The sequence below is a fragment of the Arthrobacter sp. PAMC25564 genome (assembly GCF_004798705.1).
In the GTDB taxonomy this organism is placed as follows: domain Bacteria; phylum Actinomycetota; class Actinomycetes; order Actinomycetales; family Micrococcaceae; genus Arthrobacter.
This window is the reverse complement of sequence record NZ_CP039290.1, coordinates 1717803-1833145: the sequence shown is the minus strand read 5'-3', so window position 1 is coordinate 1833145 and position 115343 is coordinate 1717803. Positions and strand designations below refer to the sequence as shown.

General features: G+C 68.1%; 100 protein-coding genes, 2 tRNA genes and 1 riboswitch (2 of these 103 cut by a window edge). Of the genes, 39 read left to right on the top strand and 63 right to left on the bottom strand.

Going from position 1 to position 115343, the window contains the following annotated elements; translation table 11 throughout:
- The 3 genes in view from E5206_RS08385 to E5206_RS08375 are tightly spaced (at most 58 nt apart) and all read right to left on the bottom strand, a layout consistent with a single transcriptional unit that may run on beyond the window.
- Positions 1-3022 carry the 5' portion of an NAD-glutamate dehydrogenase gene (locus E5206_RS08385; RefSeq protein ID WP_136322083.1) on the bottom strand. Its footprint begins 1844 nt before the window's first position, so the window shows 3022 of its 4866 coding nt (coding positions 1-3022); its start codon is at positions 3020-3022; its stop codon lies beyond the left edge, outside the window.
- A gap of 58 nt (positions 3023-3080) precedes the next feature.
- Positions 3081-4391: a P-loop NTPase gene (locus E5206_RS08380; RefSeq protein WP_136322082.1), complete on the bottom strand. Its 1311-nt coding sequence runs from the start codon at positions 4389-4391 to the stop codon at positions 3081-3083.
- Positions 4388-5035: a hypothetical protein gene (locus tag E5206_RS08375; RefSeq protein ID WP_136322081.1), complete on the bottom strand. Its 648-nt coding sequence runs from the start codon at positions 5033-5035 to the stop codon at positions 4388-4390. The genes E5206_RS08380 and E5206_RS08375 overlap by 4 nt, the downstream gene beginning before the upstream one ends.
- A gap of 166 nt (positions 5036-5201) precedes the next feature.
- On the opposite strand from E5206_RS08375, the gene E5206_RS08370 reads away from it, so the two are divergent.
- Entirely contained in the window at positions 5202-5417 is a 216-nt protein-coding gene (locus E5206_RS08370) for a helix-turn-helix domain-containing protein (RefSeq protein WP_136322080.1), read from the top strand.
- An 83-nt stretch (positions 5418-5500) separates the two neighbouring features.
- Here E5206_RS08370 and E5206_RS08365 read toward each other — a convergent pair whose 3' ends face one another.
- Positions 5501-6076 carry a hypothetical protein gene (locus E5206_RS08365; RefSeq protein WP_136322079.1) on the bottom strand — a complete coding sequence of 192 codons (576 nt, stop codon included), beginning with the start codon at positions 6074-6076 and terminating at the stop codon, positions 5501-5503.
- A gap of 165 nt (positions 6077-6241) precedes the next feature.
- On the opposite strand from E5206_RS08365, the gene E5206_RS08360 reads away from it, so the two are divergent.
- Both E5206_RS08360 and E5206_RS08355 read left to right on the top strand, forming a co-directional pair.
- A complete protein-coding gene (locus tag E5206_RS08360) occupies positions 6242-7069 on the top strand; it encodes a LysM peptidoglycan-binding domain-containing protein (RefSeq protein WP_136322078.1) in 828 nt (275 codons plus the stop codon).
- A gap of 93 nt (positions 7070-7162) precedes the next feature.
- Positions 7163-7606: an Rv3235 family protein gene (locus E5206_RS08355; RefSeq protein WP_136322077.1), complete on the top strand. Its 444-nt coding sequence runs from the start codon at positions 7163-7165 to the stop codon at positions 7604-7606.
- An 86-nt stretch (positions 7607-7692) separates the two neighbouring features.
- Here the strand turns inward: E5206_RS08355 and secA are convergent, their stop codons facing one another.
- The 7 genes from secA to mtrA form a co-directional block, all read right to left on the bottom strand.
- Positions 7693-10431, bottom strand: coding sequence for a preprotein translocase subunit SecA (secA, locus tag E5206_RS08350; RefSeq protein WP_136322076.1), 2739 nt, complete (start codon positions 10429-10431; stop codon positions 7693-7695).
- A gap of 84 nt (positions 10432-10515) precedes the next feature.
- Positions 10516-11766 (bottom strand): crosslink repair DNA glycosylase YcaQ family protein, encoded by a 1251-nt coding sequence (locus E5206_RS08345; RefSeq protein WP_136322075.1) that lies wholly within the window; start codon positions 11764-11766, stop codon positions 10516-10518.
- 33 nt (positions 11767-11799) lie between these two features.
- Positions 11800-12525: a ribosome-associated translation inhibitor RaiA gene (gene raiA, locus E5206_RS08340; protein ID WP_136322074.1), complete on the bottom strand. Its 726-nt coding sequence runs from the start codon at positions 12523-12525 to the stop codon at positions 11800-11802.
- Positions 12526-12668: 143 nt separating this feature from the next.
- Positions 12669-13724 (bottom strand): phosphoribosyltransferase family protein, encoded by a 1056-nt coding sequence (locus E5206_RS08335; RefSeq protein WP_136322073.1) that lies wholly within the window; start codon positions 13722-13724, stop codon positions 12669-12671.
- A gap of 101 nt (positions 13725-13825) precedes the next feature.
- Positions 13826-15544, bottom strand: coding sequence for an LpqB family beta-propeller domain-containing protein (locus E5206_RS08330; RefSeq protein ID WP_136322072.1), 1719 nt, complete (start codon positions 15542-15544; stop codon positions 13826-13828).
- Positions 15541-17319, bottom strand: coding sequence for an MtrAB system histidine kinase MtrB (mtrB, locus tag E5206_RS08325; RefSeq protein ID WP_240690153.1), 1779 nt, complete (start codon positions 17317-17319; stop codon positions 15541-15543). Before mtrB ends, E5206_RS08330 begins: the two co-directional genes overlap by 4 nt.
- A 106-nt stretch (positions 17320-17425) precedes the next feature.
- Complete coding sequence (gene mtrA, locus E5206_RS08320; RefSeq protein ID WP_136322071.1) at positions 17426-18100, bottom strand: MtrAB system response regulator MtrA; 675 nt, start codon at positions 18098-18100, stop codon at positions 17426-17428.
- Between the two features lie 136 nt (positions 18101-18236).
- Between mtrA and E5206_RS08315 the strand changes: the two genes are divergently transcribed.
- Positions 18237-18950 (top strand): DUF4166 domain-containing protein, encoded by a 714-nt coding sequence (locus E5206_RS08315; protein ID WP_136324039.1) that lies wholly within the window; start codon positions 18237-18239, stop codon positions 18948-18950.
- Between the two features lie 28 nt (positions 18951-18978).
- Here E5206_RS08315 and E5206_RS08310 read toward each other — a convergent pair whose 3' ends face one another.
- The 7 genes from E5206_RS08310 to E5206_RS08280 form a co-directional block, all read right to left on the bottom strand.
- Positions 18979-20022 (bottom strand): hypothetical protein, encoded by a 1044-nt coding sequence (locus E5206_RS08310; protein WP_136322070.1) that lies wholly within the window; start codon positions 20020-20022, stop codon positions 18979-18981.
- Positions 20023-20024: 2 nt separating this feature from the next.
- Positions 20025-20552, bottom strand: a complete 528-nt coding sequence (locus tag E5206_RS08305; protein ID WP_240690052.1) for a chorismate mutase — start codon at positions 20550-20552, stop codon at positions 20025-20027.
- 154 nt (positions 20553-20706) lie between these two features.
- Positions 20707-22422 carry an ABC transporter ATP-binding protein gene (locus tag E5206_RS08300; RefSeq protein ID WP_136322069.1) on the bottom strand — a complete coding sequence of 572 codons (1716 nt, stop codon included), beginning with the start codon at positions 22420-22422 and terminating at the stop codon, positions 20707-20709.
- Positions 22419-23438, bottom strand: a complete 1020-nt coding sequence (locus E5206_RS08295; protein ID WP_136322068.1) for an ABC transporter permease — start codon at positions 23436-23438, stop codon at positions 22419-22421. Before E5206_RS08295 ends, E5206_RS08300 begins: the two co-directional genes overlap by 4 nt.
- 2 nt (positions 23439-23440) lie before the next feature.
- Positions 23441-24532 carry an ABC transporter permease gene (locus E5206_RS08290; protein WP_136322067.1) on the bottom strand — a complete coding sequence of 364 codons (1092 nt, stop codon included), beginning with the start codon at positions 24530-24532 and terminating at the stop codon, positions 23441-23443.
- Between the two features lie 132 nt (positions 24533-24664).
- Positions 24665-26293, bottom strand: a complete 1629-nt coding sequence (locus E5206_RS08285) for an ABC transporter substrate-binding protein (protein WP_136322066.1) — start codon at positions 26291-26293, stop codon at positions 24665-24667.
- Positions 26294-26699: 406 nt separating this feature from the next.
- Positions 26700-27692: a patatin-like phospholipase family protein gene (locus tag E5206_RS08280; protein WP_136322065.1), complete on the bottom strand. Its 993-nt coding sequence runs from the start codon at positions 27690-27692 to the stop codon at positions 26700-26702.
- A gap of 271 nt (positions 27693-27963) precedes the next feature.
- On the opposite strand from E5206_RS08280, the gene E5206_RS08275 reads away from it, so the two are divergent.
- Positions 27964-28623, top strand: coding sequence for a dihydrofolate reductase family protein (locus E5206_RS08275; protein ID WP_136322064.1), 660 nt, complete (start codon positions 27964-27966; stop codon positions 28621-28623).
- Positions 28624-28833: 210 nt separating this feature from the next.
- On the opposite strand, the gene E5206_RS08270 is transcribed toward E5206_RS08275, so the two are convergent.
- Entirely contained in the window at positions 28834-29487 is a 654-nt protein-coding gene (locus tag E5206_RS08270) for a DUF1254 domain-containing protein (RefSeq protein WP_136322063.1), read from the bottom strand.
- A 1-nt stretch (position 29488) separates the two neighbouring features.
- Complete coding sequence (locus E5206_RS08265) at positions 29489-30091, bottom strand: DUF1214 domain-containing protein (protein WP_205760029.1); 603 nt, start codon at positions 30089-30091, stop codon at positions 29489-29491.
- Between the two features lie 917 nt (positions 30092-31008).
- Between E5206_RS08265 and E5206_RS08260 the strand changes: the two genes are divergently transcribed.
- A complete protein-coding gene (locus tag E5206_RS08260) occupies positions 31009-31563 on the top strand; it encodes an NAD(P)H-dependent oxidoreductase (RefSeq protein WP_136324037.1) in 555 nt (184 codons plus the stop codon).
- 310 nt (positions 31564-31873) lie between these two features.
- Here E5206_RS08260 and E5206_RS08255 read toward each other — a convergent pair whose 3' ends face one another.
- Complete coding sequence (locus E5206_RS08255) at positions 31874-32455, bottom strand: NAD(P)H-dependent oxidoreductase (protein WP_136322062.1); 582 nt, start codon at positions 32453-32455, stop codon at positions 31874-31876.
- A gap of 106 nt (positions 32456-32561) precedes the next feature.
- Here E5206_RS08255 and E5206_RS08250 point away from each other — a divergent pair, with 106 nt between their 5' ends.
- A complete protein-coding gene (locus E5206_RS08250) occupies positions 32562-33026 on the top strand; it encodes a MarR family winged helix-turn-helix transcriptional regulator (RefSeq protein ID WP_136322061.1) in 465 nt (154 codons plus the stop codon).
- Positions 33027-33150: 124 nt separating this feature from the next.
- Here E5206_RS08250 and E5206_RS08245 read toward each other — a convergent pair whose 3' ends face one another.
- Positions 33151-33870 (bottom strand): SDR family oxidoreductase, encoded by a 720-nt coding sequence (locus tag E5206_RS08245; RefSeq protein ID WP_136322060.1) that lies wholly within the window; start codon positions 33868-33870, stop codon positions 33151-33153.
- Positions 33871-34067: 197 nt separating this feature from the next.
- Positions 34068-35162, bottom strand: a complete 1095-nt coding sequence (gene mnmA / locus E5206_RS08240) for a tRNA 2-thiouridine(34) synthase MnmA (protein ID WP_240690151.1) — start codon at positions 35160-35162, stop codon at positions 34068-34070.
- 261 nt (positions 35163-35423) lie between these two features.
- Between mnmA and E5206_RS08235 the strand changes: the two genes are divergently transcribed.
- Positions 35424-36668, top strand: coding sequence for an FAD-dependent oxidoreductase (locus E5206_RS08235; RefSeq protein WP_136322059.1), 1245 nt, complete (start codon positions 35424-35426; stop codon positions 36666-36668).
- Here E5206_RS08235 and E5206_RS08230 read toward each other — a convergent pair.
- The gene (locus E5206_RS08230) at positions 36647-37876 is read right to left on the bottom strand and encodes a cysteine desulfurase family protein (protein WP_136322058.1); all 1230 of its coding nucleotides are present in this window, start codon (positions 37874-37876) and stop codon (positions 36647-36649) included. The genes E5206_RS08235 and E5206_RS08230 overlap by 22 nt on opposite strands.
- Before the next feature lie 41 nt (positions 37877-37917).
- On the bottom strand, positions 37918-38619 hold the full coding sequence (locus E5206_RS08225; RefSeq protein ID WP_136322057.1) for a transcriptional regulator: 702 nt from the start codon (positions 38617-38619) through the stop codon (positions 37918-37920).
- Between the two features lie 89 nt (positions 38620-38708).
- On the opposite strand from E5206_RS08225, the gene E5206_RS08220 reads away from it, so the two are divergent.
- The 5 genes from E5206_RS08220 to E5206_RS08200 all read left to right on the top strand — a co-directional run bounded on the left by E5206_RS08220 (position 38709) and on the right by E5206_RS08200 (position 42582).
- A complete protein-coding gene (locus E5206_RS08220; RefSeq protein WP_136322056.1) occupies positions 38709-39119 on the top strand; it encodes a hypothetical protein in 411 nt (136 codons plus the stop codon).
- A 214-nt stretch (positions 39120-39333) separates the two neighbouring features.
- Complete coding sequence (locus E5206_RS08215) at positions 39334-40299, top strand: DnaJ domain-containing protein (protein ID WP_136322055.1); 966 nt, start codon at positions 39334-39336, stop codon at positions 40297-40299.
- Between the two features lie 92 nt (positions 40300-40391).
- Complete coding sequence (locus E5206_RS08210) at positions 40392-40859, top strand: tRNA (cytidine(34)-2'-O)-methyltransferase (RefSeq protein ID WP_136322054.1); 468 nt, start codon at positions 40392-40394, stop codon at positions 40857-40859.
- A gap of 228 nt (positions 40860-41087) precedes the next feature.
- Positions 41088-41693 (top strand): sigma-70 family RNA polymerase sigma factor, encoded by a 606-nt coding sequence (locus tag E5206_RS08205; RefSeq protein ID WP_136322053.1) that lies wholly within the window; start codon positions 41088-41090, stop codon positions 41691-41693.
- A gap of 10 nt (positions 41694-41703) precedes the next feature.
- Positions 41704-42582: an anti-sigma factor gene (locus E5206_RS08200; protein WP_136324035.1), complete on the top strand. Its 879-nt coding sequence runs from the start codon at positions 41704-41706 to the stop codon at positions 42580-42582.
- Positions 42583-42668: 86 nt separating this feature from the next.
- On the opposite strand, the gene E5206_RS08195 is transcribed toward E5206_RS08200, so the two are convergent.
- The 6 genes from E5206_RS08195 to E5206_RS08170 all read right to left on the bottom strand — a co-directional run bounded on the left by E5206_RS08195 (position 42669) and on the right by E5206_RS08170 (position 49142).
- Positions 42669-44081, bottom strand: a complete 1413-nt coding sequence (locus E5206_RS08195) for a gluconate:H+ symporter (RefSeq protein WP_240690050.1) — start codon at positions 44079-44081, stop codon at positions 42669-42671.
- A gap of 29 nt (positions 44082-44110) precedes the next feature.
- Positions 44111-44644 (bottom strand): gluconokinase, encoded by a 534-nt coding sequence (locus E5206_RS08190; protein WP_136322052.1) that lies wholly within the window; start codon positions 44642-44644, stop codon positions 44111-44113.
- A 77-nt stretch (positions 44645-44721) separates the two neighbouring features.
- A complete protein-coding gene (locus E5206_RS08185; protein WP_136322051.1) occupies positions 44722-45501 on the bottom strand; it encodes a PIG-L deacetylase family protein in 780 nt (259 codons plus the stop codon).
- A 4-nt stretch (positions 45502-45505) separates the two neighbouring features.
- Positions 45506-46459, bottom strand: coding sequence for an electron transfer flavoprotein subunit alpha/FixB family protein (locus E5206_RS08180; protein WP_136322050.1), 954 nt, complete (start codon positions 46457-46459; stop codon positions 45506-45508).
- Between the two features lie 15 nt (positions 46460-46474).
- On the bottom strand, positions 46475-47275 hold the full coding sequence (locus E5206_RS08175) for an electron transfer flavoprotein subunit beta/FixA family protein (RefSeq protein ID WP_136324033.1): 801 nt from the start codon (positions 47273-47275) through the stop codon (positions 46475-46477).
- A gap of 232 nt (positions 47276-47507) precedes the next feature.
- The gene (locus E5206_RS08170) at positions 47508-49142 is read right to left on the bottom strand and encodes a trypsin-like peptidase domain-containing protein (RefSeq protein WP_136322049.1); all 1635 of its coding nucleotides are present in this window, start codon (positions 49140-49142) and stop codon (positions 47508-47510) included.
- A 295-nt stretch (positions 49143-49437) separates the two neighbouring features.
- On the opposite strand from E5206_RS08170, the gene E5206_RS08165 reads away from it, so the two are divergent.
- From E5206_RS08165 to E5206_RS08155, 3 genes are all read left to right on the top strand, one after another.
- Complete coding sequence (locus E5206_RS08165) at positions 49438-51474, top strand: TPM domain-containing protein (protein WP_136322048.1); 2037 nt, start codon at positions 49438-49440, stop codon at positions 51472-51474.
- Positions 51475-51612: 138 nt separating this feature from the next.
- A complete protein-coding gene (locus tag E5206_RS08160) occupies positions 51613-52398 on the top strand; it encodes a PspA/IM30 family protein (protein ID WP_136322047.1) in 786 nt (261 codons plus the stop codon).
- Between the two features lie 118 nt (positions 52399-52516).
- Complete coding sequence (locus tag E5206_RS08155) at positions 52517-53980, top strand: deoxyribodipyrimidine photo-lyase (RefSeq protein WP_136322046.1); 1464 nt, start codon at positions 52517-52519, stop codon at positions 53978-53980.
- Between the two features lie 54 nt (positions 53981-54034).
- On the opposite strand, the gene E5206_RS08150 is transcribed toward E5206_RS08155, so the two are convergent.
- From E5206_RS08150 to E5206_RS08135, 4 genes are all read right to left on the bottom strand, one after another.
- Positions 54035-54111: transfer RNA gene (locus tag E5206_RS08150), tRNA-Met, on the bottom strand.
- Between the two features lie 132 nt (positions 54112-54243).
- A tRNA-Met gene (locus E5206_RS08145) sits at positions 54244-54317 on the bottom strand.
- Positions 54318-54378: 61 nt separating this feature from the next.
- Positions 54379-57357 carry a UPF0182 family protein gene (locus E5206_RS08140; protein ID WP_136322045.1) on the bottom strand — a complete coding sequence of 993 codons (2979 nt, stop codon included), beginning with the start codon at positions 57355-57357 and terminating at the stop codon, positions 54379-54381.
- A gap of 206 nt (positions 57358-57563) precedes the next feature.
- On the bottom strand, positions 57564-58592 hold the full coding sequence (locus tag E5206_RS08135; protein ID WP_136324032.1) for a S16 family serine protease: 1029 nt from the start codon (positions 58590-58592) through the stop codon (positions 57564-57566).
- 367 nt (positions 58593-58959) lie between these two features.
- Between E5206_RS08135 and E5206_RS08130 the strand changes: the two genes are divergently transcribed.
- Complete coding sequence (locus tag E5206_RS08130; protein WP_136322044.1) at positions 58960-60393, top strand: zinc-dependent metalloprotease; 1434 nt, start codon at positions 58960-58962, stop codon at positions 60391-60393.
- Positions 60394-60410: 17 nt separating this feature from the next.
- Here E5206_RS08130 and E5206_RS08125 read toward each other — a convergent pair whose 3' ends face one another.
- From E5206_RS08125 to nudC, 3 genes are all read right to left on the bottom strand, one after another.
- Positions 60411-61106 carry a YgjP-like metallopeptidase domain-containing protein gene (locus E5206_RS08125; RefSeq protein ID WP_136322043.1) on the bottom strand — a complete coding sequence of 232 codons (696 nt, stop codon included), beginning with the start codon at positions 61104-61106 and terminating at the stop codon, positions 60411-60413.
- Positions 61106-63196 carry an ATP-dependent DNA helicase UvrD2 gene (locus E5206_RS08120; protein ID WP_136324031.1) on the bottom strand — a complete coding sequence of 697 codons (2091 nt, stop codon included), beginning with the start codon at positions 63194-63196 and terminating at the stop codon, positions 61106-61108. The genes E5206_RS08125 and E5206_RS08120 overlap by 1 nt, the downstream gene beginning before the upstream one ends.
- 233 nt (positions 63197-63429) lie before the next feature.
- Positions 63430-64431, bottom strand: coding sequence for an NAD(+) diphosphatase (gene nudC, locus E5206_RS08115; RefSeq protein ID WP_240690047.1), 1002 nt, complete (start codon positions 64429-64431; stop codon positions 63430-63432).
- Positions 64432-64629: 198 nt separating this feature from the next.
- Here nudC and E5206_RS08110 point away from each other — a divergent pair, with 198 nt between their 5' ends.
- Positions 64630-65925 carry a macrolide 2'-phosphotransferase gene (locus tag E5206_RS08110; protein ID WP_136322041.1) on the top strand — a complete coding sequence of 432 codons (1296 nt, stop codon included), beginning with the start codon at positions 64630-64632 and terminating at the stop codon, positions 65923-65925.
- A gap of 10 nt (positions 65926-65935) precedes the next feature.
- Here the strand turns inward: E5206_RS08110 and E5206_RS08105 are convergent, their stop codons facing one another.
- Genes E5206_RS08105 through E5206_RS08095 form a run of 3 tightly spaced genes read right to left on the bottom strand, consistent with a single transcriptional unit; the run spans position 65936 to position 73310 of the window.
- On the bottom strand, positions 65936-69514 hold the full coding sequence (locus E5206_RS08105; protein ID WP_136322040.1) for an ATP-dependent DNA helicase: 3579 nt from the start codon (positions 69512-69514) through the stop codon (positions 65936-65938).
- The gene (locus E5206_RS08100; protein WP_136324030.1) at positions 69511-72849 is read right to left on the bottom strand and encodes an ATP-dependent DNA helicase; all 3339 of its coding nucleotides are present in this window, start codon (positions 72847-72849) and stop codon (positions 69511-69513) included. Before E5206_RS08100 ends, E5206_RS08105 begins: the two co-directional genes overlap by 4 nt.
- A gap of 44 nt (positions 72850-72893) precedes the next feature.
- Complete coding sequence (locus E5206_RS08095) at positions 72894-73310, bottom strand: MGMT family protein (RefSeq protein WP_136322039.1); 417 nt, start codon at positions 73308-73310, stop codon at positions 72894-72896.
- A 131-nt stretch (positions 73311-73441) separates the two neighbouring features.
- Between E5206_RS08095 and E5206_RS08090 the strand changes: the two genes are divergently transcribed.
- The 4 genes from E5206_RS08090 (at position 73442) to E5206_RS08075 (ending at position 76988) form a co-directional block, all read left to right on the top strand.
- A complete protein-coding gene (locus tag E5206_RS08090; protein ID WP_136322038.1) occupies positions 73442-74152 on the top strand; it encodes a 3'-5' exonuclease in 711 nt (236 codons plus the stop codon).
- A gap of 397 nt (positions 74153-74549) precedes the next feature.
- The gene (locus tag E5206_RS08085) at positions 74550-75485 is read left to right on the top strand and encodes an ABC transporter substrate-binding protein (protein ID WP_136324029.1); all 936 of its coding nucleotides are present in this window, start codon (positions 74550-74552) and stop codon (positions 75483-75485) included.
- A gap of 3 nt (positions 75486-75488) precedes the next feature.
- A complete protein-coding gene (locus tag E5206_RS08080) occupies positions 75489-76247 on the top strand; it encodes an amino acid ABC transporter permease (RefSeq protein WP_136322037.1) in 759 nt (252 codons plus the stop codon).
- Positions 76248-76250: 3 nt separating this feature from the next.
- A complete protein-coding gene (locus E5206_RS08075) occupies positions 76251-76988 on the top strand; it encodes an amino acid ABC transporter ATP-binding protein (RefSeq protein WP_136322036.1) in 738 nt (245 codons plus the stop codon).
- A gap of 84 nt (positions 76989-77072) precedes the next feature.
- On the opposite strand, the gene hemL is transcribed toward E5206_RS08075, so the two are convergent.
- The 10 genes from hemL to hemE all read right to left on the bottom strand — a co-directional run bounded on the left by hemL (position 77073) and on the right by hemE (position 88272).
- Positions 77073-78404, bottom strand: coding sequence for a glutamate-1-semialdehyde 2,1-aminomutase (hemL, locus tag E5206_RS08070; RefSeq protein ID WP_136322035.1), 1332 nt, complete (start codon positions 78402-78404; stop codon positions 77073-77075).
- A gap of 18 nt (positions 78405-78422) precedes the next feature.
- The gene (locus tag E5206_RS08065; protein ID WP_136322034.1) at positions 78423-79526 is read right to left on the bottom strand and encodes an LLM class flavin-dependent oxidoreductase; all 1104 of its coding nucleotides are present in this window, start codon (positions 79524-79526) and stop codon (positions 78423-78425) included.
- Positions 79523-80506: a porphobilinogen synthase gene (gene hemB, locus E5206_RS08060; protein ID WP_136322033.1), complete on the bottom strand. Its 984-nt coding sequence runs from the start codon at positions 80504-80506 to the stop codon at positions 79523-79525. The genes E5206_RS08065 and hemB overlap by 4 nt, the downstream gene beginning before the upstream one ends.
- Complete coding sequence (locus E5206_RS08055) at positions 80503-81519, bottom strand: uroporphyrinogen-III synthase (RefSeq protein WP_136322032.1); 1017 nt, start codon at positions 81517-81519, stop codon at positions 80503-80505. Before E5206_RS08055 ends, hemB begins: the two co-directional genes overlap by 4 nt.
- Positions 81520-81555: 36 nt before the next feature.
- A complete protein-coding gene (hemC, locus tag E5206_RS08050) occupies positions 81556-82554 on the bottom strand; it encodes a hydroxymethylbilane synthase (protein ID WP_136322031.1) in 999 nt (332 codons plus the stop codon).
- The gene (locus E5206_RS08045; RefSeq protein WP_136322030.1) at positions 82551-83843 is read right to left on the bottom strand and encodes a ferrochelatase; all 1293 of its coding nucleotides are present in this window, start codon (positions 83841-83843) and stop codon (positions 82551-82553) included. Before E5206_RS08045 ends, hemC begins: the two co-directional genes overlap by 4 nt.
- The gene (gene hemQ / locus E5206_RS08040) at positions 83840-84553 is read right to left on the bottom strand and encodes a hydrogen peroxide-dependent heme synthase (protein ID WP_136322029.1); all 714 of its coding nucleotides are present in this window, start codon (positions 84551-84553) and stop codon (positions 83840-83842) included. Before hemQ ends, E5206_RS08045 begins: the two co-directional genes overlap by 4 nt.
- Positions 84554-84673: 120 nt before the next feature.
- A complete protein-coding gene (locus E5206_RS08035) occupies positions 84674-85108 on the bottom strand; it encodes a hypothetical protein (RefSeq protein WP_136322028.1) in 435 nt (144 codons plus the stop codon).
- A 507-nt stretch (positions 85109-85615) separates the two neighbouring features.
- A complete protein-coding gene (gene hemG, locus E5206_RS08030) occupies positions 85616-87133 on the bottom strand; it encodes a protoporphyrinogen oxidase (protein ID WP_136322027.1) in 1518 nt (505 codons plus the stop codon).
- A 5-nt stretch (positions 87134-87138) separates the two neighbouring features.
- Entirely contained in the window at positions 87139-88272 is a 1134-nt protein-coding gene (hemE, locus tag E5206_RS08025) for a uroporphyrinogen decarboxylase (RefSeq protein ID WP_136322026.1), read from the bottom strand.
- A 157-nt stretch (positions 88273-88429) separates the two neighbouring features.
- On the opposite strand from hemE, the gene E5206_RS08020 reads away from it, so the two are divergent.
- Entirely contained in the window at positions 88430-89806 is a 1377-nt protein-coding gene (locus E5206_RS08020; RefSeq protein ID WP_240690045.1) for a glutamyl-tRNA reductase, read from the top strand.
- 148 nt (positions 89807-89954) lie between these two features.
- On the opposite strand, the gene E5206_RS08015 is transcribed toward E5206_RS08020, so the two are convergent.
- Entirely contained in the window at positions 89955-90977 is a 1023-nt protein-coding gene (locus E5206_RS08015; RefSeq protein WP_136322025.1) for an SDR family NAD(P)-dependent oxidoreductase, read from the bottom strand.
- Positions 90978-91072: 95 nt separating this feature from the next.
- Positions 91073-92320, bottom strand: a complete 1248-nt coding sequence (gene moeB / locus E5206_RS08010) for a molybdopterin-synthase adenylyltransferase MoeB (protein ID WP_240690044.1) — start codon at positions 92318-92320, stop codon at positions 91073-91075.
- Between the two features lie 88 nt (positions 92321-92408).
- On the opposite strand from moeB, the gene E5206_RS08005 reads away from it, so the two are divergent.
- The 3 genes from E5206_RS08005 (at position 92409) to E5206_RS07995 (ending at position 93672) form a co-directional block, all read left to right on the top strand.
- On the top strand, positions 92409-93074 hold the full coding sequence (locus E5206_RS08005; RefSeq protein ID WP_136322024.1) for a TetR/AcrR family transcriptional regulator: 666 nt from the start codon (positions 92409-92411) through the stop codon (positions 93072-93074).
- A gap of 61 nt (positions 93075-93135) precedes the next feature.
- Entirely contained in the window at positions 93136-93360 is a 225-nt protein-coding gene (locus tag E5206_RS08000; RefSeq protein WP_136322023.1) for a DUF3107 domain-containing protein, read from the top strand.
- Between the two features lie 9 nt (positions 93361-93369).
- Positions 93370-93672, top strand: a complete 303-nt coding sequence (locus E5206_RS07995) for a hypothetical protein (protein ID WP_136322022.1) — start codon at positions 93370-93372, stop codon at positions 93670-93672.
- Between the two features lie 33 nt (positions 93673-93705).
- Here E5206_RS07995 and E5206_RS07990 read toward each other — a convergent pair whose 3' ends face one another.
- From E5206_RS07990 to thiO, 4 genes are all read right to left on the bottom strand, one after another.
- A complete protein-coding gene (locus tag E5206_RS07990; protein WP_136322021.1) occupies positions 93706-94392 on the bottom strand; it encodes a 4a-hydroxytetrahydrobiopterin dehydratase in 687 nt (228 codons plus the stop codon).
- A 75-nt stretch (positions 94393-94467) separates the two neighbouring features.
- A complete protein-coding gene (locus E5206_RS07985) occupies positions 94468-95190 on the bottom strand; it encodes a thiazole synthase (RefSeq protein ID WP_240690149.1) in 723 nt (240 codons plus the stop codon).
- A gap of 119 nt (positions 95191-95309) precedes the next feature.
- Positions 95310-95546, bottom strand: a complete 237-nt coding sequence (thiS, locus tag E5206_RS07980; RefSeq protein ID WP_136322020.1) for a sulfur carrier protein ThiS — start codon at positions 95544-95546, stop codon at positions 95310-95312.
- Positions 95543-96880: a glycine oxidase ThiO gene (thiO, locus tag E5206_RS07975; RefSeq protein WP_136322019.1), complete on the bottom strand. Its 1338-nt coding sequence runs from the start codon at positions 96878-96880 to the stop codon at positions 95543-95545. Before thiO ends, thiS begins: the two co-directional genes overlap by 4 nt.
- A riboswitch (TPP riboswitch) is annotated at positions 96875-97008 on the bottom strand. It overlaps the preceding gene by 6 nt.
- 26 nt (positions 97009-97034) lie before the next feature.
- On the opposite strand from thiO, the gene thiE reads away from it, so the two are divergent.
- Positions 97035-97733 (top strand): thiamine phosphate synthase, encoded by a 699-nt coding sequence (gene thiE / locus E5206_RS07970; protein ID WP_136322018.1) that lies wholly within the window; start codon positions 97035-97037, stop codon positions 97731-97733.
- Between the two features lie 41 nt (positions 97734-97774).
- On the opposite strand, the gene E5206_RS07965 is transcribed toward thiE, so the two are convergent.
- On the bottom strand, positions 97775-98446 hold the full coding sequence (locus E5206_RS07965; protein WP_136322017.1) for a ferritin-like fold-containing protein: 672 nt from the start codon (positions 98444-98446) through the stop codon (positions 97775-97777).
- Positions 98447-98487: 41 nt separating this feature from the next.
- Between E5206_RS07965 and E5206_RS07960 the strand changes: the two genes are divergently transcribed.
- The 3 genes from E5206_RS07960 (at position 98488) to E5206_RS07950 (ending at position 102948) form a co-directional block, all read left to right on the top strand.
- Positions 98488-99966, top strand: coding sequence for an RNB domain-containing ribonuclease (locus E5206_RS07960; RefSeq protein WP_136322016.1), 1479 nt, complete (start codon positions 98488-98490; stop codon positions 99964-99966).
- A gap of 310 nt (positions 99967-100276) precedes the next feature.
- On the top strand, positions 100277-102058 hold the full coding sequence (locus E5206_RS07955) for a DEAD/DEAH box helicase (protein ID WP_136322015.1): 1782 nt from the start codon (positions 100277-100279) through the stop codon (positions 102056-102058).
- Between the two features lie 8 nt (positions 102059-102066).
- On the top strand, positions 102067-102948 hold the full coding sequence (locus E5206_RS07950) for a site-specific DNA-methyltransferase (protein ID WP_136322014.1): 882 nt from the start codon (positions 102067-102069) through the stop codon (positions 102946-102948).
- A gap of 20 nt (positions 102949-102968) precedes the next feature.
- On the opposite strand, the gene E5206_RS07945 is transcribed toward E5206_RS07950, so the two are convergent.
- A complete protein-coding gene (locus E5206_RS07945) occupies positions 102969-103814 on the bottom strand; it encodes a PHP domain-containing protein (RefSeq protein ID WP_136322013.1) in 846 nt (281 codons plus the stop codon).
- Positions 103815-103940: 126 nt separating this feature from the next.
- On the opposite strand from E5206_RS07945, the gene E5206_RS07940 reads away from it, so the two are divergent.
- The 5 genes from E5206_RS07940 (at position 103941) to E5206_RS07920 (ending at position 108460) form a co-directional block, all read left to right on the top strand.
- A complete protein-coding gene (locus tag E5206_RS07940; protein ID WP_136322012.1) occupies positions 103941-105539 on the top strand; it encodes an aminopeptidase P family protein in 1599 nt (532 codons plus the stop codon).
- A gap of 4 nt (positions 105540-105543) precedes the next feature.
- Positions 105544-106818: an APC family permease gene (locus tag E5206_RS07935; RefSeq protein ID WP_136322011.1), complete on the top strand. Its 1275-nt coding sequence runs from the start codon at positions 105544-105546 to the stop codon at positions 106816-106818.
- Positions 106815-107153 (top strand): YnfA family protein, encoded by a 339-nt coding sequence (locus E5206_RS07930; RefSeq protein ID WP_136322010.1) that lies wholly within the window; start codon positions 106815-106817, stop codon positions 107151-107153. Before E5206_RS07935 ends, E5206_RS07930 begins: the two co-directional genes overlap by 4 nt.
- Before the next feature lie 347 nt (positions 107154-107500).
- Positions 107501-107752, top strand: coding sequence for a hypothetical protein (locus E5206_RS07925; RefSeq protein WP_136322009.1), 252 nt, complete (start codon positions 107501-107503; stop codon positions 107750-107752).
- 150 nt (positions 107753-107902) lie between these two features.
- Positions 107903-108460, top strand: a complete 558-nt coding sequence (locus tag E5206_RS07920; protein WP_136322008.1) for a hypothetical protein — start codon at positions 107903-107905, stop codon at positions 108458-108460.
- A gap of 45 nt (positions 108461-108505) precedes the next feature.
- On the opposite strand, the gene E5206_RS07915 is transcribed toward E5206_RS07920, so the two are convergent.
- Entirely contained in the window at positions 108506-109366 is an 861-nt protein-coding gene (locus E5206_RS07915; protein ID WP_136322007.1) for a general stress protein, read from the bottom strand.
- Between the two features lie 77 nt (positions 109367-109443).
- Between E5206_RS07915 and E5206_RS07910 the strand changes: the two genes are divergently transcribed.
- The 3 genes from E5206_RS07910 to E5206_RS07900 are packed head-to-tail and all read left to right on the top strand — an operon-like array spanning position 109444 to position 112686.
- Positions 109444-110727 carry a CBS domain-containing protein gene (locus tag E5206_RS07910; protein ID WP_136322006.1) on the top strand — a complete coding sequence of 428 codons (1284 nt, stop codon included), beginning with the start codon at positions 109444-109446 and terminating at the stop codon, positions 110725-110727.
- The gene (locus E5206_RS07905) at positions 110708-111520 is read left to right on the top strand and encodes a DUF1003 domain-containing protein (protein ID WP_136322005.1); all 813 of its coding nucleotides are present in this window, start codon (positions 110708-110710) and stop codon (positions 111518-111520) included. Before E5206_RS07910 ends, E5206_RS07905 begins: the two co-directional genes overlap by 20 nt.
- A gap of 11 nt (positions 111521-111531) precedes the next feature.
- Positions 111532-112686: an Mrp/NBP35 family ATP-binding protein gene (locus tag E5206_RS07900; protein WP_205760027.1), complete on the top strand. Its 1155-nt coding sequence runs from the start codon at positions 111532-111534 to the stop codon at positions 112684-112686.
- Here the strand turns inward: E5206_RS07900 and E5206_RS07895 are convergent.
- The 3 genes from E5206_RS07895 to sigE all read right to left on the bottom strand — a co-directional run bounded on the left by E5206_RS07895 (position 112683) and on the right by sigE (position 114892).
- Positions 112683-113078: a Sec-independent protein translocase TatB gene (locus E5206_RS07895; RefSeq protein ID WP_136322004.1), complete on the bottom strand. Its 396-nt coding sequence runs from the start codon at positions 113076-113078 to the stop codon at positions 112683-112685. The genes E5206_RS07900 and E5206_RS07895 overlap by 4 nt on opposite strands.
- An 81-nt stretch (positions 113079-113159) precedes the next feature.
- Entirely contained in the window at positions 113160-114173 is a 1014-nt protein-coding gene (locus E5206_RS07890) for a hypothetical protein (RefSeq protein ID WP_240690042.1), read from the bottom strand.
- An 86-nt stretch (positions 114174-114259) separates the two neighbouring features.
- Positions 114260-114892, bottom strand: a complete 633-nt coding sequence (gene sigE / locus E5206_RS07885) for an RNA polymerase sigma factor SigE (RefSeq protein WP_136322003.1) — start codon at positions 114890-114892, stop codon at positions 114260-114262.
- Between the two features lie 304 nt (positions 114893-115196).
- On the opposite strand from sigE, the gene E5206_RS07880 reads away from it, so the two are divergent.
- Positions 115197-115343, top strand: the 5' end (the start) of a protein-coding gene (locus E5206_RS07880) for an O-methyltransferase (RefSeq protein ID WP_136322002.1). The gene runs 486 nt beyond the window's last position; 147 of the gene's 633 nt are visible here — the first part of the coding sequence; it begins with the start codon at positions 115197-115199; its stop codon lies off the right edge, out of view.

Here is a 115343-nt window from a genome sequence, read left to right as displayed (position 1 = left end):
AGAGCAGCATGCCGTTGCCGAAGACGTCGCCGGACATATCGCCGACGCCGACCACGGTGAACGGTTCGGACTGCGTGTCGAGGTCCAGCTCGCTGAAGTGGCGCTTGACCGATTCCCAGGCGCCGCGTGCGGTGATGCCCATGGCCTTGTGGTCGTAGCCCACCGAACCCCCGGAGGCGAAGGCGTCCCCGAGCCAGAAGCCGTACTCCCCGGCAAGCCCGTTGGCGATGTCGGAGAAGGACGCCGTGCCCTTGTCGGCCGCTACGACGAGGTAGGTATCGTCGTCGTCGTGCCGGACGACGTCGGCCGGCGGCACCACGGTCTCGCCCTCCGGCGTCGTGACGAGGTTGTCGGTGATGTCCAGGAGCCCGCGGATGAAGGTCTTGTAGCTCTCGATGCCCTCGGCCATCCAGGCGGTGCGGTCCGATGCCGGGTCCGGGAGCTGCTTCGCGAAGAATCCGCCCTTGGCCCCGGTGGGGACGATCACGGCGTTCTTGACCGTCTGCGCCTTGACGAGGCCGAGGATTTCGGTCCGGAAATCCTCACGCCGGTCCGACCAGCGCAGCCCGCCGCGGGCCACCTTGCCGAAGCGCAGGTGCACGCCTTCGACCCGGGGTGCGTAGACCCAGATCTCGAACTTGGGCCTCGGGAAGGGCAGCCCCTCGATGGCGGCGGGGTTGAGCTTGAAGCTGAGGTGGGTCTTGTTCTGGAAGTAGTTGGTGCGCGTCGTGGCCTGGATCAGGTTCCTGAAGGTGCGCAGCACCCGGTCGGCGTCGAGGGTGGCGACCTGTTCGATGGCGGCGTCCAGTCCGGCGCCGACCTCATCCTGCCGGAGCTGGCGCCCGGCGTCGTCGAGCGAGGGATCGAAGCGTGCCGCAAACAGGGCCGTCAGCGCCCGGGTCACGTCCGGGTTCGCCAGCAGGGTGTCCGACATGAACTCGAAGGAGTTGGTGTTTCCCATCTGGCGCATGTACTTGGCGTAGGCGCGCAGCACAATCACCTGGCGCCAGTGCATCCCCTCGCGCAGCACGAGCCGGTCGAAGCTGTCCGATTCCACCACACCGGACACTGCCGCCCCGAAGGAATCAGCGAGCAGCCGGCCGGTCGTCCGCGGGTCAACCCCTGCCGGGTATTTCAGGCCGAGATCATAAAGGAAGAAGTCACGGTGGTCCGCCGTTTCGATCTCAAACGGACGCTCGTCGAGGACCTCAAGCCCGAGGTTGTGGAAGAACGGCAGGATCTGGCTCAGGCTCTTGGGCTCCAGCATGTAGAGCTTGACGCGCGCGTCCTCCTCCAGCGTCGCGCCGGCGCCTTCCGGAAGGTAGACGTGGACGCCTGGTTCCGCCTTGATGCCTTCCCCGGCCCGTTCGGCCGCCGCCCCGTATTTCTCGAAGCGGGCGATGTCTTCCAGCGCGTCCTCGACCTCGTAATCGACGCGGTAACCGGCAGGGAAGGCATCGGCCCAGAGGGCAGCGAGTTCCTTGGCGCCCTCTGCACCGTCGTTCTCGGACCTGGCCCGCAGGACTTCGGTGATGCCCTCAGGCCAGGAGCGTGCCGCGCGGACCAGCCGCTTTTCCAGCTCCGCGCTGTTGACGTTGCTGACGTCGGCGTTCTTGGGCAGCCGGATCCGGAAGAAGAGCCGGGCCAGCGCGGATTCTGTCATCCGTGCCTCGTAGTCGATCGAGACCGCGTCGAATGTTTCCCGCAGCTCCTGCTCGATGCGCAGCCGCACATTCGTGGTGTAACGGTCGCGGGGAAGATAAACGACGGCGGACATGAACCGGCCGTAAATATCCGGCCGGAGGAACAACCGGGTCCGGCGGCGTTCCTGCAGCCGCTGGATGCCCGTCGCCGTGGCCGCGAGATCGGGAATCTCGATCTGGAACAGCTCATCGCGGGGGTATGTCTCAAGGATCCCCAGCAGGTCCTTGCCCGAGTGTGAATCCGGCGGGAAGCCGGCGCCGTTCAGCACGGCGGCGACCTTTTCGCGGACCACCGGGATGGCCCGGACGGAGCCGGCGTAGGCACTCGTGGCGAACAGGCCAATGAACCGGCGCTCGCCGTTGACGTTGCCCGCGGCGTCGAAGCTCTTGACTCCGATGTAGTCCAGGTACGCCGAACGGTGCACGGTGGAGCGGGAGTTGGCCTTCGTGATCACGAGGGCACGCTTCTCGCGGGCCTTCTTCCGGCCGGCCGCGGTGAGGTGCTGGATCTGGTGCGGGGTGTCGGCGCCGCCGCGGAGCAGGCCCAGGCCGCTGTCATCCCGGGGTTCCAGCACATCCTCGCCGGCTACGTTCATGAGGTCGTATTCGCGGTATCCGAGGAAGGTGAAGTTGCCATCATCCATCCAGCGCAACAGCTCCTGGGCCTGGCGCAGTTCGGTGATCTGGGCCGGGTTGGACACCTTGTCCAGGTCCGCGGCGATCTCGAGTGCCTTGCTGCGCATCCTGGGCCAGTCCTCGACGGCGGCGCGGACGTCACCCAGCACCCGCCCGATGCCTTCAACCAGGCGGGCGCGCTTTTCCTCGTCCACGCGGGCGATTTCGACGGCGATCCAGGACTCCATGTGGGAGGCGTTGTCGCCCTGGGCGATCAGGTGGGAGAGGTTAGGCATCGCCGCAGTGTCTCCGCTGGAGATGCCCAGATGGGAGGGCACGCGCGAGACCTTGACCAGGTCGCCGCTCGCACGGTTGCGCATGACCACGAACAGCGGGTGCAGTACCAGGTGGATCGGCGCCTTCTGCCGGACCAGTTCCGCGTTGACCGAGTCGACCAGGAAAGGCATGTCATCAGTGACGACGTACAGGACGCTGCAGTCGGCCTCATCGATGACGGAGATATTGGCGATTCCCGGGAGCCGCCTGGCGGCGAGCCGGCGGTGGGTGTCGGCCCTTGCGGCCAGGACCTCATGGGCATAGCCCCGGGAATCCTCTTCCGGGAGGTGCTCATAGTAATCCGCGAGGTAGCCCTCACCGGCACCGATCGAAACGGGTTGATCCTCCACACTGGACCCAGACGACATCGACAAACGCCTCCATAAAGCAGTTCGGGGCCGCCTCGTTGCGGCCTTTACGTCGACCCTAACCCTTTGCCCGGCGCTTTGCTGTGGAAGTAAAGACAGAGGATTTGCGATTCCGCTGTGCAGGTGCACAAACCAGATTTGCGATGGCTTTCCGAAGTCCCGATTCCGGGGCTGTCTCCAGCAGCAGTGAGCCGGACAGCAGCGCGGCGTCGCTCGCGGCAGGGTCCGCCGGCAGGAACGCCGACAGCGCCGGCCCGGGGCCGTAGCGTTCCCAGGCGTCCGTCAGTTGCCGCTCCGGGGAGCGGCCCACGGCGGCGGCCCGGACCTTGTTCATCACGACTATCGGGGACACCTGCGGGACCGCGGTTTCCAGCTCGGCCAGTCCCCGGACCAGCCTCGGCACGCCGACGGAATCGGCTGATCCCACGGCAAAAACGGTATCCGCCAGCTCCAGGCTCCTCAGCGTCGCGGCATTCCGGCGCGGCGCCATGGTGTCAAAACTCAGTTCCTCGTCGGCCTCAAGGCAGAAACCGGTGTCCACCACCGTCACCTCGGCGATCTCCCGCGCCCGCTCCAGCACCAGGGAGAGCGCGGCGGCCCGGAGTTCCGTCCACCGGTCCGCCCGGGTGATGCCGGTGAGCACCCGGAACGTCCCCGATTTTGTCGCCACGGGAGTAGCGATCCTGAGCAAGGCCTCGCCGTCGAGCAGCCCCTGGTCCGCCAGCCGGCAGGCCTGGGCCACCCCGGCTGCCTCATCCAGCAGCCCCAGCATGGCGGCCACGCTGGCGCCATAGCTGTCGGCATCGACCAGGAGCACGGATTTGCCCTCGGCCGCCAGTTCCCCGGCGATGTTCGCCGCCACCAGGGTCCTGCCCGGCGAACCCGCAGGGCCCCACACCGCAATGATCTGTCCCTTTCCTGAGGTACCCGGCACGGCGCCCGGGCCGCCGGGAGTCTGCAGTCGGGCCCCGTCGTCCGGAAAGGCACTGTCGGCGGCCGGCCGCGGCCGGAGCCCGGCGCCGGTGAGCTGCGCGACGGCCGCCGAGATCCGGGCGGCAAGGGCTCCGGCATCGACCCCCGGCGGCTCGGTCCCCACGCCGATCCCACGGAGCCTGGCCATCTCCGCGGGGTTGTCCGTCAGGGCCAGGACAACAACGCCGACGGCGGACAACCGGTCAACCAGCGACGCGGTCAGTTCCCGGCTGCCGTCCGCCACAACAGCGGCGCGGGCCAGCCCGCTCTGGCAGGCTGCGAGCAGTTCGGCAAGTTCGCTGCACCTGCGGACGACGGACACCGGGCCGTGGAGCCGTTCCAGTCCGCCGACCAGGTCCTCGCGGGTGCGCCCGACCGTCACCACTGGGATGCTCATCGCGACGCACCGCCCGGATTCCAGACGACGGAGATCTTGGCCTTGTTGGCCTGCGCTCCGAGCAGTTTCGGCATCTGATCGTCCTGAACGAGCACCATCACAACGGTGGACCGGGATGACCCCAGGGCCGTGCTGCCCTGGGTGAGCTGCGCGACCTCTGCCCCCGGCAGCAGCAGCGTGGGCTGGCCGAAGCCGTTCCTGGTATCCGGCAGGGCGACCCAGACATCCACCCGCGAGCCTGGCACGGCCTGGGCCGGCAGGCTCTCCTCGACCGTGACGGCCACGGGTTTGCGGTCCAGTGCGTCGGGCTGTCCCAGGCTTTCGCGCGGCAGCAGCTGGTCCTTGCCGATCCGTTGGACGGCGACCAGCCCCCCGCCCACTCCGGTCTCCGGCGTCAGATAGTGCTCCTCGACGTCACCAAGGCGGACCTTGACCCGGTGCAGCTTGTCCGTAGTCAGCTTCTCGCCGACGGCGATCGGCTCACGCGCCGCATAGGCCTCCGTGGTCTGGTCCGCGGCGCCCACCAGCGCAACGACGCCGGCGACCGAGGCGAGTACGAGCAGGATCCCGATGAGGAGCCGGGGGTCTTTCCATGATGGCTTCTTCAGCCGGGCACCCGCTGCCGCCGTCGTGCCTACGCTCATGCGTCCTGCTCCCCCTGTAGTCGCCCTCCGGCCCGTGCGGGCCGGACTCCATCATTGTTGCTTCCAGCCGGGCCGTACGGAAGATGCGGGAGGAAGATCCGGGAGCAAACAGCCGCAAACTGTGGATAACCGCACCGTGCCACGTCAACGGTGGCAAAATGGTGTCATGCCCCGATTCCTGACACTCGCAGACGTTGCCGAGCAGCTCCAGATCAACTCCCCTGCTGCCTATGCGCTGGTCCGCAGCGGAGAGCTCAAGGCTATCCAGGTGGGCGGACGCGGCCAGTGGCGCGTTGAGGAGACCATGCTGGAGCAGTACATCCAGGAGCGCTATGCCGAGGCCAGCCGGATGATCGAAGAGGCCAAGTCCAAATCTGTCTGAGCGGATGGCACCGTCGCGCACCCGCGCCTGACGCCTCGGATTCCCCCCTGACGCCGGCCTGAGAAGCCGGCCCGAGCGGAGAGCTACGGCTGGCTGTCCGGGCCCCGGGCGGACCTGAGACCCGCAAGGGCTGCGAACGGGATGGTCGCCGTCTGGCGGACGTTCGCGGCACGGCGGTCCTCACCGGCCTGCGTCACGGCAAAGTCCAGGAAGTCCCGCCCGACGCGGTCGATCACCCCGTGGAGCACCGACTCCCCCGGTCCCCGCACCACCAGGACGGTCAGGCTCGCCCGGTCCCGTGCCAGGGCACGCAACGAACTGGCAAGGCCGAGCCGTTGCCGGACCGCGGACGGCTCCGTCACGGCGAGCCGGGAAAGCCCGGAATAGCGCACCGCCGCCGCGTGGGGTATGAGGACCTGGTGTCGCGGCTCGTCGAGCACCAGCGACTGGCTTCCGACATAGCTCAGGACCCCCTCGAAGCTGGTTCCGGACGCGAGGTGGATCCCGATCCGGAGGCCCAACGACCCGCGGAGCCGGTCCCCCAGTTCCACTCCCGCCGCGTCCGCCCGCGCCCGCTCCGCCACGTCCGCGTCAAAATCCAGCCGCTCACCGGCGGCCAGCTGTGCCTCCATATCGCCAAAAAGGTCGTCCCAACGCATGGCGCCAGCGTAGGCGCGGGTGCCGGGACGGTCAATCCACACCGCGCTTCCCTCCCTAGACAAAACCCCAATAATGCGATCAAACTGTCTCTAAGTTCATCCAACAACATCAAATGACATCAAACCAGGTGTCGAGGCGGATGGTTCACGATATTGGAGGCAGTCATGGTCCCTACTGAATCCCTGAAAGGCGGGCCTGCGCGCCTCCTGCGCGCGGATGCGGCCATGGCTGCCGTGATCCTGCTGCTGGGTTTCTTCCTTGCAGGCACGGGAAACAGCCTCGTTCAGCGCTGGCGGTCCTCGTCCGCACGGCAGCAGTCCGTGACATTCGAAGACCAGCTCGGAATCCTGGCCAACACAGCCGGCCTGATCGTCATCACGTGGTGGGTGATGTCCCTGCTGATCGCCTTCGCTGCGGCCCTGTTGGAGCGCGGGGGACGGACCCGGGCCGCCGAAGCCGCCGGTAAGTTCAGCCCCGGCTTCATGCGGCGCCTCGCCCTGGCCGCCGTCGGATTCCAGCTCATCACCGCCCAGCTTGCCAGCGCAGCAACCCCGCCCGCGGTGCCCGGCACCGGCCCGTCCCCCCGGACCGCCGTTTCCGCGGCCTGGACACCGACGTCGGGCGCGTCCTTCGCGGAAGGACCGGATCCTGCGGCCACCGTCCCGGCAACCTCGGCACCGGAGCCCCCGTCCCGCACCACCGTGCCGGTGGCGGACCCGCAATGGAAACCGCTGCGCCCGCTCGTGGAGCCCGGCCCGCTCGCTTCCCCCCAACTGCGGCCGCAGGAGCCCGCAGCGGCCCTCCGGGATATCACCGTCCGTGCGGGGGATTCGCTCTGGAGCCTTGCAGCCGCGGAACTGGGACCGTTCGCCTCCGACGTCGACATCGCCGTCGAGTGGCCCCGGCTGTACCAGGCCAACCGGCCGGCCATCGGCGAAAACCCCGATGTGCTCCTGCCTGGCCAGGTCCTGCGGCTCCCGCCCGGCACCTGACAGCGCCCGCCCGCCGTCACCCCAAGCCGCCGCGGCGCGACGAAGCAGCAACACGACCTGCATCAGAACCCACAACCACGCAGAGGAAGCATCATGAGCGCAATGACCGGGATCCCCGCAGCCGCGGCCGTCCCCGTTTCACCAGCCTCCGAATCAGCAGTCCCGGCCGCCCGCCTGCGCGTGGTTGATGAGAGCCGCGAGATCTGCGCCATCTCCCGCAGCACCGTCCAGGCCGCGATAGAAGTCCTGGCCGGCACCCGGCCGGTGCAGCAGCTGGCCCGACGGCTGGACGAGCGGTGCCTTGCGGCCCTGCAGCACCGGGCCGCATTGACGCGCAGGATGGCCTCCGGAAGCTCGCCAACGGCGGGACGGCTGCACCGGAATCCCTGCGTCCGCTCGGTCCGGGCCTGCCAGGTCTCGCCGGACGTGTACGAGGCAAGCGCCGTCGTGGTCGACGAACTGCGGGTCCGGGCGGTCGCCCTGCGGCTTGAGCGCAGCAGGCTGGCCTGGCGCATCACCGTACTGGAGATCGGCTAAGGAGGCCCCTGATCAAAGGAGGACCGGAACAAGGTGTTCCGGCCCTCCGTCAATGTTGCCGCCTGGGACCAGCAGTCAGCGGCGGCTCAGCGCCGCTTCTTCCTGGCACTTCGGCGCGGGGATTCCTGCGCTGCCGCCTTGGCCGGATTTCCGGAGCGTCCCGAGGCCTTGGCCTCGATGCGGGTCTCGGCGGAGCCGTCCTCACCGGGGGCGCTGTACTGCAGCTGGGCGGGCTTGTCGGGGGCTTCGAGCCCGGAGGCGTGGATCTGCGGCTCATGGTGTTCGGTGTGCTGGCCCGCAGCATCCGCCACGACCACGTCCTCCGCCGGGGTCACCTCGACCTCCAGGTTGAACAGGAAGCCGACGCTTTCCTCGCGGATGGCTTCCATCATGGCCTGGAACATGATGAAGCCCTCGCGCTGGTACTCCACCAGCGGATCCCGCTGGGCCATGGCGCGCAGGCCGATGCCCTCCTTGAGGTAGTCCATCTCATAGAGGTGTTCCTGCCATTTACGTCCGATCACCGACAGGACGACCCGGCGCTCGAGTTCGCGCATGCTCTCGGATCCGATGGTTTCTTCGCGGGCCTGGTAGACCAGGCGGGCATCGGAAAGGATCTCCTCCTTGAGGAACTCCACGGTGATCCGTGACTTTCCGCCGGCCTCGTCGATCACGTCGCGGGGCGTGAAGCTCACCGGATAAAGGGTCTTGAGATTGGACCACAGCAGGTTGAAGTCCCAGTCGTCGCCGGTGCCCTCCGCGGTGGCTTCGTCGATGAAGGCATTGATGGTGTCTTCCAGGAAGAACTGGACCTTCTCGTGCAGGTCGTCGCCTTCGAGGATGCGGCGGCGGTCCCCGTAAATGGCTTCACGCTGGCGGTTCAGGACGTCGTCGTACTTGAGCACGTTCTTGCGCTGTTCGGCGTTGCGGCCCTCGACCTGCCCCTGTGCCGAGGCGATGGCGCGGGAGACGAGCTTGGATTCGAGGGCGACGTCGTCCGGCACCGAGCTGTTCATCAGCCGCTCCGCGGCGCCGGAGTTGAACAGGCGCATCAGGTCGTCGGTCAGGGACAGGTAGAACCGTGACTCGCCCGGGTCGCCCTGGCGCCCGGAACGTCCCCGGAGCTGGTTGTCGATGCGGCGCGACTCATGGCGTTCGGTGCCGAGCACGTAGAGGCCGCCGAGGTTGAGGACTTCCTCGTGTTCCTCCTTGACGGACTGCTTCGCGGCCTCGAAGGCGGCGGGCCACGCGGCCTCGTACTCGACCGAGTTTTCCTCCGGGTCCAGACCGCGCTTCGCGAGTTCTGCGACGGCGGTGAATTCGGCGTTTCCGCCGAGCATGATGTCGGTACCGCGGCCCGCCATGTTGGTGGCGACAGTCACCGCGCCCTTGCGGCCGGCCTGGGCCACGATCGCGGCTTCACGGGCGTGGTTCTTGGCGTTCAGGACCTCGTGCCGAACACCCTCCTTGGCCAGCAGCCGGGAGAGGTATTCGCTTTTCTCCACGCTGGTGGTGCCGACGAGGACCGGCTGGCCCTTCTCATGCCGTTCGGCAATGTCCTTGACCACGGCCTCGAACTTTACCGCCTCGTTCTTGTAGACGAGGTCCGACTGGTCGATCCGCTGCATGTCCTTGTTGGTGGGGATGGCGACGACGCCGAGCTTGTAGGTGCTCATGAACTCGGCGGCTTCGGTCTCGGCGGTACCGGTCATGCCCGCAAGCTTTTTGTACATGCGGAAGTAGTTCTGCAGCGTCACGGTGGCGAGGGTCTGGTTCTCGGCCTTGATCTCAACACCTTCTTTGGCCTCGATGGCCTGGTGCATGCCCTCGTTGTAGCGCCGGCCGGCGAGGATGCGGCCCGTGTGCTCGTCCACGATCAGCACTTCGCCGTCCAGGATGACGTAGTCCTTGTCCCGCTTGAACAGTTCCTTGGCCTTGATGGCGTTGTTCAGGAAGCCGATCAGCGGGGTGTTGGCGGACTCATACAGGTTGTGGATGCCGAGGTAGTCCTCGATCTTTTCGATGCCGGCCTCGAGCACGCCGACGGTGCGCTTCTTCTCGTCGACCTCGTAGTCGGTATCCGGATTCAGGCGCATGACCACCTTGGCGAATTCGCTGTACCAGCGGTTCGTGTCACCCTGCGCGGGTCCGGAAATGATGAGCGGGGTACGGGCCTCATCGATGAGGATTGAGTCCACCTCATCAACGATGGCGAAGTGGTGGCCGCGCTGGACGAGCTCTGACTTGTCCCACGCCATGTTGTCGCGCAGGTAGTCGAAGCCGAATTCGTTGTTGGTCCCGTAGGTGATGTCCGCGGCGTACTGTTCGCGGCGGAAGGTGGGATCCTGGTTGGACAGGATGCAACCGCTGCTCAACCCCAGGAAGCGGTAGACGCGGCCCATCAGGTCGGACTGGTATTCGGCGAGGTAGTCATTGACGGTAATGACGTGCACGCCTTTGCCGGCGAGGGCATTGAGGTAGGCCGGAGCAGTGGCCACGAGGGTCTTTCCTTCACCGGTCTTCATCTCGGCAATATTTCCCAGGTGCAGCGCGGCGCCACCCATCAGCTGGACGTCGAAGTGGCGCAGGCCGAGGGTGCGGGAGGAGGCTTCGCGGACGGCGGCGAACGCCTCGGGCAGGAGATCGTCCAGCTTCTCCCCGTCCACGTGCCGCTCGCGGAGACGGTCGGTCTCTTCGCGCAGCTCGGCATCGGTGAAGGTCTTAAAGGAGGCTTCGAGGGCATTAATGGAATCGGCATAGTTCCGCAGTTGCCTTAGGGTTTTTTTATCCCCCGTGCGGAGAAGTTTTTCGATAAGTGATGCCACGTGAAGTTGCTCCCAGTCTCAAGCTGCCGAATTCTGGCGTGTTCAGTCTACGGGAGAGACACCGGGCCGGTGGCGCCTGTTCCCTCAGAGCGGATACGCCGCCTTAGCCCCGGAGACGGCCTCCGCGAGCGCCTCCGCCAGGTCCCCCGCCGGGCAGACAACAACCCCGTCCAGTTCCAGCCACTCTGCCATGAGCTGCAGTTCCGCGGCGAGTTCGACGGCGGTGTCGGCCGGCGCGCCGGGCTCGGCATGGGCGGCCCTGGCCAGCAGGCGTCCGCCGGCACGGTCGGCCTTGAGGTCCACCCTGGCAACGATCCCGTCCCGCAGCAGGAACGGCAGCACGTAGTATCCGAAGCGGCGCTTCGGTTCCGGGGTGTAGATCTCGATCCGGTAGTGGAACCCGAACAGGTCCTCGAGCCGCCGGCGTTCAAAGACCAGGGAGTCGAAGGGGCTCAGCAGTGCCCGCCCGGTGGCCGTGCGCGGGAGCTTCGCCCCGATGTGCCGGTACAGCGGCTTGTTCCAGCCTGGAACTGTGACCGGCTGGAGCCTGCCGGCCGCGACGAGTCGTTCCACAGATACGGCGGCTGCCCGCAGCGGTGTTCGGAAGTAGTCCGCGAAGCAGCGCACGGTCCCGATCCCGTGGGCCTGCGCGGCGGCGTCAATCAGCCGGTCCATGGCCGCAGCCGGATCCGGCTCCACGCCGTCCAGCGCCAGGGCCGTGCCGGGGAGCAGCCTTCCGGGCAGGACCCTGGCGGTCAGGGTGTAGCGGCGTTCGAAGGATCCGGTCCGGGAGTCCGCGGAGACGAGCCCTTCCTCGAAGAGGTGTTCCAGGACCCGCTTGACGGCGTTCCAGTTCCAGCCCCAGCTGGCCCGCTGCCGGTTCTCCACATGTCCCAGCGCGGCCGTCAGTTCCGCGGCCGTCATCGGCCTGCCGGCTGCGAGGGCGTCCAGCACCCCGGCGGTGACGGCGTCCCGCAGCGCGGGGTCCATCGCGGAAGCGCCGACCCATTTCCGGTTCTGCCACAGCACGAGGTCCTGGAAATGGTCCGGCCGGATGAAGCTGGCCTCGTGCGCCCAGTACTCCATCATCCGGCGCGGATGGGTCGCTGCCATCCGGTGCAGGATGCTGCGGTCGTAGTTTCCCAGCCGGGAGAAGAACGGCAGGTAGTGGCTCCTGGAAAGCACATTGACGGAGTCGATCTGGACCAGATGCAGCCGGGCAAACGTACGGCCCACCGCCCGTGCGCTCACGGGTCCGGCGGGCCGTACCTTGTCCAATCCCTGGGCTGCCAATGCGATCCGCCGTGCCTGGTTGAGGCTCAGCGATGCGTGCATGTCAGTTCCTTCGTCGGAAGAGCCTCCACCGGCCTAGGTGGTGGCAGGTGCGTCCTCGGAACGGTAGGCGAGGATCTTCTCTTCCAGCGGAGCCTGCCCCGGTTCGCATGTCTGGTCCAGGGAGATTACCCCGTAGGTCCAGCCCTCGCGGCGGTAGACCACGGAGGGTGCTTTGGTGTCCTTGTCCACGAAAAGGTAGAAGTCGTGACCGACCAGCTCCATGTTGTCGACGGCGTCGTCCAGCGACAGGGACGCGGCCGGAAAAACCTTGCGGCGGATCAATACCGGCGAGTCTCCGGCCGGGATGTCGTTCTCGACGTCATAGGGGGATTTCTCTGCCGCCGGCGCCTGGGGTTCCTCCGCGCGGCCCACCTCGACGTACAGGGGCTCGGTGGGGCTTGCCGGCTCGAGGGTTGCCGTCGCCTCGGTGACGGACTTGGGGGTGTGCCGGCCGTGATGGACCTTGCTGCGGTCCTTGGCCCTGCGCAGGCGTTCAAGAAGTTTGTTGTAGGCGAGATCGAAGGCGGCGAACTTGTCGGCGGCGCTGGCTTCGGCCCGGATTACGGGGCCGCGACCCAAGACAGTGAGTTCAACCGTGAGCATCTCGTCGGCCTGCCGGGCCTTGGTCTCCTTGGAGACCTTCGCGTCCACCCGCTGGACCTTGTCCCCCAGCGAGGCGATCTTCGAGATCTTGTCGTCGGCGTACTCGCGGAAGCGGTCTGAGACCGTCAAATTACGTCCGCTGATCATGAACTCCATGGTGCCCTCCAAATGACTTCGGTGACACGACGGGGGCACTTCCCGGGGCCGATCTGACTGGCAGTCGAGCCCCTTTCCGAGCCGCCATCGACAGGTACATCTGTTCTTGGTACCCATCTTCGACGTTAGTTCATAGCCTCCTGTTATTCATCCTTTTCCGGTTTATTTTTTTGCTTGACGCGTGCCTTCCCCGCCGCCATGCGGTCAGGGGGACCGGAAGCGGAGACGACCGGCGGGCGTGTCGCGGCGAGGACGACGGCGCCCCGGACCTGCCCGCCTGCTTCGCGCAGCGCACGGGCGGCCTCGGCCAGCGTCGCCCCGGTGGTCAGCACGTCGTCGACGATGATGCACGGACGTCCCCTGATGTCCGGGGCACGGAGTCCGCCCCTGGCCCGCATCGATCCCCGCACGCGCTTCGCCCGGTCCCCCCTGCCCAGCCCCTTCTGGCCGCCGCGCGGAGTTCCCGGTCCCCCGGGCGCCGCCCGGGAACCTGGCATCAGGGCCAGCAGACGGCCGCTGAGTGCTGCTCCCGCAGGCTCCGGGGCCCGGGTGGCGTGACCGGCTGTCCGCAGTGCATCGATGATGGTAAGGCCGGCAAGATCCCGGCGGCTGAGCCTCGTGAGCAGGAGATGGACCGGGCTGAATCCCCTCCGCCGGAAGGCTCCGTTGCTGGTGGGCACGGGAACCAGGCAGAGACCCTGCCCGTCCCCCACCGCGGCGCTGAGGGCGCGCGCCAGGCCCCTCGCCAGCACGTCCCCGAGCCGGCCCTGGCCGTGGTTCTTGAAGGCCAGCACGGCCTGCGCCAGCTCCGCGCGGTAGGCACCGGCAGCCACCACCGGAAGGATCACGGTGCCGTCCATGTCCATCAGGGACGGCGCCTGGCCCTCGGCCCGGAAGGGGTTCAGCGTCAGCAGGCGGACCTGCCGCCCGCACGCGCCGCAAAGGGCCGCGTCCTCGGCGCCGCAGCAGACGCACTCCACCGGGGCCGCCAGCGCCATCAGCTCCGTCCCGGCCGCAGCGGTCCGGTCCGCCAGTCTGGGCAGCGGACGGGTGTAGCCGCCCCGGTGCCTGGCCGCCGTCGGCGCCGCCGGGGCCAGGTCCGGGTCCACGGCCCTGGCCGGAGGCAGACGCCGGCGGGATCCTCCGTCGTCGCCGTCCTTGCTGGCGCGTTCCTTGGGGCAGGGCCGCGATCGGGTCATGCTGCAAGCCTTGCGTGTCGGCGGCCACCGCGGAAGCCGCCGCTCCCGCTATGTGGACAGCCCGCCATCCCCGCGCAGGCAGCCCGCTGCCGGAAGCGGGATCAGCCGGGGAAGGACGGGTCCAGGGCGCCTTTGAGCTGGGGCGACCAGCCGTTGCCCAGCCGCTGGAAGATCCCTTCCGCGGACTGACCGAAGATTTCTTCCGTGCCGTTGCCCGCGGTGAGGGCGGTGAGCCCCGGCCACGGTGCCAGCAGCTGAGGCTGCGCAGCGGCGAGGGACAGCAGCTCGGGGGTCACGTTTTCGCTCGCGGAGCCCTTCATGACGGCAACCGTGGTGTCGTCGACCCACACGCCCTGGTCCGGGTCCCGCACCGTCAGGAGGGTCGTCGGCGCGGTGAGGTCCCGCGGGGTGCCGTCGGCCGTCCGGATGATCCCGGTGACCTGGACCAGGGTCTTGCCGTTCAGTTCCGAAATCACGAGGGCCCGCGCACCCTCACGGGAGATCCTGAACTCCTTGACGCTCCGTCCGGCGAGCCAGCCCGGGGTCAGGGTCACGGCGGGCACGGCGGAACCCTGGGCCACGCCGACGGGCCGGTCGGCAAGGACCTCGCTGGCCCCGTTGGCCCCCGGCCCGGCCGCCCAGACCCAGTCATACCGGTCGAAGGAGGGACGGGACAGGGTGGCCCGCGTCGAGAGTGCCCTGGCAGGCTGGCCGGGCACGACCGAGTACAGGGTGTTGCGGGCGGCATTGAGGAAAGCCGCGGATTGTGAGACCGGCGATTCTGCCGGGGCACGGGGCGTGAGCGCGGCGACGGACGCGATGTCGGGCAGTGGCGAGAGCCGGTTGTTCTCGTACCGGACCAGGTCATTGTTGCTCACGGCGATCTGGTGCGCCGGGACGGTCTTGTTCCGGACCGGAGGCAGGACCGAGCCGTTGTCTTCGACGCGCACCAGGTCCTGGTTGGCCCGGAGCTCGACGTTGATGACATCGGGCTGGCTGCGGAACGTCAGGGCCAGCTGGGTCTGCATCCTCAGCCTGTCCTCGTTGGAGGCCTCGACAAGGTCCTTGGCAGTGAGGTCCACCTGGGCGGCCCCGGAAACCACCGGCACCGATTCGCGGGCCAGTTTGATGCCGGAGGGGAAGGCACTGACGACGGCGCCCTTGAGGTAGGGGGCGGGGCCGCCGAGGAGGGCGCTCGTCATGGCCTTGACGGTCTTCTTCTTGATGAACCACCGGACATCCGGAACGGCGTAGGTGAAGCTGGGGTCATAGAAGTAAATCGGATAGGCGCCGTAGATGACCTTGAAGGTCTCCTCCGGGATGGCCGTGCCGTCCGGGATCGCGGCGATCCTCCACTGGCCGTCCACCTGCGTCAGCGTGGCCGGGACGTCTTCCTTCGTACCCTCGGGCAGTTGGGTGGCAACCCCGTCCGCATCGACGGAGTAGGCCAGGTCGAGTTCATAGTTGAATGCGTTCTCGACGCCGGTGGGCACCACCCTGGCAGACCGGAACACCAGCGTGCGCTGGTCCGGCTTCCAGGTGACGGACGATGCCTGTGTGAGGTACTGCCGTGCCACGGCGTAATCGTCCTCGTAGCCGCTGCCGGCGCTGTAGAAGTCTTCGATCACCGACTCCGGTCCGGCCCCTTCACGCGGGGCGGCCGGGAAGAAAACCGGGGCATTGGGGTTGCCGGCGCTCTCGTCCGTGCTCTTGCCGACAGGGCCCGATCGGGGGATCTGCGCGCACGCGGCCAGGAGGATCAGGACCAGTGCGAGCACAGCCGCGGCGGCGCGCGTGAGCTTACTTGAGGCGCTGCTCATGACCCGTCCTTCTTTCCGCTTCCGCGAGTTTCTGTTCCGGCGGCCTCTGTTCCGGCGGCTGCAGCCGAGTTGCTCACGGCAGCCGGGGCGGGTGACTGGTCCAGCAGCAGCATGGTCCGATCGCGTCCGGCACCGGGGAGTCCGACGTCGGCCGGCTCCAGCTGGAGCGGTGACTTGGTGATGACCGCGCCCTGGTGCAATGGAAGGGTCAGCCGGAAGTTGGAACCTCTTCCCTTCTTGCCCCAGGCCTGCAGCCAACCGTTGTGGAGTTTGGTGTCCTCCGCGGCGATGGACAGTCCGAGGCCGCTGCCGCCCGTCGTCCGCGCCCGGGCGGGGTCGGCGCGCCAGAAGCGGTCGAAGACGCGGGCCGCCTCCGCGTGGGTCATGCCGATGCCGTGGTCCCGGACGGCGACCGCCACGGCAGTGTCATTGGCGGCCACGGAAATGTTCACCGGGCGGCCTTCGCCGTGTTCCAGGGCATTCAGGACCAGGTTGCGCAGGATGCGGTCGATCCGCCGATCGTCCATCTCCACGATGACGCTGCCTGCGGGGGCGTTGAAGGTGATTTCCGAGCCGTACTCCGCCGCGACGGGACCGACGCCCTCCATCACATGGGAGATGAGCTGGACGATGTCCGTGGGCTCGGCGTCGAGGATGGCGGCGCCCGCGTCGAAGCGGGAAATTTCCAGCAGGTCGGCCAGCAGCGACTGGAACCGCTCCACCTGGTGGTACAGCAGTTCCGCGGAGCGCTTGTTGATGGGGTCGAAATCCTCCCGGGCGTCGTAGAGCACTTCCGCCGCCATCCGCACCGTTGTGAGCGGTGTGCGGAGCTCATGGGAGACGTCGGAGACGAAGCGCTGTTGCATCTGCGAGAGGGTGGCAAGCTGCGTGATCTGCTCCTGGAGGCTCGCGGCCATGTGGTTGAACGAGGCGCCGAGCCTGGCCACCTCGTCTTCGCCCTTGACCACCATGCGCTCCTGCAGTTGGCCGGCGGCAAGCTTTTCCGAGACCAGTGCGGCATGGCTGACCGGGCTCACGACGTTGCGGGTAACGTACCAGGCCACGGCGCCGATCATCAGCGCCAGCACCGCGGCGCCAGCGAGGAGAACGTTTTGGATCTCGTTGAGTGTCTTCTGCGCCGTGTTGAGGTCATAGATCAGGTAGAGCTCGTAGACCGTGCCGTTGAAGGTGACCTTGTTGCCGACGGCGATCCCGGGCCGGTCCTCGGTTCCCACCGGGAACTGGGTGGAGGCCCAGAACTGGTCCTTTCCCGAATCCTGCACGGCCTTGCGCAGGTCCGGCGGAATCACGCTGATGGTCAGCTGGTCCGAGGCCCGCGATTCGACCCACCGGTTGCGGGGCTTGGTCTGTTCCGGCATCGCCTCGAAGACGTAGCGCCGCTGGATCACGGAGCCGCGGCCTTCGACGGCATTCAGGGTGTCATAGACCAGGGTGATGACGCTGGACTGGTCGGTGACCTGGGCGCCGTCGAACGTCTCCTGGACCTGTTTGACGTTGTAACGGGTCTCAGATTCGGCCTGGGCGAGCCGCTCCTGGAAGAGGTTATTGGCGATCTGGTTGGACAGATAGGCGCCCACCACGGCGAAGGAACCGATGGCGAGCATGAGGGTGGTCAGAACAGTCCGGAACTGCAGGGACCGCCGCCACCGCCGGTGGATGGCGCGCCCGAGGTACCGGATGCCCGGCAGCAACCGGACGGCGCCCGTACGCACCAGCCGGGCCACGCGCACGCCAACAATCCACCCGCGCCGCATCCAGATCCGGCTGCGGAAGCGCAGCCTCCGCCACCAGGATACCGGGCCGTCAGGAGGTGCAGGGGCGACGTTCACGGGAGTGGCTCCGGGGTTGCCGTCCGTCGGCTCAGGCCCCTGCTTTGTAGCCGACACCACGGACCGTCAGTACTACTTCGGGGGCTTCCGGGTCACGTTCGATCTTTGACCGCAGCCGCTGGACATGGACGTTGACCAGCCGCGTGTCGGCGGCATGCCGGTACCCCCAGACCTGCTCCAGGAGAAGCTCCCGGGTGAAGACCTGCCACGGCTTGCGGGCCAGCGCGACGAGCAGGTCGAATTCCAGCGGGGTCAGCGAGATCCGGTCGCTCCCCCGGCTGACCAGGTGGCCGGCGACGTCGATGGTGACGTCCGCGATCCGGAGGGTCTCCGGCGCTTTCTGGTCGCCGGGCCGGAGCCGCGCCCTGACACGGGCCACGAGCTCGGCGGGCTTGAAGGGTTTGGGGACATAGTCGTCGGCGCCGGACTCGAGCCCGCGGACCACGTCCGAGGTATCCGCCTTGGCGGTCAGCATCACAATCGGAACATCGGATTCGGCGCGGATCTGGCGGCACACCTCGATGCCGTCGATGCCCGGAAGCATCAGGTCGAGCAGCACGAGGTCCGGTTTCGAGGAACGGAAGACGTCCAGCGCCTGCCCGCCGTCGGCGCAGAAGACGGGTTCAAATCCGTCGTTCCGCAGCACAATACCGATCATCTCGGCCAGCGCCTCGTCATCGTCCACTACCAGAATGCGTGCCTTCATAGTTATATATTCCCTTATAGAAATGGCTTTGTCGTATTGGCCGGTTCCTCGGCATGGCGCAGGCTGGAACATCCGGTGCCCGGTACTGCATGCTGGGGACATGCCCGGCACCCGGCCGGGCCCCCAGGAGGATCCCGTGCACACCCCGATCTACGAACTCGCCCTTGGCGCTGACTTCGCCCGGCTGCAGCCGGAACTCCAGGACTACTTCTCGCTCGCGCCCGGGTCCGGCCACTACGGCGTCGGCGAGGGAGTGTTCGACGTCGTCGGCTGCCGGCAGCCCTGGCTGCGTCCGCTGCTGCTGGCCACCACCGGCGAGCAGGCGTTCTTCCCCGAATACGGCGAGGACGTTCCGTTCCGGATCGAGAACCATGCGCACCTGGATCCGTTCGGCCGGTCCAGCCTGACGGCCCGACGTGAAATCTTCTTTCCGGGCAGGACGCGGCTGTTCCATGACACCACGAGCTTCGATGCCTCGGGCAGCCGGGCCGGGCTCGTGGACTACGTCGGCCGGTACCGCCGGCTCGTCACGGACCTCAACCTCAGCGTCACCGCCGAAGGCCGGCTGCGGGGCGTGTCCGAAGCGTCCCGGCTGTTCCTGGGGCCGCTGCGGGTGCCGCTGCCGGAGGCCCTCGATGCCAAGGCCTACGCCGAACAGTGGTGGGACCCGGCCGAGGGAGAGCACGGAAAGCACCGCATCCAGGTCAAGGTGATCCAGCCCCAGATCGGCCTGATGCTGGTGTACGCGGGGCATTTCGACTACCGGCTGGAACCCTACCCCGGCGGGATCACGACCCCGGGATTCCTCCCCGGGGGCGCGCGTCCGGACCGTTGGGAAAGCCGGGTCTGACGGCTCGGGTTCCCCCGCCGGGCCCTCGCTAGCCGAGGGCCCGCTGGTTGAGCCCGTCGGCGATCTGGGTCAGTCGGGTCAGCACCGCCGTCGCGGACGACGGCGAGTGCCCCGCCAGCCCGTCCGAAGGGGTGATCCGCAGCGCGCCCAGCGTGGCTGCCGGAAGGCCCAGCTGCCGCCACGGCCGCCACACGTCCTCCACGACGTCGCTGACCTTCGGCAGCCTCGCGGCCGGATCGGCCACGTCCAGCGCACCGGCCCAGAGGCGTTTCCCGGCCTCGACCGCCCCCGCGAGCTGTTCCCACTGGCGGGAGGTGAGTCCCCGAAGCGGCACGGCGATCCCGTCCGCGCCCGCGGCAAGGATCCGGTCAAACGGCGCCTCGACTTCCGGGACCGACACCACGATTTCGACGGCACCGGCAGCCCGCAGTGCGTCGATGACCAGCTGCCAGGATTCGGTGATTTCCTGGCCGGGAACGGAACGCAGGGTCCGGTAGCCGCTGGACGTCGGAATGGTCCCGCCCAGCACAGACGCGATCTCCGGTTCATCGATCTGCACCACGATCCGGGCCCCGGGGGCGGCGGTGGCGACCCGGGACAAATAACCGTCGACGCCGGCGGCCAGGGAGGCGGCGATGTCCCGCCGGGCGCCGTAGTCGATCAGGGCACGTTCCCCGTTGTGCAGGTGCAGTCCGGCAGCGAGGCTGAGCGGGCCCCGGAGCTGGACCTTGACGTCCGCCGCCGGGGAATCCTCGGCGCCGATCACGTCGGCCAGGATGTTGATGTCGGTGGAGAGCGCCGATCTGGCCCGCATCAGGTCCTTGCCTGGCCGGTCCACGATCCTCCAGCCGTAGGGCTGGACATCCACGGCCAACTCCACGAGCAGGGACGCGGTCCGGCCGAGGGCGTCCGAGCCGACACCGCGGTCAGGCAGCTCGGCGAGGAACGGCAGGTGGGGGCTGCCGAGTTCGCCGCGGACGATCCGCGTGGCCTCGACCGGGTCCTCGCCGGGCCACGGGCCCAGGGCTGTCGCGGTGACTTCGTTGGGTTCCTGCGGAGTCCGGGCGGTCATGGCTAGGCGTCTGCGGTGACGGACGGATCCGTGGATCCGGCGGCAGGGACCGCCATGTCCCCGGCAGCGCCGCCGCCGGCCGTGTTCCGGGCCTCTGCGTCCCGGGCTGCTGCCTGGTCGGCGGCCGCCTGGTGGTCTTCGGCGATGGCTTCATGGTGGCGGATGACCTCGCCGATGATGAAGTTCAGGAACTTCTCTGCGAAGGCCGGGTCCAGGTGGGCTTCGGCGGCGAGGTGGCGCAGGCGTGCGATCTGCGCCGATTCCCGGCCCGGGTCTCCGGCGGGAAGTTTGTGCGCGGCCTTCAGGAAGCCGACCTTCTGCGTGGCCTTGAACCGCTCCGCGAGGAGGAACACGAGGGTGGCATCGATGTTGTCGATGCTGGAGCGGATCGACAACAGCTCCGCCATCACTGCGGGATCCACGTGACCTGCCAGGGAGCTGGCCGTGGGGTCGTAGGAATCGACATCGGGATCGGGATCGGGATCGGGATCGGGATCGGGATCGGGAAGAGTGTGGTTCTGCTCGGTCATTGACCCAGTCTAGGGGCACCGGGCCTAATCACTTCTGCTGTTAAGCGCCGCCGCAGCTCCCCCGTCAGGCCGTCCGATGGGCATGCCCCCCGTTCGAAGCGAACGGGGGGCATGCCCATCGGACAGTGGTGCCGCAGGGAGGCGCGGGACGGGATCAGCCGTGAAGTACGGTGCGGAATTCCGCCCGCCGCAGGGCCTGCTCGTCGGGGTCCGGAACGGGCAGCGACGCGATGAGTTTCTTCGTGTAGTCGTGCTGCGGATGGCCCATCACCTGGTTCCCGAGCCCCTGCTCCACCATCTTGCCCTTGTAGAGCACACCGACCCAGTGGGACAGCATGTCCACCACGGCGAGGTCATGGCTGATGAACAGTGCGGCGAACCCGAACTCCCGCTGGATCTCCTTGAAGAGCTCCAGCACCACGGCCTGCACGGAGACGTCCAGGGCCGACGTCGGCTCATCGGCGATGAGCAGCTTCGGGTTCAGGATGAGCGCCCGTGCCAGGGAGGCGCGCTGCCGCTGGCCACCGGAGAGTTCGTGCGGGAAACGCTCAGCGTATGACGCCGGCAGCTGCACCGACTCAAGCAGCTCCCCGACGCGCTGGCGCGCCTGCGCCGGGGTCGGGTTGGAGTGGATGATCAGCGGTTCCGCCACGCAGTCGCCGATGGTCAGCTGCGGATTGAAGGATGCCGCCGGGTCCTGGAACACGAAGCCGATCTCCTTGCGGAGCGGCTTGAAGCTGCGCTCCTTGAAGTTCAGCATTTCGTAGCCCAGCACCTTCAGGCTGCCGCCCGTGGTGCGGTTGAGTCCGGCGATGGCCCGGCCGATCGTGGTCTTGCCGGAGCCCGACTCCCCCACCAGGCCGAAGACTTCGCCTTCGGACACCGTGAAGCTGACGCCGTCGACCGCTTTGAAGGCCGGGCTGCCCAGCCTGCCTGGGTACTCGATCGTCAGGTCCTTCGCCTCGACCAGCACCTTGCCGCCCTGGTGGGCGCGTTGGGTCATGCCAACGGATGCGGAGTTGCGGCCCAGGTGCGGGACTGCTGCGAGGAGCTTCTTGGTGTAGTCCTCCCGGGGCTGGGCGAACAGCACCCGGGCGGGAGCTTCCTCCACTACATCGCCCTGATACATGACCACCACGCGGTCGGCGAGGTCGGCGACGACACCCATGTTGTGGGTGATCAGCACGATCGATGTGCCGTACTTGTCCCGCAGGTCCCGGAGCAGCTCCAGGATCTCTGCCTGGACGGTGACGTCCAGGGCCGTCGTGGGCTCGTCGGCCACGATCAGGCCCGGGTTCAGGGCCAGCGCGGCGGCAATGACGACGCGTTGCTTCTGGCCGCCCGAGAACTGGTGCGGATAGTAGTTGACCCTGGTTTCCGGGTCCGGGATGCCGACCTTGCGCAGCGCCTCGATGGCCCGCGCCTTGGCATCCTTGGCGTTGATACGGTGCCCACTGCCCGCGTCGGCATGCGCCCGGATGCCCTCGGCAATCTGCCAGCCCACGGTGAAGACCGGATTGAGTGCCGTGGACGGTTCCTGGAAGACCATGGCGACGTCGCGGCCACGGATCTGCCGGAGCTTCGCCGCGCTGACGCTGATGACGTTGTTGCCGTTGATCAGGACGGCGCCCGAACTGGTCGCCGTTTCCGGCAGCAGGCCCAGGATCGTCTTGGCCGTCACGGTCTTGCCGGAGCCCGATTCACCGACGATGGCGACGACTTCGCCGGGATTGACTTGGAGGCTGACGTCCTTGACGGCGTAGACGTCGCCGCCGTCGGTCGCGAAGGTGACCTTGAGGTGGTCGATGTCCAGAACGGGCTGCTTGCCTGCTGCCGCCTGGTCCGGAACGGAACCGATGTTGATGGTCATAGCGTTCTCGCTTCTGCTTCAGGGGCGGCCTGCGCGCCGGCGGTGGAGACGGGGCCTCCGGCGGGGACCTTGCCCCCGGCCTTCCTGCGGCCCCTGAGCCGTGGGTCGTTGAGATCGTTCATGCTCTCGCCGACGAGGGTCAGTCCAAGTACGGTCAGGACGATGGCCGTACCGGGGAAGACACCCGTCCACCAGATGCCGGAGGAGGCGTCGGCCATGGCCTTGTTGAGGTCGAAGCCCCACTCGGCGGCGGAGGACGGTTCGATGCCGAAGCCCAGGAAGCCCAGCCCCGCCAGGGTCAGGATTGCCTCGGATGCATTCAGCGTGAAGATCAGTGGCAGCGTGCGCGTTGCGTTCTTGAAGATGTGGCGTCCCATGATGCGGACGCTGGAGGCACCCACCACCTTGGCCGACTCGACGAAGGGCTCCGCCTTCAGCCGGATGGTCTCGGCCCGGATTACGCGGAAGTACTGCGGGACGAACACCACGGATATCGCGAAGGAGCAGGCCAGGATGCCGCCCCAGAAACTGGACTGGCCGCGGCTGATGACGATTGACATCACGATGGCCAGCAGCAGGGACGGGAATGCGTAGATCGCGTCGGCGATCACGACAAGGATCCGGTCCAGCCAGCCGCCGAAGTAACCGCTGATCAGGCCGAGCGCGACCCCCAGGAAGATCGACATGGCCACCGCGACGACGATCACGATCACGGCCGTCTGCGAGCCCCAGACCACGCGGGAGAACACGTCATAGCCGCCCACAGTGGTTCCCATGATGTGGCTGCCGCTGGGGGCCTGCTGGGCGGGGAAGGTACCGGAGGCGTCACTGAGCTGCGAGTACCCGTAAGGCGCGATCACCGGCGCCAGCACGGTCGTCAGCAGGAAGGCGATGGTCAGCACGAGGCCGGTGACGAGCATACCGCGCTGCAGCCCGACGCTCTTCCTGAAATGGGAGATCACCGGAAGCCGGTAAACGAAGGGCTGTTTGCGCCCGCTTGCTGTGGTTGCGTTCATGGCTAGTACCTCACTCGCGGGTCGATCAGGGCTGCGACGACGTCCACCACGAAGTTCGTGACGGCGACGATGACCGCGAGCAGCACAACGATGCCCTGGACCGCGACGAAGTCGCGCGCGTTCAGGTACTGGACCAGCTGGTAGCCCAGGCCCTTCCACTCGAAGGTGGTTTCCGTCAGGACGGCGCCGCCCAGCAGGAGGGCGATCTGCAGCCCCATGACGGTGATGATCGGGATGAGCGCAGGCTTGTAGGCGTGCTTGGTCACGAGCCGGAATTCACTGACGCCGCGGGACCTGCCGGCCTCCACGTAGTCCTTGCCGAGCGTGCCGATCACGTTCGTGCGGACCAGCCGGAGGAAGACCCCGGCCGTGAGCAGCCCGAGGGCAACTGCCGGGAGGACCGCATGGGCCATCACGTCGCCGAGCGCCGCCATGTTGCCGCTGCGCAGCGCATCCAGCCAGTAGACCCCGGTGGGCGCCGCCAGGGCGCCCATGGCCAGTTCGGTCCTGGTTGAGGCACGTCCCGCGACCGGCAGCCAGCCGAGCCAGACCGAGAAGGTCAGCTTCAGCAGCAGGCCCGCGAAGAACACGGGAGTGGCGTAGCAGAGAATGGCGAAAAAGCGCAGGACCGCGTCCGCTGCCTTGTCACGCCGGTGGGCGGCGAGCAGTCCCAGCGGGATGCCCACCAGCAATGCCACGATCACGGCGTTGATCGCCAGTTCGAGGGTGGCGGTGCCGAAGGTTGCCAGCATTTCAACCACGGGACGGCGGTCGGTGATCGTCGTGCCGAAGTTGCCGGTCGCCACCTGCCCAAGGTACTCGAAGTACTGCACCATGATGGGCCGGTCGTAGCCGGCGTCGTGGATGCGTTGGGCCAGCACATCCGGGGGAAGCCTGCCACCCTGGGCGGCGGTGATGGGGTCTCCGATGACCCGCATCAGGAAGAAGACCATGGTCACCAGGATGAACATGGTCGGAAGGATCAGGAAGAACCGGACCAGGATGTAGGTCCCCAGCCCTCCGCCTGATGATTTTTTCTTCGACGGAAGGAGCCCGTCGGCGTCGCTTGGCGGCGCCTCTATCAGTGTTGTCATTGGTACCTAAAATTGTGCTTTCGCGGCCATGGGCCGGCCCCGTGAACTGCAGGTGCGGCAATGACCAGGAAAGGCGGGGCGCCTTGAGGCCGCCCCGCCTCCCAGGCTGGTCAGAACCGCAGGCATGCAGCCTTACTTGGAAACAGTTCCCAACCGGAACTTGAAGGATGCGTCGAGGGTCGAATCGACACCCTTAACGCTGCTGCCGGAAACGGCAACCTGTGCGCCCTGGAGCAGTGGAAGCGTCGAGATGTCCTTGGCCAGGGCATTCTGGGCGTCCTTGATCGTGGACTCGCGTTCAGTCTTGTCAACGGTGGTGAGCTGCTTGCTGATCAGATCCGTGACAGTGGGGTTGTTGTAGTGGTTCTTCAGGAAGCCGCCGTCGGGGAAGAACGGAGTGAGGTAGTTGTCGGCGTCGCTGAAGTCAGGGAACCAGCCGAACTGGAACAGCGGGTACTCATCGGCCCTGCTGGCCTTGCTGTAGGTGACCCATTCGGTGGACTGCAGGTTGACCTTGAACAGGCCGGACTTCTCCAGCTGGTCCTTGATCATGGCATATTCGTCGCCCGAGGACTTGCCGTAGTGGTCCGGGTTGTACTGCAGGTTCAGGGTCACCGGGGTGGTCACGCCGGCGTCGGCCAGGACCTTCTTGGCTTTGTCCAGGCTGGGCTTGCCGGCGTCGCCGTAGGCGTCCTTGAACGATTCGTTGGCTCCGAGGAATCCGCTGGGGACGTTCGAGTACAGGGGCAGGTAGGTGCCCTTGTAGACCTGGTCGGCGATCGCCTGGCGGTCGACGAGGTTGGCGACGCCCTGGCGGACGGCCAGTGCCTTGGCGGGATCCGCGCCTGCGGCCTTGGCGCCGAACGGCATGGTGTCAAAGTTGAACGTGATGTAGCGGATTTCGCCGCCGGGTCCGACGTTCACCTTGACCTTGGAATCCTTCTTGAGGTCATCGATGTCAGTGGCGCTGAGGCTGCGGTTGGCCACGTCGATGTTGCCCTGCTGGATGTCCAGCTTCATGTTGGTGGGGTCTGCGTAGTACTTGATCGTGGCGGCATCGTTGGCCGGCTTGCCCAGCAGCCCCTTGTAGTCGGGGTAGGCCTTGAAGCTGATCAGTTCGTTCTTCTTGTACGTGTCGATCGTGTACTGGCCATAGAAGGCCTTCGCCTTGACGATCGAGTCGTCGTCGAGCAGTTTGTCGGCCGGGAAGACTTCGTCGTCCACGATCGGCGCGGCAGGGCTGCTGAGGATCTGGGCGAAAGTCTGGTCGTTGGCCAGCTTCAGCTTGAAAACGACCGTGTTGGCGTCAGGGGCGGTAACACCCTCCACATTGGACAGCAGGCTTGCGGGGCCGGCGGGATCGTTGATCTTCATCTGCCGGTCAAAGGAGAACTTGACGTCCTTGGAGTCCAGGGTGTGCCCGTTGGCCCACTTCAGCCCGGACTTGAGCTTGACCGTGTACTCCGTCGGCGTCGTGAAGGACGCCGACTCGGCCAGGTCCGGGACGGGATCGGCGCCGCCCGGCTTCGAGTTGAGCAGGAAGGAGTAGATCTGGTTCATCACCATGAACGAACCGTTGTCGTACGAGCCTGCCGGATCCAGGGCCGTGACCTTGTCGGTGGTGCCGTAGGCGATCGGACCACTGGCCGCAGCGGATGACCCGCCCCCGCCGCCGGACGGGCCCGTGCAGGCCGTCAGCGCGAGTGCGGAAACGCCCGCAAGCGCGATCGCGCACTGCAGGGCCTTCTTGTTCATTGCCATCTGTGAACTTTCTGTTCGATGAGTACTAGCGCAGCCCGAAGTGGAACGTGACGGGCGGCACGTTGTGCTGATTCCTAGATTCAACCAGAGAATCGCGTGGTGAATCGTTGCATCTTGTGAGATGAGACACAAAATTTACACGAACGGCCTGAACCCATCACTTTCTTCAGGAAACCACCCGCATCTTCGGCAGGGCCCGGCGCAGCCGCCGGCTTCCCCTGATGTGTGGAGTCCGGCGCTTCGTGGCGGCGTTCTGTGATCGCTTGGTGTCGCTCAACCGGGCTTTGAGTTGTCTTGGATCGCATGGATTTCGAGGCGCTGGGGTTGCGAGACACGTTGCGCCCATCGGTCTCCGAGGCATGAGCAGGTCTCGTCACGCCTGCCGAGCTGACTGATTTCGCGAGCGTCAGCGCCAGAATTCGGCGAGCTGCCCTGCAAGGGCTCTGCCCTGGTTGTAACCGGCCTGGGCAGCGGGCGGACGCAGCGACAGATCCATCGCATTGGCGCCGAACATGTGCTCGGAGTTCCTATCCGGGAAGATCGTTTGGACTCTGCTGCCGCGTGCGCGTAGCTCGTCGAGCTGTGCTGCAAGATGCATGCCCCACTCCAGCGGCGTCCGTGTTCTGCCGCCGAAGGGTGACAGCACCAGCACCCGCCCGTGTCCGGCTGCCAGATCGGCATTCTCGTTGCGTCGGTAGCCGCCGTCGATATATCGGTTGTCCCCGATCCTGTAGGCGAAGCCACTGGCACAGCTGGCGGCGACGGCATCCACCAGGTCGACTCCGCTATGACGGTCGAACACCACCGGTTCACCGGTGTGGGCATCGACCGCCGTGATGAGCACCGTTCGTTGCGGCCAGCGCTGACTGGGCAGCCGCGCGCCGACGGTAGCGCGCCACCGCGTCTGCCCGGAACCGTCCGACGCCGCATCCAAGTCGAGTGCCACCGCGCCCATTCTGCGGCGCATGTCGGCCGCGTCCTCAGCAGCGGCGATGATCTTGCCCGTTCTCTCCAGGTGGTCCGCCGCGGGCCTGATCGGAACGCGTCCACCGTCGGATCCGACCGGACCGGTCCGTTGCTGGGGCGCCGCGGCAAGGATGGCGGCAAGCAGTTCGGTCGGGGTCGCGCCAGCCATCTGTGCCGCGGCCGTCGATCCGGCCGACGTCCCGATGACCAGATCAGCCTCGGTCACATCCAGCCCGGCATCGAACAGGCCGGCGATGACGCCGATCAGCCAGGCGTTGCCTGTCGATCCGCCGCCACCGAGGACCAACGCTCGCTCGCCCGCGGCGCGCAACCGCTTTGTGGCGTCGATCTGCGGCTGGTCCTGGTCGGACCTTGGCCGGGCGGAGGCCGGCGTCGAGGTGAAATGCGGAGGTGAAGAAGGTGTGGTGTTCATGGGAGTCGCCTTTCGCGAATTGCCTGGCGGGCGCTCCCGGTTGCGACTACTTTAGTCGCGCGATCGCGGACTGCAGGGGAGCACCCATTGCGGATACTGCGTACATGGGTCTCACCTCCTGCCGACGGGTCACGATCACGGGAATGATCGTACACCAGCGACGCGGTGCGCAATCGGCACGGCCTATAGCAAGCAGCGCTTCGTCGGTCTTGAGTCGTTGGGTTCAGTCACCATAGAGTGATTGCGAACGACAAGCACTTCAGGAGATGACATGTCCCTCGTCCGCGTGCATAACTTCTCGGTCTCCCTCGACGGCTTCGGCACCGGCGAGGGCCAGCAACTCGATGCTCCGTTCGGTCACGCAGGCACACGGCTCATGGAGTGGGCTTTCGAGACGCGCACCTTCCGCGAGATGGGCATCCACGGGGAATCGGAGGGATCCTTCGGCGTCGACGAGGCGTTCGCAAGCCAGTGGGGGCCCGGGATCGGCGTGGAGATCATGGGACGCAACAAGTTCGGCCCTCAGCGCGGCCCCTGGGAGGACGAGGAATGGAAGGGATGGTGGGGCGATAACCCGGTATTCCATACCCCTGTCGTTGTTCTGACACACCATCCTCGGCCAGTACTCGAGATGGATGGCGGAACAACCTTCCATTTCGTTGAGGCCGACCCCCTCTCCGCGCTCAAGCAGGCCCGCGCATTGGCCGCCGACCTCGACGTCCGGATCGGCGGCGGCGTCAGCACGATTCGACAGTTCCTCGAGGCCGATCTGATCGACCACATGCACATCGTCCTCGTGCCGATCGTCCTGGGCCGGGGCGAACGGCTGTGGGATGGACTCGAAGGACTCGAACAACGCTTTGAAATCGAAGCGACCCCTTCGCCAAGCGGAGTTCTCCATCTGGTCTTCACTCGTCGCACGGCCCTGTAGGCCGACTTGGGAGCGATTTCCCCTGGACGACCGTTCGTGATGCTGCCCTGACAACACCGTGTTTGCGTCCGTTTGGGGTACACCCCAGAACGACACACCTCGTCTTGCGCAGTTGTCGCGAATGTCGCGTAAGAGGCCTGCGGGTGTCATCGACGCTAGCTGGTAACGAGCCGTTCGCGGCCGAACATCTGGGCTGGTTCCCGTCGACCGCTACTGTTTCAGCGGCGCGAGCTGTATTTGCTTCGCAAGCGCGTAAGCGACCGGAAGATCGCTGTCGCTCTCGACGAGGACACGGCCAATGACGAGGGCGGAATCGGTTGGCGAAGAAATCTGCGTCATGCCGTTCGGTACGGTTCCCTTCCAGCCGGGCGCGCTGAGAACATAGTCTCCGGTTTTCGTTCCCGTCGTACGTTTGCCGACATAGGCAAAATTGGCGCTCTTCGACGGGTCGGTGAACTGCACGCTGAAGTAACGGCCGGCCATGTCCGGTACGTGCAGGACTTGCGGCCCTTTGCTCAAGTCGAGCCAGCCGCCGACGTAGAGCAGGTCGTCGGCTCCGGTTGCCATTAGGCTCCCGCGCGACGCCGACGGGGAAGAGGTGCCGGGCACGGCGTACAGCGTGTTGACGGGGATCGGGCCGTCACCGAACCCATGCTTGACAATCGCCCTCTTGTAGCCGCTGACCGTGAGACGCGGCCAGAGGTAGATGAAAGCCGGCGCGCCGAGCCCCCATACGATGACTGCCGCTATGGAGAGTGGAATGATCCCGTCCCCGCTGGCGATCCGCCGGTAGACGACCCAAGCGAAGACCGCCAGTACGACAGCTGTAAGGGGACGTCCGTACTTCAAGATGAGACGGTTCATATCACTGTGCCCTGACAACGCGCGGCAATTGGTACGTGCCGTCGAGAATTGCCGCGCCAGGCAGATACACGCGGAACATCAGCTTGAACTTCCCGGAAGGAGTTGGCAGCCAGTTCTCCTCGTGCCTGCCCGGTGCCTGATGCTGGAGATAGATATCGACTGAACCGTCGGCGTTCTGCGCGAGAGGCGAACGGTCACCAACGCTATAGCGATTAGTTGGATTGCTCACCATATACCCGACGACATCGGTCGCAGTGAGCGACCAGAAGGCGTCATTCGGCGGGAGTTTCCCGGCAGGAAAATGCAGGACGTATCCATGCCCGCCGCCCAGCGTTTGCCCTGAGCCATCCCTAGTGGTCGTCCAGTACGCGGCCTCTTCAAACACATTGACGACGGGCAAGGCTTTGGCGCAGGCGGCCCGCACGAGGATCCCGTTGCCAGGCTGGCCGCATTTACGGATGGCACTCCAACCGTTGACAGTCGTTGTCATCGCCCTGCCCACGGCGTTCATGATGAGAATTGCCGTTAAAAACGCCAGCGTGGCGCCGATGATTATCCCCTGCACGACACCGGAGGACGAGAACATCGCGAGGACATTTGCCATGTCCGCACAATAACACTGCTCAAAATAGCTGAGTGCTGTTCCGCCCCGACCCGGTGAGCGATGCGCCGTTGTTCGAGCAGTCGGATGAGCCGGTGCGGACGGATGCCACCGCTGGCAGATAGCAGCCGGGCGATCGGCTTCCGCCGAGCCGTTGGCGTCCCTTCACTCCGAGATCCTTGCGCCCGCTCCGCTCGGATGCACGACCTGTCGCTCGATGCGTTTGCATCCTCGGAAGGAGACCGCCCGTGAGGCGTGAGCGTTCCCCTCACGGGCACAGAGCCAAGGTCGGCGGTGGTCTGGACGAGCCGTGCAGACCAGTACGGAAAATGACACCTGACGACTAATCTCAACCCCGGCCTTTCCTGTCTCGTGATCCGTGTCCGCAATCTACGTATCGGAATCAGCGTCTATGGAAGGGACATTTGACCGTCACCGACACGCCCTCGAGCATCTCAAATACGATCCCCTGACGAGACGTCGGCCGGGGTCAGGTGAGCGGACGGCACCAGGTACCACCCGCCGTCGTGCGCGGTTTGCTGACATCCGTCGGCGATTCTCGATTCATGGATATAAACATCAGGCTCATCGCCCCACAGACTGCAGAGAGTGATGATCCTCGTGGACGTGGTTAGTACGGCTTTGACCCTGGCGCAACACCGTCGCAAAACTGGCCGGCTTCCCGAACGTCAGGGTAATTTTTGTTGACACATCATCAAAGCGCCGCTTAGAATCATTGAAACATCAACTATCCTAAACGGTGAGGCGCCATGTCCTGGTTCAAAATTTTTTCCCGCAAGTCCAAGGCCGGTCACTCCGCTGCATCGGCAGCACCGCGCGTGAGTGCGACTGCCACAAAGGCTCCCGTCGGGATTGCCCCTGAGGTTGCCCCGGCCGCCGATCCTCTGGTGGAGAATACCCTGCCCAAGATTGCCATCATCACGGGCGCCAGCCGGCCGGGCAGCGTGAACAAGTCCGTCGCCGAGTGGGTCCTTGCCCAGGTTGCCGGCCGCACGGACGCAGACGTCGAACTCGTGGACATCGCCGACTTCAACCTCCCCCTGTTGGATGAGGGCTACCCGGCCATGTACCAGAACTACCAGAACCCGGCCACCAAGGCCTGGTCGGCCAAGATCAGCGAGTTCGACGGCTTCATTTTCGTGGTGCACGAGTACAACCACACCGCAGGCCCGGTGCTCACCAACGCCTTGTCGTACCTGAACGTCGAGTTCAACAACAAGGCCGCGGGCTTCGTGTCCTACGGCTCCATGGGCGGCGCCCGCGCCGTCGAGCACTTGCGCGAGACCCTCTCTGAACTGCAGGTTGCTCACGTGCGCAACCAGGTGATGTTCTCCCTGTTCACCGACTTCGAGAACTTCTCCGAATTCAAGCCGACCGAGCAGAACGCCGGCACCCTGGCCCCGATGGTGGACCAGTTGGTCTCGTGGGCCAAGGGCTTCGCCACCGTCCGCTAAAACATCCCCGCACTGCTGCCAAGCTCAACTCACGGCTGCGACGGCACCCCTCGAAGGGGTGACCTCGCGGCCGTGAGTTTTTTCCTGTCACGGCGTCGTCCATCCCGGCCGCCGGACCCGTTGACCGGGCAGGCCATCCGCGACGGGTCCTGCGGTGACCGTCAGGCCCAAGACCCGGCCTGCCCCAGGACCATGAGCAGACCGCCCGCGCCGCGTCCTGCGGTGTCCGGCCCACCGTGCATCCCGTGCCCGGACGCAGAAGAGGCTCCCCGGGATGCCCGGGGAGCCCTTCTTGCCAGTTGGAAATAGCTTAGACGCTGGCGACAGCCAGCTGCTCGTCACGCACAGACTCCATGGCGCGGGCCCAGACGGTGAGCTGGTCAACCATCGGGGCCAGGGTGCCGGCGTTCTGCTCGGTCGGCTTGAATTCGGAGAAGTTCTCGAAGTCGGTGAACAGTGAGAACATGACAGTGCGCTGCACGTGTGCAATCTGCAGCTCGGAGAGGGCGCCGCGGAGGTGCTCCACAGCGCGGACGCCGCCCATGGAACCGTAGGACACAAAGCCGGCGGCCTTGTTGTTGAACTCGGCGTTCAGATAGGACAGCGCGTTGACCAGAACCGGTCCGGCCGTGTGGTTGTACTCGTGAGCGACGAAAATGTAGCCGTCAAACTCGCTGATCTTGGCGGACCAGGCCTTGGTGTGGTCATTCTGGTAGTTCTGGTACATGGCCGGGTAGCCCTCATCCAGCAGGGGGAGGTTGAAGTCGGCGATGTTTACCAGTTCGAACTCGGCGTCGTCGCGGTCGGCGACCTGGGAGAGAACCCACTCGGCGACGGACTTGTTGACGCTGCCCGGACGGCTGGCGCCGGTGACAATCGCGATCTTGGTCATGCTTTATCCCCTTAGGAAAGAAGGTTGTTGACGTGTCACTAAATATGTTGACACATCAACAATATGACGTCAAACTTGAACTATCAACTAACGGGAAGATCTTGTGATGGAGAACACGCAATGGCTGGATGAGCGCGAGACCGGAGTCTGGCGCGGATTCCTCGAGGCGTCGCAGCAACTGGTGACCTCCATGGACCGTCAGCTGGTGCGGGAGTCGCAGCTTTCCGGGGCCGAATATGCAGTGCTTGTTCCACTCTCGGAGCACGCGGACGGCGTAGTTCGTGCCCGAGATCTGGGCAAGTCCCTGGGCTGGGACCGCAGCCGCCTGTCCCACCTGCTCAAGCGGATGGAAGCGAGGGGCCTGCTGGAGCGAAAAAACTGCTCCTCCGATGCGCGCGGCCTGGACGTGGAGATTACCCTGGACGGCCGGAATGCGATAGAGCACGCGGCTCCGGGTCATCTGGAGTTCGTCCGCACCCACTTCTTCGACCTGCTCACCCGCGACGAACAGGATGCCCTGGCTTCGGTGAGCCGGAAGATCATGGCCACGCTTCAGCCCGAATGCGAATAGTCCTGTCCCGTTGTTCCGCAGCGCCACCCTCGACATGTGACTAAATAGTCACCTATCGCTGACGGCGGTGTCCGGGCGCGCTCCCTCGGATGGAGACGGCGCGCCCGGATGCTGCCGGTTCCGACTAGACGGCCGTATAGCCACCGTCGATCGGAATGGTCGCGCCGGTGATGAACTTCGCCTTATCGCTCGCGAGGAAGGTGATGAGGTCGGCAACTTCCTGCGCCTCGCCGACGCGACCGGCCGGGTGCAGTTTTGCATACTGCTCGAGGGTCGGCTCGTCAATGAGCGGGGTACGGATGACGCCCGGGGCCACCGCGTTCACACGGATGCCATCCTTCGCGTACATCGTCCCGGCGGCGCGGGTCATGTTCACGACACCGCCCTTCGAGGCCGAGTAAGCGATGTTGTTCGAGATGGCCACGAGGCCGAACATCGAAGCGATGTTGACAACGACGCCGCCGTCGCCCTGCTTGAGGAGCTGCTCGATGACGTACTTGTTGGTGTAGAACACGCCCGAGTAGTCGATGCCGTTGGTGCGCTCCCAGTTTTCGACGGTCGAGGTGACGACGTCACCCTCACCGCCCACACCCGCCGAGGCGACGGCAATGTCAACGCTGCCGAATTCCTCGACCGTCTTCGCGACGGCGGCCTCAACGCTCTCGGCCTTCGAGACGTCGCCCTGGACGAACTTCGCACCGATCTCGTCGGCGACTTCCTGCGACTTGGGATTGAAGTCAAAGATCATGACCTTCGCACCTTCGGCGATGAAGGTCTTTGCGGTGGCGAGACCGAGCCCCGATCCTCCGCCGGTGATGAACGCGACCTTGTTCTCGAGCTGCATGAGTTAGTCCAATCTGTAAGCGGTTTGCGGTCACGGTCGTGCCGGTGTTCCCGCGATACGCAGTTATATATGCGTATGCATCCACATTTGCACTTATACTTGAAAAGTCAACTAACGTGTGCCCCAGCGGAGGGCACAGACGGCGAAGGGCCCCGCAGCTCGGCGGAACCCTTCGCTGGATTCGGTGTGGCGGGCGGCTAGAGCGCGGCGCGTTGCAGCGAGCGCGCGGCGTCGATGGTGGCCTGTCCCAGCACCCGGGTTCCCTGGTAGAGGACCACGGTCTGGCCGGGGGCAACGCCGCGCAGCGGCTCGGTCAGGGTGACGACGAGGTTCCCCGCTTCCATCCGCGCGCGGGCCGGGACCGGGTCCCCGTGGGCACGGACCTGGGCGCAGCAGTCGAACGCCTCGCCGGTGTTCACCTCGGCGATCGGCAGCCCGGCCCAGGAGACCTTGATGCCGCGGATCTCGTCGATGGCCAGCAATGCCTCGGGTCCCACGACGACCTTGTTTTCCTTGGGCCGGATTTCCAGCACGAAGCGCGGTTTGCCGTCGGCGGCGGGCGTGCCCAGCTTCAGGCCGCGGCGCTGGCCGACGGTGAAGGCGTTCGCGCCGGGGTGCTCGCCGACCTTCGCGCCGGACTCGTCCACGATGTCGCCGGTGGTCATGTCGATCTTCTCGGCGAGCCAGCCGGCGGTGTCGCCGTCGGGGATGAAGCAGATGTCGTGGCTGTCGGGTTTGTTGGCCACGGAGAGCCCGCGGCGCTCGGCCTCGGCGCGGACCTCGGCTTTGGAAGGGGTGTCCGCGAGGGGGAACATGGAGTGCTTCAGCTGCTCGTGCGTGAGCACGCCGAGCACGTAGCTCTGGTCCTTCGCCCAGTCAGCGGCCCGGTGCAGCTCGGGATTGCCTTCGGCGTCCTTGATCACCTTGGCGTAGTGGCCGGTGCACACGGCGTCGAACCCCAGCGCGATCGCCTTTTCCAGCAGGGCGGCGAACTTGATGCGTTCGTTGCAGCGCATGCAGGGGTTGGGAGTGCGGCCGGCGGCGTATTCGTCGATGAAGTCCTGGACGACGTCTTCCTTGAAGCGCTCGGAGAAGTCCCAGACGTAGTACGGAATACCCAACACATCGCACGCCCGCCACGCGTCGCGGGAGTCCTCGATCGTGCAGCAGCCGCGGCTGCCGGTACGCAGGGTGCCGGGCATCCGGGAGAGCGCCAGGTGGACACCGACGACGTCGTGCCCCGCCTCAACGGCGCGGGCGGCGGCAACGGCGGAATCAACGCCGCCGCTCATGGCTGCAAGAACTCGCATACTGGCTTTCTTTAGGGTTCGGGATTTGCCGGCACTGGCACGCTGTGGACCAGGTCTGCGGTCTGTGATGGGGCCGCGGGAATAACACAATGACACCCAGCCCATTCTATCGCCACGCCGGATCCTCCCCAAAAGACCCTTGACGGGAGAGCCCCGCGCTTCTAACGTCAGGATGACTGGTTTTAGAATCCCAAGACAGCGCGGGCCTCGGCACGTCGGGCGGCCGCCGGAATCGAGCCCATCATGACCAGCGAAACCATCGTGATCGTGGGCGGCGGCCTGGCCGGCGCGACCGCCGCAAAGACCCTCCGCGCGGAGGGTTTCGCCGGGCCGGTAGTTGTGCTGGCCAAAGAGGCCCACCCTCCCTACCTGCGCCCGCCACTGTCGAAGGAGTACCTGCTCGGCAAGGCCGGCGAGGAAGCCCTGCCGGTGGTGCCGGCGCAATGGTACGGGGAGAACGACGTCGAGCTCCGGCTGGGCGCTCCGGTCGCCGGAATCGATCCGGGCGACCGCACCGTGCGCCTGGCCGGCGGCGGCCGGCTGGAGTATGCCTCGCTGCTGCTCGCCACCGGGTCAGCCCCGCGCTCCCTTGCCTTGCGGGGAAGCGGGCTGGACGGGGTCGGCACGTTCCGGACCGTGGAGGACAGCCGCCGGCTCCGCGGGATCCTCGCCGGGGGCGGCCGGAACGTGGTGATGATCGGCTCTGGCTGGATCGGGATGGAACTGGCAGCCGCCGCCCGCGGCTACGGCAACACCGTGACCCTGCTGGGGCTGGAGGAGGTGCCGCTGGGCGCCGCGATCGGCCGCGAACTGGGCGGCTTCTTCCGCTCGCTGCACGAGGCCCGCGGCGTGCGCTTCCGGCTTCCGGCCGCGGCCGCGGAAATCACCGGACAGTCGGGGCGGGTGACCGGGGTGGTCACCGACGCCGGCGAAGTCCTGCCCGCAGACCTGGTGGTGATTGCTGTGGGCGTGGCCCCTGAGGTCTCGCTCGCCGCGGACGCGGGAATCGGGCTGCAGAATGGCATCCTCACCGATGCCTCGCTGCGGACGGATGCGCCCGGGATCTACGCGGCGGGCGACGTCGCCAACGCGCTGCACCCCTTCACCGGGGAGCACCACCGCAGCGAGCACTGGTCCAATGCATTGAACGGCGGAAAGGTGGCGGCCCGGGCCATGCTCGGCCAGGACGCGGTGCTGGACACGGTCCCGTATTTCTATACGGACCAGTACGACGTCAGCATGGAGTATTCCGGCTTCCCGACACTCATCTCCGGGCCACCGGTAATCCGCGGTTCGCTCGAGGGACGCGAATTCATCGCGTTCTGGCGGCGTGGCGGTCGGGTGGTCGCGGGGATGAGCGTGAACTGGCCGCGGGCCGACAAACCCCAGAAGGCGATCAAGGCACTCATCGGTGCACGCACCGCCGTCAGCCCTGATGTCCTCGCGGACGCTTCGACGCCGCTGGCTCAGCTCCTGCCGGATGCCTGACGGGCCACCGTGCCGGCGGTCTGGATGGTCGATTCGTGCCCGGCCATGCCGGCCTGGCGCGCGCGGGTGTAGGCGCCGGGGAGGGCGGCCAGCAGCGCGTCGACGTCGGCCCCGGTGGAGGAATGCCCCAGGGTGAAACGCTGCGCGCCCCGGGCCGTCTCCTCGTCCAGGCCCATGGCCAGCAGCACATGGGAGGGCCGCGGAACCCCCGCGGTGCAGGCCGATCCGGTGGACGATTCCACCCCGGCCAGGTCCAGCAGGAAAAGCAGCGAATCACCCTCGCAGCCGGGGAAGGTGAAATGCGCGTTACCGGGCAGCCGTCCGGCCGCCGGGGCGCCGCGCAGCACCGCCTCGGGCACCGCCTCGAGGACGCCGTCGATCAGCCGGTCCCGCAGGGCCGCGATCCGGGCGGCTTCTTCGGGGAGCCTCGCGGCGGCAGCCCCGGCTGCGGCGGCGAAGGCCGCAATCGAGGCGGTGTCCAGGGTGCCCGAGCGGACATCGCGCTCTTGTCCCCCGCCATGCTGGACCGGGGTCAGCGTCACCGCACGTCCCAGGACCAGGGCACCCACCCCCACCGGGCCGCCGATCTTGTGCCCGGAGATGGACATGGCGTCCAGGCCGGTGCCGCGGAAGTCCACGGGAACGGAGCCGAAGGCCTGGACGGCGTCGGCGTGCACCGGAACACCGGCACTGTGGGCCAGGGCGACGATCTCGGCAATGGGCTGGATGGTGCCGACTTCGTTGTTGGCCCACATCACGGTGACCAGCGCGATCGATTCCGGGTCGCGTGAGAGCTCGGACTCGAGCACGGCCAGGTCCACGACGCCGTCGGCGTCCACGGGAAGCCAGCGGACGTCGGCGCCTTCATGCCGTCCGAGCCACTCCACGGCGTCAAGGACAGCGTGGTGTTCGACGGCGGAGCACAAGATGCGTGTGCGCTTCGGGTCCTCGGCCTGCCGTGCCCAGTACAGGCCCTTGACCGCGAGGTTGTCCGCCTCTGTGCCGCCGGAGGTGAAAATCACTTCCGAGGGGTGTGCCCCTGCGGCCGCTGCGAGCGTTTCACGGGCGTCCTCCACGGACCGGCGGGCCCGGCGGCCGGAGCCGTGCAGCGAGGACGGGTTGCCGGTCCTGGACAACTCGCGCGTCAGTGCAGCCAGGGCCTCCGGGGCGAGGGACGTGGTGGCGGCATGATCCAGATATACGGGCACAGGCCAATTCTACCTGCGGCGGTGTAGTACGAAGCCGGGCTTCAGAGCGGCCTGATCCTGGCGCAGCACTGACCCGGCCGGGCGGCTCCGCACGCCCTGAGGCCCTCGACGTCGAGTGCCTCGACCCGGCCCGGGGCGACGCCGCAGCCGGCGGCGGCCCCGTTGAGGAAGGCTCCGTTCATGGCGCAGACCACGTCGGTATGGCCCGCGGCAAGGCGGTGGAAGGGGCAGTTCAGCAGGATCAGGCCGCCCTCGCCGTCGCTCTCCGGCCGGTACCCCGCCGCCGCGAGGAACTCCGCGAAGCCTTCCGTAGCGGCGGCAGCCTGGGCCGCCGCCTGGCCCCGGGTGTAGGCAGCCCGGAGCAGCGCCTCGCGGGCGGGGACGCCGTCGGCGGTCGAGGCTTCGACGGCGGCGACCAGCAGCTCGGCGGCAAGATCATAGTTCCGGTCCGGGACCGAGGCGGCCACCTCCTGGACGGCGGCCCGGTAGAGCTTGGCCGGGCGTCCGGAGCCGGGACCTTCGCGGCCGCCGAGTTTCCGGAACTCCACGGCCAGCAGGCCGTCCTGGACCAGCCGGTCCAGGTGGAATGACGCCGTGCTCCGGGCCAGGCCGAGGGCGCCGGCGGCATCGTCGCGGCCGACGGCGTCCTCCGCCGACGCGACGAAATCGAACAGCCGCCGGCGGGTCTCATCGCCCAGCGAAGCGAGGGCCGCAATCCTGCGGATCCACGGGACTCGGTTCATGAATTCACCCTAACTCTAAAAACAAGATTCATTGCTTAACTTCCTTCTCCATTCTAAAATCAACCTATCTACTTTTAGAAGGAGTCGCTATGAAATCTTCCCCAGCCCTCTCGACACGTCCATCCCTGCTCGCCGCCGCACCCGAGCGGCAGGCCTTCCTGCTGTTGCGGACGGTGTTCACCGTGGCACCGATCATCTTCGGCCTGGACAAATTCACCAACCTGTTGACCGACTGGACCATGTACCTGGCACCCGTCGCCACGTCCGTCGTCCCGATGCCCGCGCACAGCATCATGTACATCGTCGGGGTGGTTGAGGTCATCGCCGGCCTGGCGGTGGCGTTCAGGCCGCGGTTCGGATCGTTGCTCGTGGCAGTCTGGCTGCTGGGCATCATCGTCAACCTCCTCATCCTGGGCAGCTTCTTCGACGTCGCCCTTCGCGACTTCGGCCTGCTGGTGGCGGCTCTGGCGCTGAACAGGCTCTCGCCCAAAGCCCGCTGACCGGTTCCCCGCCGGCTCATTCGCAGGCTCGCTCGCAGCCCATTTGCCGAAGAAGGCCGGAATGCCGGTCCGGATGGCGGCCTTCTTCGGCAGTTGGCCCCGCGATGCCGTCGGGAACCTTCGGGGCCCGCGCGGACGTTAGTCTTCCAGCCGGTTAAACTGGCCAGGCCGGAGGTCCAGAACGCGCTGGCACCATCAACAGAAGGATTCTTGCTTGACGCAGGGCAACAGCTCGCACTACCAGGTCCTCCGGATCCCGGTGACGGCCACGGACAAGGAGATCAAGGTGGCCTACCGCAAGGCCGCCCGCCTCTCGCACCCCGATCACGGCGGCGACCCCGCGGCCTTCCGGCGCGTGACCCTCGCCTATGAGACCCTGATCGACGCGAAACGGCGCGCCGAATACGACCGGTCCTACGGCAGCGGCCTCCGCGGCTCCTATTCCACGGCCCCCGGCGATGAAGGGGCGCACTTTGACGCCCCCGCGGCAGGCAGCCATGCTTCCGCCAATGTGCGCCGGCCCAACACGCCGCGGAATACCGCCGCCGACGCCCCCGTCTTTGTGCCGCCGTTCGAGCAGTTCGCCCAAGCCGGCCAGATGCCGCTCATCCCCGAGGACGTGGCGCGGCAGCAGATCCACGGCCTCCCCCGCAAGCGCGGGATCTTCGGTGCCGAGGCAAGGATCCAGCGCGAAATGCGGACGGTGCAGCTCATCAGCCGGCAGATCCTCCCCGCCATCCCGGCCGCGCGCCTTATCAACGGGCTGCAGTCACCGGCGGACAACAGCCACATCGACCACGCCCTGCTCGCCGGTTACCGGATGGCGATCATCGGGTCCATGCTTCTGCCGCCCGGTGCCTATGCCTGGAACGGCAGCACACTGACCCACGGTGGACGGTCGATCGCCCCGCCTCAGCTGGCCCACGTGGTGCGCCGGATGCAGGACATCTTCCCGGAGCTCAATGTCACCGGGTGGACCGTCGTCCACAGCACCGATGGGAACCTGCACCAGCCGGTCATCGACCAGCACCGCCGTACGTCCGGCGGCAGCCAGGACATGGTCCAGGTGGTCAACGCCGCCGGCCTGGCCCGCGGGCTCAAGCAGTTCCTGAACTCCGGCCCCGCGCCGAACACCGTCAACGTTCCCGTGCTCGCCAGGCTGCTGCGTGGCATGCACTAGCGGCTTTGCGCCGTCTGGCGGCGCCGCTGCCTGACGGCGCCCCTGTCCAACGGCGCGACGGCGGGCCGACGTCGGCTCGCTAGGATGGGAAGGTGTTCCGCATCCTCTTCCACACCCCCGAAATTCCCGGCAATACCGGCAACGCCATCCGGCTCGCCGCCATCACCGGCGCCGAACTGCACCTGGTGGAGCCCCTGGGCTTTGATTTTTCCGACGCCAAGCTTCGGCGGGCCGGGCTCGATTACCACGACCTCGCCGTCGTATCGGTGCACCCGGACATCGACGCGGCCTGGGCGGCCCTGCAACCGGAGCGTGTTTTTGCCTTCACGTCCGACGGCGAGGCCTCCTATACGGATATCAGCTACCGCCCCGGGGACGTCCTGCTGTTCGGCCGCGAATCCGTGGGGCTCCCGGAGGAGCTCAAGCACGACCCGCGCGTGACCTCCCGTGTCCGCCTGCCGATGCTGCCGGCCCTGCGCTCCCTGAACCTTGCGAACGCGGCATCCATTGCCGTCTACGAGGCGTGGCGCCAGAACGGGTTCGCCGGCGCCCGGCTCTAGACCGCGAACCAAGGGAAGGAATTCCCGCGGCCGCTCCCATCCGGCTCCCCCGCGGCACCGAATCCCCTTTGAAGACCATACAAGCGGAGCGGGGACGGGAGCGAGGAGCGGCAGGTGGCAACAACGCAGGCGGACCGGCGCCCGGCCCGGCAGGTAACGGGCGGCCACGCCCCGGGACCCGCGAATCCGTACCCGGGATCGGAGGCAGGCCCCTTATGCTTGGAGGTGATGGAAACTCCCAATGCCCCGAACCCCGGGGGCGCCGCTCCGCCAGGCACCGCAACCGAGCTGAACCACCGGCTGGGGACGTTGCTGGAACGGATTGCCCAGGGTGACCAGCCGGCCTTTGCCGAGTTCTATCAGCTCACCTCACGGCGCGTTTTCGGCATGGCCCGCCGGGTCCTGATCGATCTGGAACTCAGCGAGGACACGACCCAGGAGGTGTTCCTCCAGGTCTGGCAGAATGCGTCCAGGTTCAACCCCGAGGCGGGCAGCCCGCTCGCGTGGCTCATGACCATCTCGCACCGCCGTGCCGTGGACAAGGTCCGCTCCTCCCAGTCGTCCACCGACAGGGAAGCCAAATACGGCGCCAGCAGCCAGGAGATCGACCACGACTCCGTCTCCGACGAGGTCGGCAGCCGGCTCGAAGCCGAGGCCGTCGTGCGCTGCCTGGAGACGCTGACCGATACGCAACAGGAATCGGTGCGGCTGGCCTACTATGGCGGCCTCACCTACCGGGAAGTCGCAGAAAAGCTCAACGCGGCCATCCCCACCATCAAGTCCCGCATCCGCGACGGACTGATCCGGCTGAAGACCTGTCTGGGGGTGAGTTGAGTTGACCGACATGAACATCCAGGGCAACGGCCGCGTCCCCGGCGGCTTCACGGCCCATATCGCCACCGACCTCACCTCGGGACGCGCGGTTGACCTCGCCGAGGTCTACGCGCTGAACGCCGTCGACGACGCCGAACGCGCCGAGATCGAGCACTACCTCGCCACGGCACCGCCGGTCGAGCGGAATGCCTTCAACGAGCGCGTGCGCCAGGCCCGGGAAACGCTCGCCACCAGTTTCACGGCCGAGGAGGAACCACCGGCCGGGCTCTTTGACCGGATCGTGGCTTCCCTGCCGGCCCAGCCGGCACGGCAGTTGCCTGGCGGCGGCCCCGCTGCCGGCCAGTCCCCGCCTCCGGTGGTGGCACGACCCATCCGCGAGCCAGCCGAACGGCCCGTCACCGACGAACTCGGCGCCGCCCGCCAGCGCCGGGAGGAACGACGGCGCCCCCAAGGCATGCGCAACTGGCTCATCGGCGTCGCAGCCGCAGCCGTGATCGCCCTCGGCGGGGTGGGCGTCGGCGCCTACGTGGCGAACCAGAACGATCCGCTCAGCCAGGTGCTCCAGGCGGGCGACAAGCGGCAGGCCACCGTCGAGGTCAGCGGCGGCGGTACGGCCACCGTGACGATTTCCTCGTCAAGGGACGCCGTCGTGGTCAAGATGAACGGCGTCCCGGCACCACCGGCCGGCAAGGTCTACCAGATGTGGCTGATCCCCAAGGACGGCTCCGCGCCGGTTTCGCAGGGCCTGATGGATGCCCAAGCACTGGCCAAGCCGGCCGTCGTCAAGGGCATTGCCTCGGCCGCGTCCCTGGGCATCACGGTGGAACCGGCCGGCGGGTCAAAGTCGCCGACCACACCGACGGTGGCCGCCGCGCCGCTCGGAGCCTAGCTCCGGGAACAACAAAGCCGCGCAGCCCTCGCCTCCCCTCGAGGATCAAGGCCTGCGCGGCTTCTTGTTTTGGGCTGCCGGTCCGGCTAAATGACCAGCGAGAGCAGCATGACGAAACCGAAGCCCACCACGGAGATCAGCGTCTCCATCACGGACCAGGTCTTGAAGGTCTGGCCGACGGTGAGCCCGAACAGTTCCTTGACCAGCCAGAATCCTGCGTCGTTGACATGCGAGAGGAACAGTGAGCCTGCGCCGATGGCCAGGGCGAGCAGGGCCGCATGCGTGGGCGTGAGCGAACCGGCCAGCGGCGCCACGATCCCGGCTGCCGTCACCGTGGCCACGGTGGCCGAGCCGGTCGCGAGCCGCAGGGCGACGGCCACGATGAAGCCGAGCACGAGGACGGACATGTTGGTGCCCTCGGCCCATTTCTTGACGGCGTCCCCGACGCCGGCGCCGATCAGGGTCTGCTTGAAGCCTCCGCCGGCGCCCACGATCAGCAGGATTGCGGCAATCGGTCCGAGGCTGGCACCGATCTTGGAGGTGATCTTGTTGCCGGTGAAGCCCACGGCGTAGCCGAAGGTGACGGTGGCCAGCAGCACGGCCAGGGTCATGGCGACGAGCGGCTGCCCGACGAAATCGAAGAAGCCCCGGATCCCCGGAGCGGTCGTCGCGTCGGGCCAGATGATATCCACGACGGCCTTGAGCAGCATGAGCACGACAGGGAAGACGATGGTCAGCAATGTCACCAGGAAGCTCGGCTGGCGCTTGACGCCTTCCGTGTCCGCGCCGTGTTCGGTGTCGATGCCGCCCGCGACCGCAGGGGCGCCCACCGGGACCCACCGGGCGGCGAGCCGGGAAAACAGCGGGCCGCAGATGATGACCGTGGGGATGGCCACGAGGAGGCCCAGTGCCAGGGTGGTGCCGAGTTCCGCCTTGACGGCGCTGATCGCGATCAAGGGTCCCGGGTGCGGCGGCACAAGCCCATGCAGCACCGACAGGCCTGCCAGCGCCGGGATCGCGATCCGCATGAGCGGCATCCTGGAGCGCTGGGTGACCAGCACGATCACGGGCAGCAGCAGCACGAGGCCGATCTCGAAGAACATCGGCAGTCCGATGATGACGGCGACCAACGTCATGGACCAGACCAGTTTGTTGCCGCTGGCCTTGGCGAGCAGCGTGTCCACGACGCGGTTGGCTCCGCCGGAGTCAGCCAGCAGCTTGCCCAGCATCGCGCCGAGGGCGATCAGCAGCCCGACTTCCTTCAGGACGCCACCCACTCCGTCCTCGAAGTTGCTGATGACCTTGGCCAGCTCAACGCCGGAGGCGAGGCCCACGAAGGCCGAGCCGAGGACGAGGGCCAGGAAAGGGTGCAGCTTGAACTTGGCAATGAGCACCACGATGAGCGCGATGCCAAGGGCGGCTACCAGCAGCAGCTGGGTGTCGTGGCCGGTCCAGGCCTCGACGGCAGTAGGTAGCTGCGTTGCTATCTGTAAATTCAAAGTGTGTTCCTAATTCCAGATGTGCGTATTTACGGCGTTGCGGCGTCTGCCGCTTCCAGCCGGAGTCGGTCGATGATTTCCTGGGCCTCGTCCGCCGGCATTGCGGAGACGCCCACGGCAATGAAGTTTTCGTCCCCGGTGGGCGCTTCGAGCGCCTCGAACTGGGATTCAAGCAGTGCCGGCGGCATAAAGTGCCCGTGCCGGGCGGCCAGCCGGTCCGAGATCCTGTCCCTGCTGCCTTCCAGGAAGACAAACACGACGCCTTCGCCGCGCAGGACGTCCCGGTAGCGTTTCTTCAGCGCGGAACAGGTTATGACGCCGGGCCGGCCGGCCGCAGTGTGCGCCCGGATCCATCCGGCGATGCTTTCCAGCCACGGCCACCTGTCCTCGTCGGTCAGCGGCTGGCCGGCGTGCATCTTCGCCACATTGGACGCAGGGTGCAGCTCGTCGCCTTCCTCAAGATCCCAGCCGAGCCGGCCGGCCAGGAGCCCGGCCACGGTTGATTTTCCGGATCCCGAGACCCCCATGATTACCAGGACAGGGTGCTGCGCAGTCTTCGCCATCAAAGTCTGCCTTCCATCTGAAATAAATATGCTTTAAACAGAGGCAAGCATATGACAACGGTCACCTTCCGGCAACACTAAAAACCGGAGATGGTCCCCGGACCGTTGACGGAGACGATATGGAAGGCCTCGGCACTGCTTCCGGCCGGCATGCCCGCACGGCGCGCGGTGCCGAGCATCAAGGCCCGCACGGTGCGGTCCATCGCCTCCACATCGGGGTGCTGGCTGGTGTGGATATGGATGGCCGCAAGCTTGCGGTCCACGTGCTCGGTCACGTCGACGAAGTGGTTTTCCCGGGTCTCCGGACCGGCGAAAAGCCACAGCCAGGGCAGCTTGTAGGCCTGCAGGCCGGCCGCGGCCAGTTCCGGGTACGCGAAGGGGTTTTCCAACGCCGGATACACGGCCCGGGTCACCGCCTCCCCCACAGCCAAATGGTCCGGGTGGCTCTTCTGGATCCGGTTCCAGTCGCGTTCCGGGTGCATCGAGAGCACAACGTCGGGCCGGAGCTGGCGGATCAGCCGCACCACTTCCCGCATCACCTCGTGCGAGGGCTCGAGGAAGCCGTCGCGCTGGTGCAGGTAGTGGATATCCGTGACGCCCACGAGGGCGGCGGCGCGCTCCTGCTCCGCGGTGCGGAGCCGGACGATTTCCTCGCGCTGATCCGGGTCAAAGCCGCCGGCGTCGCCGTCGGTCATGATGCAGTAGCTGACCTTGACCCCCGCCGCGGTCCAGGCGGCGATGGTGCCGGCGGCGCCGAAATCGATGTCGTCCGGGTGCGCGGTGAAACAAAGCACCCGCTCGACCCGGTGGGTCTCCGGGTCGAACGGGCCGTGCGCCGGAAGGGCGTTCGTACTCAAGGATTCAGCCCCGGTGCTTCTTGATTTCTTCGGTGGCCTGCGGCAGGACCTTGAACAGGTCCCCGACGATGCCGAAGTCCGCGATCTCGAAGACCGGCGACTCCGCGTCCTTGTTCACGGCCACGATCACCTTGGCGGTCTGCATTCCGGCCTTCTGCTGGATGGCGCCGGAAATGCCCGCTGAGATGTAGAGCTGCGGCGAGACGGTTTTGCCGGTCTGCCCGATCTGCGCGTCATGGCCGATCCAGCCGGCGTCCGTGGCGGCCCGCGAGGCGCCGATGGCAGCGCCGAGGGCATCGGCGAGTTCCTCCAGTGGACCGAAGTTTCCGTCCACGCCTCGGCCGCCGGCCACAACGATCCGCGCCTCGGTCAGTTCGGGGCGCCCGCTGGCAGGCTTTTCGTTGCGGGCGGTGATCCGGGCCGCCGCGGCGGTGGCATCGGCCGGAAGCTCAAGGGTGACCGTTTCGGGGGCCGTGCCGGTCGCGGAAGGCTCGGGCGCGATGCTGTTGGCCTTGACCGTGAGCACGGAAACCGGCGTCGTGGCCTTCGCCGTGGTGGTGTACGAGCCGGCGAGAACCGATTTGTGCGCCGTCCCGTCCGGGTCCACCGCAACGACGTCGGTGATGACACCGGCGCCGAGCCTGATGCCCAGCCGGGCCGCGATTTCCTTGCCCTCGGCGGAGTTCTCGGTCAGGATGACGGCGGCGCCGGACGCGGTAGCCGCCGCCGCGAGGAAGGCTGCCTTCGGGCCCACGAGGTAGTCGTCCAGGTCCGAGGCGGAGGGCCGGTAGATCGTCCGTGCACCATGGGCGGCCAAGGCCGCCGCGACGTCGTCGCTGAGTCCGCCGTTGAAGGCGACAGCGGCGTCCCCGAGGGTACGGGCGATGGTGAGCAGCTCCAGGCTGGACTTCTTGAGCGCTTGGCCGGGGTTGTCGATGAAAACGAGTGCTTTTGCCATGTTCGGAAATTCCCCTTAGAGCAGCTTCTGGGCGGCCAGGAACTCGACCAGCTGGATGCCGGCGTCGCCTTCGTCCGTGATGATGGTGCCGGCCGTGCGCGGCGGGCGGGGCTCGGCGGTCCCGACGGCGGTCCAGGAACCGGACTTGCCCACTTGGGCCGCGTCGACGCCGATGTCGGCAAGGCTCAGCGTGGTGATGGTTTTCTTCTTCGCCGCCATGATGCCCTTGAAGTTCGGGTACCGGGGATCATTGATCTGGTCGGTGACAGAAACGACGGCAGGCAGCGGGGCCTCAATGGTGTCCGCGTGCGTGTCGCCGTCGCGGCGGGCAGTGAGCTTGCCGGCGTCGAGCTCCAAGGACGCGGCGAAAGTTACCTGCGGGAGGCCCAGCCGCTCAGCGAGCTGTGCCGGGACCAGCGAGGTCTCACCGTCGGTGGAGGCCATTCCGGTCAGGATGAGGTCGACGGGGGCGTCCGCGCCAAGGTACCGGATGGCTGCGGCCAGGGCCAGTGAGGTGGCGGCGGCGTCGGACCCGGCCAGGGCGTCATCGCTGAGGTGCACGCCTTCAGTGGCGCCGATCTGGAGGGATTTCTTCACCGCGTTGACGGCCGCGGCCGGCCCCATGCTCAGGGCGATGACCTTGTTGCCAGCCGCTTCTCCGCCGCGGGCCTCGGTGAGCTGCAGCGCCGCTTCCAGGGCGTATTCGTCCAGTTCCGACAGGATGCTTTCGGAGCGGTCCACCGTGTGGGCCTCCCCGGTGATGTGGCGGTCGAACTGCGCGTCAGGGACGTGCTTGACCAGCACAATGATTTTCAATGTCTCTTCCACTGTTTTACAGCAGCCTTCCATGCGGTGGACGGCCGGCCGGGCGGGGCCATGGCCACGGAATGCCCGGGGGCCGGGGTTTCTCCAAGCTAACCATATAGCGGGGCGGCCGCGCGGGCCCGCTATTGCTTGTGTCCGCACTGTGGCGCACCGTGGCGCCCGACGGCAGAGGCCGGACGGCACCGTGTGGTGCCCTCCGGCCTCGTGGATCCTGCCGCGTTCGCTACTGGTCGGCTGCGGCGCCGAGGGTTACGTCGAACTCCTTCTGCTGGCCGCCCCGCAAGACCGTCACCTTGACCGTGGCGCCGGCCGGCTGCTCGCGTACCGCCGCGGTGAGCTGGTTCGGGTCGCTGATCGCGAGGTCCTGGAACTTCGTCACGACGTCGCCGGCCTTGATGCCTGCCTTGTCGGCGGCGGAGCCGGACTCGACTGTGGCGACTTCCGCACCGACCGAGAACCCGGAGGCCGTGGAGCCCGTCTTGGCCTTGACGCTGACACCGAACTGCCCGTGCGTGGCCTTGCCGTTGCTGATGATCTCCTGGGCAACGCGCTTGGCGTTGTTGATCGGGATGCTGAAGCCGACGCCGATGTTGCCGCTGCTGCTGGTGCTGGAGTCGCCACCGGCAGAAGCTATCGCGACGTTGACGCCGATGATCTCGCCCTTGGTGTTGACCAACGCACCACCGGAGTTGCCCGGGTTGATGGCGGCGTCCGTCTGGATCACGTTGATGGAAATGGACCCTTGGTTGGCCGTGCTCTGGCTCTGGCTACCGCCTGGCGGGGCGAACTGGAAGCCCTGGCCGCCGCCCTGGGAATTGTCGGCTCCGTCCTTGGGCGCGGCCGAGGAGGCGACGCTGATGGTGCGGTTGAGCGTGGACACGATGCCGTCTGTGACGGTTCCGGTCAGCCCCAGCGGGGAGCCGATGGCGACGGCGGTGTCCCCGACGTTCAGCTTGCCCGAGTCGCCCAGCGTTGCCGGGACCAGGCCCGAGGCGTTGTCCATCTTGACGACGGCAAGGTCCGAGAGCGGATCGGTACCGATGATCTTCGCGGTGTAGACCTTCCCGTCACTCGTGCGGACCTCGATGGCGGCGTTGGATGCCTTACCGTCGAGGGTGACGACGTGGGTGTTGGTCAGGACGTGGCCGTCGCCGTCCAGGATGATCCCGGAACCGGTACCGCCGTCGCTGCCGCTGGTTGCCTTGATGGTCACGACGCTCGGCGAGGCCTTCAAGGCGGCGGCGGTGATGGCGTTGACATCGTCCTTGTTGTTCACGATCACCGGCCCGGACTGGCTGGTGTTGCTGCTCGAGGACGCGGTGGTGGACCGGTCCGCCAGCAGGGCGCTGCTGCCTGCGACGACTCCGCCGCCGATCAGGCCGGCCGCGAGGATGCTGGCCACGAGGGTGGGGACGCCGAAGGCAGCCTTGCGCTTGGGGGAATGCGCCGGATTGTTCGAATAGTTAGGGCCGGAGGGGTAGGAAGGACCCGACGCCGGCTGGTGACCGGTATAAGGACCGCCCTGGGGCGGGTTGTGTTGTGCCGGGTCGTGCTGGGACGCGCCGTACTGGTTCTGGCCGAACGCGCCCGGGTTGCCGGACTGCCCGTAGGGACCGGCCTGGTGGCCGGGGGCACCGAACTGCTGGGTTGCCGGGGCTGCGGGCTGGCTATAGGGAGGCTGGTGCGGCGGGAAGACGGGCCGCGGGGAGCCGTCTTCGGCGCGGGTCAGCCGCAGCGTGGGATTCTCGTTGGGCGGCTCCGGCGAGGGGGCGGCCGGCGGCTGCTCCGATGATCCCCCATACGGCTTGGCCGGCTCCCGGTTCTCTGGTGACGCACCCTGCTCTGGGTTCTCAGTCATGGGACTTCCTTTCAAACTCGTCTGCCTTTAACTATGGACGCTTTCACTGATACTAGAGCGGACATTTGCTGGGAGGTTCCTGAACGTCGCGGCGGGTGCCGCAAACACGTGTTTAAACGTTCCAGCACGTTTCGCTGGTGGCATATTCCCGCCGGTGGACGGTCAAGGGGGTGCACCATAGAATCAAATGGAATTGCCACAGCGACCTGCGGCTTTACATCTGCGTGGGGGCGCTGCTGCATTCTGTGACGACCGGTTCGGCCGAACCGGTCGCAGAAGTGCTGAAGGGTTGCACATGCGGTCGAAGTTGAAGCGTTTCCTCGCCTTAGTTGGCGTCGCTGGATTGCTGGCGCTTCCTGCCGCTCCGGCCTTTGCCGAGGACCCGGTGACCATCCCGTCCGGACAGAATGTCGTGGACAACGCGAACGTGCTCGGCGGCCGCAAGGCCGAAGTCCAGGACGCTGTCCAAAAGCTCCTGAAGGACCACAAGTACAACCTGTACGTGGTGACCGTGAATTCCTTCGAGGATCCGTCCGATCCTGCCGGCTGGGGGCAGGCCGTGGCAACCAAGAAGAAGATGGGCAACGCCGACGTGCTCCTGGCGATTTCCACCGCCGGCCAGTACTATTTTGCGCCGAGCACAGCCAGTCCGATTTACTCCAAGAAGTCGAACATTACCCAGAATGCCATCACGGTGAACCTCGCTGGCGGCAAGAAGGACTACGCGCAGGCTGCCATTGATGCTGCCTCCGCGATCGGCGACGCCGCCGGCGGTGGCAGCGGCACGGTCTCCTCCGGAGGCGGAAGCGGCGTCCTGGTGGGCGTCGGCGTCGTTGCGGCCGGTGGCGTGGGTACGTACCTGTACCTCCGCAACCGCCGGAAGAAGACCGGTCAGGCAGCCGGCCCAGGCTACGGCCCCCAGGGCGCGGAACCGGACCCGCTGGCCGGGCTCAGCGTCGCGGAGCTGCGCCGCAAGAGCGATTCGCTGCTGATCGAGGCGGACGATGCCATCAAGTCCAGCGAGCAGGAACTCGGCTTCGCCCAGGCCCAGTACGGGGACTCCGCCGTCGGCAACTTCACCAAGGCGCTGCAGGACGCGAAGGCCCATATGTCGGAGTCGTTCAAGCTGCAGCAGCAGCTGGACGACCACATCCCGGACACCGAAGAGCAGCAGCGCTCCTGGCTCGGCGAAATCATCCAGCGTTCCCAGGCCGCCCTTGCCTCCCTCCAGGAACAGAAAGCTGATTTCGACTCGCTCCGCGAACTGGAGAAAAACGCTCCGCAGGCCCTTGCCGCAGTCGGCGCGGGGGCAGCCGAGGCCGACGCCACGATCGCCAGCGCCGAACAGTCCCTGACGGAGCTCCGCGCCAAGTACGCCGACAGCGCCCTGGTGCAGGTCGGCGACAACATCAGCCAGGCCAAGGAACGGCTGACCTTCGTCCGGAACGCCTCCGCCACGGCCCAGGAGAAGCTCGCGGCCGGGGAAAGCAGCCTCGCCGCCGTCGCCGTCCGCGCGGCGGAAGAAAGCCTGCACCAGACCAACGTCCTGATCGGCGCCATCACCAAGGTGGCCGGCAGCCTCGACGCGGCGCGCAGCGGACTGGAGTCCGCCGTCGTCGACACCGCCCAGGACCTGGCCCAGGCGCGGGCGATGATCCAGTCCGGGGACCACCCGGAACTGGCCGGACCGGTGGCCGCGGTGGAAGCCGCCCTTGCCCAGGTCAAGGCCGAGATCCAGGGCGGCCGGATCGATCCCATCGCGACGCTGCAGCGGGTGGAAACGGCCCACCAGTCACTGGATGCGTCCCTCACCGGGATCCGTGACCAGCAGGAACAGGAACGTCGCGCGCAGGCCTCGCTGCAGCAGAGCATCATGTCCGCCCAGGCGCAGATCAGCGCGACGTCGGACTACATCACCGCGCGCCGCGGCGGCGTCGGCACCGAGGCACGCACGCGCCTCGCGGAGGCCCAGCGGAATTTGGACTACGCCCTGTCCATCTCACGCACCGATCCCGTCACGGCGCTGCAGTACGCCCAGCAGGCCCACTCGCTGGCGGCCCAGGCAGCCCAACTGGCCCAGTCCGACGTCGATCACTTCGGCGGTTTCGCCAACCAGGGCTACGGCCGCGGCGGGATGTTCGGCGGCGGCGGAGGCGGCGGCCTGGGCGGAGCCATCCTTGGCGGCATCCTGATCAACTCCATCCTGCATGGCGGCGGCGGAGGCGGCTGGGGCGGCGGCGGCTGGGGCGGCGGCGGCGACTCCGGCGGAGGCGGCTGGGGGGGCGGCGGGGGCGGCGGCGATTTCGGCGGCGGGGACTCCGGCAGTTTCTGACCGGTCAGGATTCTGGCCCGACAGGGAACGACTACAGACTAGGCGCCGGAGGGCACCCTCCGACCGGCGGATAGAAGCGGTACATCATCTGTTCACTGAAGTCAGTGGGAACCACTGAGCAGGACGAAAGGTAACACCATGAAGCAGTCCATTTTCGGCCGCATGGCGCAGCTGGCGAAAGCCAACATCAACTCCTTGCTGGACCAGGCAGAGGACCCGCAGAAGATGCTGGACCAGATGGTCCGCGACTACACGAACAACATCGCGGAGGCCGAGTCCGCCGTGGCCCAGACCATCGGCAACCTGCGCATGCTGCAGGACGACTACAACGAGGACATCAAAAACGCCCAGGACTGGGGCAACAAGGCCCTCGCGGCATCCCGTAAGGCCGACGAATACCGGTCCAAGGGCGACCTCGCCGACGCCGAGAAATTCGACAACCTGGCCAAGGTCGCACTCCAGCGCCAGATGTCTTCGGAGAACGAGGCCAAGTCCGCGGAGCCCAACATCGCATCCCAAAGCGACGTCGTCGACAAGCTCAAGCACGGCCTGGACCAGATGAAGGGCAAGCTCAACGAGCTCACCAGCAAGCGCAATGAGCTTGTGGCCCGCTCCAAGACGGCCGCCGCGCAGAGCCAGGTGCACGATGCCCTCAAGAGCATTGACTTCATGGATCCAACCTCCGAAGTGGGCCGTTTCGAAGAGAAGATCCGCCGCGAAGAAGCCAAGGTCCGCGGCCAGCAGGAACTCGCCGCCTCCAGCCTGGATGCCCAGTTCAACTCTCTGGAAGACCTCGGTGAGCAGACCGAAATCGAGGCACGGCTGGCGGCGCTGAAATCAGGGGGTGCCCCGGCCGCCATCGGCGCAGGCGAGAACAAGGCGTCCGGCTCCGTCGTCGACGAAGCCGACTTCGACAAGCTCTAAGCTCCAAGCCCCAAGCCCCAGCGGGCTCCCGCCGTCCGAAGTGGCCGGGTCCCGAGGGACCCGGCCACTTCTGTGTGACGCCATGCCGTGCCTGCGGCCTTGCGTGTACCGTGGATCCATGTCTTCGGGATCCACCTCTTCGACCCTCGTCTGGCTCCGCGATGACCTCCGGCTGGATGACAATCCGGCGCTGGCTGAGGCAGCGCAGCTGGGAAACCCGCTGACCGTTGTCTATGTGCTCGATGAAGCTTCGCCAGGTGTCCGGCCCCTCGGCAACGCCGCGAGGTGGTGGCTCCACCATTCCCTGACGCAACTCGCCGCCGGGCTGGAAGCCGCCGGCTCGCGGCTGCTGCTGCGCCGCGGTCCGGCCGCCGGGATCATCCAGGACATCGCCACCGAAACGGCCGCCACGGCCCTGCTCTGGAACCGCCGCTATGGGGAACCCGAACGCGGCATCGATGCTGGCGTCAAGGACTGGGCGGCGGAGCACGGCCTCAGGGCAGCGAGCTTCCAGGCCAACCTGCTGTTCGAGCCCTGGACGGTGCGGACCGGGGCCGGCAGCCCGTACAAGGTCTTCACGCCCTTCTGGAGGGCATGCCTGAACGGAACCGAGCCCCACCTTCCCCTGGAGGCGCCGCAACGGCTGCCCGGGGCCGCACGCGACGCCGCCGGGGATCTCCCGGACAGCGAGCCCCTCACAAGCTGGGACCTGCTCCCCCGCCGGCCGGACTGGAGCGCCGGACTCACCAGGACCTGGATGCCGGGCGAAGCCGGTGCCCACAGCCGGCTCGAGGACTTCCTGGCCGGCCCGGCAGCGGAGTACGGCACCGGCCGGGACATCCCGGGCGTCGAGGGGACCAGCCGCCTCTCGCCGCACCTGCGTTTCGGCGAAATCAGCCCGTTCCGGGTCTGGCATGAGCTCCGGGCGCGGTTTCCCCGGCAGGCTCCCGCCGACGTCGGGATCTTCCGTGCCGAACTCGGCTGGCGGGAATTCTGCTGGCAGCTGCTGTATGAGAACCCGGAGCTGGCCACCCGGAACTACCGGCCCGAATTCGACCGGTTCGGCTGGCAGGCGCCGTCGGAGGCAGAGCTGGATGCCTGGCAGCAGGGCCGCACGGGCTATCCGCTGGTCGACGCCGGCATGCGCCAGCTCTGGCAGACCGGCTGGATGCACAACCGTGTCCGGATGGCGGCCGCGTCCTTCCTGGTGAAGAACCTGCTGGCCGACTGGCGGCTCGGCGAGGCCTGGTTCTGGGACACCCTGGTGGATGCCGACGCAGCCAGCAACCCGGCCAACTGGCAGTGGGTGGCGGGCTCCGGAGCCGATGCCTCCCCGTATTTCCGCATCTTCAATCCCGTCACCCAGAGCAGGAAGTTCGACGCCGACGGCCGGTACCTTCGCCAGTACGTCCCCGAGCTCTCCGCACTGGATGGGAAGGCGATCCATGAGCCGTGGACGGCCGGCGGCCGGGCTCCGGACTACCCGGAACCGATAGTCCGGCTTCCGGAGTCCCGCGCCCGGGCGCTCGAGACCTACCAGCGCCTCCGGGACCGCCTGACGCCCCCGCCATCCGGCAACTGACCCGGACAACAGGAAAGGCCCGGATCAATGGATCCGGGCCTTTCCTTCATTCCCTGGTTGCGGGGACAGGATTTGAACCTGTGACCTCTGGGTTATGAGCCCAGCGAGCTACCGAACTGCTCCACCCCGCGTCGCATGATCAATCCTACCCTAGTTTGGGCGCCGCCCTGACCACCCGCAGTTTGGGGTGCGCTGAGGGCCAACGCACGGTTAAAGCAGAAGGCCCGGAACACTGTTTCCAGTGTTCCGGGCCTCCCCTCCAGTTGCGGGGACAGGATTTGAACCTGTGACCTCTGGGTTATGAGCCCAGCGAGCTACCGAACTGCTCCACCCCGCGTCGCAAAATCAACTCTACCTGTCGGTGAACTTCAGGCCAAATCGAGGCGACGTGATGTGTCTTACTTGCTGGGGGTCGCTGACGGCGTGGCGGTGGCCGACGGCGTCGGAGCCACCACCGTCCCGAGCTTGCCCTCGGCGTCGACCGCCTTCTGCAGCGCTGCGGCGAGCTTTTTCTGCTGGTCGCCGTAGCCGGCAAAGTCGCCCTTGGCGAGGGCATCCTGGCCCGCCTTGATGGCAGCGTTCGCTTCGTCCAGGGCGGCCTTCAGGTCGGCCTTGGCGTCCACGGTGCCCGTTCCCGGTGTGGCGCCGGGCGTGGCCGGGGTCTGCCCCTTGTTGGCCGAGTCACCGGCCGCCGCGCCGGAGTTTCCACCGAACAGCTGGTTGAGGGCCTCGTCCAGGGTGGGTGCAAACCCGATCTTGTCGCCGAATGCCACCAGTACGCGCTGCAGGGTAGGGTACGACGTCTCACCCGTGGACTTCAGGTAGACCGGCTGCACGTACAACATGCCGCCGCCGACCGGCAGCGTCAGCAGGTTTCCGTTGAGTACGGCCGAGGCGCCCTGGCGCAGCAGGTTCAGGGCCTGGGACACGGTGGGATCCGAGTTGAACTTGTTCTGGGCCTGACCCGGACCTGGCACCTGGGTTTCGGGCGGAATCTGCAGGAGCCTGAGCTGGCCGTAGCTGTCCGCCTTCACCCCCTTCTGGTTGCCGGCGTCCGAATCCGCGGCGAGGAAGCCATACATGACGTTCCGGGCGGCGCCATTGACCACCTGGGGAATGAAGGAGGACGTCAGCTGGAACGCCGGCTTTGCCTGGTCCGGCATCTGCAAGGACATGTAGAACGGCGGCTGCTTGACCTCATCCTTGACGGTGGGATCGTTCGGCACGGACCAGGCGTCGATGTTGGTGTAGAAGCTGTCCGCCTGGGTGACGTGGTAGCGGCCCAGGAGCTCGCGCTGGACCTTGAACAGGTCCTCCGGGTAGCGCACGTGGCTCATGAGATCGCCGGACATTTCCGAGAAGGGCTTCAGCGACGTCGGGAAGACGCTCTGCCAGGCCTTGAGCACCGGATCCTGGTCATCCCAGGCATACAGGGTTACGGAGCCGTCGTAGGCATCCACGGTGGCCTTGACCGAGTTGCGGATGTAGTTGACCGAGCTGTTCGGCAACGCTGCCGTCCGGCCCGACGTCGTCTGTGAGTCGGCAGTGGCTGCCGAGAGCTGCTCCTGCTGCGAGTACGGGAAGTACGGACTGGTGGTGTAGCCATCCACGATCCACTTCACCCGCCCGTCGACCACGGCCGGGTAGGCGCTGCCGTCGACGGTCAGGTACGGCGCGACCTTTTCCACGCGGTCCCGGGGATTGCGGTCATAGAGGATCTGGGAATCGGCGTTGACACCGTCCGAGAGCAGCAGGTCCGAGGACTGGAACTTGATCGAGTACAGGACCTTGTTGAAGAAACTGCCCACGTTCGGGCCGCCGTTTCCGGTGAAGGTGTACTGCGTGTCACCGCCGCCTTCCGAGGTAGCGGGCCGGTCCTGCTCGCGGTGCGGGGCACCGTCAGGAGCCCCCACGATGGAGTAATCGGGCGAGTCCTGGCCGAAATAGATGCGGGGCTGGTAGGTCTGGTCAGTGCCCAGGACGCCGGTGGACGGGATGCCGGACTGCAGGAAGTCCGGCTTGCCGTCGACAGTGAACTTATTGCCCTTGGCGGCGACGACACCGTAGCCGTGGGTATAGACGACATGGCGGTTCAGCCACGACTGCTGGTTGGTGCTGAGCCCGTCAGGGTTGAGTTCACGGACCGCGATGACGGTGTCCTGGATCTTCCCGTCCACCATGTAACGGTCCACGTTGAGCGCGCTCGGGAACTGGTAGTAGGGCCGGTACTGCTGGATCTGGGAGAAAGCATCGGAGATCAAGTTGGGGTCCAGCAGTCGGATGTTGGCCGTCGTCTGCGCATCAGGGGCCAGTGCGCCGGTCGTGGCGGTAGTGGTGGCGTTGTAGACCTTCTCTTGGATCTTATCCAGGCCATACGCCGCACGGGTCATGCTGATGTTCCGCTCGATGTAGGTCTTCTCCAAGGTCTGCTCCGACGGACGGACCTGGAACTGCTGGATAACCCAGGGATAGACCCCGCCGGCCAGGATCGAGGTGATCACGAGCATGGCCGTACCGATGACGGGCAGCCGCCATTTGCCGATCACGGCGGCGACGATGAAGAGCACGGCCACGAGGGCCGCGGCCACGGCCAGGATGGACTTCGTGGGGATCACGGCATTGACATCCGTGTACAGCGCGCCGGCCCAGCGGCCGCCACTGTTCTGCACCGAGGAGTAGCGGTCCAGCCAGAAATTGACGCCGAGCAGAAGCAGGAACGCCGCCCCCGTGACGGCCAGGTGGATCTGGGCGGCACGGCTCGTGAAGATGCCCCGCTCCATGATCCGGATGCTGCCATAGAGGTAGTGCGTGAGGATGCCCGCGATTCCAGCCACGATCGCGACGCTGATCAGGAAGCCAGTGACGAAGCCGAGGAAGGGCAATGTCATCAGGTAGAAGCTGATGTCCAGGCCGAACAGCGGATCGTTCTGGCCGAAGGGCTGCTGGTGCAGGAACAGCAGTACCTTTTGCCACTGGCTGGCCGCGGCGCTGCCGGCAAAGAGGCCGAACAGGATGGGCAGGCCGGTCATGACCACGCGGCGCACGGGTTCGAGCTGGATCTGGTACCGGCTCAGGTTGTCCCGGATGTCCGAATCCGGGGCGTAGACCGGGCGCGCGTGGTAGGCAACCCGGATGGCGAAGAACACCGCGGTGAACATGATGGCGAAGCCGGCCACGAAGATGGCGATGCGCGACAGGTTTTCGGTCAGGAACACTTCGAAGAAGCCGAGCTGCTGGTACCAGAGCACGTCCGTCCAGACGTTGGCGAAGAAGATGAAGCCAACCACAATCAGGGCGACGACAATCAACGTCGGCGTCAGGGCCCCTCGTCGTGGCTGGGGTCTTCCGGGCGGGACAGGGCTGGCGGGACGGGACAAACTCGGTACCTCATAGCTGGTCGTCGAATACTGGTCTTTAGCCGAACACTGGTCTTAGTGGTCAGACAGGGCGTTGATTCAGTGCAGGTGATGCCGTTTCGATGCATTGTAGCGACTGCCGGCGCCGCCCCGCCCGGAGGATCCCGGCAGGGCAACGGCCGTCACAAGTGCCACGAGTGGCGGAGGAGCTTAGTTCCGCGGTCAGTCTAGTTGCTGGTGCAGACAGGAAGCCCGGATGTGTCGGCACCTGACGCGGCCAGTTCGACGGCCTTGCGCGCCTCGGCCAGGCTCTCGACCCTGACCACCTGGAGGCCGTCGGGGATGTGGCCCACCACGTCAGCGCAATTGGCGGCCGGAGCCAGGAACAAGGTGGCTCCGCCAGCCCTCGCGCCACGCATCTTCTGGGCGATCCCGCCGATGGGCCCCACGGCGCCGTCGGGGGTGATGGTCCCGGTTCCGGCGATGTGCTTGCCTCCGGTCAGGTCCCCGGGAGTCAAGGTGTCGATGATCCCAAGGGCGAACATCATCCCCGCACTGGGGCCGCCGACCTTGTCCAGGGAAATCTTCACATCGAAGGGGAACGTGAACTTGTACTGCAGGATCACGCCCAGGATGTAGCGGCCGGCAGATGTCCTGGCCGGGGTGATGGTTGCCGGCACCCTGCTGCCGCCGCGTTCCACGACGACCGTGACCGGCGTGCCGTTGCCCGCGGCCAGTTCGGATTGGACGACGCCGAGGTCCGTGATCGGCTTGTCATTGATCGAGACCAGGACGTCCCCGGCCCGGAGCTTGCCGTTGGAGGCCGAATCTTCCGGAAGGCTTGCGATCTCCATTTTCTGCTCGAACGGGATCTTGAGGTCCTTCAGGGCCGCGGCGACGGCATTCTCCTGCGAGGTTTCCATCGCGACTGCGCTCTCCTGCTGGGACTGCTCCTTCGTCACCCCCTTCGGAAAGATCATTTCTTCCGGGTAGACGGCCTTGTTCCCGTCGAGCCAGGCCGAGAAGGCCTCGAAGATGCTGACCGGTCCGTTGGGTCCGCCATCGACATAGACCGTGGTGAGGTCCAGGTCGCCCTTCGCGGGGTAGGTCTCGTGCCCGGTGACGGTGATGACCGGCTTGCCCTTGTCGTCGCCGAGCGTGTTGAACGTCGGACCGGGCGATTCGACCACGTAGGGAACGGGAAGGCTCACGGCGGTGATCCCGAGTGCCACGGCCAGCAGGCCGGAGACCAGCATGGCGGAGGACCTCCTGTCCCGCTTCTTCGGCCCCCAGGCTCCCGGGAACAGTGCCCTGCGGCCCCGCGCCCGGCGTGCCGACGGCTCTCCGGAAGGCTGCTCGCCGTGGGTGTCGCCCTGGGTAATCGTCAATGAAGGACCTCTCCGTGCCTGCGCGGGCGGGCCCTGGGACCCTTGGACAGCGCGCTCCGGCCACCGCCCGAACCTGGGCGGTGGCCTGCAAACATTCCAGCTTCCAACACTACGCGTTCGGAGGCCCCGACGGCTCTTTGCCTACAGCGAACGTGGCACCCTTTCGGCAGACAGCCCCCGTGCCGCGGGGTACCGTGAAAGTTGAGAAACAGCCACACCGACGATCGGCGGGATCATGACCTCCAACCCACTCAATCCGTCCAATGGTGACGAGGAACCCAAGGATCCTCTGGCGGAAATGCTGAAGAACCTCATGGGCGGCCAGGGCCTGGGCGGCATCGATCCCGCTGAGCTCGCCAAGGCCGCGGGGCTTCCCGATGATCCGAACCTGCTGGCCCAGATGTTCTCCCAGGTCCAGGCGATGATGAGCTCCTCCTCCGAGGGGCCGGTCAACTGGCAACTGGCGCATGAAAATGCCCGGCGGGTGGCCGCGTCCGGCTCCGATCCGTCCGTCACCGCCCAGCAGTCACGCGACGTCGATCAGGCCCTCCGCCTCGCCGAACTCTGGCTCGACCAGGTCACCGGGTTGCCGGCCACCGGCCTGATCGGCCGGGCCTGGTCCCGCGCCGAGTGGGTCGAGGAAACCCTCGGCACGTGGAAGCGGCTGACCGAGCCGGTTGCGAACAGCATCGCCAATGCGCTCTCCACCGCCATGACCGAGCAGATGCCCGAGGAAATGAAGGCGATGATGGGCGGCGCCTCCTCGATGCTGCAGAACATGGGCGGTGCCATCTTCGGCATGCAGCTGGGACAGGCCATCGGCGCCCTCTCGGCCGAGGTTGTCAGCTCCACAGACATCGGTGTGCCCCTGGCCGACCTGGAGATGGCGCTGCTGCCCGCCAATGTCGCGAAGTTCGGCGAAGGCCTCAGCCTCCCTGAAGGCGACATACGGCTGTTCCTCGCGGTCCGCGAGGCGGCCCACGCCCGGCTTTTTGTCCAGGTTCCGTGGCTGCGCGGGCACCTGCTCGGAGCCATCGAAGCCTACGCCCGCGGGATCCACATCGACACCTCGAAGATCGAGGAACTCGCCCGGGACCTTGATCCGAGCAACCCCGAAGGCATCCAGGCGGCCTTGTCCCAGGGCGTCTTTATGCCGCAGCGCACCCCCGCGCAAGACCAGGCCCTCGAAAAGCTGGAAACCGCCCTCGCCCTGGTGGAGGGCTGGGTCGACGAACTCACCGCCGCCGCCACGGAAAACCTGCTGCCTTCCGCCGCTGCCTTGCGTGAGACGGTCCGCCGCCGCCGGGCCACCGGAGGCCCGGCCGAACACGCATTTTCCTCCCTCGTGGGACTCGAACTGCGTCCCCGCCGCCTCCGGGAGGCCGCCACGCTCTGGGCTTCGCTCAAGGAAGAACGCGGCATCGAAGGCCGTGACGCCATCTGGCAGCATCCGGATCTGCTCCCCACCGCCGAGGACCTGGACGATCCGAAGGGGTTCAGCGAACGCCGGAAGCTGGCCGAGGCCAGCGACACCGAGGTGGACGACGCCCTTGCGAAACTGCTGAACGGCGGCTTCGATGAGCCGGCCACACCGGAAGACGAGGGCAACGACGGAAAAGGCGGCACCGGGGAACCTCGCCCGGGCGAAGGCGATACGCCCACGGCCTAGTACGCGAGGCCCGAGGCTCAGAAGAGCTGGCCGGCCCCGGCCGGGACTTCGGTTCCGTCCGGGGCTTTGTTATGTCCGGGTCCGTCCGCGTCAGCCGGTGCGAGCCCGCGGGAGGTGGCGAAGGAGACACCCTCCAGGAAGGCCTTGGCACGCTGCGTTTCCGGATAGGCCTCCAGCAGCCGCCAGAACGCGGCGTTGTGGCCGGCCACCAGCAGATGAGCCAGTTCGTGGAGCATTACGTAGTCAATGACCCACTGCGGCATGGGCTGGAGCTTGTCGGAGAGCCGGATGGTTCCGTCCGACGGCGTCGCCGAACCCCAGCGGGAATTCTGGTTGCCCACCCAGCGGACCGAGGACGGCACGGCGCGGCCGCCAAGGTATTTTTCGGAAAGCTCCGCGGCGCGGTCCGCCAGGGCGGCATCGTTGCGGGGACGGCGGGGGCCGGAGCCGCGGGTCCCCCGCTCCCCCTGCAGCCGCAGCTTCTCCAGCATCCGGTGAACCCAATCGCGTTCCTGGGCCCGGCTGAAGGAGGCCGGAATGGCGACCACCGCCGTGCCGTTCTCCCAAAACGCGGCGACCGTCCGGCGGCGGCGGGCCGAGCGGCGGACCTCGACCGGGGCCCCGTCGGCGGTTCTGCGCGGGACGGGTGCCGGCGTAGCCCCTGAAACTGCCGGAACGGCCTTTGCGGCCCGGGCCTTCGCTGCGGCCGGCATCAGAGGGAGGTGCTTTCCACGAGCACGGCCAGCACCGCTTCGCCGTATTTCTCCAGCTTCGAGGGGCCCACCCCGGCGAGCTTGGCCAGCTGCTCGAGCGAGGTCGGCATGGCCTCGGCAATTGCGGTCAGGGTGGCGTCGGTGAAGACGACGAAGGCGGGGACGTCCGCCGCGAGCGCCACCTCTTTGCGCCATTGCCTGAGCGCGTCAAACGTTTGTTCCTCGTAGCTCGGCGGGCACTGGCCGCAGCGTCCCACCTTGCGTTCGGCGCCGGAGGTGAGCATGGTCCCGCAGACACGGCACGACGCCGGAACGGCCGCCTTGCGGCGCGGCGCCGCGCCCTTGCCGCGGAGCGAGGAACTGGCGACCGAGTCCGGCCGCAGCCCGTCCAGGAAGCGCGAGGGCTTGCGGTTGGCCCGGCCGCCCGGTGTACGGGCGGTGGACCAGGACAGGAACAGGTGTTCCCTGGCGCGGGTGATCCCGACGTACAGCAGCCGGCGTTCCTCGTCCACGGATTCGGGCGAGTCGGCGAAGGAAATCGGCATCAGGCCTTCGCTGAGCCCGACCAGGAACACGGCATCCCATTCCAGCCCCTTCGCGGCGTGCAGCGAGGCGAGGGTCACGCCCTGCACGGTCGGCGCGTGCTGGGCCAGGGACCGCTCCTGGAGCTCGGTGACGAAGTCGGCGAGGGTGAATTGCGCTCCCCGGCTGATCACCAGCTCGTCGGCCAGGGCCACGAGCGCCGCGAGGGACTCCCAGCGTTCGCGCAGGGCACCGCCGCTGTGCGGTGCGGCATCCGTGTACCCCAGCGACGAGACGATGTCCCGGACCAGCTGGCCAAGCGGCTCGGGCGCGGAGCTCTCCGCAACCGCACGGGTGGCGGCCCTGAGCTGCAGGATCGCGTCACGGACTTCCTTACGGGCAAAGAAACGCTCGCCGCCGCGCAACTGGTAGCCGATGCCCGCCGCGGCCAGGGCCTGTTCGTAGGCTTCGGACTGGCCGTTGGTGCGGAACAGCACGGCGATCTGGCTCGCCGGGGTGCCGGCGTCGATGAGCCCACGGACCTTAGCGGCCACCGTGGCGGCCTCCGCCTCGTCGTCGGAGCATTCGGTGAACTGCGGCACCGGCCCGGCCGGCCGCTGCGCCACGAGCTGCAGCGGGGTGGCCCAGGCGGCATCCGCGACGGGACCGCCGCTGCGCCGTCCGGCGAGCAGTTCGTTGGCCAGCTTCACCACCTGCGGGGTGGAACGGTAGTCGCGGATCAGCTTCACCACGTTGGCCTGGGGATACAGCGCCTTGAAGCCGAGCAAGTGCTTCGGTGACGCGCCCGTGAACGAGTAGATGGTCTGGCTCGCGTCGCCGACCACGCAGAGGTCATCGCGGCCGCCGAGCCACAGTTCGAGCAGCCGTTGCTGGAGCGGCGAAACGTCCTGGTACTCATCCACGACGAAGTGCCGGTACTGCTCGCGGACGGTGGCGGCCACCTTCGGGTCCTCCTGCAGGATGCCCACGGTGATCAGCAGCACATCCTCGAAGTCGATGACGTTGCGGTCTGTCTTGACGTCCTCGTAGGACTGGAACACCCGCGCCACGGCGGTCAGGTCGAAGCCACCCGGATTGCCGCGGCCCTGGGCATTTTCCAGGTAGTTCGCCGGCGTCAGCATGGACACCTTGGCCCATTCGATTTCGGAGGCGAGGTCGCGGATGGAGGCCCGGTCGGTGCTGAGCCTGAGCCGGCGCGCCGCCTCGGCAATCATTTGCGCCTTGTGGTCCAGCAAATTCGGCAGGACCCCGCCGACGGCCTGCGGCCAGAAGAACTGCAACTGCCGCAGGGCCGCGGCGTGGAAGGTGCGGGCCTGGACATGCCCGACGCCCAGGTCCCGGAGCCTGCTGCGCATTTCCGCGGCTGCCCGTGCGGTGAACGTGACGGCCAGGAGCCGCTGCGGGCTGTACACCCCCGAGTGCACACCGTAGGCGATCCGGTGAGTGATGGCCCGGGTCTTGCCGGTCCCGGCACCCGCCAGCACGCACATCGGCCCGTGCAGGGTGCTGGCAACCTCCCGCTGTTCGGCGTCGAGGCTGCCGAGGATCCGCTCCTCAAGGGAGCGGGTGTCCGCGGCCGCGCCGCCGCCGGATGCACCCCCGCCGTCGGACGGGCTGCCGGGAAATGCGCTGAAGTTCAGGTTCTCTGTGGTCACTTTTATTGCTCAGTCGCTCTTTATTGCTCAGTCGATCAGGGTGTCCGGTGAATGGTGCGCCGCGTGCAGCCGTCGCTGCACGCGGGTTTACTGGGTGCAGCCGGCCCGGGCTGCCGGTGGGGACGTCATTCGGTCTCCGGGCGGTCCCGGATGACCCCGCCATACCAGTGCTCGATGAGGGCGCGGGCGATGGACAGCCTGCTGGAGATGACGATTTCCCCGCTGAGCACCGCTTCCTGCAGCTCACCCCGGCTGAACCAGCGGGCCCGCGTGACCTCGACGCCGTCGGGTGTGGCTTCCGTGTCCGCCGTCGTGGCGGTGAATCCGAGCATGAGGGAGGCCGGAAAAGGCCATGACTGGGAGCCCAGGTACTGGGCGGCGGTGACCCGGACCCCGACCTCCTCGCCGATCTCGCGGACCACCGCCTGTTCGAGTGTTTCCCCCGGTTCGACGAAGCCTGCCAGGGTCGAATAGTTCTTCGCGTCGAGGGGACCGCCGCCGCCCAGCAGCAGCCGGCCGTCCGGGCCCACCACGGTGACGATGATGGCCGGATCCGTGCGGGGGTAGTGTTCGGAGCCGTCGGCCGGGCACCGGCGGACCCAGCCCCCGGCTTCCGGCTGCGTGGCGGTGCCGCAGCGCGGGCAGTGCGTGTGGCTGGCATGCCAGTTGGCGATGGCGCTGGCTTCGATGAACAGCGCGGTGTCCGTGGGGTTCAACCGGGCGGCGACGTCGCGGAAGCCGGCCCACTGCGCACCATCCGGGATACCGGCCACATGTGGTTCGAACTCCTCGGCGCGGACCTCAAACTGCTCCGGAAGGATAAAGAGGACCAGCCGGGTGCCTTCGTCCAGCCCGGTACCGTCCAGCGCTGCGCCAAGGTAGATCAGGTGTTCGGGCGCGTACGCGGTATCCCGGAGCCGCGCCGCGAGCTCCGCCGCGTCCAGCAGGACGAGGCCGTTGCCGCTGACGAGGGCCTGCCGGCCGGAGAGCACCACGGCACGCGCCGCGCCGGGGCGGAGGAGCTCCTCAAGCATCCCGGGCTTCATCCGGGCGGCGGATCCGCGGTCTATGAGCGCCGGGCGCACGGGAAGAACGGTCTCCATCAGGTGGTTCGCCGGCACGCTCATGTATCCACCGTACTGACTCGGGCTGACAATTGACATTTTCCGCGGCGGCTTGCGGTCGCGGCAACACGTGGACGGGATGCAGTACGCGTGGTGGCACCGGTGCGGCCGGAGCGGAATGCCCTGCGCTATTTATTCCCGATCTGGAGACTCGCCGTGGTGCATCGCCGTCTTGGGCGCCGCTCAATCTACCGTGGAACCGTGAGAAGAAAACCAATCGAACTGGCAGCGATAGCAACCGCGGCGGTCCCCGGCCTGACCCCGACCGCCGTTAGCTCTGCGCCCGACGATCCGGCGGACTTCGATTCGGCCCTTCTCCTGGATTCCGAAGGCAAACACTGGCGTGTCCGGTCCCCACGGCACGCCGAAGCCAGCGCCCGGCTCGAGACGGAATTCCTGGTGCTGCGCGCCTTCGTTCCCGGCATCCGGGCGGAGCTGCCCTTCCTGATGCCCACGGTGGCCGGAACCGTCCGGCAGGGCGCCCTGAGCACCTTCGTCTACTCCCATCTCGCCGGAGCCACCCGCTCCATCGAAGAACTGAGCAACGGATCCGCGGCCCTGGCCTGCGAAATCGGCGCGGCCCTGGCCGCCATCCATGACCTCCCGCATTCCCTCGTCAGCAACGCCGACCTGCCGAGCTACACCCCCAACGAGTTCCGGCAGCGCCGGCTGAACGAACTGGACCAGGCCGCGACGACCGGCAAGATCCCGCCGCTGCTGCTGCGCCGCTGGGAACACGCGATGGAGGATGTCTCGCTGTGGCGGTTCAACCCGTGCGTGGTCCACGGCGACCTCCATGAAGACAACCTCCTGGTCGACGGCGACCGCGTGACCGCCGTGACCGGCTGGACCGACCTCCGCATCGGGGACCCTGCCGATGACATGGCCTGGCTGGTCGCCTCGAATGAACAGGCCTTCGTGGACGCGGTGCTGGCACAGTACACCGCCAGCCGGCGCGACGCGCCCGACGCCCACCTGTTGCGGCGCGCGGCGCTGTCCGCCGAATTCGCGCTGGCGCAGTACCTGGTCAAGGGCCTCGCCGCCGGAAACCAGGACATGATCCGCGAGGCAGAGTCCATGCTCAACGTGCTGGCAGAGGATGTCGCCGAACACGGCGGGCAGCCGATCAGCGTCGAACCGCTGCCCCAGCCGGCCGCGCCCGCCGTTCCGGGCAACCCGCAGGATACCGACGGGGCCGGTATGCCGGCCACTCCCGCGGTCAGCAAGGTGACCTTGCTCCCGCCGGATCCGGTTCCCGGACCGGACGCGGTGTCCGGACCCGGCGCGGTTCCCGCCGCCACGTCGAGGCCTGCCGTGGACGTGACGCCCATCCCGCAGGAGGCGGAGAACGACGGCACCAGCGGGGACGGCACCGGGGACGCGACTGTCAACGCCCCGGAGGACGACTCAACCCAGTCCATCGCCGTGGTCGAGCCCGCCGTGGTCGACGGCACGCCGACCACCAGCATCGCCGTGGTCGAAGCGAAGTCGCCCTAGCGGCATCACGCTAGACGTCCGCCGGTGGGGTCTGTCCCAGCGCCGCGGCCACAATCTCCTCGAGCCTCTCCGCGGTTCCGAGGTCGTGCGGGCGGACCACCTGGTCGTCAGCGACGTAGTAGAACGCGGCCCTGACGTCCTCCAGCGGGACTCCCTTGAGCCTGGACCACGCCAGCCGGTAGAGCGCCAACTGGACGGCCTTGACCTTCAACTGGCTGGCGGAGGGACGGCGCCCGGTCTTCCAGTCCACGAGGTCCCAGCCACCGTCGGCGTCCCGGAAGACGGCGTCGATCCGGCCGCGGACCACCACCTCACCGATCCTCGTCTCCACGGGGACCTCGACGTGGGCGGGGGCTCGGTCGGCCCATTCGGACCGGCGGAAGGTGTCCACCATGGCGTCCAGCCCGTAGGCCGCGTCGATGTGGTCGTCCGAGCCGGCGGCGTCGCCGAGGTCCAGCATGCCGGCGGCGCCGAAGTACTCCTCGACCCAGGCATGGAAGGCGGTGCCCTTCCGGGCAGACATCCCGGGTTCGCGCGGGACGGGGCGCCGCAGCCGGGCCACCACCGAGCGCGCGTCGTCCTCGAGGTCCACGAGCGTTGAGGCGGAAATGTGCCCCGGGAGGTGGACGTCCCGCCCGGCGGTCCGCCGGGAACGGCGCTCCAGCAGCGTCGCAGCCTCCCTGGCCCATCCGGCGGCGGGGCCTCGTAACGGCCGGCGGTTCCCGGCTTCGTTCCCGACATCCTTGCCGGCATCGTCCGGGGCGCCCGGGTCCCCTGATGCCAGGATCTGCAGCACCCGGGCCGCCGCCGATTCCATGGCCGCCCGGCGGCCCGGAACGAGCCTCAGCCGTGTGTCCGTCCGGGGATCATGCGGCCCCTCCAGGGGATCGTAGGGCCACACCGCGACTTCGAGCTCAGAGGTCAACGGGCTCTCCACCGGCAGCGATTCCTCGGTCACGGAGAGCGGGTGGATCTCCGCGGCGCCCTCGGCGGCGAGAACCTCAAGTTCGGCAAGGAACGGCGACATCTCCGCCATGCCGGCCCGGGAGCCCACCCAGGCCGCGCTGGACGTCCAGAGGACGTGCTTGGCCCGTGTGTAGGCCACGTAGGCCAGGCGCCGTTCCTCGGCTTCGCCGTGGGCCTGGACTGCTGACTTGAAGTCCTTTTCGGCGTCGAGCCAGCCCTTCTGGTCCGGCTGCTCGAGGTCCCATTGCGGCAGGTCGGCCCGGTCCCCGCGCAGCGGCCAGGGCAGGGCCGCGCTGCCGCTGCTCCAGCGCGAGTCACGGCTGCTGGGGAAGGCCCCGGAGTTGAGTCCGGGCACAAACACGACGTCCCATTCCAGGCCCTTGGAGGCGTGCACCGTCAGCAGCTGGACGGCCTCATGGTTCACTTCCGGCGCGGCGGCATCGAGTCCGTTCTCCTCGGCGGCCGCGGCCTCCAGCCAGGCAAGGAAGGCCAGCACGTCGACCCGTTGCGAGGTGTGCAGGAACCCGGCGGCGGCATCCTGGAAGGCGTCCAGGTTCCGGCGGGCCTGGTGGATGCTGATCCCCGGACGTGAGGCCACTTCGATGTCCAGGAGCATGGCGCGTTCGACCTCGCCGAGGAGCGTGGTGAGGTCGTCCCCCATGAAGCTGCGCAGTTGCCGGAGCTCCGCCGACAGCCGCCGGAGCCGGTCCAGCGCCGCGGGGCTGAGCCGGCGGCCGTGCGCGGAGGTCCAGCCTTCGCGCGGCAGCCAGTCCAGGGCCTCGACAAGGCTGGCGGCATCCGTGAGGTCCCCCTCGATCACGGCCTCGTCGCCGGTCTCGGTGTCCGGGCCGCCGTCGACGTCGGAACTGCCGGGACGGCCCCGGCGGCGGGCGAGGAAGCCGGACCAGTCGCGGAACGCCATCAGGTCCGCGGGGCCGATCCGCCACCGCGCACCTGCCAGCAGGCGCATCAGGGAGTCTGAGCGGCCGGGATCGGCCAGAACCCGGAGCGTTGCGACAAGGTCGATGATTTCGGGGGTATCCAGCAGGCCGCCGAGGCCGACGATCTCGTAGGGAATCCCCCGGGCCTCGAATTCGCGCCGGATGCATTCCATCTGGGCCCGGCGCCGGCACAACACGGCCATAGCTGGCGGGACGGATTCGGGCGACGGCGCGGCGTCGAAGTCGGTGACCCGGAACTTCAGGACGTCGCCGGCGATCGCGGCGGCCTCGTCCTCGTCCGTGCCGAAGCGCCCCATCACCACCCTGCCCTGGACCGCAGCCGGGCTGGGCTGCAGCGGCGGCACCTCAACGCTCCCCGCGGTGTCCCGGGCGCCGGCGGCACCGGCATGGGCGGCCGCCTTGCTGAGCGGGGCGGAAATGACATTGGCGGCGGAGAGGATGTTCCGGCCGTTGCGCCAGGCGGTGGTCAGGTACGACGTCGGCGCCACGGCGAACTGCCGTCCGGCATGGGAGCTGGGTGAAACCTGGCCGGCGGGCGCCGGGTGCGCCGGGTCCATGGGGCCGGCCACGGCGTCATCCCCGTCCGCCCGGACCGGGAATTCGCGGACGAAGTGGAAGAGCTGCCCGGCAGAGGCGCCACGGAATCCGTAGATGGACTGGTTCGGGTCCCCCACCGCGGTCACGGCGTGGCCGTCGCCGAAGAGCCTGGCGAAGAGCACGAGCTGGGCGTGCGAGGTGTCCTGGAACTCGTCCAACAGCACCACCTTATAGCGCTGGCGTTCCATTTGCGCCGCGACCGGGATCTCGCTGGCCACCCGGGCTGCCAGGGCCACGAGGTCCCCGAAGTCCAGCGCTCCCCTGGCCCGCTTCGCCTCCGCGTAGCGGCCCACCAGGTCCGTGACGCTCGCGCGGGTGCGCAGCATCCCGCTGAGCTCCCCCGCAGCCTGGCTGGGGTTCTTCCTGGCGGTGGCAACGTAGGGCAGCGCCTCGAACTCGGCGACCCGCTCCAGCAGCCAGCCGCGCACCTCGGCCGGGTCGCGGAGGTGCTCCGAACATTCACCAGCGAGCTGGATCACCGCCTTGACGAGGGTGGACTTGGCGGACCGGAAGTGCTCGTAGTCGCCGTCGTAGGCTTCCACCACCTCGCTCGCGAGCTGGAAAGACTGGGCCCCGCCGAGCAGCACCACGTCCCTTTCCACCCCGAGCCGCAGTCCGTAATCGGCGACGATCCCGCTGGCGTAGGAGTGGTAGGTGGAAACCTTCGGCTCGAGCGCGTCGGTGCTCAGCAGGCCAGCAGGGAACACCTGGTTCTGCGTGTCCGCCGCGGCGATGCGCTGCAGTGCGGCCAGCTTGGCGCGGATCCGGGTGGCCAGTTCCCCGGCCGCCTTGCGGGTGAAGGTCACGCCGAGCACTTCCTCCGGCCGGACCCAGCCGTTGGCTACGAGCCACACCACCCGGTCCGCCATGGTCGCGGTCTTTCCCGAGCCGGCGCCTGCGATCACGAGCCGCGGTGACAGGGGCGACGAAATGATGAGGGACTGTTCGGCCGTGGGGCTGTTCTTCTCGCCCAGCATGGCCGACAGTTCTTCCGGGCTGAACCGCGCAGCGGGAAGGCCGGCGGGACGGGTTGCCGGATCTGCTGCCGGTGGTGCCTCGGTCATTCGGTAACCTGCTTTCCTCGTGCGCACAGCGGACAAACCTCGGGAAGCCGGCAGCCGTGGCCGCCGTGGCCGCCCTTGGCGGGATCGTGGCGGGCTTCGAAGGTGCTCCCGGACATCACCCGGGCGGCATCGTTCACCATCTCCAGCGCCCAGTTCCCGTCCGGGTCCAGCGCTTTCTGGGCCTGGACGCCCGGGCTCTTGGTGGTCGTGCCGAGCTGGGCCAGGACGGCGCCGCCCGGCAGCGGCGCCGGGCCGTCGTCGGGGCCGGCGAAGCCTCCGGCCAGCACGGCCGCCTGGTAGGCGCCCAGTTGCGGGTGGCGTTCGAGCTCGGCCTTTCCGGGCTGCCGCTTGCCTGTCTTGAGGTCCACGACCACGAGCCGGCCCTCGGCGTCGATCTCCAGCCGGTCAACCTGACCGCGCAGGACGGCGGGCCGGGCAGGCCAGGGTCCGTCACCGGGTTCCTGCCCGACGCCGGGACCAGGGACCCCGCCGGGATCCGCGGCAACGTCCGCCAGCTTCACCTCGAAGTCCTGTTCGACGCCGAGCAGGCTGCGGCCCTCGCTGCGCATGATCAGCACGTACTGCGCGAGTTTCCGGACCATGGATTCGGCCCGCTGGAAATCCAGTTTCCCTTCCCAGTTGTCCTTCATCCCGAGCGCCGGCCAGCGCCGGGTGAGTTCGGCGAGGTATTCGCTGCCCGAGGCATCCGGGAGGTCCTGGGCGATGGCGTGGACCAGGGTTCCCAGGCTGCGGGCGAAATCGGTGGCAGCCTCGCCGCCCGCGGCCTGGACGAACCAGTCGAGGGGGGATTTCTGGACCGTCTCCACCTTGGAGGGTGAGACGTACACGGTGCCGCCGGGCGGGACCACGGACTCTTCGGAGGACAGCGGCGCCAGGCCCCACCAGCTCCGGGGGTGCGCCCCGGGAACCGGCGGTTCGGCTGCGGCGAGCGCGCCGAGCAGTGCGGCGGCTTCCGCGGCCTCCGCGCTGCCGCCGTCGAGCTGGGCGTACTGGCGAAGTTCGGCCACGAGGGCGCGCAGGGTCAGCGGCCGCTCCACCGGGGTGAAGCCGCGGCGTTCCTGGTCCGGGCGCAGCGGTGCCACATAGTCAAGGAAGGAGGACGGCTGTTCGTCCTCCGAGGAGACGGCCGTGCAGATCAGGACCTCCCGGGCCCGGGAGACCGCGGTGGAGAAGCTGCGCAGCTCGTCATAGCGGATTTCCCGCAGCCGGCTGAGCGGATCCAGCTGCAGGGCGTAGTCCACCCCGTGCTCGACGGCGTCGGCAAACAAGGTGCTGCCCAGCAGCTCGCCGCGGAGCCTGGTATTGGGCCAGACACCCTCCTGCAGCCCCGGAACGATCACGACGGGCCATTCCCGGCCGGCCGCGCTGGCCGGTGTCATGAGCTCCACCGCGTCCTCCAACTGGGCCCGCGCGGCGAGGGTATCCATCGGGAGTTCCTGGTTGAGCAGGTACTCGAGGAACTGTTCCGGGCCGGAGCCCGGCAGCTGGTCCACGTAGCGTTCCGCGGTGTGGAACAGCGCCATCATCGCGTCGAGGTCGCGGTCGGCGCGGGCCCCCGCCGATCCCCCGGCCATGGCGGCGTCGGTCCAGCGGGCGGCGAGTCCGGTGGAGTTCCAGAGCGCCCACAGCACCGTTTCGGCGTTGCCGCCGGGCGCCTGGGCGGCGTCCCGGCCGGCCTGGATCATCCGGGCGATCCGGCGTGCGGAGTGCCCCTCGATGCCGAGGGTGGCGAGGGCCCCCGGCTCCAGCAGGGCCTCGACCAGGAGCACATCACTGGTGCGGCCGCCGCCACCCAGGATCTCTTCCCGCCGCAGGGACTGGCGGAGCCGCCGCAGCTCGATCGACGTCGCACCGCCGATCCGCGAGGTGAGCAGCGCGACGGCCGCCTCGGGGGTCAGCACGGACGGGTCAAGGACCACCGCGTAGGCGTCCAGCAGGGGCCGGACGGCAACCTCGTCCCGGACGGCGGATTCGGCGACCGGAATCCGGACCGGGATCCCCTGGCCGGCGAGGTAGCGTTGCAGCTGGCTGAGCTGGCCGCCGTTGCGCACGATCACGGCGATGTCGCCCAGCCCGCGGCCATCGTTGAGGTGGGCTTCGAGAATCCGCTGGGCCACATAGCGCAACTCATGGACCGGGGACGGCAGCAGATGCGCCTCGACGGCGCCGTCGCTGCCGCTGGCACTGCCTGCCCCGGCAACCCCGTCAGGGCCACGCTGCTCGAGCCGCCGTGCGGACTGGCCGCCGGCGCGGCGGGCGATGCGCCCCGCGACCGAGAGCCAGGCCTCCGCCACGGCAGGAGTGTGGCGGTGGGCGCACCAGAGCGGACGATGCAGCACGGTGCCGCCCGCGGGTGCCAGCAGCCGGGGCAGCTCGGCGACGAGGTCCGGACGGGCACCACGGAAGCCCTGGACCACGGTGTCCGGTGAGGAGGTGATGATGGCGTCCTTCCCGGCGGCGATGTCGGCGAGCAGCTCGAACACGGCAGGGTTCGCTTCCTGGATGTCGTCCACGAGGATCAGCTGCAGCCTGTCCCGCTCGGCGGCCAGGAAGTCCGGGGCATCCTGGAAGATCTGGCGTGCGGCGGTGATGATGCCGGCCGGGTCGAACGCCTCGGGCATACGCAGGTCCAGGACGTCCCGGTATTCGGAATACAGTGCGGCCGCGGCGACCCAGTCGGGCCGGTGGCACCTCCGGGCCAGGGCGACGAGATCCTCCGCGGTCCGGCCGGATTCGATGATCCGGTCAAAAAGCTGGCGCACCTCCTGCCGGAAGCCGCGGGTCTGCAGGGCCGCCCCGAGGTCCCCCGGCCAGGGCAGCTCAAAGCCGGGTGCGTGCCCTTCGAGCAGTTCCTTGATGATCAGGTCCTGTTCGGGCCCGGAGAGGAGCTTCGGCGGACGCGGCAGCGGCAGGATGCCTTCGGCCTTGGCCCGCCGGATCAGATCGAAGGCGTACGAGGCCCAGGTGCGGGCCGGCGTCGTACTGAGGCTCCGGTCCAGCCGTGCGGTAAAGCGGTCCCGGAGGGTATCGGCGGCGAGCCGTCCCGGCGCCAGGATCAGCATCCGTTCGGGGTCCAGGCCGTCCCGTTGTGCGCGGCGGACCGCGGCCTCCACCAGGACCGTGGATTTTCCGGTGCCCGGCGCCCCGGGCACCAGGACGGGGCCCGAGCCGTGCGGGACGTCGACGGCGGCGAACTGGTCCGCGGACAGCACGGGAACGACCGTGTGCGGCTTCCGCGGCGGCAGCAGCCGGAGCCCCGCAACGGAGGACCCGGTGCGGGATCCGCGGGGAGCGGGGAGCGGGGAATCCGGCAGCTCAAATGCAGGCAGCTTAAATGCGGGGGCCTGGCTGGGGGTAGTCACACAGTCATTTCATCATCCGGGGCCGACAATTTATGCAACTCCCGCTCCAGCCGCCCGGCGATGGCGTCAATCCGGTCGAAGTCGGCGTCGGCGGGTGCCCAGCGGGCCGCCGCCAGGTCGACCCGCCAGCGGCCCTCACCGGTGCGGAGGCAGTCGAGGTAACTCCCGCGCAGCGGCGTTCCTTCGTTCAGGTACAGGGCCAGGGCCTCGCGTTCATGTCCGGGCGGCGCCTCCCCGTTGGATTTCAGCACCCGCCACCAGGGGACGGCGCTGCCGTAGTGGCTCATCACGGACCCGATCTGCCGCGGGCCGCCGGAACCGAGGAGTTCTGCGACGTCGCCGTAGGCCACCGCGGTGCCCGCCGGGATCAAAGCCACCAGCTCCAGCACCGCTTCCACATACTCCGTCCGCATCGGTCCAGCGTAACCGCAACGCGGGGTCACTTTCGGCCCATTCCGCCGGCGGGGATGGGCCGTAAGTGACCCCGTGCTGGGTTGGGGGCGCGGGGGCAGGAACTGTCGCAGGCAGCAGGTAGCGTGGAGGCATGAGCACCTGGAACTCCCTCCCCCGCGCCGCCTTTGACCTCGAAACCACCGGCCGGGACTCCCGCGCCGCGAGGATCGTCACCGCCTCGGTCACCGTTGTGGACTCCGACGGCGGGGTCATCAAGGAGCATGAGTGGCTCGCCGATCCGGGCGTCGAAATTCCTGCCGAGGCCAGCGACATCCATGGCATCACCACCGAGCAGGCGCGCCGCGAAGGCCGCCCGGCAGCCGAGGTGACGCGGGAACTGGCCGCCGTCCTCCAGGAGCTTTTCGACGCGGGCGTGCCGGTCATCGCCTTCAACGCCAGCTACGACTTCACCGTCCTTGCCGCCGAATCGGCGCGCTACGGCGTCGCCCAGCTGAGCCGCTTTCCGGTGCTGGACCCATACATCATGAACAAGCAGGTAGACCGGTACCGCAAGGGCAAGCGCACGCTCACGGCCTTGTGCGAAGAGTACGGCGTCAGCCTGGACAATGCCCACACCTCGGCCGCCGATGCGCTGGCCACCCTCCGCATGCTCGATGCCATGGCCGGGAAGTTCCCCAAGCTCCGGATGCCCGCCAGCCACCTGCACCAGCTCCAGATCGAATGGGCCGCCGCCCAGGCCGCCGACTTCCAGTCATACCTGCGTAAGACCAAGCCTGCCGCCGTGATCGAAGGCGACTGGCCGGTGCTGCCGCCCGAGGACGCCAGCCGCGGCGGCTTCTGACCGGCAGGCATTGCCCGGACGCACCGTCCCCCGACGCCCTCCCGCGGCGCCTGGCTCCGTAGATATACGTCTGCAGTCCCGGACACCAGCACTTGCGATACAAGTCACACCCATGTGACCACCCAGGCAGCCTAAGTCGACGCGCCATTCCTTCCGCTGGAGCGGACCGGCAGGCCCCAGGTCACTGCCCCGCACCCCCTGCCGCTGCGGTTAATTCGGTCTCAACCGGCCGGGCCGTCGACTTCTTCGGTTTCCACACGTGTCGGAGGCAAGTGAGACAATATTGTTTCGCGGGGCGGGCAGCCGTGCTGTGCTCAGGGCTGGGCCCACGCCCGCAGCCGGGGGCAGCGCACCGCTCCCAGGAACCCAGTCAATTCCCAATGAAAGTGATTGCGTGATGAAAATCAAAGCCATGAAGTGGCTGACAACTGTTCCGGTGGCGATTGCCGTTGCCGTCTCGCTGGCGGCATGCGGCGGCGGGACCGCGCAATCGACCGCGTCCCCGAGCGACGCCCTCAAGGGCAGCGACCAGACCTCGCTGGACAAGTACACCACCAAGGACGTCACGGCCCTGGACAAGATCGACAAGTCCAAGCTGAACCTGATCGTTCCGGGCACCATCACGGTGGGCACACTCTCCGATGCCCCGCCCAACATCTACATTGACAAGAGCGGCAAGTTCACCGGCTACGACAATGAGCTGCTGCGCGCCATCGCGGACAAGCTGGACCTGAAGGTGGAGTTCAAGTCCACCGAATTCTCTTCCCTGCTCTCGCAGGTGCAGAACAAGCTCTACGACGTCGGATCCTCCTCGATCTCCACCACCGATGCCCGCCGCAAGACCGTGGGCTTCACCAACGGCTACGACTTTGGCTACATGGCCGTCGTCGCCAAGAAGGACGCCGCCGTCAAGGGCTTCAAGGACCTGACCAAGGACACCCGCATCGCCGTCGTCCAGGGCACCGTGCAGGACGACTACGTCACGAACACCCTGCAGATCGAGCCCGTACGCTTCTCGGACTACAACACCGCCTACGCCAACCTCAAAAACGGCCAGGTTGACGCCTGGGTGGCCCCGTCCCAGCAGGCCACCGGCCAGGTCAAGGAAGGCGACGGCACCGCCATCGCCGAGTCCGTGGTGAACACGCAGAACTTCACCGCCTACGCCGTCAACTCGCAGAACCAGCCGCTGATCGATGCGCTGAACTCCGGGCTGGACGCCGTAATTGCCGACGGCACCTGGTCCAAGCTGACCAAGGAATGGTACCCGGACCGCGAAACGCCGGCCACCTGGTCCCCCGGATCCAAGGCCGTCGCCGTCCCGAAGGGATAGTACATGGACGCATTCGAGCAGCTCCTTAAGACGTTCTTTGACTGGCAGGCGATGGGGGCGGTCCTTCCGAACCTCCTCACCGTCGGTCTGCCGAACACCCTCACCCTCGCCGTTACCTCCGGTATCCTCGGTTGCATACTGGGCATGGTCCTGGCCGTCATGGGCATCTCCCGGCATGCCGTGCCGCGGTGGATCGCCCGCGTCTACACGGACATCTTCCGTGGCCTGCCGGCCATCCTGACCATCCTGCTGATCGGCATCGGCCTGGGCCCGCTGGTGCGGAACTTCACCGGGAGCACCAACCCGTTCCCGCTGGGTATTCTGGCCCTGACCCTGATGGCCGCTGCGTACATCGGCGAAATCTTCCGGTCAGGCATTCAAAGCGTGGATAAGGGGCAGCTCGAAGCGTCCCGTGCCCTGGGATTCAGCTACGGTTCATCGATGGCCCTGGTGGTGGTTCCGCAGGGCATCCGGCGGGTGCTGCCGGCCCTGGTGAACCAGCTGATCTCGCTGATCAAGGATTCCTCGCTGATCTACATGCTCGGCCTGCTGGCCAGCCAGCGCGAGATCTTCCGCATCGGCAACGATGCCGCCGCCAACACCGGCAACCTGTCCCCCCTCGTTGCCGCAGGAATCCTGTACCTGGTCCTGACCATCCCGCTGACCCACCTGGTGAACTACATCGACAACCGGATGCGCACCGGGCCTGCGGTCAAAAAAGAGCCCGACGCGATTGCCGCCGTCATCGGAAAGAGTGCCTGAGCCATGGCTGAATTTTCCTCCGGCACCCTGACCGGCAAGAACCTGCACCTGTCCTTCGGGTCCAACCATGTGCTGCGCGGCATCGACCTGCATGTTCCGCAGGGCACCACGGCCTCCGTGATCGGCCCTTCCGGATCCGGCAAGTCCACGCTGCTGCGGGTCATGAACCGGCTGATCGAACCCGACCAAGGTGACATCCTGCTCGATGGCCGCTCCGTCCTCAAGGACAACCCGGACGAGCTTCGCCGCCGGATCGGGATGGTGTTCCAGCAGTTCAACCTCTTCCCGCACAAGACGGTGGTGGAGAACGTGGCGCTGGCGCTGCGCAAGATCCGCAAGCTGCCCAGGGAGCAGGCGCGTTCCGAGGCCTTGGAGCAGCTGGATCTCGTGGGGCTCCGGCACAAGGCGGATGCCCGCCCGGCGAACCTGTCCGGCGGGCAGATGCAGCGTGTGGCAATCGCCCGGGCGCTGGCCATGAAACCCGAGGTCATGTTCTTCGACGAGGCCACGTCCGCGCTGGACCCGGAGCTGGTCAAGGGCGTCCTGGCCCTGATGACCGACCTGGCCAAGGGCGGCATGACGATGGTGGTCGTCACGCACGAGATGGGCTTCAGCCGCAACGTCTCCGACACCGTCACCTTCATGGACGCCGGTGTGGTGGTGGAGACCGGTCCCCCGGACCAACTGTTCTTGGACCCGCAGACCGAGCGCCTGCAGAGCTTCCTCTCCGACGTCCTCTAGCGAGGCCTGCTTAAACACTTGGGGCACCCGCCGTGGCGGGTGCCCTTGGTGTTTAAGCTCTTGGTGTTTATGAACGACGGCGGCTCAGGCCTTCGCCGCGGCCGCCGCCTTCGCTGCTGCCGGCAGGGCGTCGAAGATCCGGTTCATCGCGGCGTCGTCGTGCGCGGCGGACAGGAACCAGGCCTCGAAGACCGACGGCGGCAGGTAGACGCCGGAGTCCAGCATGGAGTGGAAGAACGGCGCGTAGCGGAAGACTTCCTGGCCCTGGGCGTCGCCGTAGTTGTGGACGCCGCGGGCTGAGGTGCCGAACGCCACCGAGAACAGGTTTCCGGCCCGCTGGATCGAGTGGTCCACCCCGGCGGCGTCGAGAGCCGAGGACAGCGCGGAGGAGAGCTCCAGCGAGCGGGCGTCGATGAACGAGTAGACCTCCGGGGTGGCGTTCGTCAGCGTTGCAACGCCGGCGGCCATGGCCACCGGGTTCCCGGAGAGGGTGCCGGCCTGGTAGACCGGGCCCAGCGGGGCGAGGTAGTCCATGACGTCCGCGCGTCCGGCGAGGGCCGCCGCCGGCATGCCGCCGCCGATGACCTTGCCGAAGGTCAACAGGTCCGGGGTCCAGGGCACGGCCGCGTCGGCCGCGCCGCCGGTGAGGCCCCAGTAGCCCGAGTAGCCGGTCCGGAAGCCGGTGAGGACCTCGTCCAGGATCAGCAGGGCGCCGTGCTCGCGGGTGATGCGGGACAGCCCGGCGTTGAAGCCTTCCGCCGGGGTGACCACGCCCATGTTCGCCGGGGCGGCCTCGGTGATGACGGCCGCGATGTTGGGCCCGTGCTTGGCGAAGGCGGCCTCGACGGCGCCGAGGTCGTTGTAGGGCAGCACGAGGGTCTCCGCGGCCGTGGCGGCGGTGACCCCGGCCGATCCGGGCAGCGCCAGGGTGGCCACGCCGGAACCGGCGGCGGCGAGGAGCCCATCAAGGTGGCCGTGGTAGCAGCCGGCGAACTTGATGATGAGGTCGCGGCCGGTGAAGCCGCGGGCCAGCCGGACAGCCGTCATGGTCGCCTCGGTGCCGGTGGACACCATCCGGACGCGCTCGGCGGCGGGGACGCGCTCCTTGATGATCGCGGCGAGGTTGGCCTCATCCGGCGTCGAGGCGCCGAAAGACAGCCCGCGGTCGACGGCGGCATGCACGGCGGCGAGGACCGCCGGGTGGGCATGTCCCAGCAGCGCCGGGCCCCAGGAGCAGACGAGGTCCACGTACTCGGCGCCGTCGGCGTCGGTCAGGTACGGGCCCTTGGCGGACACCATGAAGCGCGGGGTCCCGCCGACGGAGCCGAAGGCGCGGACGGGCGAGTTGACGCCGCCGGGCATCAGCTGGCGGGCGCGGTCGAAGAGTTCCTCGTTGCGAGGATGGCTGGAAGTCATGGTTCCTATTCTTTCAGTTCAATTCGCCGGGGAAGACCCGGCCAGCAGGGCTGCCACGCGGGGCGCCACTTCGGTGCCGAACAGCTCGATGGAGCGCATCATGGCGGCGTGCGGCAGGGTGCCGTTGCTGTACTTGAGGTCGAAGCGGTCCACGCCCAGGTTCTTCTTCAGCAGGGCGATCTTGGCGGCGACGGTCTCGGGCGAGCCGACGTACAGGGCACCCTCGGCGGTGCACATGGCATCAAATTCGGCGCGGCTGCCCGGCCCCCAGCCGCGCTCGGAGCCGAGCCGGTTGCGCATGGCGATCCAGTGCGGGAAGAACTCTTCCCGGGCCTCCTCGTCGGTGGCGGCGATGTGGCCCGGTGAATGCGTGGCCACCTGCTGCATCGGATGGCCGTACTTGGCCATGGCCTCGCGGTAGAGGCCGGCCAGCGCGGCGAAGGAGCGCGGCTCGCCGCCGATGATCGCGAAGATGATCGGGTAGCCGTACTCAGCGCAGCGCAGCACCGATTCGGGGGTCCCACCGACGCCGATCCAGGCCGGCAGCAGGTGGTGCTCAAGGGGCGGATAGACGCTGAGCCCGTTGACGGCGGGGCGCGTGCGGCCTTCCCAGTGGATGGGCTTCTGCGCCCGCGCCTTGTCGAAGAGCTCGAGTTTTTCCTCGAACAGGACCTCGTAGTCGGCCAGGTCCAGGCCGAACAGCGGGAAGGACTCGATGAAGGAGCCGCGGCCCAGCATGACCTCGGCCCGGCCGTTGGAGATCGCGTCCACGGTGGCGAAGCGCTGGAACACCCGGATCGGGTCATCGGAACTGAGCACCGTCACAGCCGAGCCGAGCCGGATCCGCTTGGTCCGGGCGGCCGCCGCGGCGAGGAAGACCTCGGGGGCAGACACGGCGAAGTCGCGGCGGTGGTGCTCCCCGACGCCGAAGGCATGGAGCCCGACCTCGTCCGCGAGCTCGGCCTGCTCGAGCAGCTGGCGCAGCACCTGGGCATGCGGAATCGGATGGCCGTCGGGGAAGACCCCGACGTCGCCGAAGCTGTTCAGGCCCAGGAGGATGCGGTGCGGACCGACCGGGGCGGCCGGGTCTGCGACGGCGGCCGGTGCGGGTGCGGTGGTCATCGGGACTCCTTCAACCAGCCGGCGAGTTCGGTGGCCCAGTAGCTGAGCACCATGTTGGCCCCGGCCCGCTTGATGCCGAGGACGGATTCGGTGATGGCGGCGCGGCGGTCGATCCAGCCGTTGGCGGCGGCGGCCTCGATCATCGAGTACTCCCCGGAGATCTGGTAGGCGGCCACCGGGACCGGGCTCATCGCGGCGACGTCGGCGACGATGTCGAGGTAGCTCATGGCCGGCTTCACCATAACGATGTCGGCGCCTTCTGCCAGGTCCAGCTCGACTTCCAGGATTGCTTCGCGGCGGTTGGCGGCGTCCATCTGGTAGGTGCGGCGGTCCCCTGTGAGCTGCGAATCGACGGCTTCGCGGAACGGGCCGTAGAACGCAGAGGCATACTTGGCGGCATAGGCCACGACGGCGGTGTTGGTGTGCCCGGCTTCCTCCAGTGCCTGCCGGATCACGGCGATCTGGCCGTCCATCATGCCGGAGGGGCCGAGCATGTGCGCGCCGGCGTCGGCCTGGGCCACCGCCATCTGGCCGTAGATCTCCAGGGTCGCATCGTTGTCCACGTAGCCGTTGGCGTCCAGTACGCCGCAGTGGCCGTGGTCGGTGAATTCGTCCAGGCAGACATCGCTCATGATCACGAGCCCGTCGCCGACCTCGGCACGGATGTCCCGGATGCCCTTGTTGAGCACGCCCTCCGGGTCCAGCGAGGCGGTGCCGCGCGCATCACGCTTCGCGGGGATGCCGAACAGCATGATTCCGCCGACGCCCAACTCCACGGCCTCGGCGGCGGCCCGCTTCAACGAATCGGTCGTGTGCTGCTGGACGCCGGGCATCGAGGCGATGGGGTTGGGCTCCGTGAGGCCCTCCCGGATGAAGGCGGGGAGGATCAGTTCCGCGGCTGAGAGCCGGTGTTCGGCGGTCAGCCGGCGCATCGCCGGGGTGGTGCGGAGCCGGCGGGGCCGGTGGATCGGGAAGCTCATGGTCTGTCCTTCGATAGGTGCCCTGCTGCTGAACGATGGGCTGCTGGGGGATGGGCTGTTGGCGGGTGGGGTGCCGCACCGGGGCGGGGCGGGGACTGGCCAGGTGCCAGAGCCTGGACGACGGCGGCCACCAGGCCGGAGGCGGTCGGCGCGTCCGCGACCGAGGCGACGGCGAGCCCGAGCGACTCGGCCTGGGCCGCCGTCGAACGCCCGATCGCCACGAACCGGCAGTCCCCCAGCGGCGCGAGGTCCGCGTGGATGCGGCGGGCAGCGCTTGGCGAGGCCGCGACGACGGCCTGCAGGCCGCCGGCTCCGATTTCGGCTTTCGCCTGCGCCGCGGTGAGGACTGCCGCCGGGATTCCGGTGCCCGGGCCGGCGGCCGGCGGCCAGCCCGCGGACAGGCTGCGCGACGGATCCGCCGGATAGTCCACCGTGTGGTAGGCGGTGATGACCTGGACGGAGGCGCCGCGGGCCGCCAGGCCGCGGCGGAGCCGGGGGTCGGCGATGTCGGCCTGCGGCAGCAGCACCCGGCCCTGGCCTTCGGGCCAGATGTCGAGCAGGCCCGCTCCGGATTGGGGCCCGGTGGGAGCGAGGTCGACGGCGATGCCACGCGCCTCGAGGAACCGGCGCGTGGCCGGGCCAATCGTGGCGACCTGGAGGCTGCCGGGAAGCCAGGCGCTCAGGCCCACGCCCCGTTCGGCGGCCTTGGCCTCCAACGCCTGGACCGTAGTGACGCTGCTGACCACGAGCCAGGTGTAGGCACCGGCCCCGAGGGCATCGAAGGCAACATCCAGCGAATGCTGGTCACGGGCCAGCTCGAAGTCGATGAGCGGCAGCAGCAACGGCTCGGCCCCCACCCGCCGGAGGGCCGCAACAAGCTCCCCCGCGCGGTCCGGGCTACGGGCAACCAGCACGCGGGCACCGTTGAGCGACGCACCGTTGGGCACCGCACCGTTGGGCACCGCACGGGACGGCGCCGCACTGTCCAGCACCCTGCCAGGCCCGTCCGGCATGTTCCGCCATCCCGTCATCTGCTGCTGTCCGCCGGCTCAGGAAGCGGACAGATCCGCAATGTCGGCTGCCCCGCGCGCCAGCAGGACCTCCGCCAGTTCGATCCCCAGCAGGGTGGCACCGACTTCGGTGAGGCCGTCGGTGGCTTTCTGCTCGCGCACGGTCGCCGTGCCGTCGACGGCGCAGACGACGGCGTCGAGGTACAGCATGCTTCCCTTGCGGTACGCGTAGGCGCCCACCGGGGCCGCGCAGCCTGCCTCGAGCCGTGCCAGCAGTGCCCGCTCGGCTGTGACGGCCAGCCGGGTGTCCGGATCGTCGAGGGCGGCGAGGGCCTGCGCCAGGACGCCCTGGGAGCCTTCGGTGGATCCGGCTTTTCGGGGCGCATCGGAGGAGCGGCATTCGATGGCCAGGGAACCCTGCCCGGCAGCGGGCAGCATGACCTCGATCCCGAGGTACTCGCTGACCGTGTCCAGCCGGCCGATCCGGTGCAGGCCGGCGGCGGCCAGCACGACGGCGTCGAGGTCGCACGTCTTGCCTTCCACGACGGCGTCGGTGCTGTTGCCCGGCAATCCGGGGACACGGCCCAAGCGGGTGTCCACGTTGCCGCGGATATCCCGGATGTCCAGGTCGGGACGCGCGGCGCGCAGCTGCGCGGCCCGGCGCGGTGAGCCGGTGCCTACCGTCGCCCCGGTGGGCAGGTCCGCGAGCTTGAGTCCGTCCCGGGCGCAGAGGACATCACGGACGTCGACGCGTTTGGGGGTGGCCGCGAGGGTAAGTCCAAGGGCCGGGCCGGTGGGGAGGTCCTTGAGCGAATGGACCGCGACGTCGCACGCATCCTGCAGCAGGGCATCGCGCAGTGCGGCGACGAAGACGCCGGTGCCGCCCATCTGGGACAGAGATCCGGTGAGGACGTCACCGTCGGTCCGGATGTGGATGAGTTCCACCGGGAACCCGCCGACGGCTGCCAGCTGGTCTGCCGTCTGCTGGGTCTGGGTGAGGGCCAGCTTGCTGGCGCGGGTGCCGATCCGGACGGTCACAGGGCGCCCTGGCCTTCCGCCGCAGCGGACGGAGCGGCCGGGGTTCCGGCCGGGTACGGATCGTGTCCGGTGCCTGTTGCTCTGCCGGTGGCAGTGTCGGCACCTGCGATGGTGGGCTTCTCGCCGCGGAAATTGGCGCAGCAGCCCGGGCGGCAGACGTCGTACCAGGGGCCGAGCCTGGTCAGGTGCGGCCGCTCCGCGATGTTGTTGGCGGCGGTCCGCTCGCAGATCAGATCCACGATCCCGGCGACGAACTTGCGGTGCGTGCCGGGGGTCGGGACGCGGGCCGCCGCGATGCCCAGCCGGGCGCAGGTTTCCAGGGCTTCGGTGTCGAGGTCCCAGACGACTTCCATGTGGTCGCTGACGAAGCCCAGCGGCACGATCACGACGCCCTTGACTCCCTGGCCGGCGAGTTCCTCGATGGCGTCGTTGATGTCGGGTTCGAGCCAGGGCACGTGGGGCGCCCCTGAGCGGGACTGGTAGACGAGGGACCACGGGGCGGTATCCCCGGTCTCGGCCTCCACCCGGCGGATGACCTCGGTGCCGGTGGCGAGGTGCTGCGCGACGTAGGCGGAGTCTTCCTCGAAGTGGCGCGGTTCGGCGTCGGAGCGTCCCGCCGCCTCGGCGTCGCGGGTGGGGATGGAGTGCGTGGCGAACAGGATGTGCACGGGGGCGTCCGGCGTACCGGCGGCGGCAAGCCGGGCGCGGACCTCGGCGAGGCCGGCGGCGGTACCTTCAATGAACGGCTCGACGAAGCCGGGGTGGTCGAAGTACTGGCGGACCTTGTCGACTTCGAGCTTGCCGTCCAGGCCGGATTCGGTCAGCGCGAGGCCGATGTCCTCACGGTACTGGCGGCAGCTGGAGTAGCAGGAGTAGGCGCTGGTGGTGACCATCAGGACCTTGCGGTGGCCGGCGTCGTAGATGTCCTGAAGGGTCTGCGGGATGTAGGGGGCCCAGTTGCGGTTGCCCCAGAACACCGGCAGTCCGATCCCGCGGCCAGCCAGCTCCGCCTCGATACCGGCCTTCAGGTTGCGGTTCTGCTGGTTGATCGGGCTGACCCCGCCGTTGGCGCGGTAGTGGTGCGAGACGGCTTCGAGCCGCTCGTCCGGGATACCGCGGCCGCGCGTGACGTTGCGCAGGAACGGGATGACGTCATCCTGGCCTTCGGGACCGCCGAAGGAGGCGAGGAGCACGGCGTCGTACTCCTTGGGGCCCATCCGGCCCGCCTCGGTCACGGGGTTGACGTCGGTGATTCCGGCCAGGCCGCCCTGCGGACCCGGCGTGCTCATGCAAGGACCTCGGCAATCTCCGCGGCCGTGACCCGGCGGCCGGTGTAGAACGGGATTTCTTCGCGGACGTGGTGGCGGGCTTCGGTGGCACGCAGGTGGCGCATCAGGTCCACGAGGTCCACGAGTTCGGGGGCTTCGAGGCCGAGGATCCACTCCCAGTCACCGAGGGCAAAGGAGGAGACCGTGTTGGAGATGACCTGGGGGAAGTCGCGCCCCAGCATGCCGTGGTCGCGCAGCATCGTGCCGCGTTCGGCGTCGGGCAGCAGGTACCACTCGTAGGAGCGCACGAACGGGTAGACGCACAGCCATTTTGCCGGTTCCACGCCCCGGGAGAAGGCGGGGGTGTGGTTCTTGGCGAACTCCGCCTCGCGGTGCACGCCCATGGCGGACCACGCGATCTCGGTGCCCGTGAAGAGCCTGCTGCGCCGGATGTCGCGGACGGCGCGCTGCAGCGCCTCCGGCCGGGGCCCGTGCAGCCAGACCATGATGTCGGCGTCGGCGCGCATCGCGGAGACGTCGTAGCTGCCGCGGTGGACCACGCCTTCCTCGGCCAGGCGGCTGATCAGGGCCTCGAAATCCTCGGCGGCATCGCCGCTGCGCAGGACGTCGGCGGAACGCTTGAACACCGTCCAGAGGGTGAAGAACTGCTCGACTGATTCTTCGCTTGCTGATTCGGTTTTGGTGACAGATTCGGCAGAAGTGTGGCTCATGGTTACCAGTCTGCCCCTTCCCTGCAGCTAAGTCGAAATGGAGCACTTCTACAACACGTAGAAGTGCTCCATTTCACAATATTCCTGCCGCAGGGCCTGCCGCGTTCAGCGGGCAGGCCGTCAGATTTTGCGCATCGCGCGGATCCGCAGGACGACGGCGCCGGAGACCAGGGACAGCGCGACGAGCCCGATCCCCCAGCCGAGCAGCGGGGACGGACCGGCGGGCCCGACGGCCGCGGTGGCCTCCAGCGAGGTGCTGCCGGAACGGCCTTTGGCGGCGGGGGCGGATGCGGACGGGGAAGCGAGCGCGGAAGCTGAAGCGCCCGACGGCGTCTGCGTCGCGGTGGTTCCCGCGGACGGCGTTCCGGCAGGACCTGATCCGGACGGCGTTCCGGCAGGGACGACATCCGAAGAAGCTGCCGGTGCCTTGGCATCCCCGGCGGGAACCGGATCGCTGCCGGCTGCCGGCGGGGGCGCTGTTGCCGGGCCGTCCGCGGCCGGCGGGGCCGGGGTCCCGCCCGGGGCCGGAATGGCGGGCGGGGCGGGGGTCTGCACGGGCGTACCCGGCGTCTCCGGCTGCGGAGTGCTGCTGCGGTTCGGGGATTGCCGCGGCGTGTCCGGGGCCGGGTCCGTCGGGGCCGGTTGGTTCGGGCCGGGCTGATTCGGGTCTGGCTCCCAGGGGGCGGAGGTGCCGGAGGGGGTCGGCCCGGGTGTCGGAGTGGGCTGCAAGGGGGCGGCCAGGCCGCCGAGCAAGTCCTGCAGGACACGCGGGAGCGATCCCGTCGATGTTGTGGATGCCGTTGTGGCGGCGGCTGAAGCCGCCGCTGAAATGGCCGGCCCCGTTGCGGCGTGCGAGGCAGGAACCCCTGCGGTGATGACCAGTACCGCTCCGAGCGCGGCAGCCGCTGCGCCGCGCCGGAGTCCCCCATGGCGACCGGTCTGCGTTTTTTGAACGATGGACCTGTGAATAACCATGGTCATCGAGCCTAGCCCCGATCGGCCGGCGGGGGAATTTTGACGGAGGGCGTCCGGACGTGCTCAGAACGGGGTGGAAGGCGGCGTTCAGGCCAGCAGCGGCCGTACCTGCCGGGCGGTGTCGGCAACGATCGCCGCCAGGCCGTTCCCGGAGAGCCAGCCGCCCACCACGGCCAGCGTGCCGTCGGCGGCGCAGATGCTCCGGACCTCGGCGACGCGGCCCTTGTGTCCGAGGGACGCGAACGGCAACGCCCCGGACCAGCGGACCACGTCCCAGTCCACGACATCCCCCGCGGTGACGGGAACCGACAGCAGGGTGGAGGCGTCCTTCAGGGCGGCCTGGAACAGCTCGTCGTCGGAGCGGGGCGGCGCGGCACCGGGCCCGGCAGGCCGGGAAGCCGCAGCCTGCGCGGGGTCCTCACCGCGTCCGTAGGAGAGCCGCAGGACGTGGGTGCCGGGGCCGGTCCGGGCGGCCAGCCAGCCCCACTTGGCGGTGGCGTGAGTCAGGGCCTTGGCCTGGATTCCCGGGCTCTGCGGGGCAACCAGCACTCCGGTGCCGCGCGGCGCGGCGTCCAGCTGTGGCTGGTCCACCACGAGCGTGACCAGGCTGACGTCCGGCCCGGCGGCGGGGCGTCGGGCCGCCAGTTCCGGCAGCGTGTCCGCGAGCAGCCCGACGGCGGCGGGGCCCTCGACCGCGATGACCAGCAGCCCGGCGTCGTGCGCGGTGCCGCCCGAGGTGACGTGCCAGCCCTCGGCCGTGCGCTCCACCGCGTCGGCAGGGGTGGAGCTGAGCAGGGTGACGCCATGCTGGCGCAGCTCGGCCAGCAGGGCGGAAATCAGCGTGTGCATCCCGCCGCGCAGTCCGGCGACGGCGGAGCCCGGCTTCTGCAGGCGGGCCTCCGGCGGGGCAGGCTGCTGCGGTCCGGCAGCGGGGGCGCCGGCCCCTCCCCTGCGCTGGGCAGCGACCGCGGCGGCCAGGGAGCCGTGCCGGCGGATTCCGGCGCGCAGGCCCGGTACCACCATGTCGACGTCGAGCAGGGCGGGATCGGCCGAGTGGACGCCGCCGACCACGGGCGCCACGAGCCGCTCCAAGACGCGCTTGCCCATCCGGGCCCGGACCAGCGCCGAGACGCTGCTGACCTCGCCCCCGGTCCCCAGCGAGGCGGGCAGCAGGGCATCGAGGGAGGCGCGCAGGGAACCGGACAGGCCCAGGGAGCGCCGGACTTCCGGGTCCCAGGGGTTGGCGGGAATGCCGAGCACCCCGGTCTTCGGCAGCTCGCGGGGCCCGTCGGGCAGCTGGACCCAGGCGCCGCCGGGGTTTGGCGCCACGATGTCCTCGGCAAGGCCCAGTTCGGTGGCGAGGTCGGCAACGGCGGAAGACCGCGTAGCGAAGGATTCGGCACCGCTGTCCAGGGTCAGGCCGGCCACCACATGGCTGCCCACGCAGCCACCCCAGGCCGCGGCAGCCTCCAGCACGGTGGTGTGGACGCCGGACCTGGCCAGTTCACGGGCGGCGAGCAGGCCGGAGATCCCGCCGCCCACCACAATGGCTGTTTTTCCGGCGGTCTTTCCGGCTGTGTCGCCTGCACCGGTCTCCGCGGCCATCGGGTTTACGCCGGGGAGATCGAGTGGATGAGTTCGACGACGCGCGTCAGCACCGTCGGGTCGGTCTCCGGCGGAACGCCGTGGCCGAGGTTCAGGACATGGCCGGGGGCCGCGGCGCCGGCGGCGATCACGGCGCGGACATGGGCTTCCAGGACGTGCCAGGGCGCGGAGAGCAGGGCCGGGTCGATGTTGCCCTGCAGCGGCACGGTCCCGCCGAGGCGGCGGTTGGCTTCGTCCAGCGGCAGCCGGTAGTCGACCCCGACGACGTCGACGCCGACGTCGCGCATGGCCACGAGCAGTTCCGAGGTGCCGGTGCCGAAGTGGATCAGCGGGGCCCCAAGGTGCCGGATATGGTCCAGGGCGCGGGACGACGCGGGGGCAACAAAACGCTCGTAGTCGGCCAGTCCCAGCGATCCGGCCCAGGAGTCGAAGAGCTGCGCGGCGGAGGCGCCGGCTTCCAGCTGCGCCTTCAGGAACATGCCGGAGGCGTCCGCGGCCCAGTTGGCCAGCGCGGTCCAGGTTTCAGGGTCGGCGTGCATCATGGTGCGCGGGCCCAGGTGGTCGCGGGAGGGCTTGCCTTCCACCATGTAGGCCGCGAGGGTGAAGGGGGCGCCCGCGAAGCCGATCAGCGGGGTGCTGCCCAGCTGGGCCACGGTGAGCCGGACGGCTTCCCGGATCGGTTCCAGGGCCTCCCAGGTCAGCTCTGGGAGGGCGGCGACGTCCTCGGCGGTGCGGACGGGCTTGTCCAGGACGGGGCCCACGCCGGGGACAATGTCCACGCCGACGCCGGCCAGCTTGAGCGGGATCACGATGTCGGAGAAGAAGATGGCCGCGTCGACGTCGTGGCGGCGCACCGGCTGGAGGGTGATCTCGGCGGCCAGTTCGGGGCGTAGGCAGGATTCCAGCATGCCCACGCCTTCGCGCACCTTGAGGTATTCGGGCAGCGAGCGGCCGGCCTGGCGCATGAACCAGACAGGACGGCGGGAGGGCTTGCCGCCCCGGTAGGCGGTGATCAGCGGGGATCCGGCGGTGCGGCCGTCCATCAGCGGATGTCCGGCGTCGAGCGTTCCAGCTGCCGTGCCGTGAGTTGCCGTGCCTTTTATTGCCGTGCCGTTTATTGCCGCCGCGCTAGGAGTCATGACTTCGATTGTGCCCAAAATCGGCCCCAAAAGATAACGACAGTCTGTCACCGGGTCGCGGCGGACGCCGCCATGACATGAATCACGGGCCGGCGTGCGCGGTCACACACGGCGTTGTTGTTCTACCCGGCCGCGAAAAAGCTATGATTGACCTGCTGTGGTTCTTTTCTCATTGGTGGCTACACACGCCGACATCGACCTCGAGACCGTTGCTCGCCTGAGCACCGGCGCTTCAGAGCTCGCCACATCCGCCCTCGCCGGATCGCCGGCAGTGGCGGGTGCCGTTGTGCTTGCCACCTGCAACCGGTTCGAAATCTACGGTGAAGCCCCCCATCCCGGTGACGTCGATGCGGCGCGTGAGGCCCTCATCGCCCAGATCAGCGGGGCCAGCGGCCTCAACGGCCAGCTCGTTTCCCGCTCCTTCAGCACCCGCACCGGTCCGGAGGTCAGCCAGCACCTCTTCTCGGTCAGCTCCGGACTGGATTCCGCCGTCGTCGGCGAACGCGAAATCGCCGGGCAGGTCCGCCGGGCGCTGATCACCGCCCAGGCCGAAGGCACGGCAAGTTCGGGCCTCGTGCGGCTGTTCCAGGCGGCCTCCAAGACGGCCAAGGACGTCGGCGCGCAGACCGCGCTCGGCGCCCGCGGACTCTCGGTCGTGTCCGTGGCCCTCGACCTCGCCACCGACCTCTCCGAGAACCCCGACTGGTCCGCCAAGAAGGCCGTCGTGTTCGGCACCGGCGCCTACGCCGGCGCCACGATGTCGCTGCTGCGCGAACGCGGCTGCACCGACGTCTCCGTCTACTCCTCCTCGGGCCGCGCCGCAGGCTTCGTCGCGACCCGCGGCGGCACGGCCCTGGACACCGAAACCCTTCCGGCCGCCGTCGCCGCGGCCGACGTCATGATCGGTTGCAGCGGCTCGGACGCGCGCGTCGAAGCGTCCGAGCTGGCCAGGGTCCGGGCGTCGTCGCCCCAGCCCTTGATCGCCATCGATCTGGCCCTCACCCACGATTTCGATCCCAAGGTCGGCGAGCTCGACGGCGTCGAGCTGCTGACGCTGGAATCCGTCCGGCTCGCTGCCCCGCAGGAACAGGCCGAATCGCTGGCGCAGGCCAGCAGCATTGTCGCGGGCGCCGCGAGTGCCTTTGAGCAGGAACGCGAGGCACGCTCCGTGGATTCCGCGATCGTTGCGCTGCGCCGCCACACGATGAACGTGCTGGATGCCGAGATGGAGAAGGTGCGCGCCCGCCACGGCTGCACCGCCGCTGCCGAGGAAGTGGAATTCGCCCTCCGTCGGATGGTCAAACAGCTCCTGCACGTCCCCACCGTCCGGGCCCGCGAACTGGCCGCCAACGGACAGCAGGATGATTACGTCGCCGCCCTCGAGGCCCTGTACGGCATCACCGTGGAGCAGCCGGGGGCACGGACCGCGTCCGGATCCGCCTCCGCAGCCACCGCCGGGGCAGAGTGCCCGGCCGGGCAGGACGTCGGCAATGGACCCGGAAACCAGGAACAGGCGGAACGCCACTCCGCCTAGCCGATCCTCAACTGCAGAGCAACGCGGGGTCAGATACGGCCCATCCAATGCCCTTCGGCGGTCCGTATCTGACCCCGCGTTGTCTTCAGTAGACGGGCTTGCCTTATTCCACGTCCCGCACTCGGCAATCCCGGGCAGCCCGGGGACCTCAGCCGAAGGCGTTGATCCCCGTCATCTCGGCTGACAGCGTCCAGAGGCGGGCGGCATCCGCCCGGTCCACCGCATGCGCGTCCACTCCCCTGATCCGCGCCTCCGGCGATCCGGGAACGGTCGGTTCGGCGATGTCACAGTCCTCGCAGTAGACGCCGCCCATGCCTTCAAGCTTCGGGGACGTCGCGGCCCACACGGAGGTCGCGGCGCCCTGGGCAGCGGACTTGAACCGGGCGTCGACGTTGCCCTGGGCATCCATCCAGCCGGCGGCAATCATTTCCTCCCGCGGGAGGTGACGCTGCAGTTCGGTCATGATCCCGCCCGGATGCACGGCGAAGGCCCGCACGCCGAGGTCCCGGCCGAGGGCGTCGAGCTGCACGGCAAAGAGGGAGTTGGCGGTCTTGGCCTGCCCGTAGGCCCGCCACTTGTCGTAGCCGGCGTCGAAGTTGATGTCCTCGAAGCGGATGGCTGAGAGCTTGTGCCCGGTGGAGGACAGCGAGACCACCCGGGCGCCTCCCCCGGCGGACAGCGCGGGCCACAGCAGGTTGGTGAGGGCAAAGTGGCCCAGGTGGTTCGTGGCGAACTGCGACTCCCAGCCGGGCCCGACCCGGCGCTCGGGGCTGGCCATGATGGCGGCGTTGTTGATCAGGATGTCCAGTCCGCGGCCCGCCCGGGCAACATCAGCGCCCGCAAAACCCGAGGCCAGGAAGTCCGCAGCGAATTCCTTCACGCTGGCCTGGTCCGCCAGGTCCAAAGCCGCCACGCTGACCATTCCGGCAGGCAAACCGGCCGAGTCCAGCACCTCGCGGGCATGTTCCGGCCGCCGCGCCGGCACCATCACCCGGGCCCCGGCAGAGGAAAGCGCCCGGACAGTTTCCAGGCCCAGCCCGGAGTAGCCGCCGGTGACGATCGCGGTCTTCCCGCTCAAATCGATACCCGCGATGACCTCCGCCGCCGTGGACCCCCGGCCGAAGCCGGAGCCGATCTGGTGCTGCGGTGTCACGCTGCCGATCTCGCTCATGAGGTGCCTTTCCTAGTCAGGGCCAGCTGCAACGCGGGGTCACATACGGCCCATCCGAGGCCCTGCGACGGACCGTATGTGACCCCGCGTTGCGTTCAGTAGACGGGCTTGCCTGGTTCCACGTCCCGCACCCAGGCGAGGATCCCGCCGTCGAGGTGGCTGACGCGTTCGTATCCGGCGGCGCGGGCCGCGGCCAGGACGGCCGCGGAGCGTGTGCCGCCCTTGCAATGGAAGACGATGTCAGTGTCCTGCGGCAGTTCCTGCCACGCTTCGCCGGCCAGGATCCTGCCCTGCGGGATCAGCACGGCCCCGTCAATCCGGACGATCTCATACTCCCCGCTCTCGCGCACGTCCACCAGCTGGAAATCCTTGAGCCCTGCCTTGCGGGAGGCCAGCATGGCGGCGAGCTGGGTCGCCGTGACGGTATGGGCGGTGCCGGCCTCCGCCGAGGGTGCGATCCCGCAGAAGGCCTCGTAATCGGTGAGCTCCGTGATCCGTTCCGCCGCGGGGTCCCTGGATACCTTGATCTCGCGCCAGGTTCCGCCCAGGGCATCGTAAAGCGCCACGCGTCCGAGCAGGGAACGCCCGACGCCGGTAATCAGTTTGACGGCCTCCGTCACCATCAGTGATCCGACGGCGGCGCACAGCATCCCGAACACTCCGCCTTCCCCGCACGATGGCACGGATCCGGCCGGCGGCGCCTCCGGGTAGAGGTCCCGGTACGTCGGTCCGTATTGCTCCCAGAAGACGCTGACCTGGCCGTCGAAGCGGAAGATCGAGCCCCAGACGTAGGGCTTGCCCAGGATCGCGGCGGCGTCGTTCACGAGGTAGCGGGTGGCGAAGTTGTCGGCGCCGTCGAGGATGAGGTCGTAACCGGCGAAGAGTTCCAGGGCGTTGGAGGCGTCGAGGCGGGCGTTGTGCAGGCGGACGTCCACCAGCGGGTTCAGGGCCGCGACGGAGTCGCGGGCGGACTCGATCTTGGGCCGGCCGACGTCCGCGGCCCCGTGGATCACCTGGCGCTGGAGGTTGCTCAGCTCCACCTCGTCGTCGTCGATGATGCCCAGGGTCCCCACCCCTGCGGCGGCCAGGTACAGCAGCGCGGGAGAGCCGAGCCCGCCGGCCCCGATCACGAGGACCCTGGCGTTCTTGAGGCGGCGCTGGCCGAGCGCCCCGATCTCGGGAATGATCAGGTGCCGGGAGTAGCGCTGGACCTCCTCCGGGGTCAGGCCGTCCGCCGGTTCGACCAGCGGTCCGGGGAGCGGAGCGGGCACTGTATCAAACACGGCATCAGGCAGCCGTTCCGGGGCGGCGGGGGCGGCATTTGCGGTCAACTTGGAAGCCATACTTCAATCTAAGCCCGAAGATGCCGCCGGGTCATATTACCCGCGCGTAAAGTATGTAGAAGAACAGAGTAGGGAAAGTAGGCGGACAGTGATCCATCAGGCTCCGGTTGAGCGGGACAACACCGGAAAGGCGGCCGGGCCGGCGCGGAACGGCGGCCAGCGCTCGGCGCGGCTCCCCCGCGACGAACGACGGGCGCAGCTGCTCGCGGCCGCGCAGGAAGTCTTTGTCGCCAACGGCTACCACGGGGCCGCCATGGACGAAATCGCCGACACCGCGCATGTGAGCAAGCCCGTGCTGTACCAGCACTTTCCGTCCAAACGCGAGCTGTACCTGGCCCTGCTGGACAGCCATCTGAGCAAGCTCACCGGGCTCCTGCTCGGCGCCCTGAATTCCACCACGGACAACGACGAGCGTGTCCAGGCCGTCATGCGCGCCTATTACCGGTTCATCGCCGGCGACGACCAGGCGCACCGCCTCGTCTTCGAATCGGACCTGATCAATGACCCTGATGTGAGCTCCCGGCTGGAGACGTTCAACAAGACCTTCGCCGACGCCGTCGCCCGCGTGATCGCCGAAGACACCAGGCTGCCCGAGCTCGAGGCCCAGCTGCTGGGCCGCGCCTTGGCCGGAATGGCGCAGGTCAGCGCCCGGTACTGGCTGGAAACCGCCGGAAATCTCGACCTCGATGTGGCCAGCGACCTGATCTACCGTTTAGCTTGGCGCGGAATCTCCCGCTTCCCCAAGGAAACCTAGACTACAAATAGAGATGACCCTTTGATATTTATTCGACTTTGATTGGCCAGGAGGCCTTGCTGTGGAAGTAAAGATCGGCATTCAGAACATCGGCCGCGAAATTGTGCTCGAATCGACCCAGGACGCGGACGCCGTGGCCAAGGTGGTCGGAGAGGCCATCGCCAAGGGCACCGAACTCCGCTTGACCGATGAGAAGGGCCGCCAGATCATCGTCCCCGCCAACGTCCTTGGCTACGTCGAAATCGGAGCCGAAGAAGTCCGCCGCGTCGGTTTCGGCGCCCTCTAGGAATCCTGGATGCTTTCCCTGATTGTGGTCGCCATGGTGACCGTGGCCGCGGGTTTCGTGGTCTGGGCCAATGACAAGCGGCACGCGAAGTACGGCATTTCCGTGCCGGCCGGCATTGCGGCCTCCGTCGGGATGCTGAGCTGGATCATCTTCATCGCGGCAGGGTTCGCCTACCAGCCGGGCCTGACCTGGATCCCGTGGGTCCTGCCGGTCGTGCTGGGCACCGCGGCCGCCGTTGCTGCGGTGCTGTACCTCGGCCGGCGCCGCACCCGCCTGGACACGGCCCGGCTCACCGCCATCCTGAAGCTCTGACGGGCCCGCACCTGACTGCTGCTGTCTCTGTCTTCATCCCTGCTGCTGTCCCTGCGGGGCGGCGGGCCCGTGGCCTTCTTCGGTGCACAGGCACAGCCGGTTCCCTTGCGCATCCGTGACCACCACCCAACCGGGTGCGTGGTCACGGTTCATTAAGGCTCCGGTGGCTGCTGTCTTGTCCAGCACGGGCCCGGATTCGGCCTTGCTCCGGTGGATGTCGAGGTGGAGCCGGTTGACGTCCGGGGTGTCGGTTTGCTGGAACCAGAGCGAGGGGCCGCGGCCGTACGGGTCCACGAGGTCACCGAACCGTCCCTTGCGGTAGCCGAGCGCCACCCGCCAGAGCCCGGAGATCGCCTCGGGATCCTCCGAATCGATGGCTACTTCCACCGTCCGGTACAGCCCCGGTTCCGCGGTGGCGGCGACGGCGGCGGCCGCCGCGCTGGCCGCCGCGGCCGCTTTGACGTCCCGCGGCGTCACCTCGGTGCCGGCATCGTGGGAACTGTAGCGGAGAAAGACCCGGTTGTAGCGCCAGTCCAGGTCCGGGTGATGGTCCTGTTCTTCAGCGAGGTGCCCGACGGCGGCGATCAGCTCCAGTGCAGCGGCCGCCGTCGGCGCCTTGTATACGCTCACCAGCCCGCCGAGGCGGTACCTCCAGTCCGGCAGGCCGGCCAGGGCCTCGTCGATCTGGGGGCGGGTGAGGACGTCTTCCGTAGCTGCCATGGCAGGCTCCTTGCTGGCTGGACCGGTGCGGCGGGCCGGCTGGCGCGGCCGGCGGTCAACCGGGAGCGGCCGGATTCAGAGGAATTCGGCCCGGCCTTCCATGGCGGAGGACGCCAGGGCGTGTTCGCGGCGCGGGATCCTGCCTGCCGTTTTCGCCAGCCTACCGGCGATGACCGCGTGTTTGAAGGCCTCCCCCATCAGCGCCGGATTCTGCGCCCGGGTCACTGCCGTTGCCAGCAGCACCGCGTCGCAGCCGAGCTCCATCGCCAGGGCCGCGTCCGAGGCGGTCCCGATTCCGGCGTCGAGCACCACGGGCACGGACGCCCGCGAGACGATCAGTTCGATGTTGTGCGGGTTCAGGATGCCCAGGCCGGTGCCGATCGGCGCGCCCAGCGGCATCACCGCGGTGGCGCCGAGGTTCTCCAGCCGCAGTGCCAGCACCGGGTCATCGTTCGTATACGCAAAGACCTTGAAGCCCCGGCCCACGAGCTGCTCGGTGGCGTCCACCAGCTCGACGGCGTCCGGCAGCAGGGTGTGCTCGTCGGCGATGACTTCGAGCTTGACCCAGTCTGTTTCAAGGGCCTCGCGGGCCAGTTCGGCGGTCAGCACGGCGTCCTTGGCCGTGAAGCAACCGGCGGTGTTGGGCAGCACCCTGATGTTGTGGTCGACGAGCAACTGGAACAGCGAGCCTGCCTCGGCGGGCGAGTAGCGGCGCATGGCCACCGTGGTCAGTCCGGTCCCGGACGCCACGAGCGCGGCCCCCAGCCCGTCCAGGCTCGGCGCCCCGCCCGTGCCCATGATCAGGCGGGAGCCCAAGAGGACTCCGTCGACGATGAACGGATCACCGGTGTCGGTGCCGGGGGTGGGCCGGCGGTCCGCTGCGGCCGGTCCTGCGAATGCGGTTTCCTTCATGCTGTTCATCCTCCCTGTACTGCCGTGACGAGTTCGACGTCGTCGCCCTCGGCCAGCGCGGTGCCGTGCCACTGGCTGCGCGGCACCACCTCTGAATTGCGGGCCACGGCGACGCCGAGCTTCCGGCCGTCTGCTGACTGGCCGTTCGGGGCGAGCGTCCGGCCGGTTAGCTGGCTGACCAGCGTGCCGACGGAGGCGCCGTCGGCGACGGCGTGGTCCGCTCCGTTCAATCTGATGTTCATACTGTTTCCTTGGCTTCCTTGGTTTCCTTGGTTCCCTGGCTGCGGTCAGTTTCCTGGCGGTGGTGAAGCTCCGGGGCGGGGAGGCGGGAGAAACGGCCGGGACGGAATCCCGCCCAGCGGGGGTGGGCCGTTCCGTCCAGCAGCTGCCGGCAGATCGCCGCGGCCACCGGGGTGAGCAGGACGCCGTGCCGGAAGAAGCCGGTGGCAATGATCAGGCCGGGGATTTCCTCCCCGTCATCGCTCCCGGCGAGCGCCACGCGGCCCAGCAGCGGCGCGTTGTCCGGCGTGCCGGGGCGCGCCCGGGCTGTGGCTTCCAGCAGTTCCAGCTCGGCCACGGCGGGCAGCAACTGCTGGGCGTCCCGGAGCAGCTGGTAGACGCCGCCGGCGGAGACCGCGGACGGGTCCGAAGGGGCGTCTTCGCGCTGGGTCGCCCCGATCACCACGGTGCCGTCCTGCCGCGGGACGATGTACACGGGAACCCCGCGGACCAGGCCCCGCAGGGTGGCGGTGAGCAGCGGCCGCAGCCGGTCGGGTACACGGAGCCGGAGGATGTCCCCGTAGACCGGCCGCAGCGGCAGCGCGAGGCCGGCCGGGAGGCCGCCGAGCTCCGCCGCGCCGAGCCCGTTCGCCACAATGGTTTCCTTCGCCTGGACGGCGCCGCCGCCGGCGAGGCTGACCCCGGCCACACGCCCGTCCTCCCACAGCAGGCCGGCGGCGCGCCGGGCAACGGCACGGCTTCGGCTGTCCGCCGCGAGCAGGACGGAAATCCGGGCGACGAGCCTGCGGGGATCCACCTGGTGGTCGGAGGGAATGTCGAAGGCGCAGGAGATCCCGGGGCTCAGCAGCGGTTCCCGGCCGCGCGCCTCACGAACGCCCAGGGGCTCCACAATGAGGCCTGAAGCCTGCTGGACGGCCCGGAGGTCGGCGAGCGCCCGGCGGTCGGCGGCGTCAAACCCGACGGCGAGGGTCGGCGTCGTGAGGTAACCGGTTCCGTTGTCCGGCGTCCCTTTGTCCGTTCCGGCTGCCGGAGCGTTGTCTGTTGCGTTGTCCAGCCCTGCCGCGAAGGCCGGCCACAGGCGCGACGATTCGATCATGAGCTCCAGGAGCGCCTCCTCCTGGTAGTGCAGCTCGCTGACGGGGGCGAGCATGCCCGCGGCGGCCCAGCTGGCCCCGCTGCCCGGGGCGTCGTCAATCAGTGCGACGGACCGGCCCGAACGGATGGCCTCCCAGGCGATGCCATGGCCGATCACCCCGCCGCCGATCACCGCTACGTCGTAACAAACGCCAGACGCTGCGTCATCATTCGCCGCGTCACGGTCGGTTCGTGTGTCCATGAAGGAATCCTTCCCTACGCCGGTACTAACCGGATCAGGTCAAGCGGTCGGCTCCAACGCCCTCTCAGCCCTGCAGCGTCGAACGCCAGAGGCGCACGAGGCTGCAGCGGGCTCCCGCGGTATGGGCCCAGTTTAGAGGAACTAGGCTGGTGTCATGAGCCAGGATGCCCTCCACACCACCGCCCGCCTGTACCTGTGCACCGATGCCCGCAAGGACCGCGGCGACTTCGAGGACTTCGTAGACGCGGCCTTCGCCGGCGGCGTGGACATCATCCAGCTGCGCGACAAGACCCTGGAGGCGGCCGAGGAGCTCGAACTCCTCGAGGTCCTGCACGCGGCCGCCCACCGCCACGGCCGGCTGTGGGCCGTCAATGACCGGGCGGACATTGCCTCGCTGTCTGCGGCGCCGGTGTTCCACATCGGCCAGAAGGACATCCCGCCCGAGGCGGCGAGGACCTTCCTGGGCAAGGACACCGTGATCGGGCTGTCCACCCACAGCCCGGAACAGATCGATGCCGCGATTGCTGCCTCGCCGGGGCGCAGCGGACTGGACTATTTCTGCGTGGGACCCGTCTGGGCCACCCCGACCAAACCTGGCCGCGCCGCCGTCGGGCTCGACCTGGTCCGCTACGCCGCGCAGGCCATCCGGACCGCGGGGACCGGCAAAGCCGACGGCCGGATCGAGGACGTGTTGCCGTGGTTCGCGATCGGCGGGATCGATCTTGGCAATGTGGAGCAGGTCCTCGAGGCCGGCGCGCAGAGGATCGTTGTGGTCCGGGCCATTACCGACGCCGATGACCCTGCCGGCGCCGCGCGCGCCCTGCTCGCAGCCCTGGACGCCGCGGAAGCCTGAGCGACAGCCGGCGGCTTGCGGCGGTTGACCGGACCGCCGGCTCAGCCGCTCAGCCCCAACTGCGTCATCCGGCGGGAGTGGTTGGCCGCGAGTTCGGCCAACAGTCCGCTGACCACTTCCCTGGAGCGGGCCTCGTCCGCCCCGATCAGGCCGGGGAGGAACGCGTGCTCGAAGCTCACCCGCTGCGCCTGGGTCAGGGCCTCGCCCAGCAGCCGCCGCGCCCACAGGGACAGCCGTGAGGCCAGCCGCGGGTCCGCCGCAAGGGCGGTCCTGAGCAGTTCCCGCAGGACCGTGGTGGCTTCTTCGTCCGATTGGATCCGCTCGACCAGTTCCCGGGTTCCGGCGTCGACATAGCGGGAAACGGCACGGTAAAAATCGCCGGAGACCGTGTCGATCACATACGCCTTCATGAGCGACTCGTACCAGTCCGCCGGGCGCGTGCGTTCGTGGAAGTGGTCCACGGAGGGCTGGAAGGGAAGCATCGCGGCCTCGGCGTCGAGGCCCGATTCCTCAAGCCTGGCGCGGACCAGTTCGTAGTGCTGGAATTCGATCACGGCGATCCGGCCGAGCACCGCACGGTCGTGCAGGGTGGGCGAATAGCGGGCGTCGGAGGAGAGCCGCTCGAAGGCCGAAAGCTCGCCATAGGCCATCACGCCGAGCAGATCCATCAGGACGCTGTTGTAGCGGGCAGGACCGGCCGGGGATGCGCTCATGGTCCAAGACTAATGGCGCAAATCGAGCTAATCTGATTTTCGTGTCCCATCATCGCCTGACCCCCAGCATGCGCCAACAAAAGAACCAACTTTCCACGGCGCTGAATGCGCTGCGCACCACGCTGGAGCTGCCGGGACCGTTCCCCGAGGATGCGCTCCGGGACGCCAGGGAGGCCGTTGCCTGGCACGAACTGCCGGAGCTGGACCTCACCCGGATCGAGTTCGTGACCATTGATCCGGCCGCCTCCACTGACCTGGACCAGGCCCTCTTCATCGACCGTTCCGGCGAGGGCTACAAGGTGTTCTACGCCATCGCCGACGTCCCGTCATTTGTCGCCCCCGGCAGTGCGCTGGACGCCGAAACCCGCCGCCGCGGCCAGACCTTCTACACCCCGGACGGCCGGATTCCGCTGCACCCTGAGATCATCAGCGAAGCCGCCGGCAGCCTGCTCGCCGGGCAACTGTGCGCCGCGTTCGTCTGGGAATTCGAGCTGGATGCCGCCGCCGAGGTGTGCTCCGTGCTCGTGCGCCGGGCCCGCGTCCGCAGCCGCGCCAAGCTCAGCTACCAGGGCGTCCAGGCCGATCTCGACGCCGGCACCGCCGGCCCGGTGCTGCTCCTGCTCAAGGAGGTGGGCATCAAGCGGGTGGAGCTGGAACGCCTCCGCGGCGGGGCCAGCCTGAACATGCCGGAGCAGGAAATTGAACAGCTGCCCGACGGCGGCTACCGGATCGTCGCGGCCCCGGCGCTGCCGGTCGAAGACTGGAACGCCCAGATTTCGCTGATGACCGGGATGGCCGCGGCCGAGCTGATGCTCAAGGGCAAGGTCGGGATCCTGCGGACGATGCCCGCCCCGGATGAAGGGTCGCTGGCGCACTTCCACCGCCAGACGCACGCCCTGGGCAAGCCCTGGGACGGGGAGATGAGCTACGGCGAGTACCTGCGGACCCTTGACCCGACGGATCCCCGCCAGCTGGCGATTGTGCACTCGGCCGGCATGCTGTTCCGCGGTGCCGGGTACACGCCCTTCGACGGGACCGTCCCCCAGGACGGGATCCAGTCCGCCATCGGCGCCGCGTACGCGCACACCACCGCCCCGTTGCGGCGGCTGATTGACCGTTTTGTGCTGGTCATCTGCGAAGCGCTCAGCAACGGCACGGACGTTCCGGGATGGGCACGCCAGGCGCTTCCGTCCCTGCCGGCAATCATGGCGTCGTCGGACCAGCTGGCCGCCAGGCTCGAACGGTTGGCGTTGGACACCGTCGAGGCTGCCCTGCTGGTCAACCACATCGGCCAGGAGTTCGACGCCGTCGTCATCTCCGGATCACGGCCCGCCAGGAACGGGAACGGCAAGCAGGGAGCCAACGGCAACGGCAACGGCCCCTCCGGGATTGTCCAGATTGCCGAGCCAGCGGTGACTGCGCGGTGCCCCGGCGAACTGGAATCCGGTACCCAGGTGCGGGTCCGGATCGTGTCCTCCGACATCGCCACGCGCGAGGTCCGGCTGGAGCTGGTGGGCTGAGAGCCGCACCTCCGCGCGCCGCATTTGCGCCGTCCTGGCGGGGACAGTCGAGGTTCCGGGCGGCGTACAGCTAGACTGGAGAGGTAGATATGGATGCCCGGTCGTTGATTTCCTTGATTTTAGAATTCAACAAGCCCGCCCCTACGCGATCTTGAGACACACCCGCTGGTCCCCAGTGCCAGTATTCAGATAGCCCGCGATCGGCTTCCACTGGAATTGCTTGCGCGCCTGAGCGTGCTCCGGAACGGCCAGCCGGCCGGCCCCGTTGAGCAAGCGGCGTCAATGCCCAAATGAATAAGGAAACTCCACTGTGAGTGAATTGCACACGCACCAACTGCTGATCGACGAATCCGGCACAGAAACCATTGAGCCGGAAGAGACCATCATCTCGGACGAAAAACCGCACGAGATTGCCGAGAAGACTTTCGCCGAGTACAACGTCCGCGCGGATATCGTCGAGTCCCTTGCCGACGCCGGCATCACGCACCCGTTCCCGATCCAGGCCATGACGCTGCCGGTAGCCCTAGCCGGCCACGACATCATCGGCCAGGCCAAGACAGGCACGGGCAAGACCCTCGGTTTCGGCATCCCGGCGTTGCAGCGCGTCGTCGGACCGGACGACGCCGGCTATGACCAGCTGGCCGCCCCGGGCGCACCCCAGGCCATCGTGATCGTGCCGACCCGCGAGCTCGCCGTGCAGGTCGCCAACGACCTGCAGAACGCCGCCCGCAAGCGCAACGCCCGCATCGCCACGATCTACGGCGGCCGTGCTTACGAGCCCCAGGTCGAGGCACTCCAGAAGGGCGTCGAGGTCGTCGTCGGTACCCCCGGCCGCCTCATCGACCTGTACAAGCAGAAGCACCTCGTCCTGAAGAACGTCAAGATGGTCATCCTGGACGAGGCCGATGAAATGCTGGACCTCGGCTTCCTGCCGGACGTCGAGACCCTCATCGCCGGCACCCCTGCCGTCCGCCAGACGCTGCTGTTCTCGGCCACCATGCCCGGCCCGGTCGTCGCCATGGCCCGCCGCTACATGACCCAGCCGACCCACATCCGTGCGGCGGACCCGGATGACGAGGGCCTGACCAAGCGCGACATCCGCCAGCTGATCTACCGTGCCCACAGCATGGACAAGATCGAGGTAGTCGCCCGCATCCTGCAGGCCCGCGGCCGGGGCCGCACCATCATCTTCACCAAGACCAAGCGCACCGCCGCCAAGGTTGCCGAGGAACTCGTGGACCGCGGTTTCGCCGCAGCCGCCATCCACGGCGACCTGGGCCAGGGTGCCCGCGAGCAGGCGCTGCGCGCCTTCCGCAACAACAAGGTGGACGTCCTCGTGGCCACCGACGTTGCCGCCCGTGGCATCGACGTCGACGACGTCACGCACGTCATCAACTACCAGTGTGTTGAAGACGAAAAGATCTACCTGCACCGCGTGGGCCGCACCGGCCGTGCCGGCAACAAGGGCACGGCCGTGACCTTCGTTGACTGGGACGACATGCCCCGCTGGGGCCTGATCAACAAGGCCCTGGGCCTGAGCGTCCCGGAGCCGGTGGAAACCTACTCCTCCTCGCCGCACCTCTACGAGGAGCTCGACATCCCCGCGGGCACCAAGGGCCGCCTGCCCCGCGACAAGCGTGTGCTGGCCGGAGTGGACGCCGAAGTCCTGGAGGACCTGGGCGAGACCGGCAAGAAGAACACCCGCAGCGGACAAGCCGGCAGCGGCCGCGGAGCCGGACGTGACGGCGGCACCGCCGGCCGCGGAGCCGGACGTGACGGCGGCACAGCCGGCGGCCGCAGCGGCAGCCGCCGCAGCGGTGCCGACAGCGCCGGAACAGACAGCGGGCGCTCCGGCGAGCGCCGGCGTCGTCCCGCAGCCGCAGAAGCTGCCGTAGCCAGCCAGCCGGAGGCTGCGGTAACCCGGGCGGCAGCACCCGCCGCGGTTTCAGCCCGGGCCACGGCCACCGCAGCGACCGAGGTCGACCGGGCCACCCGCGCCCGCCGCCGGACCCGCACCCGCCGCCACAACGGCGAAGTGGTGACCGGGGGCGCGCAGAACGCCGCCGCCCGGCCGAGCAACGCCGAGGCCTAAACCCCTCCATGACTGACACCGTCTGGGCGCCGGACGGCAGCAACCTGGTGGTACACGCGGACAACGCGGAGTACCTCCCCATGCTGCCGGACGGCGCCTTCACACTGATTTATGTGGATCCGCCCTTCAATACCGGGCGCGTCCAGCGGCGCCAGCAAACCACGATGGTCCGCAATGCCGGCGGCGAGGGTGACCGCGTCGGCTTCAAGGGCCGGTCCTATGACACCATCAAGGGCGCCCTGCACAGTTACGACGACGCGTTCAGCGACTACTGGTCCTTCCTGGAGCCGCGGCTCATGGAGGCCTGGCGGCTGCTCGCCGACGACGGCACCCTGTACCTGCACCTGGACTACCGCGAGGTGCACTACGCGAAGGTCATGCTCGACGCCATCTTCGGCCGCGAGTGTTTCCTCAACGAGATCATCTGGGCCTACGACTACGGTGCGCGGGCCAAGTTCCGCTGGCCCACCAAGCACGACAACATCCTTGTGTACGTCAAGAATCCGGCCAGGTACCACTTCGACAGCGCCGAGGTGGACCGCGAGCCGTACATGGCCCCGGGGCTCGTCACGCCGGCCAAGCGCGAGCTCGGCAAGCTGCCCACCGACGTCTGGTGGCACACCATCGTCTCCCCCACCGGCAAGGAGAAGACCGGCTATCCGACGCAGAAACCCGAGGGACTGATCCGTCGCGTGGTGGCAGCCTCAAGCCGCCCGGGCGACTGGTGCCTGGACTTCTTCGCCGGCTCCGGGACGCTCGGCGCAGTGGCCGCAAAACTCGACCGCAGGTTCGTCTGCGTGGACCAGAACCAGCCGGCCATCGATGTGATGGCCAAACGCCTCGCCGCGCACGCGCAGTTCACCGAGTTCCCGCCACTCCCCCCGGCCTGAACCCCGGCCCGGACGGCCCGTCACCGCACCACGGAAGTTCCGGTGCCCAGTTCCTCGATCCTGGCCAGCACCTCGGGCGAGGTCAGGTTCTCGCCCAGCAGGTTCGGCTTCCCGGAGCCGTGGTAGTCCGAGGATCCCGTCACCAGCAGGCCATGCCGGCGGGCCAGGCGGAGGAGGAACTCCCGGCCCTCCTCCGGGTTGTCCCGGTGGTAGATCTCCAGCCCGGCCAGTCCGGCGTCGATCATCTCCCGATAGGTGCGCTCCCCCACGATCCGTCCGCGCGCGGACGCGACGGGATGGGCAAACACCGGAACCCCGCCGGCTGCACGGACCAGTCCGACGGCGAGCGCCGGGTCCGGCGCGTAGTGCTGCACGAAGTACCGCGAGTGCGAGGTCAGGATCGAGCTGAAGGCCTCGGACCGGTCCTCGACCACGCCCGCGGCGACGAGCGCATCGGCGATGTGCGGCCGGCCCAGGGTTGCCCCGGGCGCCACATGGTGGATGACGTCATCCCAGGTCAGCGGATAGTCCTCGGCCAGCAGTGACACCATCCGTTGCGCCCGGGTGTGGCGGGCGTCCTTGGCCTTGGTGATTTCCTCCAGCAGCCCGGGATGGGCCGGGTCATGCAGGTAGCTGAGCAGGTGGACGCTGATGCCCTCCGCCGTGCGGCAGGAGACTTCCATTCCGGGCACCAGGGCGATGCCGTGTTCCCGGGCCGCGGGGGCCGCCTCCGCCCAGCCGTCGGTGGAGTCGTGGTCGGTCAGGGCCACGACGTCGAGCCCGGCCGCCGCGGCAGACGCCATCACGTCCGCCGGGGCTTGGGTGCCGTCGGAAACATTCGAGTGGGCATGCAGGTCAATCCTCACCCCACCAGCCTAGTAGACGGGCGCGATCCGGCGCGGTGCGTTCGCATCCGGGCCGGCCCGGGGGCCGGGCCAGCCGGCGGCGGCATCCGTTGGCCTAAGCCGCTGCGCTGGTGAGACTATGGGACGGTGAACGATGCAGATAACACCCAGGTCTCCGCTTCCCAGCCTCTCGACGAGCGCGTCAACAACCGCTCGCAGCGGCCCAGTTCCGACGCGTTCAAGGCCTTTATGGCCAGCAATTGGGCGCCGTCCCGGCAACAGCTCCCCGAACGGGACGTTGTCGCGGACCACGCCGCCGCCCGGCGCCGCGCCATTTCAGTGCAGTTCAAAGGTGAACGGCTGGTCATCCCCGCCGGGCCGCTGAAGGTCCGCTCGAATGACTGCGACTACCGCTTCCGCCCGCATTCGGGCTTCGCGCACCTCACCGGCCTGGGCGTGGACCATGAGCCCGACGCTGTCCTGGTCCTGGAGCCGGTGGCCGATGGCAAGGGCGACGACGGCGGGAACCACCAGGCGACGCTCTACTTCCGGCCGCTGGCCGGCCGGGACACCGAGCAGTTCTACGCCGACTCACGGTCCGGCGAGTTCTGGATCGGCGCGCGGCCGACCCTCGCCGAGTTCAAGGCCCGGCTGGGCCTGGAGACCGCGGATATCGGCGGGCTGGAGCTGGCGGTCACCAAGAACGTGGGCGCCCCGGAAATCGGCGGGATCTCGATCCGCCTGGTGCGCAAGGTCGACGAGAACATCGATGCCCTCGTGGACACCGCCCGTTACAACACGGCCAAGGATCCCGAGAACCTGGACCTCGGCGTCCTCGATGCCCTGGACGACAAGCTCGCCGAGGCCCTCTCCGAGCTTCGTCTGCTCAAGGACGAGTGGGAAATCGAGCAGATGAAGACCGCCGTCGCCGCCACCGTGCAGGGCTTCACCGAGGTCGTCAAGGCCCTGCCGCGGGCGCTCACCCACCAGCGCGGCGAGCGCGTCGTGGAAGGCGCGTTCTTCGCCCGGGCCCGGGAGGAAGGCAACGAGCTCGGTTATGACACCATCGCGGCGTCCGGCAACAACGCCACCGTGCTGCACTGGACCCGGAACACCGGCAGGATCAACGCCGGCGAACTGCTGCTGCTTGACGCCGGCGTCGAGGCCGACTCGCTCTACACCGCGGACATCACCCGCACCCTGCCGGCCAACGGCACCTTCACCGGGATCCAGCGCAAGGTCTACGAGGCGGTGCTCGACGCCGCCGACGCCGGCTTTGCCGCCGCCCGGCCCGGCACGAAGTTCCGCGACATCCACACCGCGGCCACCACCGTGCTGGCGGAGCGGCTCGCCGAATGGGGCCTGCTGCCGGTCTCCGTCGAGGAAGCCATCAGCGCCGAGGGCCAGCAGCACCGCCGCTGGATGCCGCACGGCACCAGCCACCACCTGGGCCTGGACGTCCACGACTGCGCCCAGGCGAAGCGTGAGCTGTACCTGGACGGCGTCCTGACCCCCGGTATGGTGTTCACGATCGAACCCGGCCTCTACTTCAAGGAAGAGGACCTCGGCATTCCCGAGGAATACCGTGGCATCGGCGTCCGCATCGAGGATGACATCCTGATGACGGCCGAAGGTCCGGTCAACCTCAGCGCGGCACTGCCCCGCAAGGCGGACGACGTCGAGTCCTGGATGTCGGGCATCTACCAGGAAGCCGACACCAGACCGCCTAGCCTCACCGGCCCGTAACACCTTGAGCAACCATGCGGTTCTGGCCCGCAGGCTGAACACCTTTGATGCGGTCGTCATCGGCCTCGGGTCCATGATCGGCGCCGGGGTCTTCGCCGCGTTCACCCCTGCGGCCCAGGCCGCCGGGTCCGGGCTGCTGCTCGGCCTCCTGGTGGCGGCCGTGGTCGCGTACTGCAACGCCACGGCCTCGGCCCAGCTCGCCGCCGAATATCCGACCTCCGGCGGCAGCTACGTCTACGGGCGGGAACGGCTCGGTCCCTGGCCGGGCTTTCTGGCCGGCTGGGGCTTCATCATCGGCAAGACGGCCAGCAGCGCGGCCATGGCCCTGACGTTTGCCGCCTACGCTGCGCCTCCCGGCTGGGAACGGCCCGTCGCGATCGCCGCGGTGCTCCTGCTGGCCGCCGTGAACTACCGGGGCGTGACACGCACCGCTGCCCTGACCCGGATCATCGTCGCCGCTGTCCTGGCCGCCCTGGCCGTCGTCGCCGCAGCCTGCTGGGGGGCCGGCGCCGCCGACCCCCTGAGGCTTGTGGACGGGGGCCTGTTTTCCCACGGCTGGTACGGGATCCTGCAGTCCGCCGGCCTGCTTTTCTTCGCCTTCGCCGGCTACGCCCGCATTGCCACCATGGGCGAAGAGGTCATCAATCCGCGGACGACCATTCCTCGGGCCATCGTGATCGCGCTGGCCATCGCCGTCGCGGTCTACGCCGTCATCGCCGTCAGCGTCCTCGCGGTCCTCGGCCCGGACGGCATCGCCGGCACCCCGGCGCCGCTGGCCGCCGCCGTATCGGCCGGGTCCTGGAACTGGGCATCGCCTCTCGTCCGGGTGGGCGCCGCACTTGCCTCGCTCGGGGCGCTGCTGGCCCTGATCGCCGGCCTGGGCAGGACCAGCCTGGCCATGGCGCGGGAAGCGGACCTGCCCCGCTGGCTGGCCGCCGTGCATCCACGCTTCAAGGTCCCGCACCGGGCCGAACTGGCCCTTGCCGGAGTCATCTGCCTCATCATCAGCGTGGCCGACCTCCGGGGAGCCATCGGCTTTTCGTCCTTCGGTGTCCTGGTCTACTACCTCGTCGCCAACCTCGCCGCGTACACCCAGACCGGAGAACACCGCCGCTACCCCAGGGCGCTGCAGCTCGCCGGCGCCGTCGCGTGCATGGCCCTCGTGGCCACCCTGCCCGTGGGCTCCGTGATCGCGGGACTGGTCATGTTCGCCGCCGGCATCCTGTACCGCGGCGTGCGGCTGCGCTTCGCCGGAACGTCAGGAAGTAACGATCCATGACCATCGCCAAGTCCATCGCGCTCTTCGTCCTGGCAGCAGCAGCTGAAATCGGCGGTGCCTGGCTCGTCTGGCAGTCGGTCCGCGAAGGCAAGGAGTGGTGGTGGGCCGGGCTGGGAGTAGTCGCTTTGGGCCTCTACGGGTTCGCGGCGACCCTGCAGCCGGACGCGCACTTCGGCCGGATCCTCGCCGCGTACGGAGGCGTGTTCGTCGCCGGTTCCCTGGCCTGGGGCATGATCTTCGACGGATTCCGGCCCGACCGGTGGGACACCGCCGGCACGGTGATCTGCCTGCTCGGGGTGTCCGTCATCATGTTCGCACCCCGCGGCGCGGGCTGAACCGGCCCGTCACATTCATGGGATCCCCCAAAGGCCGGGGATGGGGTCACCCGACCCGGTGCAGACGGATTAACGGGAGGAGATTGTCCCCTTGTCCAAGTGCCCGCCGCGGGCCTTTAATGGTTATGGTCCTGTTCGGGCCAATGCCCCCGGCAGGACAGTGGCCCTTGAGGAAAGGGCATTCCATGACCGCCGGCGGCTGATTCCGGCGGAACATCTCCACATCGCACCCCGTTTGCGTTCCCCGCCTATGGAGAAGACGGAATTCCCCGCAGACCCACCGGGCCGGCAGGTCATGTGGTTGCGGATCGATCCAGGACGCAAACCGCAAGTAAAGGATCATTTCCATGCATACGATTACCCGCGTGATTGGAACCGCCGCTATGACAGCTGCGTTGGGCCTGGGCGTCAGTGCCCTCCCTGCCAGCGCGGCGACCCCGGCCTCGGCCCCGGTCTCGGTCAGCATGTCCAATCAAAGCTGGTGGGACAGCCACAACGACCACAACAGGTGTGACCGCTTCGACCCGTGGGGCCACAAGTGGGACAACCACAACTGGTGGAACCGCTGCGACAATCGTGACCACCGCAACCGGTGGTGACCGTCGTACACCTCTAGCAGGGTGAGATCGGCACCGACCGGAGATCAGCGGGACGGCGGAACTATCTTCCAGCCGTCCCGCTGACTTTTTTGCGTGGCTCGGGCAACACCGGGTATCCGCCGGGAAGCCCGGAGGACATAAAATATTGCCATGGGTCTGCTCGTCATCCGGGTGCTTGCGCCGTTGATCGGCATCGCGGTTCTGTGGCTGGTCCGGATCTGGGTGAAGCCGCCGGCAAGGGTCTGGCGTCGGGCGCTGGAATTTGGCTGGGTTGCGGCGGCCGTGGTTGCCGTCGCCGATACTGCGGCACGGCTCCTGGGCTTCTGGCATTACACAATGCCCGGCCTGGTCGCTGGGCTGCCATTGGACCTGTATGTGGCCGTGGCGCTGATCTACGGTTCTTCCCTGCTGCTGGTCTACTGGTGGTTGCGGGAAAAGAACCCGCGCTACGGACTCTTCCTGGCTGGCGCGCTTCCCTTCTACGGGGTGGCCCGGGACGCCATCGTGACATCGCTCAGCGGGACGCTGTTCCTCGCATGGGACACCCCGTACTGGTGGGCGCCCAATTTCATTGCCTGGGCAGCCATGGGATGGATCACGATCCTGGCCTTCGACCAGTCCTTCTCCAGGCACCGGCAACAGCCCGGAAGGGACCTCCCCCGTAAGGCACCCGGGGCAGCCGCGAAACACAATCGTCGATTTACTTAGGAGCCTGCCCATGGCAGGTCCTGCGTCACCCCGGACCCGGTGGACCTATTGCTGGGTGCCGTCCTGGTGCTGGCGCTCCTCCTGGGCCTGTTGCGCCTTCTGCACATCAGCTGCCCGGAGACCGTACTGGGGCCTGCCGTCCGGCAGGTCCGGGTAGGTGACGCCGGAGACCCGCGGGGCAGGCTGGCCCGACTCGTCCGGGCCCGCAGGCTGGGTGGACTGGCCCGGCTGTGCCGGGGCTTCCGGAGCATGCTGTCCGGCCGGCTGGCCGCCCGCCTCCGGCATCCGCTGGCCGTACGGGTCATTCCAGCCCGCGGGTCGTTGCGGACCCTGCCCGGGCTGCTGGTTCTGGTAGTCGTGCTGGGTGTAGCCGCCCACGGGTGCCCCCGAGGCGTCATGCTGGGTCATGGGCAGCTGGTGCAGCAGGCGGCGGGCCTCGTTCGCGGCCTCGAAGGACACCACGACGTCGTAGCTGGTCGCCACGACCTGGCTCGTCGAGGTGAAGTCGCGCTTGCCGCGCTGCATGGCGTAGGTGACGATGCCAAAAAGCATAAAGAACGCGGCCCCCATCAGTACGGACGTCACGATCGAAAAGTACCCCGGCGTCGTCGAGAAGAAGGACAGCAGGACTCCGACGAAGAGGCCGAACCACATGCCGCTGAGCGCACCCGAGAGGGCCACACGCGGATACGTGAGCCTGCCGGTCACCCGCTCCACCATCTTCAGGTCATTGCCCACGATCGAGACCATCTGCACCGGAAACTGCTGGTCCGCCAGATAGTCCACCGCCTTCTGGGCATCCAGATAGGAGTTGTATGAACCGACGGTGTCCCCCTTGGGAACACTGCGGGCATCGTCCGGGCCATTGGGGGCGCCGGCCCTGGGAGCACCAAAAATGTTTGACATAGGCCCATTCTCGCCTATCCGGCTGGTGATAGCCTGCAAATTCAGCTAAAAGAGAGCAGACTCGGTAGCCTGTACAAGTGAGCACAAATCTTGCGCGGGTATTTGTTGCGCGCCTTCTCGGACTGGATGTCTTCGACCCCCTGGGCGACCGTCTGGGCCGGCTGCGCGATGTCGTCGTGCTCTCACGCGGCACCCGGAGCGCCCCGCACGTGGTCGGCATCGTCGTCGAGGTCCCGGGCAAGAAACGCGTCTTTGTCCCGATGACCCGGATTACCTCGATTGATCAGACCCAGGTCATCTGCACCGGGCTGGTGAACCTGCGCCGCTTCGAACAACGCGGCGCGGAGACCCTGGTGGTGGCCGAAATGTTCGACCGCCGGGTCACCCTCGCGGACGGCAGCGGCGACGCGACCATCGAGGACATCGCGATGGACAGGCACCGCTCCGGCGACTGGTTCGTCAGCAAGCTCTTTGTCCGCCGCGGCCATTCCCTGTCGCCGCTGAGCCGGCTGCGCCGCAACGAGACCATGATCATTGACTGGGCCGACGCGCTGCAGGGTGCCAAGACCGAGCCGCAGGCGGCCACCCAGTTCGTCGCGACCCATGAGGACCTGAAGCCGGCCGACTTTGCCGAGGCACTCCAGGAGATGAGCGACAAGCGCCGCTTCGAAGTCGCCAGCGAGTTGCAGGATGAACGGCTGGCCGACGTCCTGCAGGAAATGCGGGAAGGCGACCAGGTGGAGATCCTCTCCGCGCTGGACGTCAACCGCGCCGCGGACGTGCTGGAGGAAATGGACCCCGACGACGCCGCAGACCTCCTCGCCGAACTCCCCAGCGCCCAGGCCGAAGAACTGCTCCAGCTGATGGAGCCCGAAGGCGCCGAAGACGTCCGCCGCCTGCTCGAATACGACGAGGACACCGCCGGCGGCCTGATGACCCCGGTCCCGGTGATCCTGCCGCCCGAAGCAACCGTCGCCGAGGCGCTCGCGCACGTCCGCCGTGAGGAGCTCTCACCCGCGCTGGCGTCATCGATCTTCATCGCGCGGCCCCCGCTGGAGACGCCCACGGGCCGGTTCCTCGGCGTCGTGCATATCCAGCAACTGCTGCGCTATCCCCCGCCCGAACCGCTGGGCAACCTTGTTGACAAGACCCTGGAACCGGTCTCGGACCACGCCCACATCAGCGAGGTGGCCCGCACGCTGGCGACCTACAACCTCAACTCGCTCCCCGTCGTCAACAGCGATGGACGGCTTGTGGGGGCGGTGACTGTTGATGACGTGCTTGATCACCTGTTGCCCGATGACTGGCGCACCCACGAGGACGATGTCCCGATAAGGAAGCTTGGAGGCCGCATTGGCTGATAACACCACCCCAAGAACCTCCACCGTCCGGCCGGGCAGCAAACCCACAGCTAAGGGCAGCCTCGATACCCCGTTGAGCGGCCGCGCGCGGATCCTGCCCAAGTTCTCTCCCAACCCGGACGCCTTCGGTCATGCCACGGAGGGCTTCGCCCGCTTCATGGGCACCCCGACGTTCCTGGTCTATATGACCGTGTTCTGCGTCTTTTGGCTGGTCTGGAACACCTTCGCTCCGAAAGAGTGGCAGTTCGACTCCCGGGACCTCGGCTATACGCTGCTGACCCTGATGCTATCGCTGCAGGCCTCGTATGCCGCCCCGCTGCTGCTCCTGGCCCAGAACCGCCAGGATGACCGGGACCGCGTCTCGCTCCAGCAGGACCGGCAGCGCGCCGAGCGCAACCTCTCCGACACCGAATACCTGACCCGCGAACTGGCCTCCCTGCGCATCGCCCTGCGTGAAGTCGCCACCCGCGACTACGTGCGGGCCGAGCTGCGGAGCATGCTCGAGGACATGCTGGAGGCGCAGGAAGAACTGCGCACCCATGACCCGTCAGCCGGGATCCACGAGAGCCCGCGGGACAAGGTCAAGGAGAAGCTGAAGGAGAAGCGCGACAAGCAACGCGGTCCCCGGACCCAACAGATCCCCAAAGTCAGGCCGGAGAAGAAACCGGACAAGCCTGCCGCCCTGCCGGCCACGCCGGACGCCCCGGCCACCGTGCCCGGCACCCCCGCCACTCCTGCCGCCGAGCCGGACACCCAGGGCCTGCCCGCACACCACACCTTCCCCGAAAGCTGAGCATCCCCCGCATGAACACCCCGCTGGACGGCACCCCCCTGGATTTCCCCTCGGACCAGGCCGTGCACGCAGCACTCGCCACGGTGATCGATCCCGAGCTGCGCCGCCCCATCACCGAGCTGGGCATGGTGGACACGGTGGAGGTGTCCGACGGCGGCCGGGTGCGGATCGGCGTGCTCCTGACCATTGCGGGCTGTCCCTTGCGCGGCACCATCACCGCCGACTGCGAAGCGGCGCTGTCCGCGCTGCCGGGGGTGACCGGCGTCGAGGTTGAGCTGAAGGTCATGACCCAGGACCAGCGCGATGCGCTCAAGGAACAGCTGCGTGGCGCCGGCGGGCAGCGCGGTATCCCGTTCAACCAGCCCGGATCGCTGACCAGGGTGTATGCCGTCGCGAGCGGAAAGGGCGGCGTCGGCAAATCGTCGGTGACCGTGAACCTGGCCTGCGCCCTGGCCGCCCAGGGCCTCCGCGTGGGGATTGTGGACGCGGACGTGTACGGCTTCTCCGTCCCGGCGCTGATGGGGATCACCCAGTCCCCCACCCGGGTGGACGACATGATCCTGCCGCCGGTGGCCTATGGTGTCAAGGTCATCTCCATCGGCATGTTCGTCACCGGGAACCAGCCGGTGGCCTGGCGGGGGCCCATGCTGCACCGGGCCCTCGAACAGTTCCTCACCGACGTCTACTTCGGCGACCTCGATGCCCTCTTCCTGGACCTTCCGCCCGGCACCGGCGACATCGCGATCTCGGTGGCCCAACTGCTCCCGCAGGCGCAGATCCTCGTCGTGACGACCCCGCAAGCCGCCGCAGCCGATGTGGCCGAGCGCGCCGGGGCGATCGCCACCCAGACCGGCCAGGCCGTGGCCGGCGTGGTGGAAAACATGTCCTATCTGGAACTGCCCGACGGCAGCCGGATGGAACTGTTCGGCAGCGGCGGGGGTACCGTGCTCGCCGGGCGGCTGTCCGCCACGGTGGGCACCGACGTTCCGCTGCTCGGGCAGATCCCGCTGGACATCCTGCTGCGGGAAGGCGGCGACGCCGGGGTCCCGCTGGTGCTGGGCCGTCCCGAAACCCCGGCGGCCGTAGCCCTGCTGGAGATCGCCGGGAAGCTCGCCTCGGTCCCGCGCGGGCTGGGGGGAAAGCCCCTGGGCCTGCAGCCCCGCTAGGTAGCTTCTGAATCGAAGGGTGCGGGCTCGCCTTCGGGAAGGCGGACGACGACGCGGGCCGGGCGGTGATCCGCGGCGGCCGCGGCGGCGGCGACGGTGGCAACCGCGGCGGGTGCGCCCGCACTTACCGGCTTGGTGTCATCATCCAGCAGCGCTTCCTTGATGATCCTGCGGGGATCGTACTGCCGGGGATCGTACTTCTTCCAGTCGACGTCATCGATATCGATGCCGACTTCTTCCTTGATCTGTTCCCGCGCGCCGGCCGCCATCCGGCGGACTTCCTTGACGATGTTGGCAAGTTTCTGGGTGTATTCGGGCAACCTGCTGGGACCGATCACCAGAAGACCGATGATCAGCAGAAGGAGGAACTCCGGTCCGTTGATTCCAAACACTTTAGGAAGATTACCCTCTCGATCGGGTCGGCGACGACTCGGGGCGCCCCGGACGACGGCTGCCCCCGCCCGGGCTGCCCATCACAGTGCCAGGAGCTCCAGGATCCTGCCCAGGCCCCGCTCCATCTGCTCGGGGACTCCGTCCGCAGCCGGCGGCGCGGCCGTGCCGCCGCCGCGGGACTGCACGAGGGCGGCCACGCCGTCGTCTGCCTGCTCCGCGGGAAGGTCCGCAACGTAGGTGAAGGTGGCACCGGAGGTCTGGTAGATGGCCCGGAACGGGGCCGCCGCATTGACCCAGAGCGCGCCGCTGCCGGGTCCCGGGCCGCGGGTCATTCCGCTGAGCCCGGCGGCGGTGAAGCCGTCCGCCGTGGCAGGATGTCCGGTCAGCACGTTGACCGGAGCGGACGGCTGCTGCTCCCCGGACGCGCCGTGCCGGGGAACCGGCGTTCCGTGCTGTTCGAGGACCGTAACAAAGTGCCGGCCGTCGGTGAGCCGCAACTCCAGGACGTTCTCCCCGGACACCACCCCGCCCTTGGCCCAGATGATGTGGAAGCCCAGCTCGCGCAGTTCGGGACAGGTCCATCCCTGCGAGCGAAGCGAGGCGAGCTGGCCGGCAGTGAGGGCGCCGGCAGGCGTGAAGTCCGGTTCACCGGTCATGGTCCACCCCGCGCCGGCCCCCGTTGCGGCGTTCCCGGCCAGGTCACCGGCCACCGGGGAACCGGTTGCGTCGTGCCGCAGGAAGGCGGCAGCGTCCGCGCCGTCCGCCAGCGGGGCCGCCGCGCCGCCCATCAGGTAGGCGGTGCCGGCCATCAGTGCCAGGGCCGCGGCCGCGCCCCCCGCAACAAGCGCCGGAATGCGCACCCGTGAGGGCCTTACACGATGCGGCAGCGGCGGCAGCGCCACTGGCTGGTCGGTAGTTTGCTGGTCAGCGGAGTGCTGGTCAGCGGGCTGCCGTTCGGCGGCCAGTTGCCCGGTCCTGGCCAGCAGCCGCGCGGTCAGGTCATCGCTCGCCTTGGGGATGGGGGCGCCGCGGAGGCGCTCCAGGTACTGGCGTTCCCGCTGCAGCCGGGCCCGGCACTCGGTGCAGGACTCCACATGCTTGCGGCTGCGGCCAGCTACCCGGCTGGAGTAGCTGCACCCTGAGCACCCCAGCAATCGCTTCAGTAGACCCATCGCCCGGTTCAGAGCAGGCCGGCGATGCGCGGCATCTTGAGCCGCGGCTTGAGGGACTTGGCGGACTGCCTCGGACGGGGGTCACGGTGTGCGAGCTTCTCCCGGAGCATCGTCCGGCCCCGGTGGATACGGGACCTCACCGTCCCGAGTTTGATGTCCAGCGCGACGGCCACCTCGTCGTAGGAGAGCCCTTCGAGGTCGCAGAGGACGACGGCGGCCCTGAAGTCGGGGGGCAGCTCTTCGAGTGCCGCCTGCACGTCAAGGTCCAGGTTGTTGAATTCGAAGCTCTGCTCGGGCCCCGGCTCGCGGCCCGGAAGCCTCGACTCGGCATCGTCCGCGAGGGCGTCGAAGCGGATCCGGTTCTTGCGCCGCGCCTGGTCCAGGAACAGGTTGGTGGTGATCCGGTGCAGCCAGCCGTCCAGTGTCCCGGGCCTGAAGTTCTCCAGCGAGCGGAAGACGCGGACGAACACCTCCTGGGTGAGGTCTTCGGCGTCGAATTTGTTGCCCGTGAGCCGGTACGCGAGGCGATAGACCTTGGCGGAGTGGTTGGTCACGACTTCATCCCACGTCGGCCGGACCCATTCGGCCTCCGGCGCGGGCTGGGACTCTTCAGTTGCAGGGACAGCTGCCAGAAACGACATCGTCCGCTCCCCTCGTGGTACTTATGCCTGGACAGGGCCTGCATTTGCAGGCTCCTGCCCGGTGATTCGACACCGATCATCACGCGGATGAGCGGATTCCCATCATTTCAAAATAAGCTGGGAAATTCCTGATCCACACGGTTCTTCCGCCCTCGGCGCAAAGGCCGCGGCGACCCGCCCAGCTCCGCCGCGGCACAGTGCCGCTGCGCCGTCACGGCCACGGCGAGGCTGCGTCCCCTGCGGCCCCCGCCGGACACAGTACGCTGTAGGGAACACACCCCTGCCGCCCAGAAAGCGATAACCCATGAGCGCCGATAAGTCCACGAGCTGGTCCTATGCAGAAGATCTGCCTGCCGAGGATGAGGTCCTGTTGCACGCGCGCGAACGGTCCTTCGAACTGGGGGTAACTCCGATCGGCCCCGGCGTGGGGGCAGTGCTGACGGTGCTGGCC

Coding starts and splice junctions, on each gene's coding strand:
- hemE (WP_136322026.1), bottom strand. CDS start 88,272: ATGACTCCTAGCGCGGCGGCAATAAACGGCACGGCAATAAAAGGCACG.
- nudC (WP_240690047.1), bottom strand. CDS start 64,431: ATGAGCGTGCCGGCGAACCACCTGATGGAGACCGTTCTTCCCGTGCGC.
- moeB (WP_240690044.1), bottom strand. CDS start 92,320: ATGGCTTCCAAGTTGACCGCAAATGCCGCCCCCGCCGCCCCGGAACGG.
- E5206_RS08300 (WP_136322069.1), bottom strand. CDS start 22,422: ATGACCATCAACATCGGTTCCGTTCCGGACCAGGCGGCAGCAGGCAAG.
- E5206_RS08085 (WP_136324029.1), top strand. CDS start 74,550: ATGAAAATCAAAGCCATGAAGTGGCTGACAACTGTTCCGGTGGCGATT.
- E5206_RS08255 (WP_136322062.1), bottom strand. CDS start 32,455: ATGACCAAGATCGCGATTGTCACCGGCGCCAGCCGTCCGGGCAGCGTC.
- E5206_RS08155 (WP_136322046.1), top strand. CDS start 52,517: ATGTCTTCGGGATCCACCTCTTCGACCCTCGTCTGGCTCCGCGATGAC.
- E5206_RS08065 (WP_136322034.1), bottom strand. CDS start 79,526: ATGACCACCGCACCCGCACCGGCCGCCGTCGCAGACCCGGCCGCCCCG.
- E5206_RS08205 (WP_136322053.1), top strand. CDS start 41,088: ATGGAAACTCCCAATGCCCCGAACCCCGGGGGCGCCGCTCCGCCAGGC.
- E5206_RS08290 (WP_136322067.1), bottom strand. CDS start 24,532: ATGACAACACTGATAGAGGCGCCGCCAAGCGACGCCGACGGGCTCCTT.
- E5206_RS08345 (WP_136322075.1), bottom strand. CDS start 11,766: ATGCACGCATCGCTGAGCCTCAACCAGGCACGGCGGATCGCATTGGCA.
- E5206_RS07925 (WP_136322009.1), top strand. CDS start 107,501: ATGCATACGATTACCCGCGTGATTGGAACCGCCGCTATGACAGCTGCG.
- E5206_RS08045 (WP_136322030.1), bottom strand. CDS start 83,843: ATGAGCACGCCGGGTCCGCAGGGCGGCCTGGCCGGAATCACCGACGTC.
- mtrA (WP_136322071.1), bottom strand. CDS start 18,100: ATGAAGGCACGCATTCTGGTAGTGGACGATGACGAGGCGCTGGCCGAG.
- mtrB (WP_240690153.1), bottom strand. CDS start 17,319: ATGCGGCGCGGGTGGATTGTTGGCGTGCGCGTGGCCCGGCTGGTGCGT.
- E5206_RS08075 (WP_136322036.1), top strand. CDS start 76,251: ATGGCTGAATTTTCCTCCGGCACCCTGACCGGCAAGAACCTGCACCTG.
- E5206_RS07915 (WP_136322007.1), bottom strand. CDS start 109,366: ATGTCAAACATTTTTGGTGCTCCCAGGGCCGGCGCCCCCAATGGCCCG.
- E5206_RS08270 (WP_136322063.1), bottom strand. CDS start 29,487: ATGAACCGTCTCATCTTGAAGTACGGACGTCCCCTTACAGCTGTCGTA.
- E5206_RS08280 (WP_136322065.1), bottom strand. CDS start 27,692: ATGAACACCACACCTTCTTCACCTCCGCATTTCACCTCGACGCCGGCC.
- raiA (WP_136322074.1), bottom strand. CDS start 12,525: ATGGAGTTCATGATCAGCGGACGTAATTTGACGGTCTCAGACCGCTTC.
- E5206_RS07995 (WP_136322022.1), top strand. CDS start 93,370: ATGCTTTCCCTGATTGTGGTCGCCATGGTGACCGTGGCCGCGGGTTTC.
- E5206_RS08310 (WP_136322070.1), bottom strand. CDS start 20,022: ATGACCGCCCGGACTCCGCAGGAACCCAACGAAGTCACCGCGACAGCC.
- E5206_RS08370 (WP_136322080.1), top strand. CDS start 5,202: ATGCCCCGATTCCTGACACTCGCAGACGTTGCCGAGCAGCTCCAGATC.
- E5206_RS07965 (WP_136322017.1), bottom strand. CDS start 98,446: ATGAGCGCATCCCCGGCCGGTCCTGCCCGCTACAACAGCGTCCTGATG.
- thiS (WP_136322020.1), bottom strand. CDS start 95,546: ATGAACATCAGATTGAACGGAGCGGACCACGCCGTCGCCGACGGCGCC.
- E5206_RS08265 (WP_205760029.1), bottom strand. CDS start 30,091: ATGGCAAATGTCCTCGCGATGTTCTCGTCCTCCGGTGTCGTGCAGGGG.
- hemL (WP_136322035.1), bottom strand. CDS start 78,404: ATGACTTCCAGCCATCCTCGCAACGAGGAACTCTTCGACCGCGCCCGC.
- E5206_RS08200 (WP_136324035.1), top strand. CDS start 41,704: ATGAACATCCAGGGCAACGGCCGCGTCCCCGGCGGCTTCACGGCCCAT.
- E5206_RS08135 (WP_136324032.1), bottom strand. CDS start 58,592: ATGCTGGTCTCCGGCCTGCTGGCCGTGGCACTCGGGATCACCGCCGTG.
- E5206_RS08090 (WP_136322038.1), top strand. CDS start 73,442: ATGAGCACCTGGAACTCCCTCCCCCGCGCCGCCTTTGACCTCGAAACC.
- E5206_RS08055 (WP_136322032.1), bottom strand. CDS start 81,519: ATGCCGGACGGGCCTGGCAGGGTGCTGGACAGTGCGGCGCCGTCCCGT.
- E5206_RS07990 (WP_136322021.1), bottom strand. CDS start 94,392: ATGGCAGCTACGGAAGACGTCCTCACCCGCCCCCAGATCGACGAGGCC.
- mnmA (WP_240690151.1), bottom strand. CDS start 35,162: ATGAGCGGCGGCGTTGATTCCGCCGTTGCCGCCGCCCGCGCCGTTGAG.
- E5206_RS08375 (WP_136322081.1), bottom strand. CDS start 5,035: ATGAGCGTAGGCACGACGGCGGCAGCGGGTGCCCGGCTGAAGAAGCCA.
- E5206_RS08105 (WP_136322040.1), bottom strand. CDS start 69,514: ATGACCGAGGCACCACCGGCAGCAGATCCGGCAACCCGTCCCGCCGGC.
- E5206_RS08225 (WP_136322057.1), bottom strand. CDS start 38,619: ATGAACCGAGTCCCGTGGATCCGCAGGATTGCGGCCCTCGCTTCGCTG.
- E5206_RS08170 (WP_136322049.1), bottom strand. CDS start 49,142: ATGACTGAGAACCCAGAGCAGGGTGCGTCACCAGAGAACCGGGAGCCG.
- E5206_RS08015 (WP_136322025.1), bottom strand. CDS start 90,977: ATGAGCGAGATCGGCAGCGTGACACCGCAGCACCAGATCGGCTCCGGC.
- E5206_RS08190 (WP_136322052.1), bottom strand. CDS start 44,644: ATGGCGAAGACTGCGCAGCACCCTGTCCTGGTAATCATGGGGGTCTCG.
- E5206_RS08130 (WP_136322044.1), top strand. CDS start 58,960: ATGACCTCCAACCCACTCAATCCGTCCAATGGTGACGAGGAACCCAAG.
- E5206_RS08220 (WP_136322056.1), top strand. CDS start 38,709: ATGAAATCTTCCCCAGCCCTCTCGACACGTCCATCCCTGCTCGCCGCC.
- E5206_RS07900 (WP_205760027.1), top strand. CDS start 111,532: ATGAACACCCCGCTGGACGGCACCCCCCTGGATTTCCCCTCGGACCAG.
- E5206_RS08250 (WP_136322061.1), top strand. CDS start 32,562: ATGGAGAACACGCAATGGCTGGATGAGCGCGAGACCGGAGTCTGGCGC.
- E5206_RS07950 (WP_136322014.1), top strand. CDS start 102,067: ATGACTGACACCGTCTGGGCGCCGGACGGCAGCAACCTGGTGGTACAC.
- E5206_RS08335 (WP_136322073.1), bottom strand. CDS start 13,724: ATGACCCGATCGCGGCCCTGCCCCAAGGAACGCGCCAGCAAGGACGGC.
- hemG (WP_136322027.1), bottom strand. CDS start 87,133: ATGGCCGCGGAGACCGGTGCAGGCGACACAGCCGGAAAGACCGCCGGA.
- sigE (WP_136322003.1), bottom strand. CDS start 114,892: ATGTCGTTTCTGGCAGCTGTCCCTGCAACTGAAGAGTCCCAGCCCGCG.
- E5206_RS08165 (WP_136322048.1), top strand. CDS start 49,438: ATGCGGTCGAAGTTGAAGCGTTTCCTCGCCTTAGTTGGCGTCGCTGGA.
- E5206_RS07930 (WP_136322010.1), top strand. CDS start 106,815: ATGACCATCGCCAAGTCCATCGCGCTCTTCGTCCTGGCAGCAGCAGCT.
- thiO (WP_136322019.1), bottom strand. CDS start 96,880: ATGGACACACGAACCGACCGTGACGCGGCGAATGATGACGCAGCGTCT.
- E5206_RS08275 (WP_136322064.1), top strand. CDS start 27,964: ATGTCCCTCGTCCGCGTGCATAACTTCTCGGTCTCCCTCGACGGCTTC.
- E5206_RS08355 (WP_136322077.1), top strand. CDS start 7,163: ATGAGCGCAATGACCGGGATCCCCGCAGCCGCGGCCGTCCCCGTTTCA.
- E5206_RS08380 (WP_136322082.1), bottom strand. CDS start 4,391: ATGAGCATCCCAGTGGTGACGGTCGGGCGCACCCGCGAGGACCTGGTC.
- E5206_RS08080 (WP_136322037.1), top strand. CDS start 75,489: ATGGACGCATTCGAGCAGCTCCTTAAGACGTTCTTTGACTGGCAGGCG.
- E5206_RS08180 (WP_136322050.1), bottom strand. CDS start 46,459: ATGGCAAAAGCACTCGTTTTCATCGACAACCCCGGCCAAGCGCTCAAG.
- hemQ (WP_136322029.1), bottom strand. CDS start 84,553: ATGAGCCACACTTCTGCCGAATCTGTCACCAAAACCGAATCAGCAAGC.
- E5206_RS08305 (WP_240690052.1), bottom strand. CDS start 20,552: ATGACCGAGCAGAACCACACTCTTCCCGATCCCGATCCCGATCCCGAT.
- E5206_RS08235 (WP_136322059.1), top strand. CDS start 35,424: ATGACCAGCGAAACCATCGTGATCGTGGGCGGCGGCCTGGCCGGCGCG.
- E5206_RS08330 (WP_136322072.1), bottom strand. CDS start 15,544: ATGAGCAGCGCCTCAAGTAAGCTCACGCGCGCCGCCGCGGCTGTGCTC.
- E5206_RS07920 (WP_136322008.1), top strand. CDS start 107,903: ATGGGTCTGCTCGTCATCCGGGTGCTTGCGCCGTTGATCGGCATCGCG.
- E5206_RS08365 (WP_136322079.1), bottom strand. CDS start 6,076: ATGCGTTGGGACGACCTTTTTGGCGATATGGAGGCACAGCTGGCCGCC.
- E5206_RS08360 (WP_136322078.1), top strand. CDS start 6,242: ATGGTCCCTACTGAATCCCTGAAAGGCGGGCCTGCGCGCCTCCTGCGC.
- hemB (WP_136322033.1), bottom strand. CDS start 80,506: ATGAGCTTCCCGATCCACCGGCCCCGCCGGCTCCGCACCACCCCGGCG.
- E5206_RS08245 (WP_136322060.1), bottom strand. CDS start 33,870: ATGCAGCTCGAGAACAAGGTCGCGTTCATCACCGGCGGAGGATCGGGG.
- E5206_RS07985 (WP_240690149.1), bottom strand. CDS start 95,190: ATGGGCACGGGCGGGGCGCCGAGCCTGGACGGGCTGGGGGCCGCGCTC.
- E5206_RS08125 (WP_136322043.1), bottom strand. CDS start 61,106: ATGCCGGCCGCAGCGAAGGCCCGGGCCGCAAAGGCCGTTCCGGCAGTT.
- E5206_RS08095 (WP_136322039.1), bottom strand. CDS start 73,310: ATGCGGACGGAGTATGTGGAAGCGGTGCTGGAGCTGGTGGCTTTGATC.
- thiE (WP_136322018.1), top strand. CDS start 97,035: ATGAGCCAGGATGCCCTCCACACCACCGCCCGCCTGTACCTGTGCACC.
- E5206_RS08285 (WP_136322066.1), bottom strand. CDS start 26,293: ATGGCAATGAACAAGAAGGCCCTGCAGTGCGCGATCGCGCTTGCGGGC.
- E5206_RS08295 (WP_136322068.1), bottom strand. CDS start 23,438: ATGAACGCAACCACAGCAAGCGGGCGCAAACAGCCCTTCGTTTACCGG.
- E5206_RS08160 (WP_136322047.1), top strand. CDS start 51,613: ATGAAGCAGTCCATTTTCGGCCGCATGGCGCAGCTGGCGAAAGCCAAC.